This is a genomic window from Streptomyces sp. NPDC058985 (assembly GCF_042740985.1).
Classification (GTDB): domain Bacteria; phylum Actinomycetota; class Actinomycetes; order Streptomycetales; family Streptomycetaceae; genus Streptomyces.
The window spans coordinates 1-91,072 of sequence record NZ_JBHYJX010000034.1 but is presented as its reverse complement, the minus strand read 5'-3'; the positions used below and the strand labels follow the sequence as shown (position 1 = coordinate 91,072).

Here is a 91,072-nt window from a genome sequence, read left to right as displayed (position 1 = left end):
GGCATGTAGCGGTCCGGCGGCCGTCGCGTGTCCGCGGCGTCCGGCGCCGGTTCAGGCGTCGGGCGCGCGCCGGTCGGTGACCGGTTCCATCCGGGCGCCCTCCAGGGCCCGGACGAGTGCGTCGCCCGGCCGGTCCGGACCGTCCAGCAGGGTGGTCAGTTCGGTGACCGCGGCGGGGTCGGGGAGGCCGAGAGTGACCGCGGGGTCGCCGGACCGGAGGTCGCCGCGCACATCGACCAGCCGCACCACGATCTCGTCCCGCTGGAAGACGGTGCTGGACAGCACCGGGCTGCGCGGGTCGTCGGCCGCCGCCTCGTCGCGCTCGGCGAGGAGTTGCGCCAGCCGCATGCCCTGCCCCGGCCGGGCCGGGTACGACAGCGCGTGGCGCTGTGCCGCCGGGTCCCGCTCCGCCGCCGTCACGTGGTGCACGGCGGGCAGCGCCGCCCGCGTGTAGAACACCCGCGCGGACTCCGGATCGCCGAGATCCCGGTCCTGCTCCAGATAGGGGTTGAGGGCCTCCTCGACGGCCCGCACCTCGGGCTGCGCGGCCACGTGCCGCAGGGCCGCGAGCAGGTCGCCGCGCACCTCGATGGCCCGCACCACCCGGTTGCCGTGCAGGAACAGGGACGTACGGCACAGGCGCGTGGTGTCGTCGACGCGCGGCTCGGGCGAGGCGTAGTCGGCGAGGATCCCGGCGACCGTCTCCTCGCTGCCGGGCTTCACCGTGAAGGTGAGGGCGTGCCGGATCACGCCGTCACCGATCCGGGGCGCCGACTGGAGCCCGCCCCGGCCGGGTTCGGCGCCCGCCGCCGGCCGGCCGGTCTCGCGGACCACGTGGAAACGGAGCGACCGGGTGTGCCGGACGCATTTGTGCAGCGGCTTGACCATCCGCACGTGCTCCTCACTGCTCACCCAGTTCAGGAACGGCGGGGCGCTCTCCCACTCGCTGGTGATGAGCCACTGCGAGGGGTTCTCGATGGACTGGCACAACTGCTCGCCGATGTGCCCGGGGACGGACTCGACGTGGCTGCGCAGGTTCTCGTACGTCTCCAGGAACTGCTGCTGGGCCCCGTCGTAGACCTCCACCAGCAGGACCACCCGGAGGCGGGAGCCGTCGAACACGGACTGGGAGACCTGGTGCGACACCTGACGTGCCGACGGGTCGGAAGCAGGGGTGGTCGTGATGGTCATCCTGCGCACTCTCCTTCGCGGAGGCGGAACTGTACGTCGCGAGTGACGCTGCGACGCCGGCGTGTCTGACGATCTTCCGCCCGGCCCCGACGGCGCGCGACTCGTGTGCCCTGCGCGGGTGACCCGCGCGGGCTCAGGTGAGGTGGGCGAAGACGACCAGGTTGTCCGTGTAGTCCTTGGCCTTGCGGTCGTAGTCGCCCGCGCAGGTGATGAGCCGTACCTCGGGCCGGTCGGTGTCCCCGTACACACGCTTGCTGGGGAACTCGTCCTTGGCGAAGGTCTCCAGGCCGTCGACCTCGAAGGTCGCCTTGCGTCCGTCGGCCCGCCGGACGTGGAAGACGTCTCCCTCGTCCAGTTGGCCCAGGCGGGCGAAGACCGCGGCGGACGTCTTGGTGTCCACGTGCCCGGCGATGATCGAGGTGCCCCGCTCCCCGGGGGAGACGCCCTTGGCGTACCAGCCGACGAGGTTGGTGTCGGCGGCCGGCGGGGGCTCGAGCTGTCCGCCCGCGCCGATGGCGAGGTCGGTGAAGGGAGCGTCGACGGAGATCTCCGGGATCAGTAGCCGCACCGGCTTCGACCGGGGCAGCACCGGTCCGGCCGGGCGGGTGCGGGACGGGCCGGTCGCGGACTGCCCGGTCGCGGACGGGCCGGCCTTGGGCGAGGCCGACGCTGCGGGCTGGGCGGGCAGTGGGGGGCGGGACGAGTCGGTCGACGTGTCGTTGCCGCCGATCAGGCTGACCGCCAGGATCAGCAGGGCCACGCCGCACAGCACCATCAGGCCGGGGCGGGATCCCTGCCCGGTCGGCGGCTTCTCGTCGGCGGCGGGGGGCGGAGGAGGGACTGTCATCGAGGACCACCTCGGTAGGGCACGGCGGCAGGGCGGACACGGAGGGGGAAAGCGAGCCGGGCCGCCACGGGGTTCCTGGTGGCGGCCCGGCCGCTATCGCGCCCGGCACGGCTCAGGCCATTCCGTTGACCGACTTCTTGCGTCGGACGGCGTACAGGCCGGCGCCGGCCACGCCCAGGACGGCGAGGCCGCCCGCGGTGGTGGTCGGCGTGTCGAGGCCGCCGCCGCCCGTGTGCATACCGCCGCGCGGCTTCTCGTGGTCGCCGCCGCCCCAGGACTTCTCGCCCTCGTCCTGCTTGTACTCGGAGCCCTCGTCCTTCTTGGACTCGCCGCCGTCCCATTCGTTCACCGCGGTGAGCGCGCCGCCGCCGGTGTGCATACCGCCGTGCGGCTTCTCGTGCTTGCCGCCCTCCCAGGACTTCTCGCCGTCGTCCTTCTTGGACTCGCCGCCGTCCCAGCCGCCCTCGTTCACCGCGGTCAGCGCGCCGCCACCCGTGTGCATACCGCCGTGCGGCTTCTCGTGCTTGCTTCCGTTGTCGTGCTCCTTGCTGTAGGAAGAGTCGTCGTGGTCCCAGTCGCCCGCGGAGGCCGCGTAGGCGCCGGGGGCACCGAGGACGACGACGGCCGACGCGGCCGCCGTGGTCAGGAGCATGCGAGCAGAACGCATCTCTGGTTCCTTCCGTCACGGCCGGGCAGCTGGTGCTTCGTCAGCTGAGGTGACCCGGCCCCGACGTGAATCACCGTCAGCCAGCCGTCCGACTCGCACCACTCAAGGCGCTCAGCCGGGTGAACGCCGGACTCTCGCGAGGGCCTGCAGGAGCATGCAAAGCGCCCCGAGATCAGGGCAGTTGATGGACTTTCCGGACCCGGTGACACGACGTCACCCACCAGGGCTACTCCGCCGGTCCGACCCGCTCACCGGGCGGCGGCTCAGGAGGGGCGCCCGAGGGCGGTGCCGTTGAGGTCGTCGGTGAGCATCACCGCGGCCCGCATGCGCTTGCCGACGGGTTCCCGGTGCACCTCGAAGCTGTGGCACACGGCCATGACGATCTCCAGCCCGTGCCGGCCGACGCGGCCGGGGTCGGTGGCCTCGGCGACCGGCAGCACGGGTTCGCTGTCCCACACGGTGACCTCGACCAGGCCGTCGGCCAGCTCCAGGTCGACCAGCGAGGGGCCGGGCGCGTACTTGCAGGCGTTCGTCAGCAGCTCGCTGACCACGAGCTGCACCAGGTCCGCCGCGCGGTCGGACACCGCTCGGTCCTGCACGGCCCGCACCCGGGCGAGAAAACTCCGGGCCAGCTCGCGCCCCCGGGCGATGTCGCCGGGAATGCCCTCGTACTCCGCCGAAACCTTGACCGGCTCACTTCGCCGGTCCTCATGCCGGGCAGCCCCGTCCATCCGATCCGCCCTCTTCCTGAGCCTTGACCGCTACGCCAGCCCGTCTACCCAGGAAACGGTGAAACATCACCGGCCGCAGCGACCACAGGGTGGCAGCGGCGCCACGCTCGTACGATGGCCGTCGTGGATCTCAGCGCCGTACGCACCTTCGTCGCCGTCGCCGAGGCGGGGCAGTTCCAGGTCGCCGCCGCCCGGCTGGCCGTCACCCAGCAGGCCGTGTCCAAGCGGGTCGCCGCGCTGGAGAAGGACCTGGGGGTGACGTTGTTCACCCGGACCGCGCGGGGGGCCCGGCTCACGATCGACGGGCAGGCGTTCCTGCCGCACGCCCGGGCGCTGCTGGACGCCGAGGAGCGGGCCGTCGCCTCGGTGCGGCCGGGGCGCCGTCCGCTGCGGGTGGACGTGCTCGGCAGACGGGCCGCGACGGCCGGTCTGCTGCGCGACTTCCACCGCGCCCGTCCCGACGTCGACCTCGACGTGGTCACCCTCCCCGACGCGCCCACCGCCGTGGCCGCCATCGGGTCCGGGGCCATCGACGCGTCGTTCCGCTGCGTCACCATGCCGGGGCAGCGGCTGCCCGACGGCATCGAGGCCACGCCGGTCTTCGACGAGCCGCTGCAGCTGTTCACCGGGCCCGCCCACCCGTTCGCGACGGCACGGTCGGTGACCTCGGGGCAGCTCGCCGGGCAGCGCGTCTGGATGCCCGGGAACGTCCCGGGCACCGAGTGGTCGGCGTACTACGACGCGTTCGCGGCCGAGTTCGGGTTCACCGTGGACGCGATCGGCCCGAACTTCGGCGTCGAGGCCCTCCTGGACACGATCTCCGAGTCGTCGACGGTGTCGACCTTCCTCAGCGAGCACACGCCCCTGGTCTGGCCGGCCGGCCACGACCTGCGGCGCATCCCGGTGCGCGACCCGGCGCCGGTCTATCCGCACTGCCTGCTCAAGCACACCGACAACGCGCATCCGGGGCTGGCCGCGCTGCACGCGTACCTCGTCTCGCGCCCGTCCGTCCGGCTCGACACGGAGGTCTGGTCACCGGCCTGGGCCCTGCGCCGCGGGGCGCAGGGCGGAGCCGCCCGGAGGTGAGGTCTCAGCCGCCCAGGGCGCCGAGCACGACGAGCTTGGCCTCGTCCTGCACCTGCCGGAGGTGGTCGGCGCCGAGGAACGACTCCCCGTAGATCTTGTAGACGTCCTCGGTGCCGGAGGGGCGGGCCGCGAACCACGCGTTCTCGGTGGTCACCTTGATGCCGCCGATGGGCGCGCCGTTGCCCGGTGCCTCGGTGAGGACTGCGGTCACCGGCTCGCCGGCGAGGGTGTCGGCGGTGACCTCGGCCGGGGACAGCCGGGCCAGCCGGGCCTTCTCCTCGCGGGTGGCGGGGGCGTCGATGCGGGCGTAGGCCGGTTCGCCGAAGCGGGCGGTGAGCGCGGCGTAGTGCTCGGAGGGGCTCCGGCCGGTGACGGCGGTGATCTCGGAGGCGAGCAGCGCGAGGATGATGCCGTCCTTGTCGGTGGTCCACACCGAGCCGTCCCGGCGCAGGAAGGACGCCCCCGCGGACTCCTCCCCGCCGAAGCCGAGGGAGCCGTCGAGGAGACCGCCGACGAACCACTTGAAGCCCACCGGGACCTCGACCAGCCGCCGGCCGAGGTCGCCGGCGACCCGGTCGATCATGCCGGAGGAGACCAGTGTCTTGCCCACCCCCGCGTCGGCGGGCCACTCGGTGCGGTGGGCGTAGAGGTAGGCGATGGCGGTGGCGAGGTAGTGGTTGGGGTTCATCAGGCCGCCGTCGGGGGTGACGATGCCGTGCCGGTCGGCGTCGGCGTCGTTGCCCGTCGCGATGGCGAAGCGGTCGCGCTTCTCGATGAGGGAGGCCATCGCGTGGGGCGACGAGCAGTCCATGCGGATCCTGCCGTCCCAGTCCAGCGTCATGAACCGCCAGGTCGGGTCGGTCAGCGGATTGACCACGGTCAGGTCGAGGCGGTGGTGCTCGGCGATCCGGCCCCAGTACGCGACGGAGGCGCCGCCCAGCGGGTCGGCGCCGATCCGTACCCCGGCCGAGCGGATCGCGTCGAGGTCGAGGACGGCCGGCAGGTCGGAGACGTAGCGGTCGAGGAAGTCGTAGCGTCCGGTGCCGGGGGCGGCGAGCGCCCGGGCGTAGGGGATGCGCCGTACGTCCTTCAGGCCGGCCGCGATGATCTCGTTGGCCCGGTCCTGGATCCAGGAGGTGGCGTCCGAACCGGCCGGTCCGCCGTTCGGCGGGTTGTACTTGAAGCCGCCGTCGGCGGGCGGGTTGTGCGAGGGGGTGACGACCACGCCGTCCGCGAGGCCCGAGTCGCGGCCCCGGTTGTGGGTGAGGATGGCGTGCGACACCGCGGGGGTGGGGGTGTAGCCGTCCCCGGTGTCCACGAGGACCGTCACGTCGTTGGCGGCGAACACCTCGAGCGCGGTGACCCTGGCGGGCTCGGACAGGGCGTGGGTGTCGGCGCCAAGGAAGAGCGGACCGTCGGTGCCCTGTGCGGAGCGGTACTCGCAGATGGCCTGGCTGGTGGCGGCGATGTGGTCCTCGTTGAACGCCGTCGCGAGGGACGACCCCCGGTGCCCGGACGTGCCGAAGGCCACGCGCTGGGCGGGCTCCGACGGGTCCGGGTGCAGGGTGTAGTACGCCGTCACCAGCCGGGCGACGTCGATCAGGTCCTCGGGGCCGGCCGGCTTCCCGGCTCGGTCGTGCTGCATGCGCCCACTCCTCCGCATCGGTAGGGACTTCGCTCGCGGTCCCATCTTCCCCTGTCCGGGGAGCGGCGCCGTGCGTTCCGGCCGGGGCCGTCCGGTAAGGGCGTCAGATCCGGCCTCCGGTGAGACGGGTGAGGGGGCCCTGGGTGTGGCGGCCCGATCGCCGGCCCACCGCGTACGACGCCGCGCTCAGGGCGGTGATGCCGGCGCCGACGCCCGCCGCGACGAGCTTGCGGTGGGCGATGACCGTCCAGGCGGTCTTCGCGCCGGCCGCGACCTGGCCCGAGGTGGTGATGACGGCCTGACGGCCCGCCTCGACACCCTTGGCGGCCGTCTGCACGGCACCGTTCGCGGCCTGGGCGGAACGCTGGGCACCGGCCTTGGCGGCCGACGCGGCGTCACCCGCCTTGTCGGCGGCGGCGTGTGTCGCCCGGGAGGCCGGGGCGGTCGCCTTCTTGGCGGCGCTCTCGGCCTTGGCCTCGGCGGTCCGCGTAGTGGTGGGCTTCTTGTTCGTGTCCTTGTTCGGATCGCTCATGGACACCGCTTTGCCCCTCACCGCGAGCGCAAACACCCGCAGTTCGCGCGGCCCGTGGTCTCAGCTTGCGGCGGTGGGCGGCAGTTGGGCCGGGCTCACCTGTTCACCCAGTACCTCCGCCATGAACTGGACGAGCCAACGCTGCGCGGGAGCGCGTGAGGACTCGTGCCGCGCGTACAGGGCGATCTCGATCGGCTCGGTCTCGAACGGCAGGCGCACCAGGCGCACCCGGTGCGAGGCGGTGAAGACCTCGCCGACGAACTCGGGGACAATGGCGACGAGATCGGTCTGCTCCAGCAGGTAGGGCAGCATCGAGAAGCGGGTGGCGTCCACGGCGACCCGTTCCAGGAGTCCGTGCGCGGCCAGCACCGCCCGGGGCGCGACGTGCCCGCTCGGCCCGAACACCGTCGCGTGGTGCTCGGCGGCGAGGTCGGCCAGCGTGGCCGCGTCGCCCCGGATGCGCGGATGGTCCGCGGCGACCATGAGGACGTAGCGCTCCCGGAAGAGCGGGACCCGCACGGTCAGGTGCGAGGTGATCACCGGGGTGGCCACGAACACGTCGAGGTCGCCGCGGCGCAGCTGGCTCTCGGCGTCCTCCACGTCGAAGGGCCGGACGGTGAACGACACGCCCGGCGCCCGCTCGCGCGCGGCGGCGAGGAGCCTCGGCAGCAGCGTCGCCTCGCCGAGGTCGGACAACGCGATGGTGAAGCGCCCGGACATGGTGGCGGGGTCGAACACGTCGCCCTGCCGGACCGTCCCGTCGATCTCCGCCAGGGCTCGCTGGAGCGGCTCGTACAGCCGCCGGGCGCCGGCCGTGGGCGTCAGTCCGCGCCCGTTGCGGCGGAACAGCTCGTCGTCGAAGTGGCGCCGGAGCTTGCCCAGGCTGTAGCTGACGGTGGGCTGCGTGACGTGGAGCGTCTCGGCGGTGGCCGTGACGCTGCCGGTCTCGTACAGGAGCACGAAGACCCGGGCGAGGTTGAGATCGAAGGTGCCCATATCGATGGACTCTATATCGTGGCACCGAAACATCTATTGGTGCCCATGTCGCGGGGTGCCTAGCGTGTCGGACGTCACTTCGAAAGGAACGTCCGTGTCATCCGTGCGTCGTGTCTCCCACGATTTCCTGGAGCGCCAGGGACTCACCACCGTCTTCGGCAATCCGGGCTCCAACGAGCTGCCCTTCCTCGCCGGACTTCCCGACGGTTTCCGCTACGTCCTCGGTCTGCACGAGGGCGCCGTCGTCGGGATGGCCGACGGGTACGCCCAGGCGACCGGACGGCCGGTCCTGGTCAACCTGCACGCCGCCTCCGGTTCCGGCAACGCGATGGGCGCGCTGACGAACGCGGTGGCCGCGCGCACCCCCCTGGTGGTAGTGGCCGGCCAGCAGGTCAGGCCCGCGATCGGCCCGGAGGCCAACCTGGCCAGCGTCGACGCCCCCGCCCTGATGAAGCCGCTGGTGGGCTGGGCGGCGGAACCGGCGTGCGCCGAGGACGTGCCGCGCGCCCTCGCCCAGGCCGTCTTCGAGGCGCGGCTCCAGCGGCGGCCGACCTACCTCTCGGTGCCGTACGACGACTGGTCGGCCGAGGCCGGCGACAACGCGAAGGCGGTGCTGGACCGGAGGGTCGAGCTGGCCGCCGTGCCCGCCGCCGGGCAGGGTCACCGGCTCGTCGAGCGGGTCGCCGCCGCCCGGCGCCCCGCCCTCGTGCTGGGCGGCGACATCGACTCCGACGGCCTGTTCGACGACGCGGTCCGGCTGGCCGAGCGTCTTGGCGCTCCGGTCTGGGCGGCCCCCTCGCTGTTCCGGCTGCCCTTTCCCAACCGGCACCCGCAGTTCCAGGGGGTGCTGCCCGCCGGGATCGCGCCGGTCTCGGCGGCGTTCGAGGGCCACGACCTCGTGCTCGTGCTGGGCGCGCCGGTCTTCCGCTACCACGAGCACGTCCCCGGCGCCTACCTTCCCGAGGGCACCCGGCTGATCCAGGTGACCGGGGACGCGTCGGCCGCCGCGCGGGCGCCGATGGGCGAGGCCCTGGTCGCCGACCCCTCGGCCGTCGTCGACCTGCTCCTGAAGTCGCTGGACGCACCCGCGAGGCCCGCGGCGCCCTACCGGCCGGCGCCCGCACCGCTCACCGCCGAGGGTCCCGGTCTCCACCCCGAGCAGGTCTTCGCCGCCCTGCGCGACGAACTGCCCGAGGACACGGCGTACGTCGTCGAGTCGACGTCGACCAACGCGGCCTGGTGGCGCCAGATGGATCTGCGCCGGCCCGGCTCCTACTACTTCCCGGCAGCCGGCGGCCTCGGCTTCGGCCTGCCCGGCGCGGTGGGGGTCGCGATGGCCCGGCCCGACCGCCCGGTCGTGGCGGTGGTCGGCGACGGCTCGGCCAACTACGGCATCACCGCCCTGTGGACGGCGGCCCAGCACCGGGTTCCGCTGACCGTCGTGCTGCTGCGCAACGGCACGTACGGGGCGCTGCGCTGGTTCGGCGGGCTGCTCGGCGTGCCGGACGCCCCCGGCCTCGACATCCCGGGGCTGGACTTCACGCGTATCGCCGAGGGCTACGGCGTCGCCGCCCGGCACGTCGAGGACGCCGATGAGCTGCGCGCCGTCCTCGCCGAACCGGCGGCCGGGCCCCGGCTGATCCAGGTGGACACGGCGCTCACCACGCCCTCCTGACCGCACCGGCGTTCCGGGCATCCCGAGAACGCGCACGAAGAGCACGAGGAAAGGGACACGATGACACTCCTGGACAGCGACGTCTGGGGCCGGAAGTTCTACAGCGACGGCTGGCAGGACTCCCCGGTCGGGCATCCGGTGACCGAGCCGGCCACCGGCGACCGGCTCGGCACGGTCGGGCTGGCCACGGCCGAGGACGTGGGCCGTGCCGCCACCCGGGCCGCCGAGGCCCAGCGCGCCTGGGCGGCGACCGAACCGCAGGAGCGGGCCGCCGTGCTGCGGCGCGCGGGTGAGCTGTTCACCGAGCACGCCGCCGAGATCGAGGACTGGCTGGTGCGCGAGGGCGGCTCGGTGCGGTCCAAGGCCGCCTTCGAGGTGGGGCTCGCCATCGGCGAGTGCTTCGAGTGCGCGGGTCTGCCGACGCACCCGCAGGGCGAGGTGCTCACCTCACAGGAGGCCCGCTGGTCGCTCGCCCGCCGCCGCCCGGCCGGTGTCGTGAGCGTGATCGCGCCCTTCAACTTCCCGCTCATCCTGGGGCTGCGATCCGTCGCGCCGGCGCTGGCCCTGGGCAACGCCGTGCTGCTCAAGCCCGACCCTCGGACCGCGGTCGGCGGCGGCGTGGTCATCGCCCGGATCTTCGAGGAGGCCGGGCTGCCCGCCGGTGTCCTGCACCTGCTGCCCGGCGACGGCGAGGTCGGACAGGCGGTCGTCGAGGCGCCGGAGGTGCGGGTCGTCTCCTTCACCGGCTCCACACCGGTCGGGCGGGCGATCGGTGAGCGGGCCGGGCGGCTGCTGAAGCGGGCCCACCTGGAACTCGGCGGGAACAACGCGCTGGTCGTGCTGCCCGGCGCGGACGTGCCGAAGGCGGCCTCGGCGGGCGCGTTCGGGTCCTACCTGCACCAGGGGCAGATCTGCATGACGACCGGCCGGCACATCGTGCACGAGTCGCTGGTGGAGGAGTACACCGCCGCGCTCGCCGCGAAGGCCGACGCCCTGCCGGTCGGCGACCCGGCCCGCGAGGACGTGGCGCTCGGCCCGCTGATCGACCGCCGTCAGCTGGAGCGGGTGCACGGCATCGTCACCGACAGCGTCGCGGCCGGCGCGAAGGTCGCCGCGGGCGGCGAGACCGACGGCGCCGGTTACCGCGCCACCGTCCTCACGGGTCTGACGACCGACATGCCCGCGTGGCGCGAGGAGATCTTCGGCCCCGTCGCGCCGGTCATCGCCTTCTCCACGCTGGAGGAGGCCGCGCGCATCGTCAACGACTGCGAGTTCGGGCTGTCGGTCGGCATCCTCGGCGACGTCGGTACGGCGATGAAGCTGGCCGACCGGATCGACTCCGGCAAGGTGCACATCAACGAGCAGACCGTGAGCGACGAGCCCAACGCCCCCTTCGGCGGGGTCAAGTCCTCGGGCACCGGCTCCCGTTTCGGCGGCGCCGCGGCCAACGTCGAGGCGTTCACGGAGACCCAGTGGGTGACGGTCCGCCCGGACATCGCCGACTACCCGTTCTGATCCGCCGGCCGCCCCGGCCGTTCCGGCTCCGCTCACTCACACCCGTCCCCCGGGGGGAGAGTCACCATGGCTTCCGCCACCACGTCCGACGCGCCCGCACAGGCCGGCCGCGCCGGCAACAGCTCCTGGACGGTGGTCCTCTGCTGGATCACCGTCCTGCTGGAGGGTTACGACCTCGTCGTCCTCGGCGCCATCATCCCCACCCTGCTCAAGACCCATCACCTCGGCATGACCGCGGGCGACGCGACCACCATCGCGACGCTGTCGCTCGTCGGCGTCGCCATCGGCGCGGTCTGCGTCGGTCCGCTGGCCGACCGGCTGGGGCGCCGCCGGCTGCTCATCGGCTCGGTCGTGCTCTTCTCGGTCCTCACCGTCGTGGTGCCGCTGGCGGACTCCGTCGCGATGTTCGCCGCGCTGCGCCTCCTCGCCGGTCTGGGCCTGGGCGCCTGCATGCCGGTCTCGCTGACGATGATGGCCGAACACATGCCCGCCGGCCGCCGGGCGCGGGCCAGCACCCTGACGATGACCGGCTACCACACCGGTGCGGTGATCACCTCGTTGCTGGCCCTCCAGGTGGCCGACGACTGGGAGATCCTCTTCTACCTGCTCGGCGTCGTCGGCCTCGTGATCGCCGTCGTCCAGTGGTTCAAGCTGCCGGAGTCGGAGGCGTTCGTCCGGGCCAAGCAGGACGGGGCCCGGCGGCTGTCCTTCACCGAGCTGCTCAAACCGGCCTACCTGCGGGCCGGCGTCGGCATCTGGGTCGCGTCGTTCATGGGCCTGCTGCTGGTCTACGGCCTCAACACCTGGCTGCCGAAGCTGATGAACGACGCCGGCTACCCCGTGCCGACCGCCGTCACCCAGCTCCTCGTGCTCAATGTCGGCGGCGTCGTCGGCCTGGTCCTCGGCGGGTTCGTCGCGGACCGGCGGGGCATCAAGGGCACCACCATGGTCTGGTTCGCGGTCTCGGTGGTGATGCTGGGGTGTCTGAGCATCCGCATGGAGAGCGACCTGATGCTCAACGTCGTCGTCTTCCTCACCGGCGTGTTCGTCTTCTCGGCCATGGTGCTCGTCTACGCCTACGTGACGAGCTTCTACCCGGCGTCCGTGCGGAGCACCGCGCTCGGTTCCGCGTCCGGGATCGGCCGGATCGGCTCGATCGTGGGCCCGTCGATCACCGGCGCGCTGGTCGCCTCGGGGATCGGTCACCCGTGGGGCTTCTACTTCTTCGCCGCGGTCGCGGTCCTCGGCTTCCTGGCCGTCATGACGCTGCCCCGCGTCCGGGGGAACGACCCGGCTCAGGACGCCGCGCCCGCGGGGTGACGGTGCACGGCACACGCGACGGGAGCAGCGGGTCAGGTGACCCGCTGCTCCCGTCGGCGTCCGGTGCACGGTCGCTCAGTCGGTGTCGGCGTTCTCGCGCAGGACCTCGCCGTTCGCCGCGTCGACGTCGACGGTGGTCTTGTCCCAGGTGTCCGTGGACACCACGTCGACGGCCCAGATGACCTGCTGGTTGTCGTTTTCGCCCAGTTCGACGTGGGTGACGGTGCCCTCGGCCGCGCCGGTGGCCGCCTCGACCGCCTGCTGCGGCGACTGCTTGGCCTGGCCCAGCCAGTCGGCCGTCTGCTGCTTGTCGTCGGCGTCCTGGTCCGGGTCGGCCTGGATGCGGAAGACTTTGCCGCTGACCGCGTCGATGTCGACGCGGTGCACGGTGCCGTCGGTCTCGGCGACCTTGGCCTCCCATTCCGGCGCGCCCTGACTGGGCGCCGGGTTCGGCATGCTGGGGCTCGGGGAACCGGTCGGCGATGCGGTGGCGTCGGCCTCGGTGCGCTTGAGTTCGAGGTCCACGAGCTTGCCCTCGGGAACCTCCTTGACAGCGGTGTCGGCGGCCTTGTCCCAGGTGACCTTGGCCGCGGAGACGAGGTCCCTCCGCTCGGTCTGGTCCTCGTTCAGCGAGGGAGACCCGGTGGGGGACGCGGTGGGGGACGCGGTCGCGGTCGGAGACGTGGTCTGGGCCGCCTCCGCGACGCTCGAACGTGTCGTATCGGCGTTCGTACAGGCGGTCAGCAGCAGAACGGAGGTGCCCAGGGCACCCATCACGGCCAGCGAACGCAGCGGCGGAAGTCGTCGTGCAGAGCTCATGATGCTCTCGGTAACCACTCCGTCACTCGGACACACCGGGCCCGTAGGAAAATCACTCCATCGGCCGGATCGCGGGCTCAGCGGGCCCGGACGAACTCGACCCGGTCGGCGCCGCCCCCGCTCAGCGGGCGCCGGGGCAGCATCCGGACCCCCGCGCCCTCCAGCCACTCCCGGTACGCGGTGGACTGGCGGGCCACCTCCCAGTACGCCTCCTCCAGCGCCGGGAAGACCGCGTCCAGCTCGGCCCGGGTGCGCGCGGCCAGCAGCAGGCGTACGCCGATGGGGTCGCCGGAAAGGCGCCGCACCGCCATGTCGGGACGGGACTGGGAGCTGGGCTGGCAGACGGTCACGACCTCGCCGGTGGCGACGAGGGATGCGGCGGTGTGGTAGTCCCCGTGCAGGACACGGGGGTTGAGGCCGACGGCGCGCAGCATGCGGTGCACACCGTCCCACTCGCCGTCGACGGTGGGGTCGACCATCCAGCGGTCGTCGGCCAGATCGGCGAGGCTGACGACCGGGCGGGTGGCCGCGGGGTGGTCGGCGGGCAACATGACGAACTGGGGTTCGCGCTCGACGAGGACGCGCAGGCGCAGGCCCTCGGGGACGTGCAGGGCGCTGCCCTCGACCTCGTGCACGAAGGCGACGTCGAGCTGTCCCTCGGTCACCCGGCGCAGCAGTGCGTTGGCGGAGACGTCCATCTGGAGGGTGGGCTCAAGGCCCGGGCGTCTGAGCCGGCGCAGCCAGCCGGCCAGGGCGCGGCTGGCGGTGGAGCCGACCCGCAGCCTGCTGTCGCCGCCGGCCGCGGCGGCGCGGGCCTCCCGGACCAGGGTGCTCATGTCGGTCAGCAGCGGACGGGCCCGGCCGAGGACGGAGCGGCCGAGCGGGGTCGGGCGGCAGCCGGTGCGTTCGCGGACGAACAGGGGCCCGCCCAGGGCCTGTTCGATGCGGCTCAACTGGGTGCTCAACGTGGGCTGGCTGACGCCGAGTTGACGCGCCGCCCGGTGCAGGCTGCCGGCGTCGGCGATGGCGCACAGCGCGCGTAGGTGCCTCACCTCGAGCTCCATGCTGGGAGCGTAGGGCGGAACAGTTGGTTGCGCCAGGTGAACAAAACGCGGCGGATCAGGGCGAGTTCTGCACTCCGGCCCAAGCCGCGCCCACCTCGCGGTGAACGGTGATAGCCCGGGCCTATCACCGGTTGCCATCATCACAGCGGGCTCATGGGCGCTCCACACTCACCGGTGACGACTTCTCCCCACTCCCCCACTCTAGGAGTCATCGATGCGCATCAGCATGCCCCTTCTGTCCACCGCGGCCGGTCTCGGCCTGACGGCGGCCCTGCTCGGTACCGCTCCCGCCGCGACGGCTGCCACTCCCCAGGAGCCGTCGCACGCCGCTCACCTGGGCTTCGAGCCCTCGGCCGGCGCGGGCGAGGACGCGGCGGCGAACCGGGCGTTCTTCGAAGCGGTCATCAAGTCCGTGGCCGAGAAGCGCGCCGCCAGTCCGTCGTCGGCGGCTGCCGTCACCGTCTACTACAGCGCCGCCAACGCACCGAGCTTCCGCTCGCAGATATCCCGTTCCACCCAGATCTGGAACGGCTCGGTGTCCAACGTGCGCCTCGCGGAGAGAAGTTCCGGCGCCGACTTCGCGTACTACGAGGGCAACGACTCGCGCGGCTCGTACGCCTCGACGGACGGTCACGGCAACGGGTACATCTTCCTCGACTACCGGCAGAACCAGCAGTACGACTCGACGCGGGTGACCGCGCACGAGACCGGGCATGTGCTCGGCCTGCCGGACCACTACTCGGGGCCGTGCAGCGAGCTGATGTCCGGCGGCGGCCCCGGCCCGTCGTGCACCAACGCCTACCCGAACGCCGCCGAGCGCAGCCGGGTGAACCAGCTGTGGGTCAACGGCTTCAAGGCGGCCCTCGACAAGGCGCTGGAGAAGACCTCCGCGCGCTGACGGCCCGATGACACACGCGGGGGCGGCCCGGCCGGGGCCGCCCCCGACGTGCGCGTGTGCCGGCCCGCTTGCCCAACCCCATCGCGGGTAACCGGAGTTCACATCCCTACGACCTCCGTGAGGAGTCCGCCATGGACGAGCGGCAGACGCCCGCCGACACCGATCTCGGCGACCTGGAACCGGGCACACGGCAGCGCGCCCAGTTGCGCACCCGCCTGTCCGACATCGCCTGGACCGCGCTGTGCGTCGTGCTCGCCCTGTGGGCGGTGTGGACCGTCGTCGATCTCGCCCGGGGCGCGACCGCGTGGGCGTACAGCGCCGTGGCCTGGGTGCTGCTGGCCGCGGCGCTGGTCCTGCGGACGATGGCGATGCGGCGCAGGACGTCGTTGTAGCGGGGCGCGTGCTCAGCCGGGGGCGGGCAGGGCCGCGCCCACGGCCCGGTGGACGGCGCGGGCCAGCCGGGCGCCCCATTCGGAACGGGGACCGGCGAAGGAGTGCGTGCCCTCGGCGCCGCGCGGCGCGCGGGCGGCGACGCACACGGCGTCGGTGGGGGTGCCCGAGCAGTCGAGTCCCGCGTCCAGCAGCGCCTGCACCTTGGCCTCGGTCGCCGTCATCACCGCGTTCACCAGTGCGGCGTCGCTCAGCGCGACCGGCACCGCGGCGACGATGTTGATCGTCCCGGGCGGGGCGGCGGCGGGCGCGCCCTCCTCGGGCGAGGCCGCCCAGCCGCGTACCGAGATTCCGGCGGTCACGACGGCTTCGGCCCCGCCGTCGCGCGCGCGGGCGAAGGCGGACACGTCGGCGGCCGTCATCAGCCCCACTCCGGGCCCCCGGGCGCCGGCGGCGCGGGCGAGGCGCGTCAGGTGGCGGGCGGGGTCGGTGCGCCGGTACCCGTGGGCGACCTGGGCGTTGAGCACCCACGCGCGCTCGGCGATCCCGCCGCCCAGCACGGCGCTGCTGGCCATCCGCCAGCCGGGGCCCGGACGCCAGAGCAGGGCGTGCAGCCGTTGGCCGTCCTCCAGCCGCGTCAGGTGCTCCGGGGCCGGCAGGCGGTGCCCGGTGCGGGGCGGGGGCAGCAGGGCGGGCACGGGTCGGGGCTCCTCGGGGTGGGCGGCGGGGTTCGGGCGGACCGGAGGATCGTACTCAGTGGCGGTGCGCCCGCGGTGGTGCCGGGTGCGCCGCCGGGGTGCGCCGTGGTCCCGGGGGTGCGTTGCGGACCCGGTGCCGGGGACCTTCACTGAACACAACTTCGCCACCAGGCGACGGATCGGAGGCCGCGATGCTGTCCCACACCCTGGAGCATGGGGTCCTGGTCATCACGGTGGACCGGGACCCGGGTATCGACGGGCGGGCCACGCTGACCACGCACATCACCAACCTGGTCGACGCCCATCAGCCGACCCCCGTCGTCATCGTGCTGACCGACGGGGCCGACGGCCACGCGGCGGTCAGTGCCGTGCGCCGGGCCCATCAGTGGTGCGGCCGGCTCGGTGTCCTGATGTCCGTGGTCACCCACAGCGCGCCGGTCCGGCGGCTGCTGGAGAACAACGCGGACACCTCCGGCACCCGACTGGTGGTGCACGCCCGCGTCGACACCGCGATCACGACCGCGTTCACCGCTGCGGCCTAACGTCCGCGCGCGATTCCGCCGTCCCGGTGCGCGTCGGGCGGCGCCCGCTACGAGCGTCCGCGCCAGAGGTCGGGCCCGAAGACCTCGTAATGGACGGCCTCGGCTGGCACGCCCCGGCGCAGCAGGTCGCCGCGGACGGCGCGCATGAACGGCACCGGGCCGCACAGGTGGGCCGTGAGCCCCGGGGGCAGTCCGACTCCGGTGAGGTCGACGAGACCGGCCGTCGCCTCCGGTGCCGCCTCACCGGGCTCCTCGTAGAACAGGTGCAGCCGGGCGTCGGGCAGCGCGCGGACCAGGTCGCGCTGTTCTTGCCGGTGGGCGTGGTGGGCGGGGGCGCGGTCGGCGTGCACGACGGTGACCGGCCGGGTGGCGCCGGTGGCGGCCAGGTGGTCGAGCATGGCCAGCACGGGGGTGACGCCGATGCCGGCGGAGGCGAGCAGCAGCGGTCCGTCGTCCTCCGCGAGGGCGAGGTCGCCGAAGGGTGCGGAGACGGTGAGTACGTCGCCCTCGCGGGCGTGCGCGTGCAGCCAGGAGGAGACCTCGCCGTCGGGCCGCCCGTCGCCGTGCACGTGTTTGACGGTGATGCGCAGGCCGGTGCGGCCGGGGGCGGCGGAGAGGCTGTACTGGCGGATCTGGTGGGAGCCGTCGGGCAGTTCGGAGCGGACGCTGACGTACTGACCCGGGCGGAAGGGAGCCGCTGGGCGTTCGTCGGCGGGCCGCAGGACGAGGCTGAGCGCGTCGGTGCTCTCCTCGCGCCGTTCGGTGATCTCCATCCGGCGCCACACGTCGCCCTCGGCCACGCCCGCCTCCGCGTAGAGACGGGCCTCGACGGCCATCAGCGCGTTGGCCATCAGCCAGTAGACCTCGTCCCAGGCGGCGGCGACCTCGGGGGTCACGGCGTCCCCGAGGACGTCGCCGATCGCGGCGAACAGATGGCGGTGGACGGTCTTGTACTGGTCGGAGGTGATGCCGAGGGAGGCGTGCTTGTGCGCGATCCGGGACAGCATGACGTCGGGCCGGGCGTCGGGCCTCTCCAGCAGCAGGCCGGCGAAGGCGGCGATGGAGCCGGCCAGGGCCCGCTGCTGCTCCCCGCCCGCCTGGTTGCCGCGGTTGAACAGGTCCCGGAGCAGCTCGGGGTGGGCGTCGAACAGCTTCCGGTAGAACAGCTCGGCGATGTCGCCGATGGCCGCCCGGACGGCGGGCAGGGTCGCGCGGACCACGGGGACGGACTGTTCGGAGAGCACGGCGGCTCCTTAATTGGTAGATGATATTCGTGTTTTAGGTCACGGGTACGCGCCGCCGCGGGCGCGCGCCCGTCAGCCCGAGGGGCGGTCCGAGAGGCCGACGAGCACCGGGCCGGTGGGCGAGGCCACCAGGTCGGCGACGGTCAGTGGGTCGAGCGCGGCGTAGAACGCCTCCTGGGCGTCGCGCAGCGCGGCTCGCAGCCGGCAGGCCGACCGCAGCGGGCACGGCGGGTCGCCTTCGCAGGCGACGACTTCACCGTCCCCTTCGAGCTCCCGCACCAGCCGGCCGACCGAGGCGTCGCGCCCCGCGCCGGTCAGCGCCAGGCCGCCGCCGCGACCGCGCCGCGCCTCGACCACTCCGAGGTGCTGGAGCCGGGTGACGGCCTTCGCCGCGTGCGTGTACGGCACGCCCATCGCGTCGGCCACCTCGCGGGTGGTCAGCGGGTCGTCACCGTCTCTCACGACCGCCAGGCGCATGACGGAACGCAGCGCCAGGTCGGTGAACTTCGTCAGCCGCACGGCCGTGACGCTATCAAATACGCATAATGGATTCGTGTTTATTGACGGCTATGGCCCTGTGGCACGCGTCACGGGGCACGGAAGGCGCGGTGACCGCTGATGGCAGGGCACGAAGAAGGCTCCCCCGCACCGGCACCCGGCCCTCCCCTCCCCCGGGTCCTGTGCGACACCGCGCGGCTGCTGCCGCCCGGCGACGAGGCGGCCGCCGGCGCCCTGTGGCGACTGGCGGAACCCGGGCGGCAACTCGACGCCAACGTCGTCCGCCTCCCCGGGGCCGGGCGGGTCGGCACGCACACCGAACCGGACCTCGACGTCCTGCTGCTCGTCCTGGACGGCGCGGCCTCCCTGGCCGGCGCCGACGGCGACCACCCCCTGCAACCGGGCGTCCTGACCTGGCTGCCCCACGGTTCGGCCCGGGGTGTCGTCGCCGGCCCGGACGGGGTGACGTACCTGACCGTGCACCGGCGCCGTCCCGGCATGCGCGTGCAGCCGCCGGGCGCCGCCGACCGGCTCCGGCCCGGCGGAGACTGACCCCGGGCCGGCCGCACGGGCTCAGGCCCCGGCGCGCAGTTCCGTCAGCGACCGCGCGGTCAGGGGGCGGGGGGCGTCGTCCGGGTCGACGAGGACGACGGTGCAGGTGGCGGCACGGGCCCGGGCCTCGGCCGCGCGCCGGGCCCGGGCACGCCTGAGCGCATGATGCATTTAGATGTAATGTGAATCAAGATGCATGGGGGCCCACTTCCACTGTTGTTTCCCCGCTCCGAGGGCACTCGCTCCGGGAAGCGAGGGAGGTACCGGCATGGACTGGCGCGGTTTCGCGCAGCAGATGGCGTCCTTGGCGCGTGATCTGCTGGCCCAGGAATCGGTGAACGACACCCTGGAGCGGATCACCGGCTCGGCCACGGAACTGGTGGACGGCTGCGACGCCGCGGGCATCCTCCTGCTGAGCGGGCGCCGGGTGCGGTCGCTCGCCCCCACCGACCAGGTGGTCGAGGAGAGCGACGCGCTCCAGGAACGTATGGGTGAGGGCCCGTGCTTCGACGCCGCGCGCACCACGGACGGGCAGCGGCAGTACCGGATCGCCGACTTCCGTGACGAGGCGCGACGCTGGCCCAAGTACGTCCCCGAGGCCCGCAGGCTGAACCTCGGCAGCATGATGGGTTTCCTGCTGTTCACCAAGGACGAGGACCTCGGGGCGCTGAACCTCTACTCCTACCGGCCCGGCGCCTTCACCGAGGCCGACGAGACGGCGGGCTGGCTGCTGGCCTCGCACGCGGCGGTCGCCTTCTCCACCGCCCGTACGCACGCCCAGCTCCAGGAGGCCATCGGCACCCGGCACACCATCGGCGAGGCCATGGGCATCCTCATGGGCAGCCACCGCCTCACCGAGGAGCAGGCCTTCGCCACACTGCGCCGGTACTCGCAGGACAACAACGTCAAACTGCGCGATCTCGCGGCCCGGGTCTGCGAGTCGGGGAGCCTGCCCTGAGCGTCGCGTGCACGCATGAGCAAAGATTGACCGACTTCCTCTCGTTTCGATCACGAACTCTCGTATAGTGATCGTCCGTTGAGTGGCGTGTGACTACCTCCTGCTCGCACGCGCCCCGTTGGACGACACGAGGGCCGCTCCGGCGGCCTGGCGAGGACCCGATTGATGACCGCGCCCGCCCGCCCCGGCGACCGACCCGCTCCCCGCACCCTGGTGGCCGTGGCCCTGCCCTGCGCCGTGGTGTCGGCGCTCGCCGTCGGCGGCGCCGTCGCCGCCGCGCCCTCCTCGGTACGCCTTCCGCTCGGCCTGGGCGCGAGCGCGGCGGCGATCCTGCTCTGTGTCGCCGTGACGGTGGCCGTGCACGCCGTCCGTCGGGAACGGGCCACGCGCCACCTGCTGGACGCCGCCCGCGCGGAGGCGGGAGCCCTGGCCCAGGAGCGCGGACAGCTGTCCGAGCGCGCCCGGCGGGAGCGGGAACGACTTCGGGCGGAGGCCGACCGCGAGCAGGCCGACCTCCTCGCCCGGGCCGACCGTGAACGCAGCGGCCTGCTGGACGGTTTCGACCGCGAGCGGGAACAACTCGCCGCCGGTTTCGAGCAGGAGCGGATCCGGCTGACCGAGCAGCACGCGCAGGAGGTCGCACGGCTCACCGAGGAGACCGGCCGGCTGCGGTCGCGGCTGGACCGGGCGCGCGGCGAACGTGCCGCCGCCGTCTCCGCGACCGCCAACGCGGCCGGCCGGATGCAGGCGCTGGCCACCGGGATGCTCGCGGACCTGCGCGCCATGGAGGAGCGGCACGGTGACGAGGACGTCCTCGCCGACCTGCTCCACCTCGACCACCGCACCGCGCAGGCGGGCCGGCTCGCGGACTCCGTCGCCGTCCTCACGGGGGCGCGCTCCGGACGCCGTTGGGCGCGGCCCATCGGCATGGAGTCCATTCTCCGCGGCGCCATGGGACGTATCGCCGGGTACCAGCGGGTGCGGGTGCACTCCGCCAGTGACGCCGCGGTCGCCGGGCACGCCGCCGAGGGCGTCATGCACGCCCTGGCCGAACTCCTCGACAACGCGGCGAACTTCTCGCCGCCGACCGCCGAGGTCCACGTGTACGTGGAGGCGGTGCCGGCCGGGGCGATCGTCTCCGTGGAGGACAGCGGTCTCGTGATGGGCGACGTGCAGCTGCGCCGGGCCCAGCAGGCGGTGGCCGGCGAGGCCGCCGGCCTCGGTGGTCTGACCGGCACCCGGCTCGGCCTCGCGGTCGTGGGCCGGCTGTCGGCCAAGTACGGCCTGAAGGTGTCCTTCCGGCCGTCGGCGCGCGGTGGCACGGGTGTGCTGATGCTCATCCCCCAGGACATTCTGAGCGGCCCCGGCGCCGCTTCCGACGGTCCGCCGGCTCCGCCGGTGCCGGCCCCGGCCGAGTGGCCGCGCGGCTCCGCGCCGGCCGCGACCGCCGACGCTCCCGCGCGGGACCCGGCTCCGGGGGCGGCCTCGGCCGAGGCCACGCCCCACCCGGAGGCCGGGGCCGCGTCGGCCGCGCCCGGACGGGGGACCGGGTCCGCCCCGGTCGTGCCCGACCCGGGGACGGGGACCGCCCCCGGGTGGGCCGACCCGACGGCCGGCGCCCCCCGCGCCGTGCCCGGCCTGAAGCCGGGGACCAACCCCGCCGTGTCCGATCCGACGACCGGCGCCTCCCCCGCCATCCCCGCCCCGGAATCCGGTTCCACCCCCGCCGTGTCCGATCCGACGACCGGCACCACCCGCGCCGTGCCCGACTCGGAGCCGGGGGCCACCCTCGCCACCCCCGCCCCGGAATCCGGTCCCGCCCCCGCCCCCTCCGAACCGCCGCCCACCCACGGCCTGGCGGACTCGGGGCAGGACGACGGGATCGCCGGGCTGCCCAAACGCCGCCGGGGCAGGACCCTCGCCGCGGCCGAACGTGCCCGGTCCACCGCCCGGGCCGCCGAACCGCGCCCCGCACCGGCCGCCGACGACGCGAAGGTGCGCGCGGCCCGCTTCAGCAGTTTCCGCCAGGCCGTGCGCTCCGCCGACACCGGCGCCTCGCGGACCGGCAACACCCCGATGCCCGACGGCACCGGCTCCCCGCGGAGTGCGGCCGCCCCACCCGCACCGGACGAGACCACCCCCGACCACCCCTCCCACTCCCACGCGCACCCGGAAGGCGACACCACTTCATGACCGGCTCGACCACCGCCGACGAGAAGCTCACCTGGCTCATCGAGGGCCTGCTGGAGCGCACGCCGGGCGCGCGGCACGCGCTCGTGCTCTCCCGCGACGGCCTCAAGCTGTGCCGCACCCCGGAACTCTCCGTCGACCAGGCCGATCAGCTGGCCGCGATCGCCGCCGGCATCCAGTCGCTCTCCCAAGGCGCCTCCGTGGAGTTCGGCGACGGCAGCGGCGGGGTGCGCTCGGCCATGACCGAGTTCTACGGCGGGATCCTGTTCATCGTCGAGGCCGGCGAGGGCGCGCACCTCGCCGTGATCACCGCGGAGGACGCGGACGCGGGGCTGGTCGGACACAACATGAGCGAGCTGATCGAGCAGCTCGGGGAGCACCTCACCGCGCAGCCCCGTACGTCATGAGCCGCCCCGGCAGGGACGACTCCCCCGACCGGCTGTACACCGTCACCCAGGGGCGCAGCCGGTCCGCCTCCGACAACCCCTTCGACCTGGTCACCCTGGTGGTCGCGGAGTGCGAGCCGACGCGCGGCATGCAGTCGGAGCACTCGGCGATCCTGCGGCTGGCCCAGGCGCCCACGGCCGTCGTGGAGATCGCCGCCGAACTGCGGCTGCCCGTGAGCATCACCAAGATCCTGCTCTCCGACCTGCACGCCGCGGGCCGGGTGAGCGCCCGCCATCCGTACACGGCAGCCGTCCCCGATCCCGACATCCTGGAGCAGGTGCTCGTTGGACTCCGCAATCTCTGACGCCCGCACCCCGCTGGGTGCGTCCGCCGACAACGGCCTCAAGATCGTGGTCGTGGGCGGGTTCGGCGTCGGCAAGACGACCCTGGTCCGCTCGGTCAGCGAGATACGTCCCCTCAACACCGAGGAGACGATGACGCAGGCCGGCGAGACGGTCGACGACATCAGCGAGGTGCGCGGCAAGACCGCGACGACCGTCGCCTTCGACTTCGGCCGCATCAGCCTCGACGCGCGCAACGTGCTGTACCTGTTCGGCGCGCCCGGCCAGGAGCGGTTCTGGTTCCTGTGGGACCGGCTGTTCTCCGGCACGCTCGGCGCGGTGGTCCTCGTCGACACCCGGCGCATCGACGACTCCTGGTACGCCATCGACCGGCTGGAGCACCACGGCACGCCGTTCATCGTCGCCTGCAACGACTTCGGCGGCCCGCGGCACTCGCCCGAGTCGGTGCGCGAGGCACTGGACCTGGACCCGGGGGTGCCGCTGGTGTTCTGCGACGCCCGGTCCCGCGAGTCCAGCAAGCAGGTACTGATCGCGCTGGTCGAGCACCTGAGGACCCGTTACGCCGGCCATGCCGCCCCGCCCCGACAGGAGTTCGTGTGAGCACCGACGCCACCGACGCCGTACCGCTCAGCGGCCCCCGCTTCCAGACCGAGCCCGCGCAGCTGTACCGGCAGATGCGGCGCGACCACGGTGCCGTCACACCGGTGCTGCTGGACGGGGACGTCCCGGCCTGGCTGGTGGTCGGCTACCGCGAGCTGCACCAGGTGACCGGCGATCCGGTGCTGTTCAGCCGGGACTCGGAGCTGTGGAACCAGTGGGAGAACATCCCGGAGGACTGGCCGCTGCTCCCGATGATCGGCCGCAGGCAGCCGTCGATCCTCTACACGGTCGGCGAGCGGCACCGGGAGCGCGCGGCCATGATCAGCGACGCGCTGGAGGCCGTCGACCCGCACGTCCTGCGCGGCCACGCCGAGCGGTTCGCCGACGAACTCGTCGACCGGCTCTGCGCCAAGGGCGAGGCCGACCTGGTCGCGGACTACGCCATGCTGCTGCCGGTGCGGGTCCTGGCCCGGCTGTACGGCTTCTCCGACGAGCAGGGACCGGCCCTGGTCACCGCCCTCAACGACATGATCGACGGCCGGGAGCGGGCCATCGCGGGCCAGACGCACCTCGGGACGTCGATGGCGCGGCTCCTCGCCGACCGGAAGGCGGCGCCCGCCGACGACGTCGCCTCCCGGATGCTGGCCGACGACAGCGGCTTCACCGAGGAGGAGGTCGCCCAGGACCTGATGGTGATGATGGCCGCGGGCCACCAGCCGACGGCGGACTGGATCGGCAACTCGCTGCGCCTGATGCTCACCGACGAGCGGTTCGCGGCCTCGCTGTTCGGCGGCCGCAACAGCGTCGCCGAGGCGATGAACGAGGTGCTGTGGGAGGACACCCCCACGCAGAACGTGGCCGGCCGCTGGGCCTCCCGCGACACCCGGCTCGGCGACCGCCGGATCCGCGCCGGCGACCTGGTGCTGCTCGGCCTCCAGGGCGCCAACTCCGACCCGCAGGTGCGCACCGACGGCTCCGCCCTCACCGGCGGCAACAACGCGCACTTCTCCTTCGGCCACGGCGAGCACCGCTGCCCCTTCCCCGCGCAGGAGGTCGCCGAGGTCATCGCGCGCACGGGCATCGAGGTCGTCCTCGACCGGCTGCCGGACATCGACCTGGCGGTGCCCGCCGCGTCCCTCACCCGTCGCCCCTCGCCCTGGCTGCGGGGGCTGACCGAGTTGCCCGTGCGGTTCACCCCGACCACTGCCCTGGGAGGCACGTCAGCATGACGACCGGCACCGAAGAAGCCCGCATACCGCTGGACCCGTTCGTCACCGACCTCGACGGCGAGGGCGCGCGGCTGCGCGCGGCCGGACCTCTCGCCGCCGTGGAGCTTCCGGGCGGCGTCCCCGTCTGGGCGGTCACGCACCACGCGGAGGCCAAGTCCCTGCTGACGGACCCCCGGCTGGTCAAGGACATCAACGTGTGGGGCGCCTGGCAGCGCGGGGAGATCCCCGCCGACTGGCCGCTGATCGGGCTGGCCAACCCCGGCCGTTCGATGCTCACGGTGGACGGCGCGGAGCACCGGCGGCTGCGGATGCTCGTGGCCCAGGCGCTCACGGTGCGCCGGGTGGAGCACATGCGGGAGCGGATCACGGAGCTGACCGGGCGGCTGCTCGACGACTTCCCCGCGGACGGTGGCGTGGTCGACCTCAAGGCGGTCTTCGCCTACCCGCTGCCCATGTACGTCGTCGCCGATCTGATGGGCATCGAGGAGGCGCGCCTGCCGCGTCTGAAGGTGCTGTTCGAGAAGTTCTTCTCCACTCAGACACCGCCCGAGGAGGTCCTCGCGACCCTCACCGAGCTGGCCTCGATCATGGCGGAGACGGTCGCCGCGAAACGGGCCGCGCCCGGCGACGACCTGACCAGCGCGCTGATCCAGGCGTCCGAGAACGGCGACCACCTCACCGACGAGGAGATCGTCTCCACGCTCCAGCTGATGGTGGCCGCCGGCCACGAGACCACCATCTCGCTGATCGTGAACTCGGTGGTCAACCTGTCCACCCATCCCGAGCAGCGGGACCTGGTGCTCTCCGGGAAGGCGGACTGGTCGGCGGTGATCGAGGAGACGCTGCGCTGGTCGACCCCGACCTCGCACGTCCTGATCCGCTTCGCGACCGAGGACGTGCCGGTCGGCGACCGGGTGCTCCCCGCCGGGGACGCGCTGATCGTGTCGTACGGCGCGCTGGGCCGGGACGAGCGGGCGCACGGTCCGACGGCCGGGGCGTTCGATATCACCCGCACGTCGGAGAACCGGCACATCTCGTTCGGGCACGGCCCGCACGTGTGCCCCGGCGCCGCCCTGTCCCGGCTGGAGGCCGGCGTGGCGCTCCCCGCCCTCTACGCCCGCTACCCGGATCTGGACCTCGCGGTGCCCGCCGCCGAACTGCGCAACAAGCCGGTGGTCACGCAGAACGACCTGTTCGAGCTGCCGGTCAAGCTGGCCTGACGCACTCGACGGCCCGCGGGGCGTTTGCTTCCCGCCCCGCGGGCAACTCCGACATTCCGGACGTCGACCCCGTTCCGGCAACCGGCGTCGACACTGCTGTGTGGCACCCCCGGGAGTCGCCATGTGGAAGCGCAAGGGCAGGAAGGACCGGACCCCCCGGCCGGTCCCGATGGAGCTGTGCGACCTGTGCGCCAGGGTCTTCCCCCAGGACGAGTCCGTGACCGGCTACGTTCCGGACTCCTCCGCGGTGCAGGCCGCCCATGAACGGTTCGACGGGCTTCGGCTCATCACCGCGTGCTCGGACGACCACTTCGACGTGATCAAGGAGGGCTACTCGCACCGGCCCTTCGTCGAGGAGGAGCTGTGGGCCGCCAAGCTCACCCGGGCCCTGACCCAGGGCCCGTCGGCCCTCACCATGGACCAGCTCGGCTCCCGGACCGGTCTCCAGGAACCGCAGATACGCGCCGCCATCGCCTGGCACAACGACTGGCTGCGTGAGCAGCAGGGCACGGACCCCTGAGTGGCGCGGCGCTCCGGATGACCGGGGCCGTCCGGGTGGCGCGACGTTTGCCCGGACGTCCCCGGGGTCACTCAGTTCCCCGTCGGCGAGCCATCGAAAGGACGCCCGAGGAGCACCCGTGAACCGGTTGTGGCGGCCGTTCCACCGTGTGTGGGACCGGCTGGCCGCGTCGTCCCTCGTCCGGCGCGGCCGGGACCTGGAACTGATGCACAGGGCGATGGGCTTCGCCACGCTCGCCCTGGTCACGCTGGCGCCGCTGCTGATCGTGGTGGCCGCCGCCGATCCGCTGGGCCGTGGCGGTTTCGCATCCTGGCTGGCGGACGGGATGGGCCTGTCGGGACGGTCCGCCAAGGTGCTGACCGACATCATCAGTCCCCCCACCAAGGTCGTCGGCACGACGAGCGTGTGGGGTGGCATCCTGCTCGCCGTCTTCGGTGTGTCCTTCGCGGCGAGCGTCCAGAACGGCTACGAACGCATCTGGGAGCTGCCCTCCGGCCCGTGGCACCGCGTCTGGCGCCAGGCGACCTGGGTGATCGCGCTGACCGCGTACCTCTACCAGGAGGTGCAGACGCGGACCGCCCTGCACGGATCGGCCCGGATCGCGCTGTCCACGGCCACCGGCATGCTGTTCTTCTGGTGGGGCCAGCACTTCCTGCTCGGCAGCCAGATCCGCTGGCGCGACCTGCTGCCGGGGGCGGTCGCGACCATGGTGGGCCTGATCGGGCTGCGCGGTTTCTCGTACCTGTTCTTCACGCCGCTGATCCTGGACAACGCGATCAGCTACGGCACGGTCGGCATCGTGCTGGTGGTGGAGTCCTGGCTGATCGGGGTGGGGTTCGTCGTCTTCGGGGGTGCGATGGTCGGGCACTGGTTCTGCGAGCACCACTGGTGGACCAGGAACATCGACCGGCAGCCGGACTGACCCCGCGGCGGCGAGCGGGCGCGGCTACCCCGGCGGTGGCGCCGTGCTCGCGCGGGTCACCAGCCGGGTCGGTACTAGCGTCGTGCCCCGCTCCGGGGCGGCCGCGCGCATCTTGCGGAGCACGGCCCGCACGCAGAGCCGCCCCACCTCGGCGAAGTCCTGGTGGACGGTGGTCAGCGGGGGCAGGAAGGAGCCCGCCTCGGCGATGTCGTCGAAGCCGATGACGCTGACGTCCCGGGGCACGCTGCGGCCGTTCTCGTGCAGGGCCCGCATCAGACCGAGGGCCATCTGGTCGTTGGCCGCGAAGACGGCCGTGCACTCCGGGCGGGCGGCCAGCTCCAGGCCGGCCCGGTACCCGGACTCCGCCGACCAGTCGCCCCGCACGAGCGGCGGCACGGCACGGCCGGCCTCGGTGAGCGTGTGCCGCCAGGCGTCGGTGCGGCGCTGCGCGGCGAAGGAGCCCTCGGGGCCGCCCAGATGCCACACCGTGTCGTGCCCGAGGTCCAGCAGGTGCCGCACGGCGGTGCGGGAGCCGCCGGCCTGGTCGGTGTCGACGACCGTGTAGTGGTCGCCTGCGTCGGAGTCGACCACGACGACCTGGACGTGGGGCGGCAGGGTGAGGCTCGCCGCGTCCAGGAGGTGCACCTCCATGATGACGATCACGGCGTCGACGGCCAGTTCCTCCAGCCGGGAGAACGCGCCCCGCACCTCGTCCTGGGTCGGCACGGCGACCGGCAGCAGTGTCACCGCGTACCCCTCGCTCGCGGCGGAGGTGGCGATGGCCTCCAGGGTGCGTACGTTGCCCGTGGTGGCCAGCGTGAAGGTGATGACGCCGATGGTGCGGAACTCGCCCCGCTTGAGGGCCCGGGCCGCGCTGTTGGGCCGGTACCCCAGCTCCTTCATGGCCGCCAGCACCTGCCGCCGGGTCTCCTCGGTCACTCCGGCGTAGCCGTTGGAGACGCGGGAGACGGTCTGCGAGGAGACCCCCGCCAGCCGGGCCACGTCCGCCATGGACGCCGTCGGCACCCGGCCGCCGCGGCGGCGCCGCGGAACCGTGTGCGCGGCGTCCCTCGCGTCCGCGGCTCCCTCAGCGGTGTCCACTGCGTTCCGCCACCTCTCCGCACTGTTCCGGTCTCCGGCCCGAAGGACCCTTGACCGTCGTCCTCGGGGCAGTGTAGACATGCCGCCATCAAATGTTTACGTAAACATAACAGCAATCCTCCGACCGGACCGCTTTCCGCGCGTCCGATGTTTACGCAAACACGCTAGGACTCCCGGACGTGGACGAGCGAGGACCGACATGACGACGCTGCAACCGCCGGCCATCGCCGAGCCGCGGCCCGCCCCTCCCCCGGCGCGGCGCGACCGCCGCTCCTGGACGGGGTGGGGGTTCCTCGGCCCCTTCGTGGCCGTGTTCGCCCTGGTGTTCCTCGCACCGATCGCCTACTCGGTCTACCTCAGCCTCTTCCGCGACCAGCTCATCGGCGGGACCACCTTCGTCGGTCTGGACAACTACGGTCAGGCCCTGACGGACGACCGGTTCTGGGCCTCGCTCGGCCGGGTCTCGCTCTTCCTCGCCGTACAGGTGCCGATCATGCTGGGCATCGCGCTGCTGGTGGCGCTGGCGCTGGACAGCGGGCGCCTCTACGGCCGGGACTTCTTCCGCGTCTCGATCTTCCTGCCGTACGCCGTGCCCGCCGTGGTGGCCACCCTGATGTGGGGCTTCATGTACGGCACCCGCTTCGGCCTGGTCGGCGACATCAACGGGGCGCTGGGCGTCTCGCTGCCCGACCCGCTCTCCCCCGACCTGGTGCTCGCCTCCATCGGCAACATCGTGACCTGGGAGTTCGTCGGCTACAACATGCTGATCTTCTACGCGGCCCTGCGGGTCGTCCCGCACTCGCTGTACGAGGCGGCACAGATCGACGGGGCGGGGCAGATCCGCGTGATCACCGCCATCAAGCTCCCGGCGATCCGGGGCGCCCTGGTGATCGCCACGATCTTCTCCGTCATCGGCAGCTTCCAGCTCTTCAACGAGCCCAGCATCCTCCAGCCGCTGGCGCCCAACGCCATCACCACCGACTACACGCCGAACTCCTACACCTATGCGCTCTCCTTCAACGGACAGCAGCACAACTACTCCGCGACGGTCGCCATCGTGATGGGACTGATCACCATGGCCATCGCCTACGTCGTCCAGCTGCGCGGCATGCGCAAGGGAGTGTGATCCGGCGATGACCAGTCCCGCCGCCACCGCAGTCGACCGCTCCGCGCCCGTGCCGTCCGGCCCGTCCGGCTCCGCGCCCCGGCTGCGTACGTCCCGGCGCCGGCACTCCCCGGACCGGCCCCGGCGCAGCGCCCTGCTGACGGTGCTCACCGGTCTCGTGCTGCTGTACAGCCTGGTACCGCTGATCTGGCTGGCCGTCAGCGCCACCAAGACCCAGGAGGGGCTGTCGCGTTCGTTCGGCCTCTGGTTCGACGGCGACTTCGCGCTCTGGGACAACATCGGCGAGACGCTCACCTACGACGACGGTGTCTTCATCCGCTGGCTGCTCAACACCCTGCTGTACGTGGGGCTGGGCGCGGGCGGCGCCACCCTCCTCGCCGTGCTCGGCGGATACGCGCTCGCCAAGTTCCGCTTCCCCGGCCGGCGCGCGGTCTTCGCCGTCGTCATCGGCGCGGTGGCCGTACCGGGGACCGCCCTGGCGGTGCCGACCTTCCTGATGTTCAGCGAGATGGGGCTCACCAACACGCCCTGGGCGGTGATCATCCCGTCCCTGATCTCACCGTTCGGCCTCTATCTGATGTGGGTCTTCGCGAGCGAGGCGATCCCCACCGAACTGATGGAGGCCGCCCGGATCGACGGCGCCGGCGAGGTGCGCACCTTCTTCCGGGTCGCGCTGCCGCTGCTGGCGCCGGGCGTCGTCACCGTCCTGCTCTTCACCATGGTGGCGACCTGGAACAACTACTTCCTGCCGCTGGTCATGCTCAAGGACCCCGACTGGTATCCGCTGACCCTGGGCCTGAACAGCTGGAACGCCCAGGCCGCGACCGCCGGTGGCGAGGCCGTCTTCAACCTGGTCGTCACCGGGTCGCTCATCACGATCCTCCCGCTGATCGCGGCGTTCCTGCTGCTCCAGCGCTACTGGCAGTCCGGCCTGGCCGCCGGAAGCGTCAAGGAATGACCCCCGCACGTCCCTCCTCCCCTCCAACCATCGACGGTGCCGGTCACGGCCACGAAGAAGTGGAAGCACACCCATGCCCAAGCACTCGCGCCGCCTGCTGAGCGGTATAGGTCTCGTCTGCGCCCTCGCCCTGACGGCGACCGCATGCGGCGACTCCGACGACGGCGGACCGAGCCAGAAGCCGGTCTCCCAGGACGACGTCCGAGCCGCCCTGGAGAAGGGCGGCACGATCACGGTCTGGGCTTGGGAGCCCACGCTCGAGAAGGTGGCCGCGGACTTCGAGAAGAAGTACCCGGGCGTCAAGGTCGACCTCGTCAACGCCGGCACCAACAACGACCAGTACACCGCCCTCCAGAACGCCGTGTCGGCGAAGAAGGGCGTCCCGGACGTCGCCCAGATCGAGTACTACGCGATGGGCCAGTACGCCCTCACCAAGCAGCTCACCGACCTCACGGCGTTCGGCGCCGGCAAGCTCTCCGCACAGTTCTCCCCCGGACCGTGGAACGGGGTGAAGGCCGGCTCGGACGGCGTCTGGGCGCTGCCCATGGACTCCGGCCCGATGGCGCTCTTCTACAACAAGAAGGTCTTCGACAAGTACGGCATCGAGGTGCCCGCCACCTGGGCCGAGTACCTGGACGCCGCGCGCGAACTGCACAAGGCCGACCCGAAGGCGTACATCACCGCCGACACCGGCGACGCCGGGCTCACCACCAGCATGCTCTGGCAGGCCGGTTCGCGCCCCTACACGGTGAACGGCACCGAGGTGAGGATCGACTTCTCCGACCGGGGTGCCAAGACGTACACCGACACCTGGCAGAAGCTGATCGACGAGAAACTCCTCACCCCCGTCAATCCCTGGACCGACGAGTGGTACAAGGGCCTCGGCGACGGCACCATCGCGACCCTCGCCACGGGCGCCTGGATGCCCGCGAACCTCGCCTCCGGCGTGAAGGAGGCGGCCGGCGACTGGCGCGCCGCGCCGCTGCCGCAGTGGACCGCGGGCGGGAAGGCGAGCGCGGAGAACGGCGGCAGCGCCCTGGCGCTGCCGGAACTCGGCAAGAACGAGGCGCTGGCGTACGCCTTCGTCGAGTACGCGAACGCGGGCGACGGCGTGAAGACCCGCCTGGAGGGCGGCGCCTTCCCGGCGACCACCGCGGAGCTGCAGTCCACGGCGTTCCAGGACACCGCCTTCCCCTACTTCGGCGGACAGAAGGCCAACAAGATCTTCGCCGAGTCGGCCGCGAACGTCGCCGACGACTGGTCGTACCTGCCCTACCAGGTATACGCGAACTCGGTCTTCAACGACACCGCGGGCAAGGCCTACGTCTCCGGCACCCCGCTCGCCGAGGGACTCAAGTCCTGGCAGGAGGCCTCCGTCAAGTACGGCGAGGAGCAGGGCTTCACCGTCGAGCAGTAGCCCCCACCGCACGCACCACACCGGAAGGACCGCCATGATCTCCACCTTCGCGTCCCGCCTCCACCGCGGGCCGGACGGTGCCCCCACCCCCCGGCTCGCCTTCGGCGCCGACTACAACCCCGAGCAGTGGCCGAGGGAGGTGTGGGAGGAGGACGTACGGCTGATGCGCGAGGCCGGCGTCACCATCGTGTCGCTCGGCATCTTCTCCTGGGCCCGCCTCCAGCCCGGCCCCGACACCTGGGACTTCGGCTGGCTCGACGACGTGATGGACCTGCTGCACGAGCACGGCGTCGGCGTCGACCTGGCCACCGCCACCGCCTCCCCGCCGCCCTGGCTGACCACCGCCCACCCGGAGATCCTCCCGGTGACGGACCGGGGAGAGACGCTGTCGCCGGGCGCGCGCCAGCACTGGCGGCCGACCTCGCCCGTCTTCCGCGAGCACGCCCTGCGCCTGGTCCGGGAGATGGCGACCCGGTACGCCGGACACCCGGCGCTGGTCGCCTGGCACGTCAACAACGAGCTGGGCTGCCACAACGTGTACGACTACTCGGACGACGCGACCCGTGCCTTCCGGGACTGGCTGCGCGCCCGGTACGGCACGCTCGACGCGCTCAACCACGCCTGGGGCACGGCGTTCTGGTCGCAGCGCTACAGCGACTGGGAGCAGATCCTGCCGCCGCGGCTGGCCGCCTCCCACCCCAACCCGACCCAGCAGCTGGACTTCAAGCGGTTCTCCTCGGACGCGCTCAAGGAGCACCTGCGGGCGGAGCGCGACCTCCTGCGGGAACTGACCCCCGGCACCCCCGTGACCACCAACTTCATGGTGATGCCCGGCACCAAGGGCATGAACTACGCGGACTGGGCGGCCGAGGTCGACTTCGTCGCCAACGACCACTACGTGGTGCCGAGCGGGCGCGAGCGGGACGAGCTGTCGTTCTCGGCGAACCTCACCAGCGGGATCGCGGGCGGCCGGCCGTGGTTCCTGATGGAGCACTCCACCAGCGCCGTGAACTGGCAGCCCGTCAACCTGGCGAAACGGCCGGGCGAGCTGGCCCGGGACTCACTGACGCACGTGGCGCACGGCGCCGACGCGGTCTGCTTCTTCCAGTGGCGCCAGTCGGCGGCGGGCGCCGAGAAGTACCACTCGGCGATGGTCCCGCACGCCGGCCCGGACAGTGACGTCTTCCGGGCGGTCACGGCGCTGGGCTCCACGCTGGGGGCGCTCGCGCCGGTCGCCGGGAGCGAGCGGGAGCCCGCGGAGGTGGGCATCCTCTTCGACTGGGAGTCCTGGTGGGCGAGCGAGCAGGACTCGCACCCGACCTCCCTGCTCGACTACCACCGGGAGGCGCTCGACTGGTACTCGGCGCTGCTCTCCCTCGGCGTCCGCGCCGACGTCGTCACCACCGGCGCCGACCTGGGCCGCCACCGGGTGCTGATCGCACCGGTGCTGCACATGGTCCCGGCCGGGACGGCCAAGGACCTCACCCGGTACGCCGAGCAGGGCGGGCACCTGGTCACCACGTACTTCTCCGGAGTCGTCGACGAGAACGACCACGTCTGGCTCGGCGGCTACCCGGGCGCCCTGCGGGACCTGCTCGGCATCCGGGTCGAGGAGTTCGGCCCGCTGCCCGCCGGGGAGCGCGTGGAGCTGGACGACGCGACCACCGGCGACCTGTGGACCGACCAGATCACCGTGACCGCGCCGGAGACCGAGGTCCTGGCCCGCTACCGCACCGGCACGCACGCGGGCCGCCCGGCCGTCACCCGGCGACCCACCGGGAGCGGTTCGGCCGCCTACGTGTCCACCCGGCTCGGTGCGGCCGGGCTCGCCTCGCTGCTGCCGCGGCTGCTGGAGCCGGCCGGTGTGGCGAGCGACCTGCCCGCCGAGGTGCGCGGGGCGGTCGAGACCACCGTGCGGCGCGGCCCCGGCGGCCGGTTCCTGTTCCTGGTCAACCGGACCGACGCGGCGGTGACCGTCCCCCGTGTCGCCGGAGAGGCCCTGGCCGGCGACCTGGGCACCGACGGCACCCTCCTCCTCGCACCCAGGGACGTCGCCGTGGTGCGCACGTCCACCGACTGAGCCGCCGCGCCACCGTCACCCCGGTGGTCACCGACGCCGGCGGCCGGCTCGAACGCAAGGCCCCGATCCGGGTGAAGGACCGCACGGCCGTCTTCACCGTGCCCGCGCAGTCCGTCACCTCCTTCGAGATCAAGGGCGTCTCCGGCGTCGCGAGGGACGCCGCCCCGCTGCGCCGGAGCCACGGCTACACCCTCACCGGCGTGCAGAGCGGCCGGGCCGTCACCGTCGGGGACGACGGCACCGGCCTGGTCCTGGGCGGCGGAACGGACTGGCGGCTGAGCGCGGTCCGTCACGACGGCGGCGTCCGAGACCGCTACGTCTTCACCGACCCCGAGCACGGCACGCGGCTGGCGGTGCGCGACGGCGTCCCGGTGGCCGAGCCCGACACGGGGCGCCCCGGCAGGGCCGCCGAGTGGCTCGCCTCCACCACCGGCGACGGCACCTGGACGCTGGTCAACGCCGCCACCGGACGCCTGCTCGAAGTGGGCGGTCGGGCGACGCACGAGGGTGCGGCCGTCACCACGTGGCCGCCCAACTCCGGCGCCAATCAGCGCTGGACGCCGACGGACGCGTCCACCGGCTGAACCCCCCTCCCTTCCCCTCCCCCTCCTCCCCCGAGAGACCGAAGGAGACGGCATGGCCATCGACCCCCGCGAGCGCGAGGTGCGCCGCAGGATGGCGGCCCGGGAGCTGTACTCCGACGGCGCCCCGGGACTGGAGGGGCTGGCGGAGGAGCGGCTGCGCGGCAAGGAACTGGCGGACGGCTACAACCGGACCGGGGCGCGGGACGAGGAGGGGCGCCGGGCGGTCCTGAAGGAGATGTTCGCGGCCGTGGGCACCGGCGTGTGGATCGAGCCTCCGCTGCACGTGGCCTACGGCAACCGCGTGCACCTGGGTGACGACGTGTACGCCAACTTCGGCCTCACCCTCGTCGACGACGTCGAGGTCTTCGTCGGGGACCGGGTGATGTTCGCGCCGCACGTCACCATCAGCACCACCGGGCACCCCGTCCACCCCGGCCTGCGGCGGGACGGCACGCAGTTCTCGGCGCCGGTGACCGTCGAGGACGACGTGTGGATCGGGGCCGGCGCGCTGATCATGCCGGGGGTCACCATCGGCCGCGGCTCGGTGGTCGGCGCGGGCAGCGTGGTGACGGCGCACGTCCCGGCCATGACCGTCGTCGCCGGGGCCCCGGCCCGCGTGCTGCGCGCGATCACCGACGCCGACCGGGAGTGGACCTACGCTCCACCCCGCACCCTCGGCACGTTCTGATCGGCAACTTCCGCCGTGTGCCCCGGACATGACGCGGGGCGCAGGGCGCGGGGCAGTACGATGATCGAAATTTACGGCGGAGCGTCACCTCCCGAACCACGGAGCCTGCCATGACGACGGACCATTCCCAGCCTCCCCACATCGACACCGGCCGGGCCCACCCGGCGCGGGTCTACGACTGGCTGCTGGGCGGCAAGGACAACTACCCCGTCGACGAGGCGGTGGGCGAGACCCTGCCGCCCGAGGCGCGGGACGCGGCGCGGCAGAACCGCGCCTTCATGAACCGCGCGGTGGCCCACCTCGCCGCGCAGGGCGTCGACCAGTTCCTGGACATCGGCACCGGCATCCCGACCGAGCCCAACCTGCACCAGATCGTGCAGCGGACGGTCCCGGCGGCCAGGGTCGTCTACGCCGACAACGACCCGATCGTGCTGCGGCACGCGGAGGCCCTGCTGGTCAGCAGCCCGGAGGGGGCCACGGACTACATCCAGGCCGATGTCCGCGAGCCGGAGCAGATCGTGCGGCACGCCCGCGAGATCCTCGACTTCGACCGGCCCATCGCCCTGTCGCTGATCGCCCTGATGCACTTCATCACGGACGACCAGAACGCCCACGGGATAGTCCGCGGACTGGTCGAGACCCTGCCCTCCGGCAGCCACCTGGTCCTCTCGCACGCCTCGATCGACCTCTTCCCCGAACTGTCGGAGCAGGTGATCGCCCAGTACGCCAAGGGCGGCATCCGCCTCGGCTTCCGCACCCGGGCGGAGGTGACCCGCTTCTTCGACGGGCTGGAACTGGTCCGGCCCGGCCTGGTCACCGCCACCGAGTGGTACGGCGAGGGCCAGGAACCGCCGGCGCCGGAGGACAGCGGCATCTACGCGGCCGTGGCGCGCATCCCCTGACGGGGAGGCGCGCACGGCTCAGCGGCGACGCCCGCGTGCCGCCCAGCCGCTGCCGATCCCGGCGACGTGCAGGGCGACCAGGGCCAGGCCTATGAGCATCACGTTGGTGGAGGTGAAGACGTCGTTGGTCGACACCTCCGCCGCGTTGATCAGCCAGGCGATGAGGAACAGAACCGCCGCGATGATGGCGAGCACGGTGTACACCCCTTCGGATCGGTGGCACCGGGCCGGTGCCGTGTCACGCGTATGCCCCGGACGGGGGGCGTGACACGGCGGAGGGCTGCCGTGCTTCGTACAGTGGGGCCGGCCCGTCCCGCACTCTCGCCCCGGAGCACACATGCACGATCCGTCCGCCGCACCGGACGACGGCTCCGGCACCCTGTTCGGGCTCGACGCCCTGACGCCGGGCGGGCCGGCCGCCGAGCCCACCGGGCCCCGCTTCCGGGACTCCGCCGCCGCCCGCCGTCTGCTGCCGGTCCGGGAGATCCACGCCGAACCGGCGGCGGCCGCCTCCCCGCGCGGCCGGCAGGTGCTCGCCCGGTTCCCCGAGGCGCGCGTGGTGGAGGTGGACTCGCACTGGCGCATCCCGGGCCTGCACGGCAACGAGGGCAACGTCGAGCGCTGGGTGCGGATCAAGGGCGAGACCCTCGTCCTGGGTGAGCGCAAGACCCTGGCCACCCGCCCCAACGGCCGCTCCGCGGACTGGATCGCGCCCGGCGCCTCCAACGGCTGCGCCATGGCCTGCGCCTACTGCTACGTGCCCCGGCGCAAGGGGTACGCCAACCCCGTCACCGTCTTCACCAACATCGACGGGATCATCGCCCACCTCGGCCGGCACATCGCCCGGCAGGGGCCGAAGCCCGAGCCGAACCAGTGCGACGCCGAGGCGTGGGTGTACGACGTGGGCGAGAACGGCGACTGCTCGGTGGACGCCCTGATCTGCGACAACACCGCTGACCTGGTGCACGCGTTCCGGCAGTGGCCGACCGCCAAGGCGTCCTTCGCCACCAAGTTCGTCAACCCCGACCTGCTGGCGCTCGACCCGCGCGGCCGCACCCGGATCCGGTTCTCCCTGATGCCGCCGGACGACTCACGGCTGCTGGACGTGCGCACCTCGCCGGTCGCCGAGCGGATCGCCGCGGCGGCCGACTTCCTGGACGCCGGGTACGAGGTGCACTTCAACCTCTCCCCCGTGGTGGTGCGGCCGGGCTGGGAGGAGGCCTGGGCGGAGCTGCTGCGCCACCTCGGCGACGTCCTGCCGGAGCGGGTCAGGCGGCAGGCCGCCGCCGAGGTGATCATGCTGACGCACAACCGGGAGCTGCACGGGGTCAACCTGGGCTGGCATCCGCGCGCCGAGGAGGTGCTGTGGCGGCCGGAGCTGCAGGAGGGCAAGCGCTCCGAGAACGGCGCGCTCAACGTGCGCTACCGCGCCGGGGTCAAGGCCGACGCGGTCGGCCGGCTGCGCGCGCTGGTCGCCGCCCAGGCGCCGTGGCTGCGGGTGCGGTACGCCTTCTGACCGCGCCAGGTAAGGGGAACCTAACATCAGATAATGTGCTACGTACAATCACCCAGCCGGAAGCACCCGCCTCCGGTCAGCACGTACCCGGGGAGCCGGCCTTGCCACACACGATCGACACGACCGGAGAGCTGCCGGACACCGCCAAGGAGGACGGCTGGGTCGAACTGGGCTCGCCGGCCGAGCTGCGCGAGCTGCTGGGCGAGCCCTGGCCCGTCGTCATCGACAAGGTGCACGACCGGCTCACGGACGACGACCTGGACATCCTGGCCCGCTCCCCGTTCTGCCTGCTGGCCACCTCCGACCCGCGGGGCAACTGCGACGTGTCGCCGCGCGGCGACGCGCCGGGCTTCACCCGGGTCCTGGATCCCGGCACCATCGCCCTGCCGGACCGGCCGGGCAACCGGCGGGGGGACAGCTTCCACAACATCCTCGGCAATCCGCACGCCGGCCTGCTCTATCTGATCCCCGGCGGCAAGCAGGTGCTGCGGATCAACGGCCGGGCCCGCCTCCTCACCGACGCGCCCTTCTTCGACGCGATGGCCCGCGACGGCAGGCGTCCGGACCTCGCCCTGGTCCTGGAGATCGACGAGATCTACCTGCACTGCCCGCAGTCCCTGAACCGAGCGGGACTGTGGAAATCCCTTGCCCCGAAGGAGAGTTGAGCACGCCGTCCGATCCGGGGCGCAGGACGGGGCCGGAGCCGGGGCGGCCGGTGTGACCCCCGCCTCTACCAGCAGTTTTTAGGTTAGGCTAACCTTCGCCACGTGAGATCTGGTGAAGACACGGCCGGCACCCCACGCCTGCGCGGTCATCGGCTGTCGGCGACGGGTGTGACCGTCGCGTACGACGGCGTCGATGTCGTGCACGACGCGGAGGTCACCCTCCGGCCCGGCGAAGTGACCGTTCTGGTGGGCCCGAACGGCAGCGGCAAGTCGACGCTGCTGCGCACCGTCGCCCGCCTGCAGCGGGCCCGGAGCGGGGCGATCGGCATCGACGGCGACACCGACGGCCTGGCGCTGACGCCCCGTGAGTTCTCGCGGTACGTCGCCCTGCTGACGCAGGGCCGTCCGACACCGGGCGGGCTGACCGTGCGGGACGTCGTCGAGTTCGGCCGCTATCCGTACCGGGGCCGCTGGGGACGGCCCGATCCGGACGGTCCGGCCGCGGTCGACCGGGCGCTCGCGCTCACCGGCGTCGACGGCTTCGCCGACCGCGGCGCCGACCACCTCTCCGGCGGCCAGTTGCAGCGGGTGTGGCTCGCGAGCTGCCTGGCCCAGGAGACCGGCGTGCTGCTGCTTGACGAACCCACCACCTATCTCGACCTCCGCTACCAGGTCGAACTCCTCGACCTCATCCGCGATCTGGCCGACGTCCACGGGATCGCCGTCGGCGTCGTGCTGCACGACCTCGACCAGGCGGCGGCCGTCGCCGACCGGATCACGCTCCTCGAAGCGGGCCGGATCGTCGCCGACGGCCCGCCCGAGGACGTACTGACGCCGAAACGGCTGAGTGCCGTCTACGGCATCCGGATCGACGTCGACACCGACCCCCTCACCGGCCGGCTGCGCACCCGCCCGATCGGCCGCCACCACATACGAACCGAAAGGCTCGGCACCACCTCATGAGACGCCTCCTGCTCACCGCGGCCGCCACCACCGCCGCGGCGCTCACCCTCGCCGCCTGCGGCACCACCGAACCCGCCGCCGACAAGTCCGAGAAGAAGGCCTCCGAGGCCATCACGCTCAAGGACGGCAAGGGCACCGAGGTGAAGCTCGACGGCCCGGCCACCAAGGTCGTCGCCACCGAGTGGAACGTCGTCGAGAGCCTGGTCTCCCTGGGCGTGGACCCGGTCGGCGTCGCGGACGTCAAGGGCTACAAGACGTGGGACAGCGCGGTGCCGCTGAAGAACGAGCCCAAGGACATCGGCACCCGCGGCGAGCCGAGCATGGACACCGTCGCCTCCCTCGCCCCCGACCTCATCGTGGCCACCACGGACCTCACCCCGGCCGCCGTGAAGCAGCTGCGCGAGGTCGCCCCGGTCATCGAGGTCACCTCCGCGGACGGCACCGGTCAGATCGACCAGATGCTGGAGAACATCGACCTCATCGCCAAGGCCACCGGAAAGACGGAGGAGGCGAAGGCGCTGCGCACCGGCTTCGAGGCCAAGGTCGCCGAGGGCAAGAAGGCCCTGGCCGACGCCGGGATCGCCGGCAGGAACTACGCCTTCGCGGACGGCTACGTGGCCTCCAACCAGGTCTCGATCCGCCCCTACACCGCGACCTCCCTCATCGGTGAGGTCAACGAGGCGATCGGCCTGAAGAACGCCTGGACGGTGAAGGGCGACCCCGCCTACGGCCTCGGCACCACCGACGTCGAGGGTCTCACCAAGCTGCCCGAGGACACGCAGTTCGCCTACATCGGCAACGAGGACGACCCGTCCGCCACCCCGTTCACCGGTGAGCTGGCCAAGAACTCGGTGTGGAAGTCCCTGCCGTTCGTGAAGTCCGGCGACGTGCACCGGCTGGACGACGGCATCTGGATGTTCGGTGGTCCCGGGTCGATGGAGGCGTACATCGACGCCGTCGTCGGCGCGCTGACGAAGTAGCGAGGCCATGGCCGTCACCGCAACCGAACCCGCGACCCGTCCGTCGACGGTCCCCACGTCCCGGTCGGGCGCGGCCGCGGTGACGGCCGGGATCGTCCTGCTGGTCGCCGTCCTCGCCGTCGTCGACATCACCCAGGGCACCGCCTCGGTCGGACCGTCCGAGGTCTTCAAGGCCCTCACCGGGCGGGCCGACCCGGACGACGCGTCGGTCGTCGTCGCCTCGCGGCTGCCCCGGATGGCCGCCGGCCTGCTGGTCGGTATCGTCCTCGGGACGGCCGGCGCCGTGCTCCAGTCGGTCAGCCGCAACGTGCTGGCCTCCCCCGACACCCTGGCCGTGAACGCGGGCGCGTACCTGGCCCTCGGGGTGGCCGGCGCCACCGGCCTCTCACTGCCGATGATCGCCTCCTCCGGCGTCGCCTTCGTGGGCGGGCTGGCGGCGGCGGCCGTCGTGCTCGGGCTTTCCGGCCTGGGCACCGGCACCGTCCGTCTGGTGCTGGCCGGTACCGCGCTCATGCTGGGCCTGCACTCCATGACGGAGGGACTGCTCCTGCTCTTTCCCGAGCAGACCGAGGGCCTCTACGCGTGGAACCAGGGCAGCATCTCCCAGAACGGCTTCGACGGCGTCCTCCAGATGCTGCCGATCGCACTGGCCGGGCTGGCGGGCCTGATGCTGACGGCCCGTCGGGTGGACGCGCTGGCGCTCGGCGACGACGCCGCGCGCGGGGTCGGCGTGCCGGTGCGGGCGACCCGGGTCACGGTCGTCGTGCTGGCGGCGATGCTGTCCGCGGCGGCCGTGACGCTCGCCGGTCCGATCGGCTTCGTCGGCCTGTGCGCACCCGCCCTGGTCCGCCCGCTCGCCCGCCGCTTCCGCGGCTTCGCCCGCTCCCGTACGTCGATGCCGGCGGCCGGGCTCACCGGCGCGGCCCTGGTGCTCGGTTCCGACGTGCTGCTGCGCACCCTGGTGCCGGCGAACCGTGCGGTGGGCGTGCCCACGGGCGTGGTCACCAGCCTGGTCGGAGCCGTGTTCCTCGTCGTCATGGCGATGCGGCTGCGGGACACCGCCGGGGCCGGCGCCCCGGACCGGCTGCGCATCCCGAGCCGGGCGGTGTTCCTGGCCACGGTCGCCGTCCTGGCGGCCGCTCTGGTGGGCCTGGTCATCGCCTCGGTGCTGATCGGCGACAGCAAGCTGCTCCTCGGTGACGTCGTCAACTGGGCGCAGGGCAGGGCCGGGCGGACCGTGTCCTTCGTGCTGGACACCCGGGTGCCCCGGGTGCTCGCGGCGCTCGGCGCGGGTGCGGCGCTCGCCCTGGCCGGCACGCTCGTGCAGGCCGTGACGCGCAACCCGCTCGCGGAACCGAACGTCCTCGGTGTCACCGGCGGTGGCGCGCTGGGCGCGGTGATCCTGGTGACCACCGTGCCGGCCGCCGGGACGTGGGGCGTCGCCGGCGCCGCGTTCGCCGGGTCCGCCGTCACCGCGGTCCTCGTCTTCGGGCTGGCCGCCCGGGGCGGCTACCGGCAGAACCGGCTGGTCCTCGTCGGCATCGGCGTGGCCTCCGGGACGGCGGCCATGATCAGCCTGCTGATCGTGCTCACCGACCCGTTCAACGCGAACAAGGCCCTGACCTGGCTGTCGGGTTCGACCTACGGGCGGACCATGCCGGACGTCGTGCCGGTCGCGCTGGCGCTGGCCGTCGGCATCGGCGTGGCGGTCGCGCGGCGCACCGAGCTGGACCTGCTCTCGCTGGACGAGGACACGCCGCGGCTGCTGGGCCTGCGGCTGGCGCCGGGGCGGCTCGGGTTCCTCGTGCTGAGCGTCGTACTCAGCTCCAGCGCCGTGGCCTGTGCGGGCACCATCGGGTTCGTCGGGCTGGTCGCCCCGCACGCGGCACGTGCCCTGGTGGGCCGGCGGCACGTCCGGGTCGTGCCGGTCTCGATCCTCCTGGGCGCCGCCCTGGTCTGCGCGGCCGACCTGATCGGCCGCACGGTGATCGCCCCGGCCCAGCTCGGCGCGGGGCTCATGACGGCCGTGATCGGGACGCCGTACTTCCTGTACCTGCTGGTACGCGGCCGCCGGTAGCGGCGGCCCGGGTCCGGCGGGGCGTGGATCCCGCCGGACCGACACCTTGCCCGACGCCGCTTGTTAGACGCGACGTCAAGTTACTGAACCGTAATAAGCATGGTGCTACCCCCGGTAACTCCTGTCCGGGTACGGTCCCGTCACCCCACAGGAGCAGCGTGGCCCCGGTCCTCCCCCAACGGACCGCGGACGACCGGTTCCGGCCCTTCCCCAGGAGGTTCGCCATGCCCGCACGTCCCCGTCTGCTCGCCGCGGCGATCACCGCCGCGCTCGCCCTCGGCGCCCAGGCGGTGCCCGCCGCCGCGGCAGGCACCACCGACGGCACGGCCGCCGACCCCGCCTCGGAGGTGTCCCGGGGCGTGGAGATACCCGCCTTCTACACGCCGCCGGCCGGACTCCCGGCCGCCGACGGCACCCTGATCCGCAGTGAGCACCTGGCGCTCGCCCTGAGTCTGCCCGGCCTCGACGGCCCCCTCCCGGGGCGGGCGACCCGCCTGATGTACAAGTCCACCGACGCGAACGGCGAGGCGGTCGCCGTCACCGGCGCCTACATCGAGCCCACCGCGAAGTGGCGCGGCGACGGACCGCGGCCCCTGGTCGCCGTCGCCCCCGGCACCATGGGGCAGGGCGACCAGTGCGCCGCCTCCATGGCCCTGGAGCACCCGCTGCGGCTGGGCGACGGAACGGTCTCCGTGGGCTACGAGAACCTGTCGGTCTACCGCCTGCTGCTGCGCGGCGTCGCCGTCGTCGTCACCGACTACGTCGGCCTGGGCACCACCGACCGGCTGCACACCTACGTCAACCGCGTCGACGGAGCCCACGCCGTACTGGACGCCGTACGCGCCGCGCGCTCGCTCGGCTCGGCCTCGGTCACCGCCGGCTCCCGGGTCGGCCTGTTCGGGTACAGCCAGGGCGGCGGCGCCACGGCGGCCGCGGCCGAACTCCAGCCGGCCTACGCCCCGGACGTACCGCTCGCGGGCACCTACGCGGGGGCGCCGCCCGCGGACCTGACCGAGGTGACCGAGGCGATCGACGGCGGCGACCTGGCGGGCGCGCTGGGCTGGTCGCTCAACGGCTTCCTGCAGACGGAGCCCGCCCTGGGCCCCATCGCCGACCGGTACATCAACGCGGAGGGCCGGGAGGCGCTCAAGGACCTGTCGACGATGTGCGTGGGCGACGCCCTCTTCGGGTACGGCGGCGCGAGCAGCGAGGACTGGACGACGACCGGACAGTCCATCAGCGACATCATCCGCGCCGAGCCCGTACTGCGGGACTTCCTCGCCGAGCAGCGCATCGGCTCGCAGAAGCCCGGCAGCCCGGTCCGCGTGGCGACCGGCGTCAGCGACGACCTGGTCCCCCACGGCCAGTCCCGTCAACTCGCCGTCGACTGGTGCCGCAAGGGCGCCACGGTCACCTACGCCCCCGTCCTGCTGCCGGGCGTCGGAAGCGGCCTGCTCAACCACTTCGCCCCGCTCCTCACCGACCAGGGCAGCGCCATCTCCTGGCTGACCGACCGGCTCTCCGGGGAGCCGGCGCGCTCCAACTGCCGCAGCATGCCCCTGCAGCCCTGAGCCACCGGGCCCGCCCGCGGGCGGACGGCCCCTCCGGCGCCGAGGGCTTCTACAGCTTCTCGGCCGAGCGGGACTCGAAGGACCTCTGCCGCGCCGTCCGGGCCGCACCCGGACGGGCGGACGAGGGACCGCCCCGGCGGGCGAAGGAGAGCGACACCCCCGATCCCACGGCGACCCCCGCGCAGACCAGGGCACTGCCCACGGCCTGCGCGGCGCCGTAGGAACCGGTGCCGACCAGGGGCGCGGTGCAGGCCGCGGCGACCGGGATCAGGCCGGAGAACAGGGTGGCGCGCTCCGCCCCGATCCGCTGCATGCCCATGTACCAGCAGACGAAGCCGACGACGGTGACCACCGCCGCCTGCCACAGCAGCGCGCCGGCCTCCACCGCGTCCGGCGGCCGCAGCCAGCCCGCGCCGTCGGCCAGCACGCCCGCCACCGCCGACTGGAGCGCCGCGATGCCGCACACCGTGGCGGACAGCAGCCGCGGGCCCAGGGGCCGCAGGACGGGCACGGCCAGGACCGCGAAGCCGACCTCGCCCAGCAGCGCGCACACGGAGAACGCGATGCCCGCGCCGTCGGTGCGTCCCCAGCCCTGGACCGTGAAGGCGCCCGCGGCCACCAGCGACGCCCCGTAGAGCACGACCCGTTGCGGCCGGCGTCCGTCGAGGAGGGGCACGAGGACGGCGACCACGACCGGTGCGCAGCCCACGAAGACCCCGGGGACGGCGGGTTCCGCGGTCCGTTCCGCCGCCAGGACGGCCAGGTTGAAGCCGACCATACCGACGGCCGCCAGCAGGGCCAGGCGCAGCCACGGGCGGGGGCCCAGCGCGCGCAGCCGGGCCGCCGCGCCGGACCCGGCGAGGGGGACGAGCAGCAGGAAGGCCAGCCCGTAGCGCAGGAACTGGCCCCCGGCGTACGGGTAGTCGCCGAGGAGGCTGTTGGCGGTGAAGGATCCTCCGACGAGGACGCAGGCGAGGGCGGCGAGCAGGGAGCCGCGTGCGGTGGTGGCGTTCACGGAACCGACGTTAGGAAGCCGGCCGGTCTCGCACGGGGTCCACTTCCGGGGCGGTATGCGGGACCAATCGGTGACCGTGGCCGCCACACGGACGTCACCGGTCCTTCATCGGGTGCGGGGAGCGGGAATCGGGGTATTCGGAACGTCCGGCACCAACAGGCCTATAGGCCACGTGACTTGATGGTTTCGAACAGACACGGGAAGGAACTGCCAGTGCGCACCCGCGATGTGACAACCGCCGTGGCGACCGCGAGCGCCTCCGTCGTACTGCTGGCCGGTTGCGGCGGCGGCTCCGGGGACGGGAGCGACCCCTTCGAGGGGCAGAGCGCCGACTCGGTCGCGGCGAAGGCGGTCGAGGCCACCCGGGAAGCGAAGTCCATGCACGTGAAGGGGGACACCCGCCAGGAGAACGGCTCCACGGTCACCATCGACGTCTCGGTCGACCGGGCGAAGAACTGCCAGGGCACCATCGGCGCCGGCGACACCGAGGCCGAGGTCCGCTACACCGACTCGACCCTGTACCTGCGCGGCGACCGGCGGTACTGGGAGAACGCCCTGAAGCAACAGCCCGACGAGGCACGGGAGATGGTGCCCAAGCTGTCGGACAAATGGGTGCGGATGCCGGGCAACGACGCCACGACTGCCGGGGTCTGCGACAAGCAGGGCTTCGTCGCGGCGATGGACCAGGACAAGTCCCAGCGCCAGGGCATGGAGCGCGGGGAGACCTCGCAGGTGGACGGCAAGGAGGCGCTCAAGCTCACCAAGGAGGGCGACGGCGGCGAGACGCTCGCGATGTACGTGGCCACGGAGGGCGAGCCCTACATCCTCAGGACCACCACGGAGGGCGGCAGGAACCCGGGCAGCGTCACCTTCAGCGACTACGGCGAGCCGGTGAACCCCGAACAGCCCCCGGCCGGCGAGACCGTGGACCTGAAGGGGCTCGGCGCGCAGAACTCCTGACGCCACCCATGACCTGCTACGCGCCGCTCGCCGGCCCCTCTCCCGACCGGTCCGAGGCCGGCCACACATAGGGAAGGTCGTCCGGCACACCGGGAAACAGCCCGCCGTAGGCGTCGGGGTCCTTGCGCAGCAGCGCCGACCTGTGGCTGCGGTGGAAGGCCTCGTCACCGAGCCACGGCGGCAGCTCCCCGGCGCGGGCCAGGGCGGTCTGGTCGCGCACGGGTTCGTGCGGGCGGAGAGTGGCGAGACCGGCGACGAGCGAGGCGGCGCAGCTGTCCTGGTGGCCCTGGTCCCGCCAGACCCGGCAGACCTCGAGGCCGTACCGCACCAGTGCCTCCTCATAGCCGGCCCACATGCGCACCGCCGGGTGCCGGCGCCAGCCGTAGCCGGGCACGGTCAGGCCGCGCAGCACCTGGAGCGCCTCGACCCGCTGCTTGCCCAGTCGGCGGCGGTCCAGCGTGAGCGCCGACTCCCGGAACCCGGGGAGGGGGAGAAACGTCTGCATGCCTTCCTCTCAGCAGCGGAACCGGTGTCCGGGCCCGGTGGGCTACGCACCCGGCTCCGGCCCGTCCCGGTCGGCCAGTCCGCCCGCGCCGAGCGGGCCGGTGGCGCGCAGGGGTCCGTCGGCCTCCAGCCGGGGCAGCTCGTGGCGGGAGAGCCGCAGGACCACGGGAGGCAGCATGGTGCGCCCCAGTTGGGCCAGGCGCAGCCAGCCGGGGACGTAGACCGCGGTACGGCGGCGCTCCACGGCGCGGACCAGCCGGGCGGCGACGTCGTCCGCCGGGAAGGTGCGGCGGGCCGGCGGCGGCATGTGCCCGCGCAGCTCGCGCAGGACCGGGTGCTGGTCGGCGTCGCGGATCATGTCGGTGTCGACCCAGTTGAGGTAGGCGATGCCCACGGCGACGCCGTGGTGGGCCACCTCGGCGCGCAGCGAGTGGTTGAAGGCCTCGACGCCCGCCTTGGAGGCGCAGTAGGCACTCATCATCGGGGCGGCGCCGAGCGAGGCCAGCGAGGCGATCTGGAGGTGGTAGCCGGCGGTGCGCAGCAGGTCCGGCAGGAAGGCGCGGGCCGTGTGGGCGCTGCCGGTCAGGTTGACGTCGACGACGCGGCGCCACAGTGCCGGGTCCGAGGTGACGAACGGCCCGCCCTCCGCGATGCCCGCGTTGGCCACCACGACCGAGGGCGGCCCCAGGCCCCGGCGTACCGCACCGGCCGCCTCCGCCAGCGCGGCGGGGTCGGTGACGTCGGCCTCGACGGCGAGCGCCTCGGTGGGCAGCTGGGAGGCCACCGTCCGCAGGTGCGACTTCTCACGACCGAGCAGGGCGACCCGGGCGCCGCGGCGGGCGAAGGCGAGGGCCAGGGCGGCGCCGAGTCCGCGGGCGGCACCCGTCACCACGACGGTGCGGTTCTGGAGGGGGCTGTCGGTCACCGGTCGGGCCTTTCCTCGGGGGGCTGCGCGGACGCTCACCGTCTGTCGCCGGCCCGGTCGCGGCGGGCCAGGGCCCGTTGCGCCCGGGTGAGGCCTGCGAAGCGGTTCCGGCGCAGTGCGGCGTGGGCGGCGTTGGCGCCTGGCGCGCCGTGCACTCCGCCGCCGGGATGGGCGGCGGCGGAGGCGAGGTAGAGCCCGGCCACGGGGGTCTCCGGCCGTCCGGTGCCGGGCACGGGCCGGAAGACCAGCTGCTGGTGCATGGCGGCGGTGCCGCCGTTGATGGCGCCGCCCGTCAAATTGGCGTCCAGGGCCTGGAGCGCCGGCGGGGCCAGGACCCGACGGGCCCGGATCAGGGTGCGGAAGCCGGGTGCGAAGCGTTCCACCTGGCGCTCGACCCGGTCGGCCATCAGCTCCCGCTCCCCGGCGTCCCAGCTCCCGGTGATGCCCGCGTCGCCCGCGTCGCCCCGGACGTCGTGGGGGACGTGGGTGTAGGCCCAGGCGGACTCGGTGCCGCGGGGCGAGCGGGTCGGGTCGGACGTCGTCATCTGGCCGAACAGGGAGAAGGGGCGGTCGGGGACGCGGCCCATGGCGATCTGGGCGGCGAACCGGGTCAGTTCGTCGAGACCGTCGGCCAGGTGCACGGTCCCGGCCCCCGCCGCCCGCGCGCACCGCCAGGGCACGGGGCCGTCCAGCGCCCAGTCCACCTTGAAAGTGGCGAAGTCCCACTCGAAGCGCCGCAGGTCGGCGAGGACCTGTTCGGGGAGGTCCTCGGGGGCGACCAGACCGCCGTACAGGGCGGACACGGAGACGTCGGCGAGGACGGCGCGGCGCGCGGGGACCAGCTCCCCGCCGGCGGTGCGGACGCCGACCGCGCGCCGGTCGCGGACCACGACGTGCTCGACCCGGTGCCCGCAGCTCACGGTGGCGCCGCGGGAGCGCAGCCGGTGGACCAGGGCCGCGGTGAGCGCTCCGGCGCCGCCGACCGGCACGGGGAAGCCGTAGGTCTGCCCGAGCATCGACATCAGCCAGCCGAAGCCGCCGCTGCCGGCGGCCTCGGGCGCGAGGTCGGCGTGCAGGGCGTTGCCGGCCAGGAGCAGTCTGCCGCCCTCGCCCCGGAACTCCTCCGCGCCCATGCGCCGCACCGGCAGCACCAGGGTGCGGGCCAGCCTGAGCCCGCCCGCGCCGCGCAGCCGCAGGGCCAGCCGGGCGGCGGCGCGGACCGGCGGGAAGGGGGTGAACAGGGCGTCCAGGATGTCGGTCCGGTAGCGGTCCCACACGTCGTACAGGCGCTCCCAGGCGGCACCGTCCCCGGCCGCGAAGGCGTCGAGGGAGGCGGCGGTGACGGCGACGTCGCGGTCGAGGACGGCGCACGTGCCGTCGCTCAGCGGGTGGGCCAGTACGTGGGGGGCGTGGGCCCAGCGCAGCCCGTGGTCCTCGAGCCGCATCCCGGCGAGCACCGGGGAGGCGGCGGCGAGCGGGTAGAAGGAGCTGAACAGGTCGCTGACGAAGCCGGGGGCGACCCCGGAGTCGTGACGTACCGCGCCGCCCGGCTCGGGCTGCTCCTCCAGGACCCGTACGCTCCAGCCGGCGTCCGCCAGCAGGTTGGCCGCGACGAGTCCGTTGGGGCCGGCACCGATCACGACGGCGTCAGGCACGGCCGGTTCCCGGACGGTACGACACGCGTCCGGCGCGGTCGCCGGGGTCGGGGCGGCGGTGCCCACCCGCCCGGGACTCGCACAGCCGGGCCAGCCGGGCCAGCATCGCGCGGTGCCGCACCTGGATCAACGCCTCGACGCCGGTGTTGTGCAGCATGCCGCCGGGGCCGCGCAGCGGGTGCTCGTCCACGATGACCAGGCACTGCTCGCCCCACGGGCGCAGTTCGACGGAGATCCGGGCGGTACCGAGCCGGCCCGCCTTCGCCTCGATCTCCAGCAGGCGGCCGTCGGCCTTGTGCCGGACGACGGACTCGTTGTCGAGCCGCAGAGGCCCCAGCCGCACCTCGTAGGCGATGGCGGCGCCGACCTCCGGCCAGTGTCCGGACTTGGGAGTGGAGTCCGAGGGCCCCACCACCCACTCCACGTACAGGTCGCCGTCCGCGAGGACGTCCCACACCGCCTGCGGGGTCGCCTGGATCAACCGATGCCGAACCGCCACGCGTGCCTCCTGGTCCCGGTCGTCACTGCACGACGCAGCACTGAGTGCCCCGTCCGCGCGCCACCAACCGGGACGAAAGGATTCCCACCGCCCTGACATCTCTCAGGTACCGGGCACCCCAAGGCGCGCCTAACGTCGCTGACGGGGGTGGCCGCCGGTCCGGCTCACCGCCGGCACAGTCGTCGCCGACACAGGAAACGAGGGCTCATGAGCCGCCGATCATCGCTCACCACTCTGCTGGCCGCGGGGGGCGCCGCCGTCGCGCTGGCGCTGTCCGCCGTACCGGCCCAGGCCGCACCGCACTCGGGCGGGAACTACGGCGCCTACGGCATGGAGGGGCAGTATCCGACCGTCTCCAGCTGCGCGGGGACGTTCCGGCAGGTCGGCGCCACCCGGTACGCGGAGGGCATGGCGCTGAAGTACTTCTACTCCTCCCGCTGCGGTTCGTTCGCCCGGATCGAGAACTCCCGGGCCAACTGCGCCGCCGTGCTGGAACGCTCGAACTCGGGCGCCGGGCGTGCCGACGGCTGGGTCTCGGAGACCGTCGACCCGGGCATCGACTACGCCTACTCGAAGATCGGCAACAACCTGAACGGCCGCGTCTCCCGCGCCCTGCTCGCCTGCGACGGCCACGTCCGGGCGCAGACCGGCTGGTACTGACCGACACGTCACGCACGCCGTGCCGGCCGCCCCGCCCGGGGTGGCCGGCACGGCGCTGTCCGACGCGGGTTCCACGGAAAGGCCCTGCATTGGCATGGACCTGATAACGCTGGCTGGCTAAGCTCGGAACAACCCGATGAGAGCGCTCTCAGCACGCGGTGTTCCACCCCCACCTTGCTGGAACGACGAAGGGCAACTCCCGTGAGACGCAGCAGACTCAGGCACCTCGGCCTGGCCGGCCTCCTCGTACTCGGCAGCCTCACCGCGGTCGGCACCTTCCCGGCCTCGGCGGCCGACACCCCCTCCCCCTCCACCGATCAGCCGGCCTCCGCCGGCCTCCTGGACGCCATGCAGCGGGACTTCGGTCTCACCCGGGCCGAGGCCGAGGACCGGCTCGCGGCCGAACGCCGGGCCGGCGACCTCGCGCCCGAGGCACGCCGGGCCGCCGGAAAGGCCTTCGGCGGCTCGTGGTTCGACGCCGCCTCCGGACGGCTGACCGTCGCCGTCACCTCGGACGCGGCACCGTCCACGGCGGCGGCGGTCCGCGCCACCGGCGCCCAGGTGCGCACCGTCGAGCACAGCGCCGAGTCGCTCGACGCGACCAAGGCACGCGTCGACCGCCTCGACGCGCCCGCCGGGGTGAGCAGTTGGCGTGTCGACACGGCGGCGAACACCGTGGTCGTCGACGTGGTCCGGGCCGAACAGGCTGACAACGATGTCCAGCACTTCGTGAAGCAGGCCCGCGAGGCCGGTCCGGTCACGGTGCGGACGGTGGCCTCGGCCCCGCAGACCTTCGCGGCGGGCACCGTCGGCGGCGACCCCTACTACACGGGCAACGTCCGCTGCTCCATCGGCTTCTCCGTGCACGGCGGGTTCGTCACCGCCGGGCACTGCGGCGGGACGGGCGCGGGGGTGAGCGGCTGGGACCGGTCGTACATCGGCACGTTCCAGGGCTCGTCGTTCCCCGGCAACGACTACGCCTGGGTCAGCGTGGGCAGCGGCTGGTGGACCGTGCCGGTCGTGCTCGGCTGGGGCACCGTCTCCGACCAGCTGGTGCGCGGCTCCAACGAGGCGCCCGTCGGCGCCTCGATCTGCCGCTCCGGCTCCACCACCCACTGGCACTGCGGCACCGTGCTCGCCAAGAACGAGACGGTCAACTACAGCCAGGGCGCGGTGCACCAGATGACCAAGACCAGCGTGTGCGCCGAGGGCGGCGACTCCGGCGGTTCCTTCATCAGCGGCGACCAGGCGCAGGGCGTCACCTCGGGCGGCTGGGGCAACTGCTCCAGCGGCGGCGAGACCTGGTTCCAGCCCGTCAACGAGATCCTGAACCGCTACGGGCTGACGCTGCACACGGCCTGACCCCGTAACAGGTGGGGAGGGCCGCGCCGGGTGTCCGGCGGGCCCTTCCCGGACCACCGTCCGGGCGCGGGGCGGCGGTCGGGACGGTCAGAAGTCGCCCGGGCCCGGCCCCGGCGACTCGGGTCCCGTGGCCGCGCCGAGCCGTCGGTAGGCGGCCCGCGCGTGCACCACGCGGGCCAGCGCCGTGCCGACGAGGGCGGCGCCGAGCAGGCAGGCGAGCCACAGCGCGTCCCGCCGGCCGGTCCACGTCAGGACGCCGGCCGGCGGGATCGCGAAACCGTTGAGGGACAGCCAGCACAGCACGGCCGTCCCGGGAGCGGCCGTGAAGCGGGCGCAGAGCCCGAGCAGCGCCGCCAGCGCGGAGAGCACCAGGAGGGCCAGTCCGGGACGGCCCGAACCCACCGTGCCGTTGAGGAAGGCCACCAGGGTGAGGGCGCCGCCGAAGGCACCCGCCCACACCACGGGAGCGGCGACCGGCCGGGGAACGGGTCTCGCACCGCTGGCCAGGGGCACCCACTCGATCATGCTGACGGCTCCTTCCGGTCCCGGACGGCGCCGACCACGGCGTCGGACACCGGCCCTGTGGGCAGATTGTCCCACCGGGGGAAGGGGGCCGTGCCGTACGGGTGGGCGACGGGTGTGCACGGCGGCGGCCGGATCGCGTGCAGCTCCCGCCCCGTGGGCCGGGTCCCGCGCGTCTCCTCCCGGCGCCGGGACCGGCCTAGGGCCTGTCTGACAATTCCCGTCTGCCTCGCGACGCCATGCACGCTCCCCCACTGCCTTGAGGGCGTGGGAGGTACCCCCACTCGCCGCACCGGGCGCAGAGCCAAGTACATCCAGTACGAGGCTCTACGCCCGGCACGGCGAGAGCACGCACCTGACGCCGCGAGGCCGCCCTCCGGGCGACGACGGGAATGTCAGACAGGCCCTAGCGTTCGGCCTCCGCGCGCTCCGAGGCGGACGCCGAGCACGACGAGGCCGCGCCCGCCGACAGCGCCACGGACTCCGACGGCCCGTCCTCGCCCTTCCCCTCGCCCGGTACCGCGGCCGGTGACCTGGTCCCGGGCAGCAGCCCGGCGGCCGTCCGCAGGGCACCGGCGAGCAGGTGCGCCCGCGCCGCCACGATGGGACCGAGGACGGCGAGCACGAGGACGTACCCGGCGATGAAGGGGGCGAGCCGCTCGTCGAGTCCGGCGCCCGCGGCCATCGCGGCGAGGATCAGCGCGAACTCCCCCCGGGCGACCAGGGTGGTGGCGATCTCCGCGGCGGGCTGCGCGCCGTAGGTGTACAGCCGGGCGACGCAGAGTCCGGCGGCGATGTTCATGACGACGGTCAGGACGGCCGCCGCGGCGACCGGACCGGCGACGGAGGCGATGTCACCGGGGTCGATGGCGAGACCGAACGCGAAGAAGAAGATGGCCGCGAAGGCGTCACGGAGCGGGTGCACCAACTCGCGTATCCGGGGCCCGGAAGGGGTGCCCGCCAGGATCAGACCGACCATGAAGGCGCCGATGGCGTCGGCCACGCCGAGGACCTCGGAGACGCCGGCGACCAGAACGGCCGCGCCCAGGAAGCTGATGACGAGGAGTTCGTTGTCCCGGGTCTCGATCAGGCGGCCCACGAGCCGGGTGCCGTAGCGGGCCGCGGCGGCCAGCACCAGCAGGAAGCCGAAGGCCTTGCCGGCCTGCAGGGCGATCTCCGCGAAGCCCCGGGCGCCCGCGATGATCGGTTGCAGGGCGGCCAGGTACAGCGCGAGGAAGATGTCCTCGACCACGATGACGCCCAGGATCAGACGCGTCTCGGGGCGGCCGATCCGGCCCAGATCGATGAGGATCTTGGTGACGATCGCGGAGGAGGAGATGCCGAGCACCCCCGCGAGCACCAGCGCCTCACGCAGCCCCCAGCCGAGGACGAACCCGAAGCCGAGCCCGGCCCCGACGTTGAGGAGCAGATAGACGCCGCCCGCGGCGAGCAGCCGCCTGCCACCGGTCCTGAGGTCGTCGAGGTGGAACTCCAGGCCCAGGTAGAACAGCAGCAGCACCAGTCCGAGCGCCGAGAGCATCTCGAAGTCGTGCGCGTCCTCGACCAGGACGAAGCCGGGGGTGTGCGGGCCGAGCAGGATGCCGGCGAGCATGAACAGGGGAATCGTCGGAAGTCCGATCCTGCCGCCGAGGCGGGCGAGGAACGCGGCGGCGAGGAAGGCGCCGCCCATGGCGAGCAGGGTGTCAGCGTGTCCCACGGGTCACCGCCTTCCGCCGTGCGGAGAGTGGGGAGGGCTTCACTTGACGGGGATGGATGCGGGTTCTCCTTCAGCTGTGATGCGTCGTCGGTGGTGCGTCGTCCGTGGTGCGTCGTCCGTGGGCGGATCGCCGGACGCCGTCGACCGGCGCCGGTGCCGTGACACCGCTCCCGGAACCGAACGGGGCACCGGCCGCCCCGGCTACTCGGGGTGCGAAGCGCACACCCGGAACGGACCACGCGGCAACGCCCGCGAACGGGCTGAACGAGGCTTCCCCGCAACGTCTCCCGGCCCCCCGAAATAGGCCCCCGGGGCGCGGCGTCGGTCCACGGTCACACGCCGGGGGGCGGCGCCGCCATCGGGGACGACACCCACATGTCCCGGTGGCGGACACCCATCCTCGGGGGATGCGGAGGGTGCCTGCGCGCGGTGGGAGGAGGATGCGCCGCGGCCGACTCGGGGATCCCGGCCGCGGCGCGTCCCACCGCCCCGGAGGCGGGAGGACGTCGCGCCCCGGGGCATGCTCGGCGAATTCCCCCGGACCCCGTCATGACACTGCCCCGACCGGGTGATCGTCGCCCAACGGCTCCGGGCGCGGGAAAGCCGGGCACGGGAAAGCCGTCCGCCCCGCCGCGTGGAGCGACGGGGCGGACGGCTCGCGGACGGTCCGTCAGCACGGTGTGGTTGCCATCAACTTCTCGAAGGAAGCCATGCAGTCCGGGCAGTGACGCGCCCGTTCACCGTCGGATGCCTCGATACGTTCGCGGAGCTGCTGTCCGCACAGCGTGGCCGCGGCCTGTTTGGCCAACACGTGCCACACCAACGCTCCGCCCGCCTTCTCCGGGCCCACGCACATTTCGTACATGATCGGCCTCCCAGCCTGGACGCCGCTGACACCCTCAAGGAGACACCGGTTCGGCCGTGACCAGTAGCGTGCGGGGGCCATTCGGGTGACGGCCGCTTCGGCCGCCCGGGGCGCCGGCCCACCCGGACGGCTACAAACGATCAGCCAACCGGCCGTACCTCGGTGGTTGCGTGACGTGGCATCGACGCGGGCGGCCGGGGCTCGGCTGCCCTGGTCGGATGGTGACAGAGACCGAACCCACCGAACCGACCCGCCCTGCCGCCGCGGTCCCGGCGGCGGAACGCCACGGCAGGGGCCGGGTGCTCGTTTCCTGGGTCACCACGACCGACCACAAGCGGATCGGTCATCTGTACCTCGTCACGTCGTTCGCGTTCTTCCTGATCGCCGGGGCGCTGGCGATGCTGCTGCGGGCCGAGTTGGCCCGGCCCGGCATCCAGGTGCTCTCCCACGAGCAGTACAACCAGGCGTTCACGATGCACGGCACCATCATGCTGCTGCTGTTCGCCACCCCGACGTTCGCGGGGTTCACGAACGTCGTCATGCCGTTGCAGATCGGCGCGCCGGACGTGGCGTTCCCGCGTCTCAACATGCTGGCGTACTGGCTGTTCCTGTTCGGCGGGCTGATCGTGCTGGGCGGCTTCCTCACGCCGCAGGGCGCGGCGGACTTCGGCTGGACCGCCTACACGCCGCTCAGCGGCCCCCTGCGCGCCCCCTACCTCGGCGGCGACCTGTGGATCATGGGGCTCGCGCTGTCCGGGTTCGGCACCATTCTGGGCGCCGTCAACTTCATCACCACGATCATCTGCATGCGCGCCCCCGGCCTGACCATCTTCCGCATGCCGATCTTCGTCTGGAACGTGCTGCTGACCTCGGTCCTGGTGCTGCTGGCCTTCCCGGTGCTGGCGGCCGCGCTGCTGGTACTGGAGGCCGACCGGCACTTCGGCGCCCACGTGTTCGACGCCGAGAACGGCGGTGCGCTCCTGTGGCAGCACCTGTTCTGGTTCTTCGGCCATCCCGAGGTGTACATCCTCGCGCTGCCGTTCTTCGGGGTGGTCACCGAGATCATCCCGGTCTTCGCCCGTAAGCCGGTCTTCGGCTACACGGGGCTGGTGGGCGCCACCATCGCCATCGCAGGGCTCTCGGCGACCGTGTGGGCGCATCACATGTTCGCCACCGGTGCCGTACTGCTGCCGTTCTTCTCGTTCCTGACGTATCTCATCGCCGTCCCCACCGGGGTGAAGTTCTTCAACTGGATCGGCACCATGTGGCGGGGTTCGCTGTCCTTCGAGCCGCCGATGCTGTGGGCGGCCGGCTTCCTGGTGACCTTCCTCTTCGGCGGACTGACCGGGGTGATCCTCGGCTCGCCGCCGCTGGACTGGCACGTCACCGACTCGTACTTCGTCGTCGCGCACTTCCACTACGTGCTGTTCGGCACGATCGTGTTCGCGATGTTCGGCGGGTTCAGCTTCTGGTGGCCGAAGATGACCGGCCGCATGCTCGACCACCGCCTGGAGAAGGTGCACTTCTGGACGCTGTTCGCCGGTTTCCACACCACGTTCCTGGTGCAGCACTGGCTCGGCGCGGAGGGCATGCCCCGCCGGTACGCGGACTACCTGGCCGCCGACGGCTTCACGGCGCTCAACACCGTCTCCTCCGTCGGCGCCTTCCTGCTCGGTCTGTCGACGCTGCCGTTCCTGTACAACGTGTGGAAGACCGCGAGGTACGGACGTCCGGTCGAGGTCGACGACCCCTGGGGCTACGGGCGTTCCCTGGAGTGGGCCACGTCCTGTCCCCCGCCCCGGCACAACTTCCACGCGCTGCCGCGCGTACGCTCCGAGTCGCCGGCCTTCGACCTCCACCACCCCCGACTCGTCGCGCTCGAGGAGGCGGAGAACGCCGGGTCCTGACACTTGTCAGGGACCCCTGGGCCCCGATCGTCCCTAGGGTGCCGAGTGCGGGCCGGGTGCCGCCCGGCCGCGGATCGACACAGGGGGAACCACACATGAAGCGACTGATGCGTCACTCCGTCACCGCGCTGGCGGCGGCCGCTTTCGCCGTGGGCGGGCTCGCCGGCACGGCCCAGGCCGCCCCGGTGGCGCCGAGCGGCGGTGACCCGGCCCTCACCGACGTCTACATCTGGGCGACCGACGTCAACCTGCGCCAGCACCCCACCAGGAACTCCAACGTGCTCGCGGTCCGCTCCACCTACTGGCTGGACGCGGTCTGCCAGAAGCGGGGCGAGTACGTGCACGACCCGGCGGTGGGCGGGAACAGCTGGTGGACCGCCGTGCAGGAGTTCTCGGGCAGCGACATCGCCTGGGTCAACAACCTGTATCTGAGGGGCGGCGAGAAGATCGCGGGCGTTCCGGACTGCTGACCGGCGCCGGGGCACGCCCCTGGGCGGGCCGGACCACCGGCCCGCCCCCGTGCGTTCAGTTCAGCTTGTCGACGGCCGTGACGGTGGTGGCCCGGAAGCCGGCGACCTGCGCGTGCTCGAAGGTGCCCATCCGGCCCCACTGCACCACGGTCACGGTCCTGCCGTCCCGGCCGACCGAGAACAGGCCGATGTCGGAGGCGCCCCACTCGGCAACCGTGTGGACGCCGTAGACGTGGGCGCCCTCCTCCACGTCGAGGCGGCCGTAGTACTTCTGCGTGGCGGTGACGTCGGGATACCGCTCCATCACCTCGCGCGCGCAGTCGGCCAGGTCCTCGCGCAGCAGCGCGGCGAGCCTCACGGCGTGCCGCGTGCTGCGCTCGACGACCGTGACCTGGAGGGCACCGGTGTCGTACTCCGTCCAGTACCGGCGGTGGGAGGCGGTGGACGGCAGCGCGTCGCCGACGCACAGGGGCAGCGGGTCGGGCTGCCCGGCGGTGACGGGTCCGGCGTACCAGTCGGAGGAGGGGTGCGGCGGCAGTTCGGCCGGGTCCAGGAAGGCGGGCGAGGCGGATCGCGGTGGTGCGGCGTTCGCCGGGACGGCGGCCACGGCGAGCGCGGCGCCGGCCGCCAGCGCGGTCGCCACGACACGGACTCCTCGGGCACAAACGTTCATGTTTCCCCCATGTCGGATCATCTGAGTGTGTGTCGGTCTCGGTCCTGCTTGTCCCGTACGACTCGTTACGGCCGTGATGGGTTGCACGCCTGGGACGTCCGTGTCGGCCGGTCACCCTCGTCCGCCCGACGGGCGGGGCCGGGCACCCGGTGCCAGACTGCTGCGCAACGTCCCCGCCCTCGCGGGACCGCCGACGAGAGGAGCCGAGGTGTCCACGTCGGAGCCGGGCGAGGCCACGCTCCAGGAGTTCCTCGCCGATCCGGCCCACCTCACCCTGGACCTGCCCACCTCGGTGGCCCGCTGCTCCCACGCCCTCGGACTGCGGCACACCGTGGTCTACCTCGTCGACCTCCAGCAGCGGCACCTCGTCCCGCAGACCGGCATGGCCTCGGCTCTCCCCGTCGACGGGTCGCTGGCCGGATGGGCGTACCGCACCCAGGCGCTGCGCGTGGAGGAGTCGGGGGCGGACGGTGTCACCGCCTGGTTCCCGCTGCTGGACGGCGCGGAGCGGCTCGGCGTGCTGGCCGTGAACGACACCGCGCTCACCGCCTCGTCGCTCACCCGGGGCCGGGCGCTCGCCTCGCTGACCGCCATGATGATCACCTCGAAGCGGGCCTACGAGGACTCCTACGTCCGCAGCACCCGCACCGAACGGATGCAGTTGCCCGCCGAGATGCTCCGCGCCTTCCTGCCGCCGCGCACCATCGGCAACGCGCAGGTCGTGTCGACGGCCGTCCTGGAGCCCGCGTACGAGATCGGCGGCGACGCCTTCGACCACTCGCTCACCGAGACGACCCTGCACGTGGCCGTCCTGGACGCCATGGGGCACGACCTGGCCTCCGGGCTCACCAGCGCGGTCGCCCTGGCCGCCTGCCGGAACGCCAGGCGCACGGGCGCCGAGCTGCCCGAGCTGGTGTCGGCCGTGGACGACGCCCTCGCGGCCTGGCTGCCAGACCAGTTCTGCACGGCGGTCGTCTGCCAGCTCGACCTGGCCACCGGGGTGCTGCGCTGGACCAACTGCGGTCATCCCGCACCCATCCTCATCCGCGACCAGCGGCTGGTCATCGACGCCATGGAGCGCGAGGCCGATCCGCCCATGGGGCTGCCGGCGCGGTTCACCCCGGGCCCGCGCAGCACTCACGAGATCTCGCTGGAGCCCGGGGACCGGGTGCTGATGTACACCGACGGTGTCGTGGAGGCGCGGACCCGGGAGGCGACGCTGCTGGGACTCGAGCGCTTCGCCGACTACGTCATCCGGGCCACCGCCGGCGGCGAGCTGGCGCCCGAGTCGCTGCGCCGGCTGATCCACTCGATCCTGGCGACGCAGGAGGACCGGCTGCGGGACGACGCCACGCTGCTGATGTTCGAGTGGCGGCCGCCCCCGGCCTGACGGCTGTCCTGACCCGGCAGCCGTCGCCGGCCCGACGGCCGCCGGCCGGGGCTGACCGGCGTGTCACACGCCGTGGCCCCGCTCGCGCAGCCAGGCGTGCACCGTGTCCTTGTCCGCCGGGGTGATCCGGACCGGACCCTCGACGTAAGGGCCCTCGTCCTCGGTGAACCCGGTGTCGGTGATCCTGGCGGTCACCCAGGTGGCCAGGTCCTGGGCGGCCGATTCGGACAGGGCGCCCTCCTTCCAGCCGGCACGGGCCTTCCGGGCCGCGCCGGCGTCGTGCCGTTCGGTCTCCGCCAGCCACGCCGCCACCAGCCGTTCCACGGTCCGGCGGTCCTCGGAGGCGGTCCGCTGTCGCATCCGCTTGTCGTCCATGCCGTCCGAGTGCCCGCGATCCTCCGGCCCCACCTCGGGGAGCGCCTCCGTGTCGCGGGGGGCCCGCCGGGTACCCGCGTGTGCAGGGGAGGGCCGGTCGTTCCGGTCCGACGACGGTGACCGCCCGGAAGGGGACAACGATGAGGCAGCCCGCCGACGAGAACGCTTTCGAACAGCGCGCCGGCGTTTCCGAGCTCCGTCCGGCAACGGGGGACCCCGGGCTGGTTCCTCCGCGCGAGCCGGGCCACGAGGATCTGCCGGTCGACCGCAACCAGGCGATCCTCCAGGCCGCCAAGCAGGTGGGTTCGACCCTCAAGAAGGCGGAGCACCCCTTCGCGCTGGCCGGCAGTGTCGCCGTGTACGCGCACGGCGGCACCCAGAACCTCCAGCACGACGTGGACTTCTGCATCCGGCCCGACGACGCGGACGCCGTCGCCGCCACGCTGCGGGCGGCGGGCCTGGTGGTGTACACGCCGCCCGAGGACTGGCTGCTGAAGGCGAGCTGCCTGGGCCAGCAGGTCGACCTGATCTTCGAGCTGGCGCACGAGCCGGTCACGACGGAACTGCTGGACCGGGCGCAGGACCTCTCCGTGGACTCGGTGCTGATGCCGGTCCTGTCCCCCACCGACCTGCTGCGCGGACTGCTGGCGGCCTTCTCGGAGCACCACTGCGACTTCGGTGCGGTGCTGCCGATCGCCCGCACCCTGCGCGAGAAGATCGACTGGGCGGAACTGCGCCGCGACTGCGCGGACGCCCCGATGCCGGCCGCGTTCTTCTTCATCCTCGAACGGCTGGAGATCATCCCCCCGGCCGGCCACCCGGGCGGCGCACCGCCCGCCCCCGCGAAGGAGGAGCAGCCATGAGCGAGCCCACGCCCCACGGGCCGCCGGCGTCGGACACCGGTTCCCCGGCGGGCGAGAACATCGAGTACCGCGTCGCCCACCTGCACGACCGGCTCGCCGCGGAGGAACTGGGCGAGCTGGGCGTTCGTGCCGAGGTCCGGGCCGGCGCCGTCGCGATCACCGGCACGGTGCCGTCCGAGCGGTGCCGCGAGACGCTGCTGCGGATCGCCCGAGAGGAAATGGCCGGGCTCACCGTGCACGCGGACGTCGTGGTGGTGGAGACCGCCGGCCCCGACCACGCCGAGGAGCTGTGATGATCCGCGTCGCCGCCGTCGGGGACATCCACATGGGGCCCGACAGCCAGGGGCTGCTGCGGCCCGCCTTCGAGACCCTGCCCGGCTGCGCCGACCTGCTGCTGCTCGCCGGCGACCTCACCCGGCACGGCACGCCTCAGGAGGCGCGGGTGGTCGCCGAGGAGGTGCGGGATCTGCCGGTGCCGGTCGTGGCCGTCCTCGGCAACCACGACCACCACGACGAGCGGCCCGACAAGGTCGCCGCGCTCCTGCGGAACGCCGGCGTGACCGTGCTGGAGGGTGAGGGCGTGGTGGTGGAGTGCGCCGGGACCCGGGTCGGCATCGCCGGGGCCAAGGGGTTCTGCGGGGGCTTCGTGGGCCGCAGCGCCGGGGAATTCGGCGAGCCGCTGATGAAGGAGTTCGTCCGCACCACCCGGCGCTCGGCGGACAGCCTGCGCTCCGCCCTGGAGGAACTGGCCGGCCGGGACTGCTCCGTGCGGATCGCGCTCACCCACTTCTCCCCCGTCGCCGACACGCTCGCCGGTGAACCGCTGGAGATCTACCCGTTCCTCGGCAGCTACCTGCTCGCCGAGGCGATCGACACGGCCGGCGCGGACCTCGCCGTCCACGGCCACGCCCACCTGGGCACGGAGCACGGCATGACGGCGGGCGGGGTGCGGGTGCGCAATGTCGCCCAGCCGGTGATCCGCCGCGCCTTCAACGTCTACCGGCTGAACGCGGCCTGACGCGCCGACGGGGCCGGGCGTCGGTCAGGCGTCGTCCTCCGTCGCCCGTCCCAGGCAGGTGACGTCCGCGGGGTCCATGCCCGCCACCTCGATCTCCTGGAAGCCCATCCGGTCGTAGAAGGCCCTGGCCGGCGTGTTGGCGGTGGCCATGACCAGATGGACGGCCGGTACGCCGCGCTCCCGCAGCGCCCGCCAGAACTCCCGCATCAGCGCCCGCCCGTACCCGCGCCCCTGCCATTCGGGCAGCAGGTCGATGTGCAGATGGGCCGGGTAGGCGGCCAGTTCGGGGACGATCATCCGCTCGGGATCGTGCAGCAGCCCGGCCATGACCGCGTCCGGGCCGTCGGGCGGACCCTGCGGCGCCGGATAGCGGTCCGCGACGCGCGGCAGCCACGTGGAGCGGAACTCCTCGGCGAAGCGGGGCGTGTCCGCCGTACCGAGGATGTAACCGACCGCCCGCCCCTCCCCGTCGTCCAGCACGAAGGCCAGGCCGGGGTCCAGATGGACGTACGGGGCGGCGAAGACGGCGGGCAGTACGGAGGGGTCGGCGTACACGGGGCGGCTGTCGCGGCCGTTGTGCGCGGTGCGGACGCAGATGTCGTCGAGCGCGGCGGCGTCGGCGGGACGGTAGGGACGTACGGCGGCAGTCTGGATCACCCTGCCATCCTCCCCCCTTGGGAGCGCTCCCACAAGTAGCGGCCGAATGGCGCCGACCGAACCGGGCATTCGATGATCTGAGTGAGCGACACCTTGCGACACCCTCGAAGAGAGCGAGAACGCGTCATGAGTCTTCTGCGTACGGCCGGCCGCCCCATGCTCGCCTCGATGTTCGTCGCGGGCGGCCTGCACTCCCTGCGCAGGCCCCAGGACGTCGCGCCGGCGGCCGAGCCGGTCGTGCGGCCGGTGACCGAGCGGGTGTCGGCGCTGCCGGACGGCACCGAACAACTCGTCCGGCTCAATGGGGCCGTGCACGTCGTGGGCGGGATCATGCTGGGGCTGGGCCGCTGCCCCCGGGTGGCCGCCCTGGCGCTGGCCGCGACGCTGGTGCCCACCACGCTGGCGGGGCACCGCTTCTGGGAGGCGGAGGACCCGGCGGACCGTGCGCAGCAGCGCATCCACTTCCTCAAGAACCTGGCCATGATGGGCGGCCTGCTGATCGCGGCCGACGACACCGCGGGCAGGCCGTCCCTCCTGTGGCGGGGGCGGCACGCCGCGAAGGGGGTGCGGCACGACGCCCACCTGGTCCAGCGTTCGGTGCGGGCCACGGCGCGCCCGGCCGCGACCGTGGGCGGCGTCCGGGCGAAGCTGGGCCACTGACAGAATCGGCGGCTCCGGCCGGGCCGCACCGGCCGCAGGGTCCGTCGCGGGCGTCCGAGGAGAGAAGTCCTGAGTACCACCGTCCTCTCCGAGGCCGTCCCCCTCGTCCTGCTGCTGGGCGTCCTGGCCTTCGCCGTGCTGCGCCCGCGCGGGCTGCCGGAGGCGGCGGCCGCCGTACCCGCCGCCGTGCTCGCCGTGGCGCTCGGCATGGTGACCCCGCAGCAGGCGTGGGAGGAGACGCGCACGCTGCTGCCGGTGGTCGTCTTTCTCGCGCTGGTGCTGATGCTGGCCTACCTGTGCGCGAAGGAGGGCCTGTTCGAGGCCGTCGGCGCGGCCGTGGCCCGCCGCTGCGGGGGCAGCCCGCGGCGGCTGCTGACCGGCGTGTTCGGCGTGGCCTGCGCGGTCACGGCCGTGCTGAGCCTGGACGCCACCGCGGTCCTGCTCACCCCCGTGGTCCTCGCCACCGCGTCCCGGGCGGGTGCCCGCGCCCGCCCGCACGTGTACGCCACGGCGCACCTGTCGAACTCCGCCTCGCTGCTGCTGCCGGTCTCGAACCTGACCAACCTGCTGGCGTTCACGGCCAGCGGCCTGAGCTTCACCCGGTTCGCCGCGCTGATGGCGCTGCCCTGGGTGGCCGCGATCGCCGTGGAGTACGCCGTCTTCCGGCGCTTCTTCCGCGCGGACCTGAACGAGCCGGCGGCCCCGCCCGCGCCGGGAGCGGCCGCACGTGTCACTCCGGCAGTCCCCCGGTTCACCGTCGTCGTCGTGGCCCTGACCCTGGCGGGGTTCGCCCTCTCCTCCCCCGTCGGGCTCGACCCCGCGTGGGCGGCGCTGGCCGGCGTTGTGGTGCTCGGTCTGCGGGCGCTGGCCCGGCGGCATGTCACGCCGCGGGAGATGGTGGGCGCCGCGTCGCCGCTGTTCTGCGTGTTCGTCCTGGCCCTCGGTGTCGTGGTGGAGGCGGTGGTGACGGGCGGCCCCGCGTCCGGTCTTGGGCGGTTGCTGCCGGACGGGGACTCGCTGCCGGCGCTGCTCGGGGTGGCGGCGGTGGCCGCGGCGCTGGCCAACGTCGTCAACAATCTGCCGGCCGTCCTCGCCCTGCTCCCGCTGGCCGCGCCCGCCGGTCCGGCGCACGTGCTCGCGGTGCTGATCGGCGTGAACCTGGGCCCGAACCTCACCTACGTGGGCTCGCTCGCCACCCTGCTCTGGCGGCGGATCCTGCACCGGCACGGCATCGAGGTGAGCCTCGCCCGGTTCACACTGCTGGGGGTACTCACCGTGCCGGCCACGGTCGCGGCGTCGACCGTGGCCCTGTGGGGGGCGCTGCGCCTCATCGGCACCTGACGCCGGCCCCGGGTCTCACTGGGTGGCGACGACGATGCAGCGCCGCAGTTCCTCGACGGCCTCGGGGGCGCCCTCGACGCGCACGCCGTCGTCGTCCTCGGTCCCCGTCCGGTTCCAGAGCCGGCGCAGTACCGCCTCCGGGGCGCCGCTCAGCGTCACCTCGGCCGTGCCGTCACCTTCGCCGTCCGTCACGGCGAACTCCCCCGGCCCGGTGCGCACGCGCCAGGCCGCGTCACCGGCCCGCACGAGGAACGTCCGTCCCGGGGAGCCGTCCAGGATCTCGGTGAAGTACTCGCCCCATTCGGCGACGGCGAACGAGACGAAGACCTTGAGCAGTTCGTCGATCCCGTCGACGGCGAGGTCGTCCGGTACGGGGGTGACGGGCCGGCCGGTGGCGAGTTCGGCGTCGATGCGGTGGACGACGGTCTCCTGGGCCATCCGCCGGATCCAGAAGCCGACGCTCTGGTCGGGGCCGTACCAGCCGGCGGCCGCGTCCCCGGGGGCGCGAGTGGCGAACTCGGCGCGCAGCGCCGTGTATCCCCGGTCGAGCAGCGCGGCCGGCTCCTCCTCGGCGAACTCCTTCGGCGGCCAGGGCTCGGGCTCGACGCCCTCGCGCATGGCGACGGTCTTGTGCAGGTAGACCTCGCCGACGTGGCGGGTCAGATCGGCGACCGTCCAGCCGGGGCAGGTCGGCACCGCGGCGTCGGCGTCGGCCGCGACGACGGTCCGCATGCGGTCGTAGTCGGCCGCGAGGCAGTCGAGGAAGCGCGTGAACTCCATGCCGCAGAGCCAAACACATGTTCAGGGGCGCGGCACGGTCTTTTCGTTGCCCGGAGGTGCCCCGGAGTTCACCAGGCCCCGGTGGGGAGCGCGGGGCGGCGGACGGCCTCGGCCGCGTCCCGCAGGTGCAGCGCGACGGTGATCAGGGCGCGCAGCGCGGAGGGGCGCAGACTCTGGGCGCTCTCGGCTGCCAGCACCAGCAGACAGCCCGCGGCCTGCTCGACGACCGGCACCGAGAACGCGAAGTCGTCGCCGTCGGCGGTGCGGAAGGCGCGCCAGGGCGTCGCGGCACCGTCGATGGCCTTCTGCACCGCGTGTTCGAGGTGCTGTGCGGCCTGTTGGCACACGGGGGCGGGCAGGATGATGGTGCGTTGGAACGCTGAACTGGTCATAGTCCCACTGCTCCCCCGCCCCGCCGGTCTCCGATCGGCGTACCGGGCGTTTTTCACCGGGTCGGCGGCACTCCGGTCCCGGCGCGGCGGCGCGGTCCTAGGCTGGAGGCCATGTGCTCCGGCTCCTCGTACTCGGAGGTCGCGGCGCGGTTCACCGGCCGGCCGGCGACCGCGGAGCGTCGGCTGTCCGGTTCGCTCGGTGAGGTCGTCCTGGACGACGGCCGCACGGTGATGGTCAAGGTCGTGGACGGCCCGGGTGCCGTGCGGGCCGAGGCCGCCGGGCTGCGCTGGCTGGCCGCGGCCGGTGCGGTGCGGGTCCCGGTGGTGCACGGGCACGACGAGCGCCGGCTGGTCGTCGACCGGGTGCCGCAGGGGCGGCCGAGTGTGGAGGCGGCGGCCCGGTTCGGCCGGGAGCTGGCCGCCCTGCACGCCGCCGGGGCGCCCGCGTTCGGGGCCGCGCCGCCCGACGGGCCCGAGGAGGCGTACATCGGGCTCGCCCCGATGCGCAACGCCGTCGGGAGCGACTGGCCGTCCTGGTACGCCGAGCACCGCGTCCTGCCGTATCTGCGCCGTGCGGTGGACGACGGCACGGTCACCGGGGCCGAAGCGGCCGGCGTCGAGCGGGTCTGCGAGCGGCTGCCCGGCCTCGCGGGTCCCGCGGAGCCGCCCGCCCGGCTGCACGGCGACCTGTGGAACGGCAACGTGCTCTGGGGCGAGGACGGGCACGTCCACCTGATCGACCCGGCGGCGCACGGCGGGCACCGGGAGACCGACCTGGCGATGCTGCGCCTGTTCGGCTGCCCGCACCTGGAGCGCATCACGGCGGCGTACGAGGAGAGCGCGCCGCTCGCCGACGGCTGGGCCGGCCGCGTCGGCCTGCACCAGTTGTTCCCGCTGCTGGTGCACGCCGTCCTGTTCGGACGCGGGTACGCCGAACAGGCCCTCGCGGCAGCACGCGCGGCGGGGTGAGGGCCGGGCGGATCCGGCACTCCTGGACCTGTCATGTCTCGCCGGGTCACGTGTCCCACTGAGCCACATGTCCCAATGGGACATCACTGGGTGTACGCTCGAACGCATGACGGCAACGAAGCCCTCCCCCGCCCCCGAGGACCGACGGCAGCGCAAGGCCCGGCAGACCCGTGACGCGCTGGCCACCGCCGCCTGCGACCTGCTCCTCGAGCGCGGCTCGGCGGCGACCACGGTGGAGGCCATCGCCGAGCGCGCGGACGTCACGCGCCGCACGTTCAGCCGGCACTTCGCCGGCAAGGAGGACGCGGCCCTCGACTTCGTCCGCCGGGACGGCGCCCGCATCAACGAGCTGCTGCGCGCCCGCCCCGCCGACGAGCCGCCGCTGCTCGCCTACCGCCGGGCGGTACGCGACTGGCTGGCCGACAGAGAGGACCCGGCCTGGCACGTCCGCCCCCGGATGCGCCGGCTGGTGGCCCTGGCCGACACGGAGCCCGACCTGTTCGCCGCCTACCAGCGCATCCGGGTCGACGCCCAGGAGGAGTCGATCCGCATCGTCGCCGAAAGACTCGGCACCGACGACGCCCGGGACGTGCGCCCGGCCGCCCTCGTCGACGCCGCCGCCGGAGTCCTGATCGCCGCCCTGCGCCTGTGGGCGCGCGGTGACGCACCGGACTCGGGAGCCGCAGACCTCGCCGCCCTCGTGGAGCGGGCCTACGACGCCCTGATCTCGGAGGCCGCGGCCGCGACCCCCGCCAGCACAGAGGAAGACAGAGAGCAAGCACCATGAGCACCACCGGCACCACCCCCGCGACAGCGCCCACCGGCTCCGGCCCCGAGTTCGCCGGCCACACCGCCCTCGTCACCGGCGCCGCCTCCGGCATCGGCCTGGCCACCGCCCGCCGCCTCGGCGCGGCCGGCGCCCGCGTCGTCGTCGCCGATCACAACGCCGAGGGCGCCCACAAGGCCGTCGCCGAGCTGACCGCGGAGGGCGTCGAAGCCGCCGCCGTGGAGCTGGACGTGACCAGCCCGGAGTCCGTCGAGGCCGCCGTGCGGTTCACCGTCGACACCTTCGGCGGCCTGGACCTGGCCGTGAACAACGCGGGCATCGGCGGCCCGAGCGCCCCGACCGGCGCGTACGACGTCGACGCCTACCAGCGGGTCGTCCGCACCAACCTGGACGGCGTCTTCTACTCGATGCGCTACGAACTGCCCGTCATGGAGGCCGCGGGCAGGGGCGGCGCCATCGTCAACGTCGCCTCCATCCTCGGTTCCGTCGGCTTCGCGGGCTCTCCCGCCTACGTCGCCGCCAAGCACGGCGTCGTCGGGCTGACCAGGACCGCCGGCGCCGAATACGCCGCCCAGGGCATCCGGGTCAACGCAGTCGGCCCCGGCTTCATCGACACGCCGCTGCTGAAGTCCATGGGCGAGGCCGCGTACGAGGGCCTGGTCGCCCTGCACCCGGCCGGGCGGCTCGGGCGCGCCGAGGAGGTCGCCGAGCTGATCGCCTTCCTGCTGTCGGACCGGGCGTCCTTCGTGGCGGGCGGCTACCACCTGGTCGACGGCGCCTACACGGCCGTCTGAGCGCCCGTCACACAACCCGGGGGGCAGAAAGAAGGAGTTCGACCATGAAGGCACTGCAGTACCGCACCATCGGGGCACCGCCCGAGGTCGTCACGGTCCCCGACCCGGAACCCGGCCCCGGCCAGGTGCTGCTGAAGGTGACCGCGGCCGGCGTCTGCCACTCCGACATCGCGGTGATGAGCTGGCCTGCCGAGGCCTTCCCCTACGGGCTTCCCCTCACCCTCGGCCACGAGGGCGTGGGCACGGTGGCCGCGCTCGGCGCCGGGGTGACCGGACTCACCGAGGGCGACGCGGTGGCCGTGTACGGGCCCTGGGGCTGCGGCAGCTGCGCCAAGTGCGCGGAGGGCAAGGAGAACTACTGCCTGCGCGCCGAGGCACTGGGCATCCGCCCGCCGGGACTGGGACGGCCGGGGTCGATGGCCGAGTACCTGCTGGTCGACGACGCCCGGCACCTGGTGCCGCTGGACGGGCTCGACCCCGTCGCGGCCGTTCCGCTGACCGACGCGGGGCTGACGCCGTACCACGCGATCAAGCGGTCGCTGCCGAAGCTGGTGCCCGGCTCGACCGCGGTGGTCATCGGGGCCGGCGGCCTCGGTCACGTCGCCGTCCAGCTGCTGCGGGCACTGACCTCCGCCCGGGTGATCGCCCTCGACGTCAGCGAGGACAAGCTGCGCCTCGCCCGTGAGGTGGGCGCCCACGAGGTGGTGCCGTCGGACGCGAGGGCGGCGGACGCGGTGCGCGAGCTGACCGGAGGTCTGGGTGCCGAGGCCGTGTTCGACTTCGTCGGTGTGGCGCCGACCGTGCGGACCGCGGGCGCCGTCGCCGCCGTCGAGGGCGATGTCACGCTGGTCGGCATCGGCGGCGGCTCGCTCCCCGTCGGGTTCGGCGTGCTGCCGTTCGAGGTGTCGGTCACCGCGCCCTACTGGGGCAGCCGCGGCGAACTGATCGAGGTGCTGGACCTGGCCCGCTCGGGCGCCCTGTCGGTGCACACCGAGACGTACGCGCTGGACGACGCGCCCCTGGCGTACGAGCGGCTGCACGCGGGCCAGGTCAACGGCCGCGCGGTGATCCTGCCGCACGGCTGACCGGCCCCCCGGTACCCGGCCGCCGCGCGACGGAGTCGGGGGCGCGACCGGTCCCCCGTTCCGGTCGTGCCCCCGGTGCGGTCGAACCTACGTGAACGGCTCCGCCGTTGTGAATCGTGCCGGTGCCCGCTGCCGGGCCGGAAGGACTCACCCGTGCACAGGTGAGTCCGGAAGGCCCGGTTTCGTCCCGGGCAGCGGCGGCCCGCCGAGGTCTCCCTCGGCGAGGTGGGCCAGGACGACCTCGTACAGGTCGCTGCCGGCGGCGAGCAGCTGGCGTTCGAGGACCGGCTCCGCGCTGCGGACGTGCTCGCGGACGGTCTGGGCGTGCATCCCGAGCCGCTGGGCGGCCCGTTCGGCGTTGCCGCCGACCGCGATCCAGGTGCGCAGGGTGCGCCGCAGGTCCCGGCCGTCCGGGGCCAGGCGGCCGAGCAGGTCCGCGGCCCAGGTACGCAGCGCGGGCCCGGACAGCAGGTCGGTGAGGCCGGCCGCCCCGGGCCGTTCGGGGGCGGCCCCACCCGGCGGCTCGGCGAGGCCGGCCTGCGAGTTCAGGGCGAGGTGGACGGCGGCGCGGACGGTCAGGTCGGTGAAGTCGGTGCCCAGCAGACCCTCGACGCGATCCATGCGGGCCCGGACCGTGTTGCGGCTGACCCCGAGGATCTTCGCCGTGCTGACGGCGGTGAACTCCAGGCCGAGCCGGGTGGTGGCCAGCAGTTCGGCGCGGGTGTGGTGCGGCAGGCCGTCGAGCGGGCTCAGTGTCCGGGCCGTCCAGCCGTACAGGGCGCCGGGCTCCATCAGCAGCTCGGGGCGGGTCCGCTCGGCGTACACGGCCGCCTGCTCCGGCCGGAACCGCGCGACGGCCAGGGCGCTCACCGCCTGTCCGTACGCGGCGGCGGTCCGGGCGAGGCCCTGCCGGGCACTGCCCCCGAGGAACACGCCGGGCAGCCCGCCGACGAGCGTGCGCAGCTGCCGGCCGGCCGAGTCCCTGGGGGCGAGGACGATGACGTGTCCGTCCATCGCCGGGCAGCGCACGACCAGTGCCCCTTCCGCCGTCGCCGACACGCACTCCTCGGCCAGGCGGTCCCGTTGACCGGGGCTGCTCTCCACGACGTACACCCAGGCCGTGTCGGTGTCGAGGAGGCCGGGCCAGAGTCCGGCGGCCACCCGGCGGGCGGAGACGGTGTCCTCCACCATCAGCAGTTGCAGGATGGCCAGGCGCAGGTCGGAGGTGGCCCGCCGCAGCCGGTGTCCGGCCGCGGCCGACTCGTGTCCGGCCAGCAGCAGCTCCAGTACCTGGGCGGTGTGCGTGACGATGTCGGAGGTCCGCCGGTCGAAGGGGTCCTCGCGGGCCACGGCGAGGACGGCGTGGGGCGCCGGATGGGAGCGGGCTACGCGGACGAGCCGCACCTGGCGGCCCGCGTCCTCGAGGGCGGCGGTGGCGATCCGGCCGCCGGTGATGTCCGCGACCAGGCCCTCGTCCAGCGCGAGCCGGGCGCCGGCCAGCAGGCGGCCGGTGCCGTCCTGGAGCGAGACGGCGGCGTCCGCGGCGCCGGCCAGCCAGGTCATGACCCGGTTCGGGTCGCGGCCGGCCGGCCGCAGGTGGTCGAGGAGTTCCTCGGCCCAACCCGCGTGCTCGGCGGCTCCCGCCGCCCGCTGTCCCGTCCCGTCCGCTCGGCCCGCCACGTCGGCCTTCTCCTCGTCCTCGCCTCGCCCCCGGCCCAGGCCGGGGACGTTACCTCATGGCCCCGGACGCGGGCCCGGTGCGAGGCCCCGCGGAAGGTTCGGGCGGGGCGGCCGACCGGGCCTGTCGGCCGTCGTACGCGGACGGGCATAAGCTCGGTGAATGGCGAAGTACTTCGACGTGCACCCCGAGAACCCCCAGCCGCGCAGCATCGCGCAGGTCGCCGACAGCGTCCGCTCGGACGCGCTGATCGCGTATCCGACGGACTCCTGCTACGCGCTGGGCTGCCGACTGGGCAGCCGCGACGGCATCGACCGCATCCGGTCGATCCGGCAACTGGACAACCGGCACCACTTCACCCTGGTGTGCCAGGACTTCGCGCAGCTCGGCCAGTTCGTGCAGATCGACAACGACGTGTTCCGGGCGATCAAGGCGTCCACCCCGGGCAGCTACACCTTCATCCTGCCGGCGACGCGTGAGGTGCCGCGCATGCTCCAGCACCCGAAGAAGAAGACCGTGGGCGTGCGCATCCCCGACCACGTCGTCACCCAGGCCCTGCTCACCGAACTGGGCGAGCCCCTGCTGTCCAGCACGCTGCTGCTGCCCGGCGAGGAGGAGCCGATGACGCAGGGCTGGGAGATCAAGGACCGGCTCGACCACGTGCTCGACGCGGTGATCGACTCCGGTGACTGCGGTACCGAACCGACGACGGTCGTCGACTTCTCCGGGGGCGAGGCGGAGATCGTGCGGTACGGCGCCGGAGACACCACCCGCTTCGAGTAGCGGCGGGCCGGCCGACGAAGCGACCCGTCCGGCAACGGAGTTGGGCGGGCCTCCCCTCGTCGCGCCGCCGCTCGGGGCGTTGTTACCGTGCCCGGGTGTCTGACTCCTCACGCGATACCGCCGAAGGCGCCGGCTGGGGCTCCGCCGAGCCCGGCGCCTACCGAGACCTCATGCCGCAGCACACCGAGAAGCTGTCCTGGCTCGACCCGAGAACCCTGTGGGCCGCCCGCAACGGCGTGCTGGCCTCCCTGTTCGGCGACCCCACCGGCCGCACCCGGGACCGCTGGGTGGCGCAGCGGACGGCGGCCGGGGCGCCCGCCGACAAGGTGATCCGGCGGACGGACCCGGACCGGTTCTCGTTCCTCGTCATCGGCGACACCGGAGAGGGCGACGACCCCCAGTACGCCGTCGTGCCCGGCCTGCTGAAGGCCGGTCAGGACACCCGCTTCGCCGTGCTCGCCAGCGACGTGATCTACCCGGTGGGCAGCGCAGACGACTACGGGACGAAGTTCTTCCGCCCGTACCGCGACTACCCGGCGCCGATCTACGCGATACCGGGCAACCACGACTGGTACGAGGACCTGGGCGGCTTCATGCGGGTCTTCTGCGACGACGCTTCGCCCCCGCCGCCCGCTCCGGGTCCCCGTCCGCTCACCCCGGCGTGGCTGCGGTCGCTGCTGTGGCACCGGGCCGACCCGGACGACGGACGGCACCTGGACGAGGCGCGCAAGCTGCGGTCCGCGCCGGAACAGCGGGCCGACCAGCCCGGACCGTACTGGGCGATCGACGCCGGACCGGTGCGGATCATCGGCATCGACACCGGGCTGCTCGGCACGGTCGACGCCGCGCAGGGCGCCTGGCTGCGCGAGGTCTCCGCGGGGCCCCGGCCGAAGATCCTGGTGACCGGCTCACCGCTCTACGTCGACGGCGAGCGGCAGCCGTGTGCCATCGAGGGCGGCGGCACGGTGGACGACGTCGTCCGCGACCCGGCCCACCACTACGTCGCGGCGATCGGCGGCGACATCCACAACTACCAGCGCTACCCCGTCGACGTGGACGGCCGCACCATCCAGTACGTCGTCGCGGGCGGCGGCGGCGCGTTCATGCACGCCACCCACACGATCCCGCGCGTCTCGGTGGGCGGCGTCACCGAGGACGACTTCCGCTCCTACCCGCTGCGCGGCGACTCGCTGGCCTTCTACAGCGCGCTCTACGGGCGCCGGCTGCGGATGCGCCGCTTCTTCACGCTCACGGAGGCCGAGGCGACGGCCGTGATCGCCGAACGCCTCGGCATCCGGACGGGCCGCGCCCCGGGCGACGGAGCGCGGGTCACGCGGCGCACCCGGCTGGTCGCCGGGCTGCTCGGCACGGCACGGCGGCCGGAGCACGGGAAGCGGTTCCGGCTGCCGGTGCGCAAGGTCTACACGCAGGTGTTCTCACCGGGTTCGGCGACCTACAGCCCGCCGTTCTTCAAGTGCTTCCTGCGCCTGGACGTCTCCCCGGAGGCGGTGCGGCTGCGCTGCCACGCCGCCACCGGCAACCGGGCGCAGGAGCTGGACCCGCCGGTGGAGGACGAGGTGACGATCCCGCTCGTCTGACGCGAGGGTCACCAGCGGCCCGGTTCGCTGCCGGTGAGGGGCTCGGACGGGGTGCCGTCGACCCCGGCGGGCACGTCTCCGGCGAGCATCACGCGGTGCATGGTCCTGGGGTGGCCGAGGTGGGCGTTGTCGCTCGGGGCCAGGTGGATGGTGGCCCGGTTGTCCCAGAAGGCGACGCTGCCGGGCTCCCAGCGGAAGCGGACCGTGTACTCGGGGCGGGTGGCCTGTTCGAGGAGCAGGTCCAGGACGGCGGCGCTCTCGGGCCGGGAGAGTCCGGTGATCTGCTCGACGTAGTAGCCGTTGACGAACAGCACCCGCTCGCCCGTCTCCGGGTGGACGCGGACCAGTGGGTGCACGGTCGCCGTCTGGTGGTCGAGGAGGTGCCGGACGTAGGCGTCGTCGCCGGGCCGGGGCTGGTAGCCGACGCCGAGGCGGTGTTCGGCGCGCAGGGTGTCGGCGAAGGCGCGCATCGGGGCGGACAGCCCGGCGTAGGCGGCGGCGAGGTTCGCCCAGGTGGTGTCGCCGCCGTACGGCGGTACCGTCTCGGCCCGCAGGATCGTCGCGGCCGGCGGGTCGGCACGGGCGCCGTGGTCGCAGTGCCAGCCGCGCAGCAGGGTGTGGCGCCGGCGGCGCAGCCACTCGTCGTGCTCCATGCCGAACCGTCCGCCCAGCTCCAGCCGGTCGGCGGTCGTCTCGATCTCCGGGTGACCGGCCGGTGACGCCTTGCCGCGCCGGGGCAGGACGACCGGCTCGCCGAAGAGGCGCGCGAAGGCGACGTGGCCGGCGTGGTCGAGGCGCTGGTCCCGGAAGAACACCACCTTCCAGCGCAGCACCGCCGCCCGGACCGCGGCGACCTGCGCCGCGTCGAGGCCGGCCGCCAGGTCGACGCCGTGGATCTCGGCGCCGATGTGCCCCGCGACGGGCTTCACCTCGACTTGCCCCGCCTTGGCCGTCGTGCGGTCCGCCGTCGTCCTGTCCGTCGTCATGCGTGCTCCGTTGGTCGGTGTGGTCCGTCCGTTCCGGCTTCGGCACCGATCGTGGCAGACCCGCCCGCGCTCCGTCCGGTTGATCACCGGTGCCCCGGTGGGCGACGCTGGACGGGCGGCACACCGCCGCGCACAGTCGAGGGAAGGTCCCATGGTGATCAGCATCCCGGCGTACACGCTCAACGACGGCACCACGCTCCCCGCACTGGGCCTCGGCACCTGGCCGATGAAGGACGACGAGGCCGAGCGGGCGGTCCGTACGGCCCTGGAGACGGGGTACCGGCTGATCGACACGGCGACGAACTACCGCAACGAGACCGGCGTCGGCCGCGGGGTGGCCGCCGGCCCGGTCCCCCGCGAGGAGATCGTCGTGACCACCAAGCTGCCCGGCCGGCACCACGGCTACGAGGAGACGCTCGCCTCGTTCGAGGAGTCCCGGGCCCGGCTGGGCCTGGACTACGTCGACCTGTACCTGATCCACTGGCCGCTGCCGCGGGTGGACAAGTACGTCGACTCCTGGAAGGCCATGATCAAGCTGCGCGAGGACGGTCTGGTGCGCTCGGTGGGCGTCTCCAACTTCACCGCGGAGCACATCGAGCGGCTGGAGAAGGAGACCGGCGTCCTGCCGTCCGTCAACCAGATCGAGCTGCACCCGCTGTTCCCGCAGGACGAGCTGCGCGCCTTCCACGAGCGCAAGGGCATCCGCACCGAGAGCTGGAGCCCGCTGGGCCGCGGCAGCGACCTGCTGGACGACCCCGCCGTCGCCGCGGTCGCCGACGCGCACGGGGTGACACCGGCCCAGGCGGTCCTGCGCTGGCACACCCAGCTGGGCGCGGTGCCCATCCCGAAGTCGGGCGACCCGGCGCGGCAGCGGGCCAACCTGGACGTCTTCGGCTTCGAACTGGACGCGGAGCAGATGCGCGCCGTGGCCGGCCGGGCGCACCGGCGGATCGGCGGTGACCCGGAGGTGCACGAGGAGTTCTGACCGGGGTACCCGGTCCCGGTCGGCGACGGTCTCCCGGGAAGGAGCGGCAGGTGGGCGACGCGAACGGGCTGCGGGACTACCGCGGCAAGCGGGACTTCGGCCGGACCGGTGAGCCCGCGGGGCGCGGAGCGGCCGCCGGGGACGGGCGGCCGCGCTTCGTCGTGCAGATCCACGACGCGAGCACCCTGCACTTCGACTTCCGGCTGCAGGTGGGCGACGTACTGAAGTCCTGGTCGGTACCGAAGGGCCCGCCCGCGGATCCGAGCGACAAACGGCTCGCGGTACCGACCGAGGACCATCCGCTGGATTACGAGGAGTTCGAGGGCGTGATCCCGGCGGGCGAGTACGGGGGCGGCACGGTCATCGTGTGGGACCACGGCGACTACGAGCAGCTGAGCCACGACCGCCGGGGCCGGCCGGTGGACTTCGCCGAGTCGCTCGCGCAGGGCCACGCCAGGTTCCGGCTGCGCGGCACGAAGCTGCGCGGGGAGTACGCGCTGACCCGGTTCCGCGGCGGGCCGGGCGGTGGCGCGGGCGACGGGGAGGTGGCGTGGCTGCTGGTGCGGACGGCCGGCGGCGGGAGCGGGCGCGACGCCCCGGACCCCCGGCGGGCCCGGTCGGCGCGCACCGGCCGCACACTGGCCCGGGTCGCGGCCGAGGAGGGGTAGGCGCGTGCACGTCCCGGCCGCCGGAGCGGAGGCCGGGCGCGTCACCGCGCGGGCAGGGGCTGTTCGGCCCAGATGGTCTTGCCGGTGTCCGTCTGCCGGCTGCCCCAGCGCTGGGTGAGCTGGGCGACCAGCAGCAGGCCCCGGCCGCCCTCGTCGTAGGCGTGGGCCCGGCGCAGGTGGGGTGAGGTGGAACTGGCGTCGGAGACCTCGCAGATGAGCGCGGTGTGGCGGATGAGGCGCAGCTGGATGGGCGGCTCGCCGTAGCGGATGGCGTTGGTGACCAGTTCGCTGACGACGAGTTCGGTGACGAAGGCCGTCTCGTCCAGCCCCCACACCGTCAGCTGCTCCATGACGGACCGCCTGGTCGCCGCCACGTGGGCGGGGTCGGGGTGGACGTCCCAGGTGCGGATCCGGTCCTCGCCCAGGGCCCGGGTGCGCGCCAGCAGCAGCGCGACGTCGTCGGCGGGCTCCTCGGGCAGCACGGCCTTGAGCACATCGTCGCAGAGGGCGTCGAGGGAGTGCGCGGGCGCGGCCAGGGCCCGGCACAGTTCCGCCGTGGCGTGGTCGACGTCGCGGTCGCGTTCCCGGTCCTCCACCAGTCCGTCGGTGTAGAGGGCGACCACGGAGCCCTCGGGCAGTTCCAGCTCGGTCGCCTCGAAGGGCAGCCCGCCGACGCCGAGCGGCGGTCCGGCGCTCACGGGGACGAGCCGCGCGGTGCCGTCGGGCAGCAGGATCGCGGGCGCGGGGTGTCCGGCCGCCGCGAGGGCCAGGCGGCGGGAGACGGGGTCATAGACGGCGTAGAGGCAGGTGGCGCCCAGTTCGGCGACCTCGCCGCCGTCGTCCGTCTCGCGGACGGCCGCGAGGTGGGTCACGAGGTCGTCCAGGTGGGTGAGGAGTTCGTCGGGCGGCAGGTCGACGTCGGCGAGGGTGCGGACGGCCGTGCACAGGCGGCCCATGGTCGCCGTGGACGGGATGCCGTGGCCCACGACGTCGCCGACGACGAGGCCGACGCGGGTGCCGGACAACGGGATCACGTCGAACCAGTCGCCGCCGATGCCGGCCGCCGACGCGGTGGGGAGATAGCGGTGGGCCACCTCGACCGCCGCCTGGCCGGGCAGAACCCGGGGCAGCAGGCTGCGCTGGATCGCCAGGGCGGTGGCGCGTTCGCGGGCGAAGCGGCGGGCGTTGTCCACGGAGACGGCGGCCCGGCCGACCAGTTCCTCGGCCAGTACGGCGTCCTCGCCGGCGTACGGCTCCCTGGGCGCGGTCCGGGCGGCGACGGCCACGCCCAGCGTGGTGCCGCGGGCCCGCAGCGGGACGGACAGGAGCGAGCAGACGGCTTCGCGGAACGGACGGTTGTGCGGGGTCTCGGCCGCGCGCATCCGCAGCCAGCGGTCGAAGTCGGGGTCGCCGGGCCCGCTGAGGACGACGCGGCCCTCCCGCATCGCTCGGGCGGGCGGGGCGTAGGGCGGGTAGACCTCGTTCTGGCCCAGATGCACGGCGGGGGTGGGGAAGCCCTCGGTCGCCCAGGCGTGGGCCACCCGGCGCAGCTCGCCGTCCTCGGTGGCCACCGCGACGGGCTCGTCGGTGCCGAGGGTCCAGTCGAGCAGGTCGACGCTGGCGAAGCCGGCGAACCGCGGCACGAGCAGGCCGACGAGTTCCTCGGCGGTGCGCACGACGTCGAGGGTGCTGCCGACCGCGCCGGCGGCGTTCAGGAGTGCCAGCCGCTCCCGCGCCCGGTGCTGCTCGGTGCTCTCCAGCGCGGCCACGGCGACGGCGGCGAGCGCGCCGGACGCGTCGTGGACCGGCCAGATCTCGACGGTCCAGGCGTGCGGGCGGGTGCCGGCGGGGGCCGGCGCGTAGCTCTCGTACTGGACGGGCCGGCCGCGCTCGGCGGCGAGCCGCAGGTGGTGCAGGAAGGTCCCCCGGCCGGTCCCGGTCCGGGCCAGGGCCTCGGGGAGGCTGCGGCCGACCAGCTCTTCGGCGGGGCGGCCCATCATGCGGCACGTGGTGGCGTTGGCGTGCAGGAAGCGCAGGTCGAGGTCGAGGACGGCCATCGACACGGACGCCTGCTGGACGGCCTCCTCGATCAGGCCGTGCCCCGGGCCCTCGGGGGCGGCGGTCACGGCGTGGCCGAGCGGTTCGCCGTCGGCGCCCAGCAGCGGGCAGGAGCGCAGCCGCAGAAGCACCGTGCAACCGTCCCGGTGCCGGATCTCGGCGGTGCCGGACAGGGTGCCGGAGGGCACGTCCCGCGCGAGCAGCTCCCGCGCGGCGCGTCCCACGACCTCTTCGGCCCGGTACCCGGTGAGCCGCCGCGCGCCGTCGCTCCACCCCGTCACCCTTCCACGGGCGTCGACGGTCATCGCGGCGGAGACTTCCTCCATCCGTCCAGGATCATCCCTGGACTGAGCGGTATCAACCGGGACGGGGGGTGACCGGCCCCGTCAGGCCCCGTGCGCCCGTAGGGCGGCCAGGGCGCGGTCGGCGTGCGTGTTCATCCTGATCTCGCTGCGCACGACCTCCAGCAGGGTGCGGTCCCGGCCGATCACGAAGGTGACCCGCTTGGTCGGGGCCATGCTGAACCCCCGCTTCACCCCGAACCGCTCGCGGACGGCGCCGTCGGTGTCGGAGAGCAGCGGCATGCCGAGGATGTGGCGTCCGGTGAACTCCTGCTGCTTCTCGACGGTGTCGCCGCTGACGCCGACGGGGCGGGCGCCGACGGCCGCGAACTCGGCGGCGAGATCGCGGAAGTGACAGGCTTCCGCGGTGCAGCCGGCGGTCAGGGCGGCGGGATAGAAGAACAGGACGACCGGGCCGTCGGCGAGCAGTTCGGACAGGCGGCGCGGGGTGCCGGTCTCGTCGGGCAGCGTGAAGTCCTCGACGGTGTCGCCGACGGCGGGCGTACGGCTCATGACCGGCCCTCGCTGCCCTTGGCGACGCCGCGGGCCCACAGCACCAGCGGCACCTGCACGGGGAGCCGGCCGTAGGCGGCCGCCCTCAGGGGTGCGGGGCGGTGCCGCCAGTCCCAGGCCATCTTGGCGTTGGCGGGGAACACCCCGACGAAGAAGGCCGCCGCGGTCAGCGCGGCCGCCTTGCGGGTGCGCGGGAGGGCGACGCCGGCGGCCAGCGCGAGTTCGGCGACGCCACTGGCGTACGTCCACGCCCGGGGCGAGCCGGGCAGGGAGCGCGGGACGATCGCGTCGAAGGTGCGGGGCTGGGCGAAATGGGCGGCGCCCGCGGTCGCCAGCAGACCGGCGAGCAGCAGGGGTGAGCGTTCGGACCGGGACACGGTTCCTCCTCTGGGGGCCTGCCGCGCGATATTACTCGACGGTAAGGACCGGCAGTGAGGCCGCCCGCCCGTCACCGCGCGCCCGTCACGCCCCGCCCCGGGGTGTGACGGGCGCCAGCCACATGCCCACGATCGCGTCGACCAGCCCGTCGGCGGCCTCCTGCCAGCCGGCCCGCGGCGTGGGGCGCCCCTCGGCGAGGGCGCGTTCCCGCTCGGCCGCCACGTGCACGATGAGATGGCGCGCCATGTCGCCCCGTTCGGCGCGGACCTCGTCCGGCAGGGCGGGCATGCAGCGGTCGCGTCCGGCGATGATCTCGCGCAGCGAGGGGGAGGCGCGGGACTCCTCGACCATGATCTCCCGCAGCGCCGGGTCGGTCATGACCTGGGCGCAGAACCGGGCGTACCAGGTGGGGCCGCCCAGCGCCGCCAGGTGGTCGAACTGCGGCCGGACCAGGCAGTCCACCCAGTCGCGCAGGTCCGTCGAGTCGCCGAGGGCGGCGAGCTGGCGGGCCCGCAGCTCCTCGACGCGGACCGAGTGGCGCTTGGCCACGGCGCGGACGAGGTCGGCCTTGGTGCCGAAGTGGTAGCCGACCGCCGCGTTGTTGCCCTGGCCCGCGGCCTCGCTGACCTGCCGGTTGGAGACGGCGTACACGCCGTGCTCGGCGAAGAGCCGCTCGGCGGTGACGAGGATCAGCTGCCGGGTCGCGCCGGCCTGTTCGGTCCGGACCGTCCTGCCCGCCATGATCACCACCACCGGGACTCTCCTTGCGGCCCGCGACGACCGGTCCCTGGAGTCGTCGCAGGTCCGCCGCCATGCGGCGCGTTCACACGGAAGCCTACGGGGCGCCCGTGCCGGGCCGTCGCGCGACCTGGACGGGCGTGCCCTCTCCCCACCCCGTACGATACTTCAAGCGACTGACTTAAACCTTCGCTCCCAGACTCTCGCGCTCGTCGCCCGAAAGGCTCATCCATGCCCGCTTCCCCCGCCGCACCGCGGCCGAACGCCGTGGTGGCGGTACTGGCCCTGGCCGGCATCGTCGTCTCGCTGATGCAGACCCTGGTCATCCCGATCGCCCCGGAGCTGCCCAAGCTGCTGGACGCCCCCGCCTCGGACGCGGCCTGGGCGGTGACCGCCACGCTGCTCGCCGCCGCGGTGGCCACCCCGGTCGTCGGGCGGCTCGGCGACATGGCGGGCAAGCGGCGCATGCTGCTGCTCAGCCTGGTGCTGCTGATCGTCGGCTCGGCGATCTGCGGACTGAGCGACACCCTGGTCCCGATGGTCGTCGGACGCGCCATGCAGGGACTCTCCGCCGCCGTGATCCCGCTGGGCATCAGCATCATGCGCGACGAGCTGCCCGCCGAGCGGCTGGCCGGCGCCACGGCCCTGATGAGCGCCTCGCTCGGGGTGGGCGGCGCGCTCGGCCTGCCCGCCGCGGCACTGATCGCGGACAACCTCGACTGGCACATGCTGTTCTGGGTCTCCGGCGCGCTCGGCGCCGTCGCCCTGGTGCTGGTGCTGGCCCTGGTACCGGAGTCGGCGGTGCGCACCGGCGGCCGCTTCGACGTGCCCGGCGCCCTCGGCATGGCGGCCGGTCTGGTCTGCCTGCTGCTGGCGATCTCCAAGGGCGCCGACTGGGGCTGGAGCAGCGGCACCACCCTCGGCCTGTTCGCGGCGGCCGTGGTGATCCTGCTGGTGTGGGGCCGGTGGGAGCTGCGCACCCCGCGGCCGCTGGTCGACCTGCGCACCACCGCCCGCCGACAGGTGCTGTTCACCAACCTGGCGTCGATAGCCGTCGGCTTCTCCATGTTCGCCATGTCCCTGGTACTTCCGCAGCTCCTCCAGTTGCCCGAGGCCACCGGTTACGGTCTGGGCCGGTCCCTGCTGACGGCGGGCCTGGTGATGGCGCCGTCCGGGCTGGTGATGATGGCGTTCGCCCCGGTCTCCGCGAAGGTGTCCAAGTCCCGGGGCCCCAAGGTGACCCTGATGATCGGCGCCCTGATCGTCGCGGGCGGCTACGGGCTCAACATCGTGCTGATGTCCGAGGTCTGGCACCTGGTGCTGGTCTCCTGCGTCATCGGCGCGGGCATCGGCTTCACCTACGGCGCCATGCCGGCGCTGATCATGGGTGCGGTGCCGGCCAGTGAGACGGCCGCCGCGAACAGCCTCAACACGCTCATGCGGTCCATCGGCACCTCGGTGGCCAGCGCCATCGCCGGCGTGATCCTGGCCCAGATGACGGTCACGCTCGGCGGCTTCGCCCTGCCCTCCGAGAACGCGTTCAAGGTGGTCATGGGCATCGGCGCGGGCGCCGCACTGCTCGCCCTCGTGCTCGCGTCGTTCATCCCGCGCCACCGCTCCTCCGCCGGGGCGGCGCACCCGGCGGCGGCCGACGGTGCCGCGGCGCGGGCCGCCTCCGCCCACTGACGGCGACGGCGCCGGCCCCTGTGTGGGGAGCGGCGCCGTTCAGGCGAACCTGGCGGGCGGGGCGCGTGACGGCGGCCCGGCGCGTCGAGAACTGACCCGTGGAGCTGCCGCAGATCCCGCCCATGCTCGCCACCCCCGGCGTCCTGCCGCCCGCCGCGCTGGACGGGCGCTGGGCCTACGAGACGAAGCAGGACGGCCAGCGGGTGGTGGTCTACCTGCCCGGCGACGGCAGCCTGCTGCTGCGCGCCCGCTCCGGCCACGACATCACCGCCGCCTATCCCGAACTGGCACCGCTCGCCACCGCCCTCGGCGCCACCCCCGCGGTCCTGGACGGCGAGGTGCTGGCGCTGGACGAACAGGGCCGCGCCGACTTCCAGTTGCTCCAGTCCCGGATGGGCCTCGCGCACGCCCCCGCACGGGCGGCGCACCGGGCGGCCAGGGTCCCCGTCCACCTCGTGCTGTTCGACGCGCTGCACCTGGCGGGCGAGTCCCTGCTGCGCCTGCCCTACACCGGCCGCCGCGAGCGGCTGACGGACCTCGGCCTCGCCGGTCCCGCCTGGTCCACCCCCGCCGCACTGGTCGGCCACGGCGCACAGGCCCTGCGCGCCACCCGCGAGCACGGCCTGGAGGGGCTGGTGTGCAAGCGGCTGGACTCGGTGTACGAACCGGGGGTCCGCTCCCGCGCCTGGATCAAGATCCGCAACATGCACAGCGAGGACGTCGTGGTCGGCGGCTGGCTGCCCGGCAAAGGACACCTCACGGGCCTGCCCGGCGCCCTCCTGGTCGGCCAGCGCGCCGGGGGACGGCTGCGCTACGTCGGCGGCGTCGGCACCGGCTGGAGCGCGGCCGAGCGTGCCGAACTGGCGGCCCTGCTCGGGGCGGCGGCCACGGACGTCTGCCCCTTCGACCCGGTGCCGGCCGTACCGGGAGCGCGCTGGGTCGTCCCCCGGCTGGTCGGCGAGGTCCGCTACAGCACCCGCACCCGGGAGGGCATACTCCGCCAGCCGTCCTGGCTCAGACTCCGCCCGGACCTGGCGCCCGAGGAGTCGGCGGCCGACATTCCGGACGACCCGGGATGAACGCGTGACGGAGCATCATCCATTGGGCAGCACTTCACCGCGGTGACGCCCGGGCGCCCTTGGCGCGGGAGTGGAAAGACGGGAACCTGAACTCCCCTTCCCCCCACAGCCGTTGGGCTGCGCCCGCAGAGGAGAACGCGATGCCCCCGCGTACCGCCACCCCCCGTCGCCTGAGATGGCTCACCGCACCGCTCGGTGCCCTCGCCCTCGTCGTCGCCTTCCCCACCAGCGCGTTCGCCGCCCCGCCGCCCGGACTGCCCGCAGGCGCGGACGCCCTGGAGCAGACGTACCAGCCGGCCTACGACTACGACACCGACGGCTGCTACCCCACGCCGGCCATCGGCGCCGACGGAACGGTCAACGGCGGGCTCAAGCCGACCGGCGCGCTCAACGGCAACTGCCGGGACGCGGCCGACCTGGACAACACCAACGGCTACGCGCGCGCCAAGTGCAACAACGGGTGGTGCGCCTACATGTACGGCCTGTACTTCGAGAAGGACCAGGCACTGCCCGGCAGCAGCCTGGGCGGCCACCGGCACGACTGGGAGCACGTGGTGGTGTGGGTGCGGGACGGGGCGGTGCAGTACGTCTCGACCTCCAACCACGGCTCGTTCAGCGTGCACGCGCGTTCGGCGGTCCGCTTCGACGGCACCCACCCGAAGATCGTCTACCACAAGGACGGCATCAGCACCCACTGCTTCCGCCTGGCGACCGCGGGCGACGAGCCGCCGGAGAACCACAAGGGCGGCTGGCAGTACCCGGCGCTGGTGGGCTGGAACGGCTACCCGGCGGGTGTGCGCGACAAGTTGGCCTCCCACGACTTCGGCAGCGCCCACTTCGGCCTGAAGGACGGCAGCTTCGCCTCCCACCTGGCGGCCGCCAAGCCCTCCGGCATCCCCTTCGACCCGAACGCCTGACGGACGGACGCCCGAACGGGACGCCCTCGGAGACGGACGACACCCGGCCGGTCGGGCGAACCACGCGACCCGGGCACCCCGGTGAGCACTATCGTGTGCGCATGTCCGTCCCCGAACTGATCCGTATCGTCTCGCGCGACTCCCCCATGGCCCTCGCTCAGGTCGAGCGCGTCCGGGGGGAGCTGGCCGCCCTCCACCCCGGCGTGCGCACCGAGGTCGTCCCGGTGAAGACCACCGGCGACAAGTGGCTCGGCGACCTGTCGCTGGTGGAGGGCAAGGGCGCGTTCACCAAGGAGGTGGACGCCGCCCTGCTGTCGGGCGAGGCCGATCTCGCCGTGCACTGCGTCAAGGACGTGCCCGCCGACCGGCCACTGCCCGCCGGCACGGTGTTCGCCGCCTTCCTGGAGCGCGACGACATCAGGGACGCCCTCGTCCACCCGGAGGGGCTCACCCTGGACGAGCTGCCGGCCGGTACCCGGGTCGGCACCTCCTCGGTGCGCCGCGTCGCGCAGCTGGCCGCCACCCACCCGCAGCTGCGGTGCGTGCCGTTCCGGGGCAACGCCAACCGGCGGCTGGCGAAGCTCGCCGCCGGTGAGGCGGACGCGCTGCTGCTCGCGGTCTCCGGCCTGGAGCGCATCGGCCGCCGTGACGTGGTCAGCGAGGTCCTCTCCCCCGAGACGATGATGCCGCCGATCGGCGCGGGCATCCTCGCCCTTCAGTGCCGCGAGGACGACACCGCCCTGATCGACGCGGTCAGCGGCCTCGGCCATCCGCGAACGCACCGGGAGGCGACGGCGGAGCGCATGTTCCTGCACGTTCTCCAGGGGCACTGCAACAGCCCGATCGCCGGGTACGCCCGCGTGGACCGGAGCGGGGAACTCTCGCTGCGGGCCTGTGTGTTCACCCCGGACGGCAAGACGCGACTGAACGCCCACGAGTGGGCCGGCCGGCTCGACCCGGCCACCCTGGGCACCTCGGTCGCCGTGGCGCTGCTGCGGCAGGGCGCCCGCGAGATCATCGACGGCATCGCGCACTGAGGCGCCGCGGCCCGGCCGCGCCCGCCCGGCGGATCAGGCGGAGCCATCCTCCGCCTGCCCCCGCAGGAAGGCGCTCACCTGGTGCGCCAGCTCCTCGCCCCGCACCGCGCCCGGGGCCGCCCCGGCGGCCGGGTCGGGCAGACCGAGGCCGCCGCTCCACAGCCGGCGGTCGGCCCACTCCTCGTCCACCCGCAGCTGGACCTGGACGTCCACCTGCCCGAGGCTCGGCTCCGGGCCGGCCGCGTAGAGCACGGCGGTGGCCCGGCGCAGCGGGTAGACGTCGAAACCCTCGATGAACTGGGAGTTGCGCCAGTCGAGGAAGGCGCTCTCACCGTCGGGGCCGATCCGGACGTCGATCTGGCCGTCCTCCAGGTGGATGCCGAGGTGCCCGGCGCCCCGGTTCTCGACGGTCACTCGGACACAGAAGTACGTCAGCCCCTCGGCGGCGTCGTCGCGCCCACGCGGCGGCTCGGCCGGCTCAAGACGGTGGACGCGGACCCGCAGGCCGGCGTGCTCGTCGTACTCCTGCCAGTCCCCGACCACGTTCGGCTCGTACACGGTGCCCCTCTCGACCTCTCGACGCTGCTTCCTATCTGTGCGCTCAGTGCACTGTCAAATGAGCGGAATGGGCTGTGGCCAGGGATTTCGTGCCTTCTGATCGGTGATCAAGCGCTGCCCAGGAAGGATCCGCCGGGGCCCGCGCCGGACGATCACGGGGAGCGTGCCGCACATCACTTCCGGCCCGTCCGCCGTGCCGATCACCGGCCCGCGGCCGTTCGAGTGGCCGTCCGGCCCAAACGCGCTCAGTATCCATATGTACGAGGAGTTGCCAGCACCCCTGCCGAGGGAGGTGCGCGTGATGCGTGTCGCCGGCCGTACCAAGCCCCACCCGCACGACGACGCCCCCGACACCGCCGCCGCGTTCGACCGGCTCGCCGGGCTGCCCGAGGGACCCGAGCGCCGGGCGCTGCGGGACGAACTGATCCGGAGCTGGCTCCCGATGGCGGAGCGGATCGCCGTACGCTTCCGGGGCCGCGGCGAGAATCTGGAGGACCTCTACCAGGTGGCGGCCCTCGGGCTGGTCAAGGCCGTCGACCACTACGACCCGGAACGCGGCCACGCCTTCGAGGCGTACGCCGTGCCGACCGTGACCGGCGAGATCAAGCGGCACTTCCGCGACCACATGTGGACCCTGCACGTGCCGCGCCGGATCCAGGACCTGCGCAACCGGGTGCGCCGCTCGGCGAAGGAGCTGGCGCAGACCACGCCGGGACGCGCGCCGACCGTGGAGGAGATCGCCGAGCACGCGCAGCTGACCACGGTCGAGGTCCGGACCGGCATGGAGGCCCTGGAGTGCTTCACCGCCCTGTCGCTGGAGGCGGAGATGCCCGGCACCGACGGGTACGCCCTCGGGGACGCGCTCGGCGGTCCCGATCCGGCGTTCGACGCGGTGGTGGACCGGGTGGCCGTCCGGCCCTGCCTGGAGGCGCTGCCCGAACGCGAGCGCACCATCCTCTACCTGCGCTTCTTCGGCGGCATGACGCAGAGCCGCATCGCGCAGCAGCTCGGCATCTCCCAGATGCACGTCTCCCGGCTGCTCACCGGCTGCTTCGACCGGATCCGCGAGGAGATCCTGACGGAGGCCCGCTGAGGGGTCTCAGCGCTCCGTCGGGGCGCCGGGGACACGGGTGGGGCACTGCCGGTCCAGGGTGTCCTCCAGCGCGGCCCGTATCCGCGGCGGCATCACTCCGGTGCGCCCCCAGGCGAGGATCGTCTCCGCGACATCGCGGAGTTTGACGTTCGTGTGCTGGGAGACCTCGCGCAGGATGATCCACCCCTGGTCGGGTGCGACCCGGCCCAGGACGACGATCATCCCGATGGCCTGGTCCACGACGGCGTGCGAGACGACCGCCTCCTTCAGCTGCCGGACCTGCTCCTGCAGCTGGAAGACCTGGTCCGAGCCCGTGTCCGTGGACATGGTCACCTCCGGATCCGGCGGGTCACCGCCGCCTGTGCCGCGCGGGACCGCTGCGCCGCCTCCATGGTCGCGACCCCCGGGGCGTCCCGCCACTGGGCCGTACGGGGCGTCCGCGCCACCGTTTCGGCGTCGCCGCCGGGGTACTCGGCAGGCGCCCGCCGCACTCCCGGCCGGACACTGGTGTGGAGCCGGTGGCTGCCGGTGGACGAGACCAGGACGCGACTGCCATGAACCACGACATGACCCACCCCGCCGGCGCGGACAGCCTGATGTCCACGCACTCCGTGTACGGGGCGCCCTGCTGGGTGAGTCTCACCAGCCGTGACCTGAAGGCCACCGAGGAGTTCTACTCCGCCGTGCTGGGCTGGCAGTGGCGGCCCGGCAAGCTGGGCGAGCCCTTCCGCATCGCGCTGGCCGACGCGGTGCCGGTCGCCGGGATCGCCGCGGTGGCCGCGATGTGGCAGATGGCGGTGGCGTGGACGCCGTACTTCGCCGTGCGCAGCGCGGACGAGGCCGTGTCGCGGGCGCAGGAGCGCGGCGGAACCGCCGCGGTCGGGCCGATCTCCCTGCCGCCCGGGCGGGCGGCGCTGCTCGCCGACCGGGACGGCGCGACCTTCGGGATCTGGGAGGGCGAGCTGTTCACCGAGTGGGACGCCTGGCGCAGGTCGCGCCCCGCGTTCATCCGCCTGCACACGCGTGACGCCTTCGACGCCGCCATCTTCTACGGTGAGATCTTCGACTGGGCGTCGGGCGAGGGCTGCTGCGAGGTCCGCTACGAGGGCGACGAGGTGGTCCTGCGCCATCAGGGCGACGTCGTGGCCCGGATCGAGTCCGGCGCCCTGGAGGCGGCCCCGGACCCGGCCGTACGGCCGCACTGGCAGGTCCACTTCGCGGTGGACGACGTCGGGGCGTGCGCCCGGGCGGCGGAGCTGCACGGCGGCAGTGTGCTCTCCCTGAGCGGCGACGAGGGCGTGCTCCGGGACGCCGACGGCGCGCAGTTCACGGTGACCGCGCGCCGCCTCGGCAACTGACCTCACCGGCTCACCGGCCGGTGCGGGACGGCCGGGAGAGCAGCACCAGACTGCGCTGCTCGACGGTCACCACCGTGTCCGCCTTGTGCTCCGCCTCGTCGGGGAGGCCCTCGGGGTCGGCGGTGTCGACCAGGGCCGTCCAGCGCTCTCCGTAGGCCGCGCCGGGCAGCCGGAAGCCGGCGGCCTCCCAGTGGCTGTTGAACAGCAGCAGGAAGGAGTCGTCGACCACCGGCCGTCCGCACGGGTCGGGTTCGGCGATGGCGTCGCCGTTGAGGAAGACGCCGACGGCGTGCGCGTCGGAGCGCTGCCAGTCGGCGTCGGTCATCTCCGTGGCGTCCGGCAGCAGCCACACCAGGTCGGGCAGCGGCTGGTCCGCGCGGGTGACCGTGTCGCCGAGGAAGAACCGGCGCCGGCGCAGCACGGGGTGGTCGGCGCGCAGCGCGATGACCCGCCGGGAGAAGTCCAGGAGGGCGCGCTGCTCGTCGTCCAGCCGCCAGTCGATCCAGGAGATCTCGTTGTCCTGGCAGTAGGCGTTGTTGTTGCCGCGCTGGGTGCGGCCCAGTTCGTCGCCGTGGCAGAGCATCGGGATGCCCTGGGAGAACAGCAGCGTGGCGAGGAAGTTGCGCTGCTGGCGGCCGCGCAGTTCCCGGACGGCCGGGTCCCTGGTCGCGCCCTCGGCGCCGCAGTTCCAGGACCGGTTGTGGCTCTCGCCGTCCTGGTTGTCCTCACCGTTGGCCTCGTTGTGCTTGTCGTTGTAGGAGACGAGGTCGCGCAGGGTGAACCCGTCGTGCGCGGTGACGAAGTTGACGCTGGCGCGGGGACGGCGCCGGCTGTGCTGGTACAGGTCGGACGAGCCGGTCAGCCGGGAGGCGAACTCGCCGAGGGTGTGTTCCTCGGAGCGCCAGAAGTCCCGTACGGCGTCCCGGTACTTGCCGTTCCACTCCGACCACAGCGACGGGAAGTTGCCGACCTGGTAGCCGCCCTCGCCGACGTCCCAGGGCTCGGCGATCAGTTTGACGCGGCTGATCACCGGGTCCTGCTGGATGAGGTCGAAGAACGCCGACAGCCGGTCCACCTCGTGGAACTGCCGGGCCAGGGTGGCCGCGAGGTCGAAGCGGAAGCCGTCGACGTGCATCTCGGTCACCCAGTAGCGCAGCGAGTCCATGATGAGCTGGAGGACGTAGGGGTGCCTCATCAGCAGGCTGTTGCCGGTGCCGGTGGTGTCGTAGTAGTGCTGCCAGTCGCCGTCCACCAGGCGGTAGTACGAGGCGTTGTCGATGCCCCGGAAGGAGAGGCTGGGGCCCTGCTCGTTGCCCTCGGCGGTGTGGTTGTAGACCACGTCGAGGATCACTTCGAGGCCGGCCTCGTGCAGCGTCTTGACCATCGACTTGAACTCGGTGACCTGCTGACCGCGGGTGCCGAGGGCGGCGTAGCCGTTGTGGGGCGCGAAGAAGCCGATGGTGTTGTAGCCCCAGTAGTTGGACAGGCCCCGGTCCTGGAGCACCCCGTCGTGCACGAACTGGTGCACCGGCATCAGCTCCACGGCGGTCACGCCGAGGGACGTCAGGTGCTCCACGACCGCCGGGTGCGCCAGCCCGGCGTAGGTGCCGCGCAGTTCCGGCGGGACGTCGGGGTGGGTGCGGCTGAGCCCTCGGACGTGCGCCTCGTAGATCACGGACTCCGCGTACCGGCGCCTGGGCGGTCGGTCGTCGCCCCAGTCGAAGAAAGGGTCGGTGACGACGCCGAGCATGGTGTGCCCGGCGCTGTCGCCCGGGTCGGGTCTGCCCGGCGCCCGCTCGAAGAGGGAGGCGTGGTTGTCCACCCGCCCGTCCACCGCGCGGGTGTAGGGGTCGAGGAGGAGTTTCGCGGGGTTGCAGCGGTGGCCGACCGCCGGGGCCCACGGACCGTGGACCCGGTAGCCGTACCGCTGCCCCGGGCCGACGCCGGGCAGGTAGCAGTGCCAGACGAAGCCGTCGACCTCGGGCAGCGCGATCGTGCTGTGGGTGCCGTCGTCGTCGACGAGCACCAGGTCGACCCGTTCGGCGACCTCGCTGAACAGCGCGAAGTTGGTGCCCTGTCCGTCGAAGGCGGCGCCCAGCGGATAGGGGAGCCCGCTCCACACGGGCGACCCCTGCCAGTTCGGCCGCTCGCGGGTCACCGGGCCTCCTCCAGCATGCCGGCCGCCGGGCGGGCCAGCCGGGCCACCGGCATGACCTCGCGCGGCACTTCCAGGCCCTCCTGGGTGATCGGCTCCGGGGACGTGGCCACCAGCGGGACGCGTTCGGCGGACCGGGCGCGCCGGGAGAACCAGATGACCTTCGCCCCGGTGTCGGTGGCGCAGCAGCCCCAGCCGTCGCTGTGCGCGGCGAGGTGCTGGAGGCAGGTGCGCAGGTCCTGGTCGGGGCGGAGGGCGTGGTCGTTGCCCGCTACGGCCGTGATGAGGTGCTGGTGGTTCCACCACATCTCGATCGACGTGTTCTTGTCGCTCGCGTGCTCGTCGATCGCCCGAAGCAGCATCTCCGCACCCGAACAGACGGGGTCGACGAGGTTCTCCAGGTTCCAGAACCGGAGGTGAGCGGCCAGGATGCGCCTGACCTGTCCGACCCGTTCGGGGCTCACTTCCACGTCGAGGTGGTAGTAGCAGGGCACTGCGGTCTTCATCGTCGTGGCTCCTCACCGCGAAGGCTCCCGCTCCTGCCGTCCCTTGGGGGACGGACTCCCCGATCACGAAGCGTGAGCGCTGATCGCTTCTGAGTCACTCCAGAGTGGGAGCGGTAGTCCATTCGTGCAACACGAGCGCCGAACCCCGGCAAACGGGGGGGAAAGCGGGGCGCGGACGGTCGAAGAGAAGGTTGAAGATCCAACAAGACGGCGCGTCACCACCCGTGCACCATGTGTGAAGAACTCGATCGTCCGTACCACCGGACCGTCCGGAAGGTGACCGGCCATGCTGCTCCCCGCGAAGAGCGAAGTCGCCCGGCAGCTGCGGCATTACCGCGCCTGGGAACGCTCGATGCTGGTGTCCCCCACGGACGTCACGGTCCGTACCACCTTCGAGGACGCCGGCTACACCCTCTGCGTGCTGATGGGAAAGCGGTGCGCGCGCGAGGCAGCCGACGCCGCCGAGAGGTATCTGCGGACGAACCTGGTCACCCATGCGCAGGAGCAGCCGGAACGTTTCGCCCCGTCGGGGCCGATGACCCCCTCCGGCGCGGCCTGACCCCATCGGCCGGGCGCGCGCCCGGCCCCGAGCACGGCGGAGGTGAGAACGGATGACTACGACCGTGGGCATCGGACGTATCCCGGTACGGGACGTCCACCCGGTGGTGGAGCACGGCAGGCGGCCGGCGAAGGCGGTGACGGGGGAGACGTTCGAGGTCTCCGCCTCCGTGTTCCGGGAGGGACACGACGCGGTCGCCGCCAACGTCGTGCTGAAGGACCCGGAGGGCCGGCCGGGCCCGTGGACGCCGATGCGGGAGCTGGCGCCCGGCACCGACCGCTGGGGCGCCGAGGTCACCCCGGACGCGCCGGGCAACTGGACCTACCGGGTGGAGGCGTGGAGCGACCCCGTCTCCACCTGGCGGCACCACGCGCGCATCAAGATCCCGGCCGGCATCGACGCCGGCCTCGTGCTCGAGGAGGGGGCCGAGCTGTACCGGCGGGCCGCGGCGGGCGTGCCGGGGGCCTCGGAGCGCTCGGTGCTGCTGGCCGCCTCGGAAGCCCTGCTCGACGACACGCTGCCCGTGGCCACCCGGCTGGCGGCGGCGTTGACGCCGGAGGTGGACGCGGTGCTGGCCCGCCATCCGCTGCGCGAGCTGGTCACCTCCTCCGACCCGCTGCCCCTGCT

Annotated in this window: 94 protein-coding genes and 1 pseudogene; 57 read left to right on the top strand and 38 right to left on the bottom strand. The window is 73.4% G+C overall.

The window, feature by feature from the left end:
- Positions 1–51: 51 nt before the first annotated feature.
- The 4 genes from ACFW01_RS26500 to ACFW01_RS26485 all read right to left on the bottom strand — a co-directional run bounded on the left by ACFW01_RS26500 (position 52) and on the right by ACFW01_RS26485 (position 3,436).
- Entirely contained in the window at positions 52–1,191 is a 1,140-nt protein-coding gene (locus tag ACFW01_RS26500; RefSeq protein ID WP_234959859.1) for a SchA/CurD-like domain-containing protein, read from the bottom strand.
- 133 nt (positions 1,192–1,324) lie between these two features.
- A complete protein-coding gene (locus ACFW01_RS26495; RefSeq protein WP_234959858.1) occupies positions 1,325–2,038 on the bottom strand; it encodes a class F sortase in 714 nt (237 codons plus the stop codon).
- 112 nt (positions 2,039–2,150) lie between these two features.
- A complete protein-coding gene (locus ACFW01_RS26490) occupies positions 2,151–2,705 on the bottom strand; it encodes a hypothetical protein (RefSeq protein ID WP_234959857.1) in 555 nt (184 codons plus the stop codon).
- Between the two features lie 263 nt (positions 2,706–2,968).
- On the bottom strand, positions 2,969–3,436 hold the full coding sequence (locus tag ACFW01_RS26485; RefSeq protein WP_384507251.1) for an ATP-binding protein: 468 nt from the start codon (positions 3,434–3,436) through the stop codon (positions 2,969–2,971).
- 114 nt (positions 3,437–3,550) lie between these two features.
- On the opposite strand from ACFW01_RS26485, the gene ACFW01_RS26480 reads away from it, so the two are divergent.
- On the top strand, positions 3,551–4,522 hold the full coding sequence (locus ACFW01_RS26480; RefSeq protein WP_384507248.1) for a LysR family transcriptional regulator: 972 nt from the start codon (positions 3,551–3,553) through the stop codon (positions 4,520–4,522).
- A 4-nt stretch (positions 4,523–4,526) separates the two neighbouring features.
- Here the strand turns inward: ACFW01_RS26480 and pgm are convergent, their stop codons facing one another.
- The 3 genes from pgm to ACFW01_RS26465 all read right to left on the bottom strand — a co-directional run bounded on the left by pgm (position 4,527) and on the right by ACFW01_RS26465 (position 7,695).
- On the bottom strand, positions 4,527–6,167 hold the full coding sequence (gene pgm, locus ACFW01_RS26475; protein WP_384507245.1) for a phosphoglucomutase (alpha-D-glucose-1,6-bisphosphate-dependent): 1,641 nt from the start codon (positions 6,165–6,167) through the stop codon (positions 4,527–4,529).
- Between the two features lie 103 nt (positions 6,168–6,270).
- The gene (locus ACFW01_RS26470; protein WP_234959853.1) at positions 6,271–6,699 is read right to left on the bottom strand and encodes a hypothetical protein; all 429 of its coding nucleotides are present in this window, start codon (positions 6,697–6,699) and stop codon (positions 6,271–6,273) included.
- 60 nt (positions 6,700–6,759) lie between these two features.
- Positions 6,760–7,695 carry a LysR family transcriptional regulator gene (locus ACFW01_RS26465; RefSeq protein WP_234959852.1) on the bottom strand — a complete coding sequence of 312 codons (936 nt, stop codon included), beginning with the start codon at positions 7,693–7,695 and terminating at the stop codon, positions 6,760–6,762.
- Between the two features lie 94 nt (positions 7,696–7,789).
- Between ACFW01_RS26465 and mdlC the strand changes: the two genes are divergently transcribed.
- The 3 genes from mdlC (at position 7,790) to ACFW01_RS26450 (ending at position 12,205) form a co-directional block, all read left to right on the top strand.
- Entirely contained in the window at positions 7,790–9,370 is a 1,581-nt protein-coding gene (gene mdlC, locus ACFW01_RS26460; RefSeq protein ID WP_234959851.1) for a benzoylformate decarboxylase, read from the top strand.
- A gap of 60 nt (positions 9,371–9,430) precedes the next feature.
- Positions 9,431–10,885, top strand: coding sequence for a benzaldehyde dehydrogenase (locus tag ACFW01_RS26455; RefSeq protein ID WP_384507240.1), 1,455 nt, complete (start codon positions 9,431–9,433; stop codon positions 10,883–10,885).
- Between the two features lie 66 nt (positions 10,886–10,951).
- Positions 10,952–12,205, top strand: coding sequence for an aromatic acid/H+ symport family MFS transporter (locus tag ACFW01_RS26450; RefSeq protein WP_234959849.1), 1,254 nt, complete (start codon positions 10,952–10,954; stop codon positions 12,203–12,205).
- Between the two features lie 75 nt (positions 12,206–12,280).
- On the opposite strand, the gene ACFW01_RS26445 is transcribed toward ACFW01_RS26450, so the two are convergent.
- Both ACFW01_RS26445 and ACFW01_RS26440 read right to left on the bottom strand, forming a co-directional pair.
- Positions 12,281–13,024 carry a PepSY domain-containing protein gene (locus ACFW01_RS26445; RefSeq protein WP_234959848.1) on the bottom strand — a complete coding sequence of 248 codons (744 nt, stop codon included), beginning with the start codon at positions 13,022–13,024 and terminating at the stop codon, positions 12,281–12,283.
- A 77-nt stretch (positions 13,025–13,101) separates the two neighbouring features.
- Positions 13,102–14,088: a LysR family transcriptional regulator gene (locus ACFW01_RS26440; RefSeq protein WP_234959847.1), complete on the bottom strand. Its 987-nt coding sequence runs from the start codon at positions 14,086–14,088 to the stop codon at positions 13,102–13,104.
- A 214-nt stretch (positions 14,089–14,302) separates the two neighbouring features.
- On the opposite strand from ACFW01_RS26440, the gene snpA reads away from it, so the two are divergent.
- Both snpA and ACFW01_RS26430 read left to right on the top strand, forming a co-directional pair.
- Positions 14,303–14,986 (top strand): snapalysin, encoded by a 684-nt coding sequence (gene snpA / locus ACFW01_RS26435; RefSeq protein ID WP_234959846.1) that lies wholly within the window; start codon positions 14,303–14,305, stop codon positions 14,984–14,986.
- 131 nt (positions 14,987–15,117) lie between these two features.
- Positions 15,118–15,378, top strand: coding sequence for a hypothetical protein (locus tag ACFW01_RS26430; RefSeq protein ID WP_234959845.1), 261 nt, complete (start codon positions 15,118–15,120; stop codon positions 15,376–15,378).
- Positions 15,379–15,390: 12 nt separating this feature from the next.
- On the opposite strand, the gene ACFW01_RS26425 is transcribed toward ACFW01_RS26430, so the two are convergent.
- On the bottom strand, positions 15,391–16,074 hold the full coding sequence (locus ACFW01_RS26425; protein WP_234959844.1) for an adenosylcobinamide amidohydrolase: 684 nt from the start codon (positions 16,072–16,074) through the stop codon (positions 15,391–15,393).
- Between the two features lie 191 nt (positions 16,075–16,265).
- Here ACFW01_RS26425 and ACFW01_RS26420 point away from each other — a divergent pair, with 191 nt between their 5' ends.
- Positions 16,266–16,616 (top strand): hypothetical protein, encoded by a 351-nt coding sequence (locus ACFW01_RS26420; RefSeq protein ID WP_234959843.1) that lies wholly within the window; start codon positions 16,266–16,268, stop codon positions 16,614–16,616.
- Between the two features lie 47 nt (positions 16,617–16,663).
- Here ACFW01_RS26420 and ACFW01_RS26415 read toward each other — a convergent pair whose 3' ends face one another.
- Both ACFW01_RS26415 and nsrR read right to left on the bottom strand, forming a co-directional pair.
- A complete protein-coding gene (locus ACFW01_RS26415) occupies positions 16,664–17,860 on the bottom strand; it encodes a globin domain-containing protein (RefSeq protein ID WP_384507232.1) in 1,197 nt (398 codons plus the stop codon).
- A 72-nt stretch (positions 17,861–17,932) separates the two neighbouring features.
- Positions 17,933–18,379: a nitric oxide-sensing transcriptional repressor NsrR gene (gene nsrR, locus ACFW01_RS26410; RefSeq protein ID WP_234959841.1), complete on the bottom strand. Its 447-nt coding sequence runs from the start codon at positions 18,377–18,379 to the stop codon at positions 17,933–17,935.
- Positions 18,380–18,478: 99 nt separating this feature from the next.
- Here nsrR and ACFW01_RS26405 point away from each other — a divergent pair, with 99 nt between their 5' ends.
- Positions 18,479–18,910 (top strand): hypothetical protein, encoded by a 432-nt coding sequence (locus tag ACFW01_RS26405; protein ID WP_234959840.1) that lies wholly within the window; start codon positions 18,479–18,481, stop codon positions 18,908–18,910.
- A gap of 21 nt (positions 18,911–18,931) precedes the next feature.
- Here the strand turns inward: ACFW01_RS26405 and ACFW01_RS26400 are convergent, their stop codons facing one another.
- Positions 18,932–19,081, bottom strand: a complete 150-nt coding sequence (locus ACFW01_RS26400; protein ID WP_234959839.1) for a hypothetical protein — start codon at positions 19,079–19,081, stop codon at positions 18,932–18,934.
- Positions 19,082–19,178: 97 nt separating this feature from the next.
- Here ACFW01_RS26400 and ACFW01_RS26395 point away from each other — a divergent pair, with 97 nt between their 5' ends.
- The 9 genes from ACFW01_RS26395 (at position 19,179) to ACFW01_RS26355 (ending at position 27,298) form a co-directional block, all read left to right on the top strand.
- Positions 19,179–19,868, top strand: a complete 690-nt coding sequence (locus ACFW01_RS26395) for a GAF and ANTAR domain-containing protein (protein ID WP_234959838.1) — start codon at positions 19,179–19,181, stop codon at positions 19,866–19,868.
- A 165-nt stretch (positions 19,869–20,033) separates the two neighbouring features.
- Positions 20,034–22,061 carry an ATP-binding protein gene (locus tag ACFW01_RS26390; RefSeq protein ID WP_384507225.1) on the top strand — a complete coding sequence of 676 codons (2,028 nt, stop codon included), beginning with the start codon at positions 20,034–20,036 and terminating at the stop codon, positions 22,059–22,061.
- Positions 22,058–22,465, top strand: a complete 408-nt coding sequence (locus ACFW01_RS26385; RefSeq protein ID WP_122617730.1) for a roadblock/LC7 domain-containing protein — start codon at positions 22,058–22,060, stop codon at positions 22,463–22,465. Before ACFW01_RS26390 ends, ACFW01_RS26385 begins: the two co-directional genes overlap by 4 nt.
- Positions 22,462–22,809: a DUF742 domain-containing protein gene (locus tag ACFW01_RS26380; RefSeq protein ID WP_122617729.1), complete on the top strand. Its 348-nt coding sequence runs from the start codon at positions 22,462–22,464 to the stop codon at positions 22,807–22,809. Before ACFW01_RS26385 ends, ACFW01_RS26380 begins: the two co-directional genes overlap by 4 nt.
- Entirely contained in the window at positions 22,790–23,407 is a 618-nt protein-coding gene (locus ACFW01_RS26375) for an ATP/GTP-binding protein (RefSeq protein ID WP_234959836.1), read from the top strand. Before ACFW01_RS26380 ends, ACFW01_RS26375 begins: the two co-directional genes overlap by 20 nt.
- Positions 23,404–24,636: a cytochrome P450 gene (locus ACFW01_RS26370; RefSeq protein ID WP_234959835.1), complete on the top strand. Its 1,233-nt coding sequence runs from the start codon at positions 23,404–23,406 to the stop codon at positions 24,634–24,636. The genes ACFW01_RS26375 and ACFW01_RS26370 overlap by 4 nt, the downstream gene beginning before the upstream one ends.
- Entirely contained in the window at positions 24,633–25,856 is a 1,224-nt protein-coding gene (locus ACFW01_RS26365; protein ID WP_234959834.1) for a cytochrome P450, read from the top strand. The genes ACFW01_RS26370 and ACFW01_RS26365 overlap by 4 nt, the downstream gene beginning before the upstream one ends.
- 121 nt (positions 25,857–25,977) lie before the next feature.
- Positions 25,978–26,376 carry a hypothetical protein gene (locus tag ACFW01_RS26360; RefSeq protein WP_234959833.1) on the top strand — a complete coding sequence of 133 codons (399 nt, stop codon included), beginning with the start codon at positions 25,978–25,980 and terminating at the stop codon, positions 26,374–26,376.
- 118 nt (positions 26,377–26,494) lie between these two features.
- Positions 26,495–27,298, top strand: coding sequence for a ribonuclease BN (locus ACFW01_RS26355; protein WP_161325851.1), 804 nt, complete (start codon positions 26,495–26,497; stop codon positions 27,296–27,298).
- Positions 27,299–27,322: 24 nt separating this feature from the next.
- Here ACFW01_RS26355 and ACFW01_RS26350 read toward each other — a convergent pair whose 3' ends face one another.
- Positions 27,323–28,309 (bottom strand): LacI family DNA-binding transcriptional regulator, encoded by a 987-nt coding sequence (locus tag ACFW01_RS26350; protein ID WP_234959950.1) that lies wholly within the window; start codon positions 28,307–28,309, stop codon positions 27,323–27,325.
- Between the two features lie 289 nt (positions 28,310–28,598).
- Between ACFW01_RS26350 and ACFW01_RS26345 the strand changes: the two genes are divergently transcribed.
- The 7 genes and pseudogenes from ACFW01_RS26345 to ACFW01_RS26315 all read left to right on the top strand — a co-directional run bounded on the left by ACFW01_RS26345 (position 28,599) and on the right by ACFW01_RS26315 (position 36,154).
- A complete protein-coding gene (locus ACFW01_RS26345; protein ID WP_234959832.1) occupies positions 28,599–29,525 on the top strand; it encodes a carbohydrate ABC transporter permease in 927 nt (308 codons plus the stop codon).
- A gap of 7 nt (positions 29,526–29,532) precedes the next feature.
- A complete protein-coding gene (locus ACFW01_RS26340) occupies positions 29,533–30,483 on the top strand; it encodes a carbohydrate ABC transporter permease (RefSeq protein ID WP_234959831.1) in 951 nt (316 codons plus the stop codon).
- A 73-nt stretch (positions 30,484–30,556) separates the two neighbouring features.
- Entirely contained in the window at positions 30,557–31,900 is a 1,344-nt protein-coding gene (locus tag ACFW01_RS26335) for an extracellular solute-binding protein (protein WP_234959830.1), read from the top strand.
- Positions 31,901–31,934: 34 nt separating this feature from the next.
- Entirely contained in the window at positions 31,935–33,980 is a 2,046-nt protein-coding gene (locus ACFW01_RS26330) for a beta-galactosidase (RefSeq protein ID WP_234959829.1), read from the top strand.
- Positions 33,977–34,564, top strand: a pseudogene (locus ACFW01_RS26325) (RICIN domain-containing protein); the annotation flags it as partial. The gene ACFW01_RS26330 and the pseudogene ACFW01_RS26325, both read left to right, overlap by 4 nt.
- A 52-nt stretch (positions 34,565–34,616) precedes the next feature.
- Positions 34,617–35,252 carry a sugar O-acetyltransferase gene (locus ACFW01_RS26320; RefSeq protein WP_234959828.1) on the top strand — a complete coding sequence of 212 codons (636 nt, stop codon included), beginning with the start codon at positions 34,617–34,619 and terminating at the stop codon, positions 35,250–35,252.
- Between the two features lie 110 nt (positions 35,253–35,362).
- Positions 35,363–36,154, top strand: coding sequence for an SAM-dependent methyltransferase (locus ACFW01_RS26315; RefSeq protein WP_384507215.1), 792 nt, complete (start codon positions 35,363–35,365; stop codon positions 36,152–36,154).
- Between the two features lie 18 nt (positions 36,155–36,172).
- On the opposite strand, the gene ACFW01_RS26310 is transcribed toward ACFW01_RS26315, so the two are convergent.
- On the bottom strand, positions 36,173–36,358 hold the full coding sequence (locus tag ACFW01_RS26310) for a hypothetical protein (RefSeq protein ID WP_064726182.1): 186 nt from the start codon (positions 36,356–36,358) through the stop codon (positions 36,173–36,175).
- A 133-nt stretch (positions 36,359–36,491) separates the two neighbouring features.
- On the opposite strand from ACFW01_RS26310, the gene ACFW01_RS26305 reads away from it, so the two are divergent.
- From ACFW01_RS26305 to ACFW01_RS26280, 6 genes are all read left to right on the top strand, one after another.
- A complete protein-coding gene (locus tag ACFW01_RS26305) occupies positions 36,492–37,670 on the top strand; it encodes a spore photoproduct lyase family protein (protein ID WP_234959825.1) in 1,179 nt (392 codons plus the stop codon).
- Positions 37,671–37,771: 101 nt separating this feature from the next.
- Positions 37,772–38,335: an MSMEG_1061 family FMN-dependent PPOX-type flavoprotein gene (locus ACFW01_RS26300; protein ID WP_234959824.1), complete on the top strand. Its 564-nt coding sequence runs from the start codon at positions 37,772–37,774 to the stop codon at positions 38,333–38,335.
- 102 nt (positions 38,336–38,437) lie between these two features.
- Positions 38,438–39,298 carry an ABC transporter ATP-binding protein gene (locus ACFW01_RS26295; RefSeq protein ID WP_234959823.1) on the top strand — a complete coding sequence of 287 codons (861 nt, stop codon included), beginning with the start codon at positions 38,438–38,440 and terminating at the stop codon, positions 39,296–39,298.
- Positions 39,295–40,278, top strand: a complete 984-nt coding sequence (locus ACFW01_RS26290; RefSeq protein ID WP_234959822.1) for an iron-siderophore ABC transporter substrate-binding protein — start codon at positions 39,295–39,297, stop codon at positions 40,276–40,278. The genes ACFW01_RS26295 and ACFW01_RS26290 overlap by 4 nt, the downstream gene beginning before the upstream one ends.
- A 7-nt stretch (positions 40,279–40,285) precedes the next feature.
- Complete coding sequence (locus ACFW01_RS26285) at positions 40,286–42,355, top strand: iron ABC transporter permease (RefSeq protein WP_234959821.1); 2,070 nt, start codon at positions 40,286–40,288, stop codon at positions 42,353–42,355.
- Positions 42,356–42,579: 224 nt separating this feature from the next.
- Positions 42,580–43,926 (top strand): lipase family protein, encoded by a 1,347-nt coding sequence (locus ACFW01_RS26280; RefSeq protein WP_234959820.1) that lies wholly within the window; start codon positions 42,580–42,582, stop codon positions 43,924–43,926.
- Positions 43,927–43,975: 49 nt separating this feature from the next.
- Here the strand turns inward: ACFW01_RS26280 and ACFW01_RS26275 are convergent, their stop codons facing one another.
- Positions 43,976–44,941: a DMT family transporter gene (locus ACFW01_RS26275; RefSeq protein WP_234959819.1), complete on the bottom strand. Its 966-nt coding sequence runs from the start codon at positions 44,939–44,941 to the stop codon at positions 43,976–43,978.
- Positions 44,942–45,154: 213 nt separating this feature from the next.
- On the opposite strand from ACFW01_RS26275, the gene ACFW01_RS26270 reads away from it, so the two are divergent.
- Positions 45,155–45,901, top strand: a complete 747-nt coding sequence (locus ACFW01_RS26270) for a hypothetical protein (RefSeq protein ID WP_234959818.1) — start codon at positions 45,155–45,157, stop codon at positions 45,899–45,901.
- 16 nt (positions 45,902–45,917) lie between these two features.
- Here the strand turns inward: ACFW01_RS26270 and ACFW01_RS26265 are convergent, their stop codons facing one another.
- From ACFW01_RS26265 to ACFW01_RS26250, 4 genes are read right to left on the bottom strand one after another with little or no spacing between them, the layout of a single operon-like run.
- On the bottom strand, positions 45,918–46,406 hold the full coding sequence (locus ACFW01_RS26265) for an MSMEG_6728 family protein (protein ID WP_234959817.1): 489 nt from the start codon (positions 46,404–46,406) through the stop codon (positions 45,918–45,920).
- Positions 46,407–46,448: 42 nt separating this feature from the next.
- On the bottom strand, positions 46,449–47,330 hold the full coding sequence (locus tag ACFW01_RS26260) for an SDR family oxidoreductase (RefSeq protein WP_234959816.1): 882 nt from the start codon (positions 47,328–47,330) through the stop codon (positions 46,449–46,451).
- A 35-nt stretch (positions 47,331–47,365) separates the two neighbouring features.
- The gene (locus ACFW01_RS26255) at positions 47,366–48,985 is read right to left on the bottom strand and encodes an NAD(P)/FAD-dependent oxidoreductase (RefSeq protein WP_234959815.1); all 1,620 of its coding nucleotides are present in this window, start codon (positions 48,983–48,985) and stop codon (positions 47,366–47,368) included.
- Positions 48,978–49,484, bottom strand: a complete 507-nt coding sequence (locus ACFW01_RS26250) for an SRPBCC family protein (RefSeq protein ID WP_234959814.1) — start codon at positions 49,482–49,484, stop codon at positions 48,978–48,980. Before ACFW01_RS26250 ends, ACFW01_RS26255 begins: the two co-directional genes overlap by 8 nt.
- Positions 49,485–49,691: 207 nt before the next feature.
- Here ACFW01_RS26250 and ACFW01_RS26245 point away from each other — a divergent pair, with 207 nt between their 5' ends.
- The gene (locus tag ACFW01_RS26245) at positions 49,692–50,144 is read left to right on the top strand and encodes a hypothetical protein (protein WP_234959813.1); all 453 of its coding nucleotides are present in this window, start codon (positions 49,692–49,694) and stop codon (positions 50,142–50,144) included.
- Positions 50,145–50,345: 201 nt separating this feature from the next.
- Positions 50,346–51,506, top strand: coding sequence for a S1 family peptidase (locus ACFW01_RS26240; RefSeq protein ID WP_234959812.1), 1,161 nt, complete (start codon positions 50,346–50,348; stop codon positions 51,504–51,506).
- An 87-nt stretch (positions 51,507–51,593) separates the two neighbouring features.
- On the opposite strand, the gene ACFW01_RS26235 is transcribed toward ACFW01_RS26240, so the two are convergent.
- A complete protein-coding gene (locus ACFW01_RS26235; RefSeq protein WP_234959811.1) occupies positions 51,594–52,031 on the bottom strand; it encodes a hypothetical protein in 438 nt (145 codons plus the stop codon).
- A gap of 403 nt (positions 52,032–52,434) precedes the next feature.
- Positions 52,435–53,745 (bottom strand): cation:proton antiporter, encoded by a 1,311-nt coding sequence (locus tag ACFW01_RS26230; RefSeq protein ID WP_234959810.1) that lies wholly within the window; start codon positions 53,743–53,745, stop codon positions 52,435–52,437.
- A gap of 1,083 nt (positions 53,746–54,828) precedes the next feature.
- Here ACFW01_RS26230 and ctaD point away from each other — a divergent pair.
- Both ctaD and ACFW01_RS26220 read left to right on the top strand, forming a co-directional pair.
- The gene (gene ctaD, locus ACFW01_RS26225; RefSeq protein WP_384507205.1) at positions 54,829–56,517 is read left to right on the top strand and encodes a cytochrome c oxidase subunit I; all 1,689 of its coding nucleotides are present in this window, start codon (positions 54,829–54,831) and stop codon (positions 56,515–56,517) included.
- A gap of 95 nt (positions 56,518–56,612) precedes the next feature.
- Positions 56,613–56,987: a peptidase M23 gene (locus tag ACFW01_RS26220; protein WP_384507202.1), complete on the top strand. Its 375-nt coding sequence runs from the start codon at positions 56,613–56,615 to the stop codon at positions 56,985–56,987.
- A gap of 55 nt (positions 56,988–57,042) precedes the next feature.
- Here the strand turns inward: ACFW01_RS26220 and ACFW01_RS26215 are convergent, their stop codons facing one another.
- Complete coding sequence (locus ACFW01_RS26215) at positions 57,043–57,660, bottom strand: hypothetical protein (RefSeq protein ID WP_384507199.1); 618 nt, start codon at positions 57,658–57,660, stop codon at positions 57,043–57,045.
- A gap of 208 nt (positions 57,661–57,868) precedes the next feature.
- Here ACFW01_RS26215 and ACFW01_RS26210 point away from each other — a divergent pair, with 208 nt between their 5' ends.
- The gene (locus ACFW01_RS26210; RefSeq protein ID WP_234959806.1) at positions 57,869–59,050 is read left to right on the top strand and encodes a PP2C family protein-serine/threonine phosphatase; all 1,182 of its coding nucleotides are present in this window, start codon (positions 57,869–57,871) and stop codon (positions 59,048–59,050) included.
- A gap of 63 nt (positions 59,051–59,113) precedes the next feature.
- Here the strand turns inward: ACFW01_RS26210 and ACFW01_RS26205 are convergent, their stop codons facing one another.
- The gene (locus tag ACFW01_RS26205) at positions 59,114–59,425 is read right to left on the bottom strand and encodes a hypothetical protein (protein WP_234959949.1); all 312 of its coding nucleotides are present in this window, start codon (positions 59,423–59,425) and stop codon (positions 59,114–59,116) included.
- A 140-nt stretch (positions 59,426–59,565) separates the two neighbouring features.
- On the opposite strand from ACFW01_RS26205, the gene ACFW01_RS26200 reads away from it, so the two are divergent.
- The 3 genes from ACFW01_RS26200 to ACFW01_RS26190 are packed head-to-tail and all read left to right on the top strand — an operon-like array spanning position 59,566 to position 61,306.
- Positions 59,566–60,288, top strand: a complete 723-nt coding sequence (locus ACFW01_RS26200) for a nucleotidyltransferase family protein (protein ID WP_234959805.1) — start codon at positions 59,566–59,568, stop codon at positions 60,286–60,288.
- Positions 60,285–60,581, top strand: coding sequence for a BON domain-containing protein (locus tag ACFW01_RS26195; RefSeq protein ID WP_234959804.1), 297 nt, complete (start codon positions 60,285–60,287; stop codon positions 60,579–60,581). The genes ACFW01_RS26200 and ACFW01_RS26195 overlap by 4 nt, the downstream gene beginning before the upstream one ends.
- On the top strand, positions 60,581–61,306 hold the full coding sequence (locus ACFW01_RS26190) for a metallophosphoesterase (protein WP_384507194.1): 726 nt from the start codon (positions 60,581–60,583) through the stop codon (positions 61,304–61,306). Before ACFW01_RS26195 ends, ACFW01_RS26190 begins: the two co-directional genes overlap by 1 nt.
- 24 nt (positions 61,307–61,330) lie before the next feature.
- Here ACFW01_RS26190 and ACFW01_RS26185 read toward each other — a convergent pair whose 3' ends face one another.
- A complete protein-coding gene (locus tag ACFW01_RS26185; RefSeq protein WP_384507191.1) occupies positions 61,331–61,963 on the bottom strand; it encodes a GNAT family N-acetyltransferase in 633 nt (210 codons plus the stop codon).
- A gap of 126 nt (positions 61,964–62,089) precedes the next feature.
- On the opposite strand from ACFW01_RS26185, the gene ACFW01_RS26180 reads away from it, so the two are divergent.
- Positions 62,090–62,623, top strand: a complete 534-nt coding sequence (locus tag ACFW01_RS26180) for a DoxX family protein (RefSeq protein ID WP_234959801.1) — start codon at positions 62,090–62,092, stop codon at positions 62,621–62,623.
- A 69-nt stretch (positions 62,624–62,692) separates the two neighbouring features.
- Positions 62,693–63,964, top strand: a complete 1,272-nt coding sequence (locus ACFW01_RS26175; RefSeq protein WP_384507260.1) for an SLC13 family permease — start codon at positions 62,693–62,695, stop codon at positions 63,962–63,964.
- A 15-nt stretch (positions 63,965–63,979) separates the two neighbouring features.
- Here ACFW01_RS26175 and ACFW01_RS26170 read toward each other — a convergent pair whose 3' ends face one another.
- A complete protein-coding gene (locus ACFW01_RS26170; protein WP_234959800.1) occupies positions 63,980–64,744 on the bottom strand; it encodes a maleylpyruvate isomerase family mycothiol-dependent enzyme in 765 nt (254 codons plus the stop codon).
- A gap of 68 nt (positions 64,745–64,812) precedes the next feature.
- Entirely contained in the window at positions 64,813–65,136 is a 324-nt protein-coding gene (locus ACFW01_RS26165) for a hypothetical protein (RefSeq protein WP_122618148.1), read from the bottom strand.
- Between the two features lie 111 nt (positions 65,137–65,247).
- On the opposite strand from ACFW01_RS26165, the gene ACFW01_RS26160 reads away from it, so the two are divergent.
- The 4 genes from ACFW01_RS26160 (at position 65,248) to ACFW01_RS26145 (ending at position 68,771) form a co-directional block, all read left to right on the top strand.
- A complete protein-coding gene (locus tag ACFW01_RS26160) occupies positions 65,248–66,105 on the top strand; it encodes a fructosamine kinase family protein (RefSeq protein ID WP_384507187.1) in 858 nt (285 codons plus the stop codon).
- 106 nt (positions 66,106–66,211) lie between these two features.
- Positions 66,212–66,892 carry a TetR/AcrR family transcriptional regulator gene (locus tag ACFW01_RS26155; RefSeq protein ID WP_384507184.1) on the top strand — a complete coding sequence of 227 codons (681 nt, stop codon included), beginning with the start codon at positions 66,212–66,214 and terminating at the stop codon, positions 66,890–66,892.
- On the top strand, positions 66,889–67,686 hold the full coding sequence (locus tag ACFW01_RS26150; RefSeq protein ID WP_384507181.1) for an SDR family NAD(P)-dependent oxidoreductase: 798 nt from the start codon (positions 66,889–66,891) through the stop codon (positions 67,684–67,686). The genes ACFW01_RS26155 and ACFW01_RS26150 overlap by 4 nt, the downstream gene beginning before the upstream one ends.
- Positions 67,687–67,730: 44 nt before the next feature.
- On the top strand, positions 67,731–68,771 hold the full coding sequence (locus tag ACFW01_RS26145) for an NAD(P)-dependent alcohol dehydrogenase (RefSeq protein WP_384507178.1): 1,041 nt from the start codon (positions 67,731–67,733) through the stop codon (positions 68,769–68,771).
- Between the two features lie 147 nt (positions 68,772–68,918).
- Here ACFW01_RS26145 and ACFW01_RS26140 read toward each other — a convergent pair whose 3' ends face one another.
- Entirely contained in the window at positions 68,919–70,451 is a 1,533-nt protein-coding gene (locus ACFW01_RS26140) for a helix-turn-helix domain-containing protein (protein ID WP_384507175.1), read from the bottom strand.
- 160 nt (positions 70,452–70,611) lie between these two features.
- Between ACFW01_RS26140 and ACFW01_RS26135 the strand changes: the two genes are divergently transcribed.
- Together ACFW01_RS26135 and ACFW01_RS26130 are read left to right on the top strand one after the other, a co-directional pair.
- Positions 70,612–71,232 (top strand): L-threonylcarbamoyladenylate synthase, encoded by a 621-nt coding sequence (locus tag ACFW01_RS26135; protein ID WP_163015978.1) that lies wholly within the window; start codon positions 70,612–70,614, stop codon positions 71,230–71,232.
- Between the two features lie 95 nt (positions 71,233–71,327).
- Positions 71,328–72,830 carry a metallophosphoesterase gene (locus tag ACFW01_RS26130; RefSeq protein ID WP_384507171.1) on the top strand — a complete coding sequence of 501 codons (1,503 nt, stop codon included), beginning with the start codon at positions 71,328–71,330 and terminating at the stop codon, positions 72,828–72,830.
- Between the two features lie 8 nt (positions 72,831–72,838).
- Here ACFW01_RS26130 and ACFW01_RS26125 read toward each other — a convergent pair whose 3' ends face one another.
- On the bottom strand, positions 72,839–73,816 hold the full coding sequence (locus ACFW01_RS26125) for a TauD/TfdA family dioxygenase (protein ID WP_234959794.1): 978 nt from the start codon (positions 73,814–73,816) through the stop codon (positions 72,839–72,841).
- A gap of 154 nt (positions 73,817–73,970) precedes the next feature.
- Between ACFW01_RS26125 and ACFW01_RS26120 the strand changes: the two genes are divergently transcribed.
- Positions 73,971–74,801 carry an aldo/keto reductase gene (locus ACFW01_RS26120; protein ID WP_384507257.1) on the top strand — a complete coding sequence of 277 codons (831 nt, stop codon included), beginning with the start codon at positions 73,971–73,973 and terminating at the stop codon, positions 74,799–74,801.
- A 50-nt stretch (positions 74,802–74,851) separates the two neighbouring features.
- Positions 74,852–75,469 carry a DNA polymerase ligase N-terminal domain-containing protein gene (locus ACFW01_RS26115; protein ID WP_384507167.1) on the top strand — a complete coding sequence of 206 codons (618 nt, stop codon included), beginning with the start codon at positions 74,852–74,854 and terminating at the stop codon, positions 75,467–75,469.
- 41 nt (positions 75,470–75,510) lie between these two features.
- Here ACFW01_RS26115 and ACFW01_RS26110 read toward each other — a convergent pair whose 3' ends face one another.
- The 4 genes from ACFW01_RS26110 to ACFW01_RS26095 form a co-directional block, all read right to left on the bottom strand.
- A complete protein-coding gene (locus ACFW01_RS26110) occupies positions 75,511–77,853 on the bottom strand; it encodes a SpoIIE family protein phosphatase (RefSeq protein ID WP_234959791.1) in 2,343 nt (780 codons plus the stop codon).
- Positions 77,854–77,913: 60 nt separating this feature from the next.
- Positions 77,914–78,381 (bottom strand): peroxiredoxin, encoded by a 468-nt coding sequence (locus ACFW01_RS26105; protein WP_384507163.1) that lies wholly within the window; start codon positions 78,379–78,381, stop codon positions 77,914–77,916.
- The gene (locus ACFW01_RS26100; protein ID WP_122617683.1) at positions 78,378–78,758 is read right to left on the bottom strand and encodes a DoxX family protein; all 381 of its coding nucleotides are present in this window, start codon (positions 78,756–78,758) and stop codon (positions 78,378–78,380) included. The genes ACFW01_RS26105 and ACFW01_RS26100 overlap by 4 nt, the downstream gene beginning before the upstream one ends.
- Positions 78,759–78,843: 85 nt before the next feature.
- Complete coding sequence (locus tag ACFW01_RS26095) at positions 78,844–79,500, bottom strand: TetR family transcriptional regulator (RefSeq protein WP_234959947.1); 657 nt, start codon at positions 79,498–79,500, stop codon at positions 78,844–78,846.
- A 228-nt stretch (positions 79,501–79,728) separates the two neighbouring features.
- Between ACFW01_RS26095 and ACFW01_RS26090 the strand changes: the two genes are divergently transcribed.
- The 4 genes from ACFW01_RS26090 to hemC all read left to right on the top strand — a co-directional run bounded on the left by ACFW01_RS26090 (position 79,729) and on the right by hemC (position 84,216).
- Entirely contained in the window at positions 79,729–81,183 is a 1,455-nt protein-coding gene (locus tag ACFW01_RS26090; protein ID WP_384507159.1) for an MFS transporter, read from the top strand.
- 98 nt (positions 81,184–81,281) lie between these two features.
- Entirely contained in the window at positions 81,282–82,262 is a 981-nt protein-coding gene (locus ACFW01_RS26085; protein ID WP_384507156.1) for an ATP-dependent DNA ligase, read from the top strand.
- Between the two features lie 140 nt (positions 82,263–82,402).
- Positions 82,403–83,179 carry an NPP1 family protein gene (locus tag ACFW01_RS26080; protein WP_384507153.1) on the top strand — a complete coding sequence of 259 codons (777 nt, stop codon included), beginning with the start codon at positions 82,403–82,405 and terminating at the stop codon, positions 83,177–83,179.
- 95 nt (positions 83,180–83,274) lie between these two features.
- Positions 83,275–84,216 carry a hydroxymethylbilane synthase gene (hemC, locus tag ACFW01_RS26075; protein WP_234959786.1) on the top strand — a complete coding sequence of 314 codons (942 nt, stop codon included), beginning with the start codon at positions 83,275–83,277 and terminating at the stop codon, positions 84,214–84,216.
- A gap of 33 nt (positions 84,217–84,249) precedes the next feature.
- Here the strand turns inward: hemC and ACFW01_RS26070 are convergent, their stop codons facing one another.
- The gene (locus ACFW01_RS26070; RefSeq protein ID WP_384507150.1) at positions 84,250–84,774 is read right to left on the bottom strand and encodes a hypothetical protein; all 525 of its coding nucleotides are present in this window, start codon (positions 84,772–84,774) and stop codon (positions 84,250–84,252) included.
- 301 nt (positions 84,775–85,075) lie between these two features.
- Here ACFW01_RS26070 and ACFW01_RS26065 point away from each other — a divergent pair, with 301 nt between their 5' ends.
- Positions 85,076–85,867, top strand: a complete 792-nt coding sequence (locus tag ACFW01_RS26065) for a SigB/SigF/SigG family RNA polymerase sigma factor (RefSeq protein ID WP_234959946.1) — start codon at positions 85,076–85,078, stop codon at positions 85,865–85,867.
- Positions 85,868–85,873: 6 nt separating this feature from the next.
- On the opposite strand, the gene ACFW01_RS26060 is transcribed toward ACFW01_RS26065, so the two are convergent.
- Positions 85,874–86,194 (bottom strand): ANTAR domain-containing protein, encoded by a 321-nt coding sequence (locus tag ACFW01_RS26060; RefSeq protein ID WP_234959784.1) that lies wholly within the window; start codon positions 86,192–86,194, stop codon positions 85,874–85,876.
- 2 nt (positions 86,195–86,196) lie between these two features.
- Entirely contained in the window at positions 86,197–86,430 is a 234-nt protein-coding gene (locus tag ACFW01_RS26055) for a hypothetical protein (protein ID WP_234959783.1), read from the bottom strand.
- Here ACFW01_RS26055 and ACFW01_RS26050 point away from each other — a divergent pair.
- Positions 86,422–87,225 carry a VOC family protein gene (locus ACFW01_RS26050; RefSeq protein WP_234959782.1) on the top strand — a complete coding sequence of 268 codons (804 nt, stop codon included), beginning with the start codon at positions 86,422–86,424 and terminating at the stop codon, positions 87,223–87,225. The two genes, ACFW01_RS26055 and ACFW01_RS26050, sit on opposite strands and share 9 nt — an antisense overlap.
- A gap of 10 nt (positions 87,226–87,235) precedes the next feature.
- Here ACFW01_RS26050 and glgX read toward each other — a convergent pair whose 3' ends face one another.
- Both glgX and ACFW01_RS26040 read right to left on the bottom strand, forming a co-directional pair.
- The gene (gene glgX, locus ACFW01_RS26045) at positions 87,236–89,383 is read right to left on the bottom strand and encodes a glycogen debranching protein GlgX (RefSeq protein WP_234959781.1); all 2,148 of its coding nucleotides are present in this window, start codon (positions 89,381–89,383) and stop codon (positions 87,236–87,238) included.
- Entirely contained in the window at positions 89,380–89,886 is a 507-nt protein-coding gene (locus ACFW01_RS26040) for a pep a2 (RefSeq protein ID WP_384507145.1), read from the bottom strand. Before ACFW01_RS26040 ends, glgX begins: the two co-directional genes overlap by 4 nt.
- Positions 89,887–90,172: 286 nt before the next feature.
- On the opposite strand from ACFW01_RS26040, the gene ACFW01_RS26035 reads away from it, so the two are divergent.
- Complete coding sequence (locus ACFW01_RS26035; RefSeq protein ID WP_234959780.1) at positions 90,173–90,445, top strand: DUF5133 domain-containing protein; 273 nt, start codon at positions 90,173–90,175, stop codon at positions 90,443–90,445.
- 52 nt (positions 90,446–90,497) lie between these two features.
- On the top strand, positions 90,498–91,072 hold a 575-nt coding region (locus ACFW01_RS26030; protein WP_384507141.1), incomplete at its 3' end, for a maltotransferase domain-containing protein.

What these genes read in the sequence shown, in the direction of transcription:
- ACFW01_RS26500 (WP_234959859.1), bottom strand. Translation starts at nt 1,191, where the DNA reads ATGACCATCACGACCACCCCTGCTTCCGACCCGTCGGCACGTCAGGTG.
- ACFW01_RS26495 (WP_234959858.1), bottom strand. Translation starts at nt 2,038, where the DNA reads ATGACAGTCCCTCCTCCGCCCCCCGCCGCCGACGAGAAGCCGCCGACC.
- ACFW01_RS26490 (WP_234959857.1), bottom strand. Translation starts at nt 2,705, where the DNA reads ATGCGTTCTGCTCGCATGCTCCTGACCACGGCGGCCGCGTCGGCCGTC.
- ACFW01_RS26485 (WP_384507251.1), bottom strand. Translation starts at nt 3,436, where the DNA reads ATGGACGGGGCTGCCCGGCATGAGGACCGGCGAAGTGAGCCGGTCAAG.
- ACFW01_RS26480 (WP_384507248.1), top strand. Translation starts at nt 3,551, where the DNA reads ATGGCCGTCGTGGATCTCAGCGCCGTACGCACCTTCGTCGCCGTCGCC.
- pgm (WP_384507245.1), bottom strand. Translation starts at nt 6,167, where the DNA reads ATGCAGCACGACCGAGCCGGGAAGCCGGCCGGCCCCGAGGACCTGATC.
- ACFW01_RS26470 (WP_234959853.1), bottom strand. Translation starts at nt 6,699, where the DNA reads ATGAGCGATCCGAACAAGGACACGAACAAGAAGCCCACCACTACGCGG.
- ACFW01_RS26465 (WP_234959852.1), bottom strand. Translation starts at nt 7,695, where the DNA reads ATGGGCACCTTCGATCTCAACCTCGCCCGGGTCTTCGTGCTCCTGTAC.
- ACFW01_RS26455 (WP_384507240.1), top strand. Translation starts at nt 9,431, where the DNA reads ATGACACTCCTGGACAGCGACGTCTGGGGCCGGAAGTTCTACAGCGAC.
- ACFW01_RS26450 (WP_234959849.1), top strand. Translation starts at nt 10,952, where the DNA reads ATGGCTTCCGCCACCACGTCCGACGCGCCCGCACAGGCCGGCCGCGCC.
- ACFW01_RS26445 (WP_234959848.1), bottom strand. Translation starts at nt 13,024, where the DNA reads ATGAGCTCTGCACGACGACTTCCGCCGCTGCGTTCGCTGGCCGTGATG.
- ACFW01_RS26440 (WP_234959847.1), bottom strand. Translation starts at nt 14,088, where the DNA reads ATGGAGCTCGAGGTGAGGCACCTACGCGCGCTGTGCGCCATCGCCGAC.
- snpA (WP_234959846.1), top strand. Translation starts at nt 14,303, where the DNA reads ATGCGCATCAGCATGCCCCTTCTGTCCACCGCGGCCGGTCTCGGCCTG.
- ACFW01_RS26430 (WP_234959845.1), top strand. Translation starts at nt 15,118, where the DNA reads ATGGACGAGCGGCAGACGCCCGCCGACACCGATCTCGGCGACCTGGAA.
- ACFW01_RS26420 (WP_234959843.1), top strand. Translation starts at nt 16,266, where the DNA reads ATGCTGTCCCACACCCTGGAGCATGGGGTCCTGGTCATCACGGTGGAC.
- ACFW01_RS26405 (WP_234959840.1), top strand. Translation starts at nt 18,479, where the DNA reads ATGGCAGGGCACGAAGAAGGCTCCCCCGCACCGGCACCCGGCCCTCCC.
- ACFW01_RS26400 (WP_234959839.1), bottom strand. Translation starts at nt 19,081, where the DNA reads ATGCATCATGCGCTCAGGCGTGCCCGGGCCCGGCGCGCGGCCGAGGCC.
- ACFW01_RS26395 (WP_234959838.1), top strand. Translation starts at nt 19,179, where the DNA reads ATGGACTGGCGCGGTTTCGCGCAGCAGATGGCGTCCTTGGCGCGTGAT.
- ACFW01_RS26390 (WP_384507225.1), top strand. Translation starts at nt 20,034, where the DNA reads ATGACCGCGCCCGCCCGCCCCGGCGACCGACCCGCTCCCCGCACCCTG.
- ACFW01_RS26385 (WP_122617730.1), top strand. Translation starts at nt 22,058, where the DNA reads ATGACCGGCTCGACCACCGCCGACGAGAAGCTCACCTGGCTCATCGAG.
- ACFW01_RS26380 (WP_122617729.1), top strand. Translation starts at nt 22,462, where the DNA reads ATGAGCCGCCCCGGCAGGGACGACTCCCCCGACCGGCTGTACACCGTC.
- ACFW01_RS26365 (WP_234959834.1), top strand. Translation starts at nt 24,633, where the DNA reads ATGACGACCGGCACCGAAGAAGCCCGCATACCGCTGGACCCGTTCGTC.
- ACFW01_RS26360 (WP_234959833.1), top strand. Translation starts at nt 25,978, where the DNA reads ATGTGGAAGCGCAAGGGCAGGAAGGACCGGACCCCCCGGCCGGTCCCG.
- ACFW01_RS26350 (WP_234959950.1), bottom strand. Translation starts at nt 28,309, where the DNA reads ATGGCGGACGTGGCCCGGCTGGCGGGGGTCTCCTCGCAGACCGTCTCC.
- ACFW01_RS26345 (WP_234959832.1), top strand. Translation starts at nt 28,599, where the DNA reads ATGACGACGCTGCAACCGCCGGCCATCGCCGAGCCGCGGCCCGCCCCT.
- ACFW01_RS26340 (WP_234959831.1), top strand. Translation starts at nt 29,533, where the DNA reads ATGACCAGTCCCGCCGCCACCGCAGTCGACCGCTCCGCGCCCGTGCCG.
- ACFW01_RS26335 (WP_234959830.1), top strand. Translation starts at nt 30,557, where the DNA reads ATGCCCAAGCACTCGCGCCGCCTGCTGAGCGGTATAGGTCTCGTCTGC.
- ACFW01_RS26330 (WP_234959829.1), top strand. Translation starts at nt 31,935, where the DNA reads ATGATCTCCACCTTCGCGTCCCGCCTCCACCGCGGGCCGGACGGTGCC.
- ACFW01_RS26320 (WP_234959828.1), top strand. Translation starts at nt 34,617, where the DNA reads ATGGCCATCGACCCCCGCGAGCGCGAGGTGCGCCGCAGGATGGCGGCC.
- ACFW01_RS26315 (WP_384507215.1), top strand. Translation starts at nt 35,363, where the DNA reads ATGACGACGGACCATTCCCAGCCTCCCCACATCGACACCGGCCGGGCC.
- ACFW01_RS26305 (WP_234959825.1), top strand. Translation starts at nt 36,492, where the DNA reads ATGCACGATCCGTCCGCCGCACCGGACGACGGCTCCGGCACCCTGTTC.
- ACFW01_RS26290 (WP_234959822.1), top strand. Translation starts at nt 39,295, where the DNA reads ATGAGACGCCTCCTGCTCACCGCGGCCGCCACCACCGCCGCGGCGCTC.
- ACFW01_RS26285 (WP_234959821.1), top strand. Translation starts at nt 40,286, where the DNA reads ATGGCCGTCACCGCAACCGAACCCGCGACCCGTCCGTCGACGGTCCCC.
- ACFW01_RS26280 (WP_234959820.1), top strand. Translation starts at nt 42,580, where the DNA reads ATGCCCGCACGTCCCCGTCTGCTCGCCGCGGCGATCACCGCCGCGCTC.
- ACFW01_RS26265 (WP_234959817.1), bottom strand. Translation starts at nt 46,406, where the DNA reads ATGCAGACGTTTCTCCCCCTCCCCGGGTTCCGGGAGTCGGCGCTCACG.
- ACFW01_RS26245 (WP_234959813.1), top strand. Translation starts at nt 49,692, where the DNA reads ATGAGCCGCCGATCATCGCTCACCACTCTGCTGGCCGCGGGGGGCGCC.
- ACFW01_RS26235 (WP_234959811.1), bottom strand. Translation starts at nt 52,031, where the DNA reads ATGATCGAGTGGGTGCCCCTGGCCAGCGGTGCGAGACCCGTTCCCCGG.
- ctaD (WP_384507205.1), top strand. Translation starts at nt 54,829, where the DNA reads ATGGTGACAGAGACCGAACCCACCGAACCGACCCGCCCTGCCGCCGCG.
- ACFW01_RS26220 (WP_384507202.1), top strand. Translation starts at nt 56,613, where the DNA reads ATGAAGCGACTGATGCGTCACTCCGTCACCGCGCTGGCGGCGGCCGCT.
- ACFW01_RS26215 (WP_384507199.1), bottom strand. Translation starts at nt 57,660, where the DNA reads ATGAACGTTTGTGCCCGAGGAGTCCGTGTCGTGGCGACCGCGCTGGCG.
- ACFW01_RS26205 (WP_234959949.1), bottom strand. Translation starts at nt 59,425, where the DNA reads ATGGACGACAAGCGGATGCGACAGCGGACCGCCTCCGAGGACCGCCGG.
- ACFW01_RS26200 (WP_234959805.1), top strand. Translation starts at nt 59,566, where the DNA reads ATGAGGCAGCCCGCCGACGAGAACGCTTTCGAACAGCGCGCCGGCGTT.
- ACFW01_RS26195 (WP_234959804.1), top strand. Translation starts at nt 60,285, where the DNA reads ATGAGCGAGCCCACGCCCCACGGGCCGCCGGCGTCGGACACCGGTTCC.
- ACFW01_RS26190 (WP_384507194.1), top strand. Translation starts at nt 60,581, where the DNA reads ATGATCCGCGTCGCCGCCGTCGGGGACATCCACATGGGGCCCGACAGC.
- ACFW01_RS26180 (WP_234959801.1), top strand. Translation starts at nt 62,090, where the DNA reads ATGAGTCTTCTGCGTACGGCCGGCCGCCCCATGCTCGCCTCGATGTTC.
- ACFW01_RS26170 (WP_234959800.1), bottom strand. Translation starts at nt 64,744, where the DNA reads ATGGAGTTCACGCGCTTCCTCGACTGCCTCGCGGCCGACTACGACCGC.
- ACFW01_RS26165 (WP_122618148.1), bottom strand. Translation starts at nt 65,136, where the DNA reads ATGACCAGTTCAGCGTTCCAACGCACCATCATCCTGCCCGCCCCCGTG.
- ACFW01_RS26160 (WP_384507187.1), top strand. Translation starts at nt 65,248, where the DNA reads ATGTGCTCCGGCTCCTCGTACTCGGAGGTCGCGGCGCGGTTCACCGGC.
- ACFW01_RS26155 (WP_384507184.1), top strand. Translation starts at nt 66,212, where the DNA reads ATGACGGCAACGAAGCCCTCCCCCGCCCCCGAGGACCGACGGCAGCGC.
- ACFW01_RS26150 (WP_384507181.1), top strand. Translation starts at nt 66,889, where the DNA reads ATGAGCACCACCGGCACCACCCCCGCGACAGCGCCCACCGGCTCCGGC.
- ACFW01_RS26145 (WP_384507178.1), top strand. Translation starts at nt 67,731, where the DNA reads ATGAAGGCACTGCAGTACCGCACCATCGGGGCACCGCCCGAGGTCGTC.
- ACFW01_RS26135 (WP_163015978.1), top strand. Translation starts at nt 70,612, where the DNA reads ATGGCGAAGTACTTCGACGTGCACCCCGAGAACCCCCAGCCGCGCAGC.
- ACFW01_RS26125 (WP_234959794.1), bottom strand. Translation starts at nt 73,816, where the DNA reads ATGACGACGGACAGGACGACGGCGGACCGCACGACGGCCAAGGCGGGG.
- ACFW01_RS26110 (WP_234959791.1), bottom strand. Translation starts at nt 77,853, where the DNA reads ATGGAGGAAGTCTCCGCCGCGATGACCGTCGACGCCCGTGGAAGGGTG.
- ACFW01_RS26105 (WP_384507163.1), bottom strand. Translation starts at nt 78,381, where the DNA reads ATGAGCCGTACGCCCGCCGTCGGCGACACCGTCGAGGACTTCACGCTG.
- ACFW01_RS26095 (WP_234959947.1), bottom strand. Translation starts at nt 79,500, where the DNA reads ATGGCGGGCAGGACGGTCCGGACCGAACAGGCCGGCGCGACCCGGCAG.
- ACFW01_RS26090 (WP_384507159.1), top strand. Translation starts at nt 79,729, where the DNA reads ATGCCCGCTTCCCCCGCCGCACCGCGGCCGAACGCCGTGGTGGCGGTA.
- ACFW01_RS26080 (WP_384507153.1), top strand. Translation starts at nt 82,403, where the DNA reads ATGCCCCCGCGTACCGCCACCCCCCGTCGCCTGAGATGGCTCACCGCA.
- ACFW01_RS26065 (WP_234959946.1), top strand. Translation starts at nt 85,076, where the DNA reads ATGCGTGTCGCCGGCCGTACCAAGCCCCACCCGCACGACGACGCCCCC.
- ACFW01_RS26060 (WP_234959784.1), bottom strand. Translation starts at nt 86,194, where the DNA reads ATGTCCACGGACACGGGCTCGGACCAGGTCTTCCAGCTGCAGGAGCAG.
- ACFW01_RS26050 (WP_234959782.1), top strand. Translation starts at nt 86,422, where the DNA reads ATGAACCACGACATGACCCACCCCGCCGGCGCGGACAGCCTGATGTCC.
- ACFW01_RS26040 (WP_384507145.1), bottom strand. Translation starts at nt 89,886, where the DNA reads ATGAAGACCGCAGTGCCCTGCTACTACCACCTCGACGTGGAAGTGAGC.
- ACFW01_RS26035 (WP_234959780.1), top strand. Translation starts at nt 90,173, where the DNA reads ATGCTGCTCCCCGCGAAGAGCGAAGTCGCCCGGCAGCTGCGGCATTAC.